This window comes from Streptomyces roseicoloratus (genome assembly GCF_004117935.1).
Classification (GTDB): Bacteria; Actinomycetota; Actinomycetes; order Streptomycetales; family Streptomycetaceae; genus Streptomyces; species Streptomyces roseicoloratus.
In genome coordinates this window covers 1-112,775 of sequence record NZ_SDOY01000040.1, presented here as the reverse complement: position 1 = coordinate 112,775, position 112,775 = coordinate 1, and the positions used below count along the sequence as shown (strand labels likewise).

Sequence of the window (112,775 nt, the reverse complement as noted above, 5' to 3'; positions counted from 1 at the left end):
AGCGCTTCAAGGTCACCGGCTCCGGCAAGATCCTGCGGGAGCGCGCCGGCAAGCGCCACCTGCTCGAGCACAAGTCGTCCAAGCTGACGCGTCGCCTCACCGGCAACGCCGAGATGGCCCCGGGTGACTCCGCCAAGATCAAGAAGATGCTGGGCATCTGATCCTGATCTCCCGCCCTCGTCCGACGAGGGCATCCGGCACCGACCGGGACCCATCCGTTTTCCGGGTCGTGTGAACACACCACGGCCCCGCTACAAGGAGTTAAGAAGTGGCACGCGTCAAGCGGGCAGTCAACGCCCACAAGAAGCGCCGGGCGATCCTCGAGCAGGCCTCCGGCTACCGCGGTCAGCGTTCGCGCCTCTACCGCAAGGCCAAGGAGCAGGTCACCCACTCGCTGGTCTACAACTACAACGACCGCAAGAAGCGCAAGGGCGACTTCCGTCAGCTGTGGATCCAGCGCATCAACGCCGCTGCCCGCCTGAACGGCATGACGTACAACCGCCTCATCCAGGGTCTGAAGGCCGCCAACATCGAGGTGGACCGCAAGATCCTCGCCGAGCTGGCCGTCAACGACGCCAACGCGTTCGCCGCGCTGGTCGAGGTCGCGCAGAAGGCCCTCCCGGCCGACGTCAACGCCCCGAAGGCCGCCGCCTGATCTTCCAGGTCGCAGTGCTTCTGCCCGGACCCGCAGGCCCAGCGCCTGCGGGTCCGGCGCGTTGACCGCCGCCCACGCCCCACCGCTGCCGTCGTCGAGTCAGAGAGCCCCAGGCACATGTCCACCCCCGAGCTGATCTCCCCGCGTTCGCCGCGCGTCGTCGCCGCCCGGCGGCTCGCCAAGCGCAACTTCCGGGGCAAGGACCGCCTCTTCATCGCCGAGGGCCCGCAGGCCGTCCGCGAGGCCGTCGAGCACCGCGGCAGCACCGGACAGCCGACCCTCGTCGAGCTGTTCACCACCGTCGAGGCCGCCGAGCGCTACGCCACGATCATCGACGCCGCACGCGCCGCCGGTGCCCGGGTCCACCTCGCCTCCGACGCCGTCCTCGCCGAGGTCTCCCAGACCGTCACCCCGCAGGGCCTCGTCGGCGTCTGCCGCTTCCTCGACTCGCCGTTCGAGGACATCATCGCCGCCCGGCCCCGGCTGGTCGCCGTCCTCGCGCACGTCCGCGACCCCGGGAACGCCGGCACCGTGCTGCGCTGCGCCGACGCCGCGGGCGCCGACGCCGTGATCCTCACCGACGCCTCCGTGGACCTGTACAACCCCAAGTCCGTCCGCGCCTCCGTCGGCTCCCTCTTCCACCTCCCGGTCGCCGTCGGCGTGCCCGTCGAGCAGGCCGTCGAGGGCCTCAAGAGCGTCGGCGTGCGGATCCTCGCCGCCGACGGCGCGGGCGAGGACGACCTCGACGACGAGCTGGACGCCGGCACCATGGGCGGCCCGACCGCCTGGGTCTTCGGCAACGAGGCCTGGGGACTGCCCGAGGAGACCCGGGCGCTCGCCGACGCCGTCGTCCGCGTCCCGATCCACGGCAAGGCCGAGAGCCTCAACCTCGCCACCGCCGCCGCCGTGTGCCTCTACGCCTCCGCGCGCGCCCAGCGCCCCCGAACCGGCTCCTGAGGCCTCCACAGGGCCCCCGCCAGACGGGACTTTCGAAACACGCCCTAGTAGGGTGACGCTCTCGGGGCCCACTGCGGTACACGGAGGGGTGGGATTACGGGGATGACGGTCGGCACGGGCAGTCCCGCACAGGCACGGAGCGCCGCGCCGCACGCGCCGGAGGCGTCACCGGCGCCCGTACCGGAAGGACCCGCCCCGGAACGGCACGTACGGGAACAGCCCGTACCGCCGGCCCTGCCGGACCACTGCGCGGGCGGGCTCGGGATCGATCCCGACGACCTGCCCGACGGTCTCGTCGTCGCCGACGAGACCGGCCGGATCATCTGCTTCAACGCCGCCGCAGGCCGCATCACCGCCGTCCCCGCCGCCACCGCGCTCGGCCGCCCGCTCGACGAGGCGCTGCCGCTCGAGGACCTCAAGGGCGCCCGCTGGTGGACGCTGACCGACCCGTACGGCGGGCTGGCCACCCGGCGCGGCCAGCCCGAGCGCAACCTGCTGCTGCCCGGCGGCCGCGAGGTGCTCGTCTCCGCCCGGTACGTCCGCGCCCGGCCCGGCGGCCCGGTGCGGCGCGTCGTGGTCTCGCTGCGCGGCACCGAGGCCCGCCGGCGCACCGAGCGCAGCCACGCCGAGCTCATCGCCACCGTCGCGCACGAGCTCCGCTCGCCGCTCACCTCCGTCAAGGGCTTCACCGCGACCCTCCTCGCGAAGTGGGAGCGGTTCACCGACGACCAGAAGCGGCTGATGCTGGAGACCGTCGACGCCGACGCCGGCCGCATCAAACGACTGATCGCCGAGCTGCTCGACATCTCCCGGATCGACTCCGGGCGCCTGGAGGTCCGCCGCCAGCCCGTCGACATCGCCGCCGCCGTCGGCCGGCACGTACACGCCCACACGACCGGCGGCCAGTCGCCCGACCGCTTCTTCGTCCGGGTCAGGCCCGGCCTGCCCGAGCTGTGGGCGGACCCCGACAAGATCGACCAGATCCTCGGCAACCTGCTCGAAAATGCGGTGCGCCACGGCGAGGGAACCGTCACCATCGACGTGGCACCCACCACGGCCACCAGCGACGGAGAGAAGGGGACGGAGGTCACCGTGAGCGACGAAGGCCCCGGCATCCCCGAGGAGTCGATGGGCCGCGTGTTCACCCGCTTCTGGCGGGGCAGCAAGCGCGGCGGCACCGGGCTCGGCCTCTACATCGTCAAGGGCGTCGTCGAGGCCCACGGCGGCACGATCACCGTCGGACGCGGTCCCCGTGGCGGGGCCGAGTTCCGATTTATCCTGCCCGTCGGCACCCCGGCCCACCTCCTCTGACCCGTACGCGCGTCTCGCCTGACGAGACCGTACGAGGTCGGGGGCCCGTCCGGACCGCCCACGGGCTCATTCGCGTCCCCGCGCCCCGTTAGACTCGTCCTTTGGCACGTTTGCGCCCTTGACGTCGAGCTCGGGGCCGCCCAGCCAAGCCAACGGAAGCACGGGAAGAGATGTCGGCACCCAATAAGTCGTACGACCCGGTCGAGGTCGAGGCCTTGAAACCGGAAGAGATCGAGCGCATGCGGGACGAGGCGGTCGCCGCCTTCGCCGCCGCAGGCGACCTCGACGCGCTCGCCCACGCGAAGACCGCGCACACCGGCGGCACCTCGCCGCTGGCGCTCGCCAACCGCGAGATCGGCGCCCTGCCCCCGCACGCCAAGGCCGCGGCCGGCAAGCTCGTGGGCCAGGCCCGCGGCGCCGTGTCCAAGGCGCTGGCCGCGCGCCAGGCCGAGCTGGAGGCGGAGCGCGACGCCCGGGTCCTCGTCGAGGAGGCCGTCGACGTCACCCTGCCGTACGACCGCACCCCGGCCGGTGCCCGGCATCCGCTGACCACCCTCATGGAGCGCGTCGCCGACGTCTTCGTGTCGATGGGCTACGAGGTCGCCGAAGGCCCCGAGGTCGAGGCCGAGTGGTTCAACTTCGACGCCCTGAACTTCGTGCCGGACCACCCGGCGCGCCAGATGCAGGACACCTTCTTCGTCCAGGGAACCACCCCGGAGGGAACGGCTGTCACCACGGGCGACGAGTCCGGCGTCGTGCTGCGCACCCACACCTCGCCGGTGCAGGCCCGCACCCTCATCGACCGGGAGCCCCCGGTCTACGTGGTCTGCCCCGGCCGCGTCTACCGCACCGACGAGCTCGACGCGACCCACACCCCGGTCTTCCACCAGATCGAGCTGCTGGCCGTCGACGAGGGCCTCACGATGGCCGACCTCAAGGGCACCCTGGACCACATGGTCCAGGCGCTCTTCGGAGCGGACATGAAGACCCGGCTCCGCCCGAACTTCTTCCCCTTCACCGAGCCGTCCGCCGAGATGGACATGCTCTGCTACGTCTGCCGCGGCGAGTCCGTCGGCAACCCGGACCGCCCCTGCCGCACCTGTGGCAGCGAAGGCTGGATCGAGCTCGGCGGCTGCGGCATGGTCAACCCGAAGGTGCTCACGGCCTGCGGTGTGGACCCCGAGAAGTACAGCGGATTCGCCTTCGGGTTCGGCATCGAGCGGATGCTGATGTTCCGCCACAACGTCGAAGACATGCGAGACATGGTCGAGGGTGACGTCCGGTTCACCCGGCCTTTCGGGATGGAGATCTGATGCGGGTCCCGCTTTCCTGGCTGCGGGAGTACGTCGACCTGCCGGCGACCGCGACCGGCCGTGACGTGCAGGCCAAGCTCATTTCGGCGGGCCTCGAGGTCGAGACCGTCGAGCAGCTCGGTGCCGGTCTGACCGGCCCCCTGGTGGTCGGCAAGGTCCTCACCATCGAGGAGCTGACCGAGTTCAAGAAGCCGATCCGCTTCTGCACCGTCGACGTCGGTCAGGCCAACGGCACCGGCGAGCCGCAGGAGATCATCTGCGGCGCCCGGAACTTCGCCGAGGGCGACAAGGTCGTCGTGGCCCTGCCCGGCGCCGTGCTGCCCGGCGACTTCCGGATCGCCGAGCGCAAGACGTACGGCAGGGTCTCCCGCGGCATGATCTGCTCGGGCGACGAGCTCGGCATGGGCGACGACGGCTCGCACGGCATCATCGTGCTGCCGCCGGAGCACGAGGTCGGCACCGACGCCATCGCGCTGCTCGAGCTGTACGACGAGGTCCTCGACATCGCCGTCACGCCCGACCGCGGCTACTGCCTGTCGATGCGCGGCGTCGCCCGCGAGGCCGCCATCGCCTACGGCCTGCCGCTGCGCGACCCGGCGCTGCTCGACGTGCCCGCGCCCAACGCGTACGGCTACCCGGTCCAGGTCGCCGACCCGATCGGCTGCGACCGCTTCGTCGCGCGCACCGTCGTCGGCCTCGACCCCGAGGCCCGCTCGCCGATCTGGATGCAGCGCCGTCTGCAGAAGGCCGGCATGCGCCCGATCTCGCTCGCCGTCGACATCACCAACTACGTGATGATCGAGCTCGGCCAGCCGCTGCACGCCTACGACCGCAGCCGCGTCGACGGCCCCATCGGCGTCCGCCGTGCCGCCGAGGGCGAGAAGATCACCACCCTCGACGGCGCCAAGCGCGTCCTCGACTCCGGTGACCTGGTCATCACCGACAACCGCGGCCCCATCGGCATCGCGGGCGTCATGGGCGGTGCCGACACGGAGATCGCCGACCCCGTGACCGACCCGGAGACCGGCGCCCTCGCCGGCACCACCGAGGTCGTCATCGAGGCCGCGCACTTCGACGCGATCTCGATCGCGCGCACGGCCCGCCGCCACAAGCTGTCCTCGGAGGCGTCCAAGCGCTTCGAGCGCGGCGTCGACCCGCAGGCCGCCGCCGCGGCCGCGCAGCGCACCGTCGACCTGCTCGTGCTCCTCGCGGGCGGCACCGCCGAGGCCGGCGTGACCGAGGTCGTCGCCCCGTCCGCGCCGCACACGATCACCATGCCGGCGAACCACCCGGACAAGGTGGCCGGTGTCGCCTACGGCCGCGAGACCGTCGTCCGCCGCCTCCAGGAGATCGGCTGCGACGTCTACGGCCAGGACGAGCTCGTCGTCACCGTCCCGTCGTGGCGCCCCGACCTCTACGTGCCGAACGACCTGGCCGAAGAAGTCATCCGGCTGGAGGGCTACGAGAACCTGCCCTCCACGCTGCCCAAGCCGCCGGCCGGCCGCGGCCTCACCGAGCGCCAGCGCGTCCACCGCCGGGTCGGCCGCGTGCTCGCCGGCGCCGGCTACGTCGAGGCGCTGAACTACCCCTTCATCGGCGAGCAGGTCTTCGACCAGCTCGGCCTGGACGCGGACGACGCCCGCCGCCGGGTCGTGAAGCTGGTCAACCCGCTCTCCGACGAGGAGCCCGCGCTCCGCACGACGCTGCTGCCCGGCCTGCTGGCCGCGCTGCGCCGCAACGACGGACGCGGCAGCCACGACCTGGCGCTCTTCGAGACCGGTCTGGTCTTCCGTCCCACCGAGGGCGGGCCCGCCGTGGCCCCCCGCCTCGGCGTCGACGGCCGCCCGACCGACGAGGAGATCGCCCGCGTCAACGCCGCGCTGCCCAAGCAGCCGCGCCGCGTCGCGGTCGTCCTGGCCGGCTCCCGCGAGCAGGCCGGCTGGTGGGGCAAGGGCCGCCCGGCCGACTGGGCCGACGCGATCCAGGCGGCGCGCCTCGTGGCCGCCGAGGCCGGCGCGGAGCTGGTGGTCGACGCCGACCAGCACGCCCCGTGGCACCCGGGCCGCTGCGCCTCTTTCCAGGTCGTGATCGACGGCGAACTGACCCTCGCCGGACACGGCGGCGAGCTCCACCCGCGCGTGGTGAAGGCGCTCGGCCTGCCGGCCCGCACCTGCGCCATGGAGCTGGACCTGGACGTCCTGGAGCGCGCGAGCGAGGGCCCGGTCAAGGCCCCGCGCATCTCCGCCTTCCCGGTCGCCACCCAGGACGTCGCCCTGGTCGTCGACCAGGACGTGCCCGCCGCGGTCGTCGAGTACTACCTGACCGGCGGCGCGGGTGAACTCCTGGAGTCCATCCGTCTGTTCGACGTCTACACCGGCGACCAGATCGGCGAGGGCAAGAAGTCCCTGGCCTACGCCCTCCGGTTCCGCGCCCCCGACCGCACCCTGACGGTCGAGGAGGCCACCGCGGCCCGCGACGCCGCGGTCGCCCTGGCCGCGGACCGCACGGGCGCGGTCCTGCGCGGCGCCTGACGGCGAGGCCGTACGGCGCATCGAGAGTGAGGGGCCCTGGCCCCGGGCGACCTGCCCGGGACCAGGGCCCTTTCGCGTGTGCCGGCTCGGGGCCGCCAGGGCCCTTTCGCGTGTGCCGGCTTGGGGCCAGGATCCTCTCGCGTGCGCCGGCCCAGGGCCAGGACTTGCGCGTGCGCCGGCCCTCGTGGCGGACACGCGCCGGTGTGCGCCCCGTACTCCCGTACGGGTTCATGTCCGGTTGCTCACTCCTTCGGGTGAGATCTCCGGCCGGTGTTCCGCCGGGTCCTCCCGCGCCGCGAGAATCGACGCGGCCACAGGGGCGGGCCTGTGTGCCGCAGGGTCTTCGGGCGCTGGCGGGCCTCGGGAAGGGCCGTGGATGTTCCGTGACAGGTCACTGGTCGCCGAAGGCTCCCGGCTGCGGCGGACGGCTCCGCTGCTGGTCCCGGTCGTGTGGGGGGCCGCGGCCGTCGCCTGGCGGCTGTGGTGTCCGCTGGCCCGGGAGCCCGGGCTGCCCATGCGGGTCGCCACCAGCGCCGTCTTCCTGACGGTCGGGATCGGGATCGTGCTCGGCGTGCGGTACGGGCTCGCGCGGGAACTGTCGCGGGTGCGGGCCGTGGCCGATGCCACGCAGCAGGTGCTGCTGCGCCCGCCGCCCGCCCGGCTCGACGGACTCTCGGTCGCCGCGGGCCAGTTGTCGGCGTCCCGGGGCGCCGTGGTCGGCGGAGACCTGTACGAGGCGGTGGCCACGCCGTACGGCGTGCGGATCGTGATCGGCGACGTGCGGGGCCACGGGCTCGCCGCGCTCGGTGCGGTGGTCGCCCTGCTCGGCAGCTTCCGCGAGGCCGTCCACGACGAGGCCGAACTCGCCGGTGTGCTCAGGCGACTGGACCGGGCCCTCGGACGGCACCTGTGCGAGCGCGCCCGTGAGGAGCACCCGGCCAGGAGCGGGCGGGCGCCCGAGCATCCCGTGGCCGAGGAGTTCGTGACGCTGCTGCTCCTGCAGATCCGCCCCGACGGTCTCGTCGAGGTCCTGGACTGCGGCCACCCCGCGCCGTACCGGATCGGCGACCGCCGCGTCGTACCCGTGCCCGTCGGCGAGCCGCTGCCTCCGCTCGGCGCCTTCCCGCTGCCCGCCGACCTCGAGCCGTACCCGGCGGTCCGGCTGCTGCCCGGCGAGAGCCTGGTGCTGCACACCGACGGCGCGGAGGAGGCCAGGGACCACCGTGGCCGGTTCTTCCCGCTGCCCACCGTCCTCGCCGGCGCGGCGCGCGAGGCGCCCGCCGCGCTCGTGCGGCGGGTGCACGCCGCGCTGCTGCGCCACACGGGCGGCCGGCCCGCCGACGACGTCGCCCTGCTCGTCGTGCGCAACGACCGGGTGCGGGTACCGGCGCAGCCCGCCGAACCCGGGCTGCGCCGTACCCGGCCCGCGCCCTCCCCGCACTAGTGTCCGCACCAGTGAGACAGGGATGGGCAGGTGGCCGGCGCCGTCCGTGCTGCCACGGAGTGTCGGGCAGATCAACAGCACGGACGGCGCACGCGACCGGGCGACCGCACTGTACGAGGGGGAGCCGGCGGCCCGGTCTCTCGCCCTTCGGCGAGAGACCCAAGTCAATCCGTACCGGGGCGACTTCGACAGTGCGCGCGGAAGGGAAGAACGAGCACTTCGTTCACACCCCGTGCGAAAGCCTCCTTCACTACGCTGAGCGCACCGAATCACCGGAGCGGTCCCATGCAGCCCACGCCACAGCCCAACACCCTCCTCGACGCCCTGCTCGCCGAGGCGGGCATCTCGAACGCCGGTCTCGCCACCCGGGTGAACCAGGCGGGCCGGGCCCGCGGCCTCGCCCTGCGCTACGAACACACCGCGGTGGCCCGCTGGTTGAAGGGCCAGCGGCCGCGCGGCCAGGTCCCCGACCTGATCTGCGACGTGCTGGCCGGCCGGCTCCGCCGTCCGGTCACCCTCGACGACATCGGCCTCGGCGTGCCCGGCGCGGCGCTTCCCGCCCCCGGCACCCCGCTCTCCGGCTTCGTCGACCGGGCCACCGCCCTGTGGCGCTCCGACGAGCAGGGCCGCGGCAACGTGCTCGGCATGCAGGCCGTCACCGGCACCCCGGCGGTCATGCCGGTGTGGGAGTGGGAGAACCCGCCCGAGGACGCCGACGTCTCCCACGAGGGCCGCACCCGGGTCTCGGCCGCCGACGTCTCGATGCTCACCGCCGCCCGCGCCCACTACGAGCAGATGTACCGCAAGGCCGGCGGCATGGCGACGCGCGCCCGGATCGTCGGCTTCCTCGGCACCGGAACCGCCCCGCTGCTGCGCGGCGCGTACGGGGACGCGCTCGGGCGGCGGCTGCACCGGGCGGCCGGCGGCCTGGTGGCGGTGGCCGGGATCTGCGCGTACGACTCCGACGCCCAGGGGCTCGCCCAGCGCTACTTCCACCAGGCGCTGCGGCTCGCGAAGGCGAGCGGCGACCGCGGGCTCGGCGCCTATGTGGTGGCGCTGCTCGTCAACCAGTCGCTGTTCATGGGGGAGTACCGGCAGGCCGTGGCGTTCGCGGAGGCCGCGCTGCGCTCGGCAGGCCGCGACATCACGCCCGCGCTCGCCGCCGATCTGACGGCGATGCAGGCGAAGGCGTACGCGCATCTCGGCGACGCGGCGGCGGCCCTGGCGTGCATCCTGCGGGCGGAAGAGGAGGCCGAGCGGATCAGCCCCGGCAGCGAGCCGGCCGAGACGGGCTACGTCCAGCCCGGCCTCGTCAACGTGCAGGTCGCCGAGGCCCTGCTCAGTCTGGGTGAACTCGCGGCGGCCCACGAGCACGCGGCCGCGGCGGTGGGCACCCCGGCCCACGACCGGGGCCGGGTGCACCGGCTCGCCATGCTGTGCCAGATCGAGTTGCGGCAGGGGGAGCCGGACCGGGCGGCGCGGACGGCGGAGGAGATGACCGAGCGGGCGCGCGGGATGGAGTCCCGGCGGCTGCGGGACCGGCTCCGGCTGGTGCGGGAGCAGTTGCTCGCGAGCGGCGGCGAGGAGGCGCGCAGGGCGGCCGACATCGTCGCCAGTGCGCTGCGCGTGCCCCTGTGAGCGATTCCTTGCGACCTGGCGCCTGCTGCGATATTGCCACCAAGTAATCACCGACCTGTCGGAAGGTGGCAAAAACGTGCAGTGGACGAAACTAAGTGAACAGCCGGTGTATGAGAACCGCTGGTTCCGGGTCAACCTGGCGGACGTCGAACTCCCCGACGGCCGCCGGCTCGACCACTATCTGATCCGGCTCCGCCCGGTCGCCGCCGCGACCGCCGTCAACGATGCTGACGAGGTCCTGCTGCTGTGGCGCCACCGCTTCATCACCGACAGCTGGGGCTGGGAGCTGGCCGCCGGAGTCGTCGAGGACGGCGAGGAGATCGAGGCCGCCGCGGCCCGCGAGATGGAGGAGGAGACCGGCTGGCGCCCCGGGCCGCTGCGCCCGCTGCTCACCGTCGAGCCCTCCAACGGCCTCAGCGACGCCCGCCACCACCTCTTCTGGAGCGAGGAGGCGACCTGGACCGGGCCGCCGCAGGACGCCTTCGAGTCCTCGCGCCTGCAATGGGTCCCGCTCAAGCTCGTCCCCGACATGATCGCCCGTGGCGAGGTCCCGGCCGCGAACATGGCAGCCGGCCTGCTGATGCTGCACCACCTGCGGCTGGGATGACGGCGGGGGCGGGAACGCACGGGCGCCCGAGGCCGGGAAGGGGAGGGTGCCCGAGGTTGGGCAAGGGCGAGCGCCCGAGGCTGGGCAAGGGCGAGCGCCCGAGGCCGGGAAGGGCGGGTGTCCGAGACCGGGAAGGGCGGGTGTCGCTGGGAAAGGCGGACGGCCCGTACCTGTGCGGTGTACGGGCCGTCCTCTCGGCAGCGGAGCCGAGGTCTCAGGGGCGAGGCCGGGCGCCTGATGGGCCGGGCCTCAGGGGCCGGGGCCCCAGGAGGCGAGGGCCTCAGGCGTACGGGTAGAAGCCCGAGCCGGTCTTCCGGCCGAGGCGGCCCGCGTCCACCATGCGCTGGAGCAGCGGCGGAGCGGCGTACAGCGGCTCCTTGTACTCGGCGTACATCGAGTCCGCGATCGAGGCGATGGTGTCCAGGCCGATCAGGTCGGAGAGCTTCAGCGGGCCCATCGGGTGGGCGCAGCCGAACTCCATGCCGTTGTCGATGTCCTCGCGGCTCGCGATGCCCGACTCGAACATCCGGATCGCGGAGAGCAGGTACGGCACGAGCAGCGCGTTCACCACGAAGCCCGAGCGGTCCTGGGCGCGGATGGCGTGCTTGCCGAGGGTCTTCTCGGCGAACAGCTGGGCCCGGCTGATCGTGCCCTCGGAGGTGGTGAGGGCGGGGATCAGCTCGACCAGCTTCTGCACCGGCGCCGGGTTGAAGAAGTGGATGCCGATGACCTGGTCGGGGCGGGAGGTGGCCACCGCGAGCTTCACCAGCGGGATGGAGGAGGTGTTGGAGGCCAGGATGGCGTCCGGCCGGGTCACGACCTGGTCGAGGACCTGGAAGATCTCGGTCTTGACCTGCTCGTTCTCGACGACCGCCTCGATCACGAGGTCGCGGTCGGCGAACTCGCCCAGGTCGGTGGTGAAGCTGAGCCGCGCGAGCGTCGCGTCGCGCTCCTCCTCGCTGATCTTGCCGCGTTCGGCGGCCTTGGCGAGAGAGTTGTAGAGCCGCGTGCGGCCGATCTCCAGCGCCTCGCCGGTGGTCTCGGCGACCCTCACGTCAAGACCGCTGCGGGCGCACACCTCCGCGATGCCCGCGCCCATCTGGCCGCAGCCGACCACTCCGACGCGCTCAATGTCGGCCATGGAGTCCGTCACCTCGTGCCTTTCGCTCTCTGCTGGCGGCGGGAGCCCGTGTGGTTCCGGTGCGTCCGCCTCGACTCCACGACGTTACTCCCGACACGACCGATGATCGATCGTTCTGACCAGGGGATGCTGTCGGATGGACTGTGACGTATCCGATAGCGAGGGGTGACAAATGCCGCGGATCGGTAGAAGAGGGTTCATGGCCGGGGCCGGAGCCGCGCTCACGGGCCTGGGTCTCGGTCCCGCCGGAAGGACCGCCGGCGCCGCCGGGCCGACGGGGCCCGAGGGGCCCGAGGGGCTCGAGGGGCTCGCGGAGGACGGGGAGGCGCGGGAAGCGCGGAGAGCGCGGGAAGCGGCGGCGGAGGAGGCCGCCGAGCCCGCGGAGGACGGCGGTGCCGCGTTCCGCGGCATGTGGATCGCCACCGTCGCCAACCGCGACTTCCCCTCCCGGCCCGGACTGAGCGCCGCGGCACAGCGCGCCGACCTCCTCGACCTCCTCGACCTGGCCGTACGGCGCCGGATGACCGCGGTCCTGTTCCAGATCCGCCCCTCCGCCGACGCCCTGTGGCCCTCGCCGTACGAGCCCTGGGCCCAGTGCCTCACCGGCGTCCAGGGCGCCGACCCGGGCTGGGACCCGCTCGGCACGGCCGTGGCCGAGGCCCACGCGCGGGGCCTGGAGCTGCACGCCTGGTGCAATCCGTACCGCGTCGCCGGCCACGCCGACCCGACGCGGCTGGCCGCGAACCATCCGGTGCGGCGCCACCCGGAGTGGGCGCTCACCTACGACGGGCGGCTGCTCTACAACCCCGGCCTGCCCGAGGTCCGGCGGCACGTCCAGGACGCCATGCTCGACGCCGTGCGCCGCTACGACGTCGACGCCCTGCACTGGGACGACTACTTCTACCCGTACCCGGTGGCGGGCAGGGTCCTCGACGACGACGAGGCCTTCGCGCGGTACGGGGCGGACTTCGCGGACCGGGCCGCCTGGCGGCGGAACAACACCCGGCTGCTCGTCTCCGAGATGGCCGCCCGCATCAAGCGGACCAAGCCCGGCGTCGCCTTCGGCATCAGCCCCTTCGGCATCTGGCGCAACGCCGCCACCGACCCCGCCGGCTCCGACACCGCCTCGGGCGTGCAGACCTACGACGACCTGTACGCCGACACCCGGCGGTGGATCACCGAGCGGCTGGTCGACTATGTGATCCCGCAGCTCTACTGGAACATCGGCTTCCCGTCCGCCGACTACGCCAAGCTCGTGCCGTGGTGGGAGCGGACGGTGCGCGGCACCGGCGTCCGTCTCTACCTCGGAGAGGCGCTGTACAAGGTGGGCGATCCCGCCCAGCCGAAGGCATGGCAGGACCGACGGGAGCTGGCCCGCCACGCGGAACTCGCCCGCCGTCATCCAGGCGTGGGAGGACACTGCTACTTCGCGGCCCGCGAGGTCGCCCGGGACCCGCTGGGCGCGCTGACCGCCGTCCTCGCCGACGACGCCTGAGACCGTGCCGCGCCGTGCCGCGCCGTGCCGGAACGGCTCCGCCGCCGGACGCTCAGCCGGCGGTCCGGGGCCCGGCGGTCTGGAGCCCGGCGGTCAGGTGCCTGGCGGCCCGGAGCCCGGCGGTCCGGGGTCCGGTGACCAGGGGGCTGACCAGGGGGTTTACCGGCGGGCTCACTGGCCCCCGGTCTCCCCGTGGCGGCGTACGACGGTGTCGGGACCCGGTGACATCAGGGCCTCGTGGCCGTCGTCGTCGAACTTGACGCGGTACGGGGGAGCACCGTTCTCGCCCTTCACCTCAAGGACCTCGGCCGTACGGTCGTGCTGACCGACGGTCCGGCCGTGCACCAGCAGTTTGTCGCCCACGCTCGCACGCATCGGGGTGACCTCCTCGCGGCCGGTTCCGTCCCCGGCCCGTCCCCGCTGGACGGGCCTACGTCTGCCATTGTGACGTGGGTCCCAGCTCTTCGCCCGCTGGGTCGTCACGCCTTCGCCCCTTGGGCCGTGATGTCTTCGTCCCCTGGTCCGTCACACCTTCGCCCGCTGGGTTGCGGCGATGCAGACCAGCACCGCCACGGCCGCCAGCGGCGCCGCGGGGGCCAGGTCCTCGCCGAGCACGGTCACCGACCAGAAGAGCGTGAGCAGCGGCTGGGCGAGCTGGAGCTGGCTGGCGCGCGGGATGCCGATCGCGGCCATGCCGCGGTACCAGACGTACAGGCCGAAGAAGGTGGATCCGACGGCCACCCAGACCAGGCCCGCGACGCCGTGCGCGGTGAGGTGCACCGGCTCGTACGACAGCGCCACGGCCGCACCCGCCGTCATCAGCGGCAGGCACAGCACCAGCGCCCAGCCCACCACCTGCCAGCCCGGCATCAGACGGGCCAGCCGCCCGCCCTCCGTGTAGCCGGCGGCGCACACCAGAAGGGCCCCGAAGAGGTAGAGGTCGCCGGTGGAGAGGGCGCCACCGCTCTGCTGGAGGGTGAAGCCGAGCACGACGACGGCGCCGGACACGGCCGCGACCCAGAACGTACGGGACGGGCGGCGGCCGGTGCGGACCGCGGCGAAGACCGCCGTCGTCAGCGGCAGCAGGCCCACGACGACGGCGGCGTGCGAGGTGGTGGAGGTCCGCAGCGCGAGCGTGGTCAGCAGCGGGAAACCGATCACCACGCCGCCCGCGACGACCGCGAGCCCCGCCCAGTGGCGACGCTCGGGAAGCGGCACCCGGCCCGCGAGCAGGAAGGTGCCCGCGACGAGTGCGGCGAGCACGGAGCGGACGGCGACGAGCGACCAGGGGCCGAAGCTCTCCAGACCCCACGCGGTGGAGGGGAAGGTGAGGGAGAAGGCGACCACACCGAGCGCGGCGAGCAGCGTGCCGCCGCGCTGCGCGGGCCGCGCGGCCGGAGTGGGGGCGGCCGCGGCCTGGGCGGCCGGAGCATGGGCGGCCGGAGATCGAGCAGCCCCAGTCCGCGCCGGCACCGCCGGATTCCCCGCCGTCTGAACCGGCCCAGGCGCGGCCGGAGGTGGTGCGGCGGTCGCCTCCGGGGTCCGCGCCGTCCCGGCCGTGACGGGAGCGGCGCTGACGGGAGCGACGGTGACAGGAGCGGCCGTGACGGTCTCCTGCCTGCCGACCGCTATCGTGCTCGGAGTAGTAGCGCTATTCTGTGCTCTCATGCACGAGCGTAGCAGTGTCGCTGAACTGGCCAACACTCTGAGAGCGGAGCTCGACCGCTACTCACCAGGAGAAAAGCTGCCGTCGAGTCGCGTCCTCGTCGAGCGGCATCGCGTCTCCCCGGTGACCGTCACCCGTGCCCTCGCCCAGCTCGCCGCCGAAGGGCTCGTCGTCACCCGCCCCGGCGCCGGCGCCTACCGCGCCGAACCCCGCGCCACCACCCCCGTCCCCGGCGACACCTCCTGGCAGGAACTCGCGCTCAGCGCCGACACCGCCACCGAACTCGTCCCGCGCGCCGTCGACGCCTCCGGCGTCCTCGTCACGCTCTCCGCGCCGCCGCCCGGCGTCGTCGAGTTCAACGGCGGCTACCTCCATCCGGCCCTCCAGCCCGAGCGCGCCCTCGCCGCCGCCCTCGCCCGGGCCGGCCGCAGGCCCGGCGCCTGGGGCCGGCCTCCCGTCGACGGACTGCCCGAGCTGCGCGAGTGGTTCGCCCGCGAGATCGGCGGGGATGTGACCGCCGCCGAGGTCCTCGTCACCGCCGGCGGCCAGTCCGCCATCACCACCGCCCTGCGCGCGCTCGCCCCGCCCGGTACGCCCGTGCTCGTCGAGTCGCCCACCTATCCCGGCATGCTCGCCGTCGCCCGCGCCGCCGGTCTGCGGCCGGTGCCCGTGCCGACCGACGCCGACGGCGTCCGGCCCGAGCTGCTGGAAGCGGCGTTCCGCGCCACCGGCGCCCGGGTGTTCGTGTGCCAGCCGCTCTTCCAGAACCCCACCGGCGCCGTCCTCGCAGCCGAACGCCGGTCTGCCGTCGTCCGCATCGCCCGGGCCGCCGGCTCCTTCGTCGTCGAGGACGACTTCGCCCGCCGCCTCGTCCACGCCGACGCGGGCCCGCTGCCCGGGACGCTCGCCGCCGACGATCCCGACGGCGTCGTCGTCCACGTCTGCTCCCTCACCAAGATCACCTCCGCGAGCCTGCGGGTCGGCGCGCTCGCCGCCCGCGGACCCGTCCTCGAACGGCTCCGCGCCATCCAGGTCGTCGACAGCTTCTTCGTGCCCCGGCCGCTCCAGGAGACCGCCCTCGAACTCGTCGGCTCGCCCGCCTGGAACCGGCATCTGCGCGCCGTTTCCCAGGAGCTGAAGAGCCGGCGCGACACCATGACCGGTGCCCTCGCGCGCCACCTGCCCGAGTTCGCCCTGCCGCACATCCCGTCCGGCGGCTACCACCTGTGGCTCCGGCTGCCCGACACCGTCCCCGAAGCCGGCCTGCTCGCGGCCGCGCTGCGCGCCGGAGTGGCCGCCGCGCCAGGCCGCCCCTACTTCTGTGCCGAGCCGCCCGCCGGCCACGTCCGGCTGAGCTTCGCGGGTGTCGCGGGCGACACGGAGATCGCGGAGGGCGTACGACGACTGCGCGCGGCCGTCGACGAGCTCACCGGCCGAGGGGACCAGTTCACCGGCCGGGGGGACCAGTTCACCGGCTGAGGGGCCGAGTTCACCGGCCGTCGCGGACGAGCTCATCGGTCGCGCTCACCGGCTGAGCGGGCGAGTTCTCCAGCTGAGCGGTCGAGCTCACCGGCTGACGCGCGGGACCGCGGAGGGCTCGCCGGAGCACCTGCGCGCGCCGCCCGGAGGCCGGCATCACGCCACCGCGGGACCAGCGCGAGACACCGCCCGGGGCCACTGCGGGACACCGCCCGGGGCCAGCGCGGGACACCGCCCGGGGCCACCGCGGACCCCGGACATGCGGGCGCACTCGGACAGCGCCGAGCGAGACCCTCCCGTGACCCTGCCATCGACCCCTTGACCCGCCGGGCCTGCGGCCTCACGATCGCGGCCATGGGTCTTCGGGTCACGCTCGTCGCGGCGGCGCGCAGTTCCTCCCTGCTCGCCGAACGCTTCGACGACGACCGGCCGCTCGACGAGGCCGGCTGGTACGAGGTGCGGCTCGCCGCGCCGCGACTGGTTCCGCTCGGTGCCGCGGAGCTCCGCTACTGCTCCCCGACGCCCCGCAGCCGCGCCACCGGCATCGCCCTCGGCTACGCCCCGCTCGCCCAGCCGGCCCTCCGTGACTGCGACATGGGCCGGTGGCGCGGCCTCACCCTGGCCGAGGTCGCCGCGCTCGAACCCGCCGCCGTCGACGCCTGGCTCGCCGACCCGCGCACCGCGCCGCACGGCGGAGAAACGCTTCTGTCGTTCATCACCCGGGTCGGCGGCTGGCTCGACACCCGGCCCGCCGACGACGGCGCCATCGTCGCCGTCGCCGAGCCGGCCGTCGTCCGCGCGGCCCTCGTCTACGCACTGAAGGCGCCGCCCGCCACGTACTGGAACGTCGACGTGCGCCCGCTGTCCACGGTCACCCTCACCGGCCGCCCCGGCCTGTGGCACCTCCAGCTGGCGGCGGCCGTGTCCTGAGCGGCCGGGACCCCCGGGGCGATGGCCTAGCCTGGTGACACGATGAACCGTCTGACCACGTCATGGGGCACGTTCCCGCTCACCCGTTTCCCCGCCGACCCGCGCGACCCGCTGCGCGCCTGGGACGCGGCGGACGAGTACCTGCTGAACCACCTCGCCGAGTCGGGAACCGATCCGTGCGGGCACGTCGCCGTGGTGGGCGACCGGTGGGGCGCGCTCGTCACCGCGCTCGCCGCGGCCAGGACGGAGGCCGGGGCCGACACCTCGTCCGGGGCGGACACCTCGTCCGGGGCGGACCCCACGTCCGGGGCCGAGCCGGCAGCGGACGCCGGCCGGCTGACGCAGATCTCCGACTCGTACCTGGGCCGGACCGCCACGGCCGAGAACCTCGCCCGCTCGGGCGCCGCTCCCGACGCGGTCACGCTGCTCACCACCCAGGACCCGCCACCCGCGCGGATCGACGTGCTGCTCGTCCGGGTGCCCAAGAGCCTCGCGCTCCTGGAGGACCAGCTGCACCGGCTCGCGCCCGCCGTGCACGAGGACACGGTGATCGTCGGCACCGGCATGGTGAAGGAGATCCACACCTCCACGCTCGCGCTGTTCGAGCGGATCCTCGGCCCGACCCGGACTTCGCTGGCCGTGAAGAAGGCCCGGCTGATCCACACGACACCGGACGCGGCGCGGGTACGGGACGCCAACCCCTGGCCGTACGCGTACGAGCTCCCCGCCGACGCCCCCGCCGGGCTCGCCGGCCGTACGGTCGTCAACCAGGCGGGCGTCTTCTGCGCCGACCGCCTGGACATCGGCACCCGCTTCTTCCTCCGGCACCTGCCGACCGGCCTCGGAACGGCCCGGGTGGTCGACCTCGGCTGCGGCAACGGCGTCGTGGGACTCGCCGTCGCGCTCGCCGAGCCCGAGACCGAACTCGTCTTCACCGACGAGTCGTACCAGGCCGTCGCCTCCGCCGAGGAGAACTTCCGCACCCACGCGGGGGAGGACCGCAAGGCCGAGTTCGCCGTGGGCGACGGGCTCGCGGAGGCGGCCCCCGGCTCGGTCGACCTGGTCCTCAACAACCCCCCGTTCCACAGCCACCAGGCCACCACCGACCGCACCGCCCGCCGGATGTTCGCCGACGCCCGCCGGGCCCTGCGGCCCGGCGGGGAACTGTGGGTGGTCGGCAACCGGCACCTCGGCTACCACGTCGCCCTGCGCCGGATCTTCGGCAACAGCGAACTCGTCGCGAGCGACCCGAAGTTCGTGGTGCTCCGGGCCGTCAAGCGCTGACCGGAGCGTTGACCCGAGCGCGGCCCCCGCAGCCTCCGCGCGGCCCCCGTGGGCCCGCGCAGTCCCGGCGGGGCCGTGCGAGGTGCCCGGGTGCGCGGCTCCGTGACGCATCCGCCGGACGCCCGGCTCACGCCAGGGACACCAGCTCCCGGTAGCCCTCGTTCCACAAATCCTCCTCCGCGTCCGGGAGGAGCAGGACCCGCTCCGGCCGCAGCGCGTCGATCGCGCCCTCGTCGTGGGTGACCATGACGATCGCACCGGGGTACGTGCCGACGGCGGCCAGGACCTCGTCGCGCGAGGCCGGGTCCAGGTTGTTCGTCGGCTCGTCGAGCAGCAGCACGTTCGCGCCCGAGTGCACCAGGCCCGCCAGCGCGAGCCGGGTCTTCTCGCCGCCGGAGAGGACGCCGGCCGGCTTGTCGGCGTCGTCGCCCCGGAACAGGAAGGCGCCGAGGACGCGGCGGACCTCGCCGTCCGTGAGGTGCGGGGCGGCCGCGGCCAGGTTCTCCCGGACCGTGCGGTCCGGGTCCAGCGTCTCGTGCTCCTGGGCGAAGTAGCCGATGCGCAGACCGGGGCCGTGCACGACACGGCCGGAATCGGGGGCCTCCCGGCCCGCGAGCAGTCTCAGCAGCGTCGTCTTGCCCGCGCCGTTCAGGCCGAGGACCACGAGCCGGGAGCCCCGGTCCACCGCCAGGTCGACGCCGTCGAGGACCGGGCGGCCCGCTCCGTAACCCTTGGTGAGGGAGACGGCGCCGAGCGGCGTACGGCCGCAGGGCGCGGGCTCCGGCAGTCGGATCCGCGCCACGTGCTCGGTGCGCCGGACGTCCTCCAGGCCGCCCAGGAGACGGTCGGCGCGGCGGGCCATGCTGCGGGCGGTGACCGAGGTCGAGGTGCGGGCCTTCATCCTGTCCGCCTGTGCGTGCAGCGCCGCCGCCTTGCGCTCGGCGTTGGCGCGTTCGCGGGTACGGCGGCGCTCGTCGGCCGCCCGCTGGGTCAGGTAGCGGGCCCAGCCGGTGTTGTGGACGTCGATCGTCGCCCGTTGCGGGTCCAGGTGGAAGACCCGGTTGACGGTGGCCTCGATCAGCCCGAGGTCGTGGCTGACGAGCACCAGTCCGCCCTGGTGGGCGGCGAGATGGCCGCGCAGCCAGCCGACCGAGTCGGCGTCCAGGTGGTTGGTCGGCTCGTCGAGCAGCAGCGTGCCCTCGCGGCCGTGGCCGGCGAACAGGATCCGGGCCAGCTCGACGCGGCGCTTCTGCCCGCCGGAGAGCGTGCCGACCGGGCGCCCCATGACGTCCGCGGGCAGTCCGAGGCCGGCGGCGACCCGCGCCGCCTCGGCCTCGGCCGCGTAGCCGCCGCACGCCTCGAAGGCGGCCTCGGCCCGCGCGTACGCGTCCATGGCGCGGTCGTCGGCGTGCCCGGCGAGCCGGTCGGCGGCCTCGCGCAGGCGCCGCACGGCGACGTCCATGCCCCGCGCGGACAGGATCCGGTCGGTGACGGTCACGGCGGGGTCGGCGGCGCGGGAGTCCTGCGCCAGGTGCGCCACGGGGCCGGTGCGCAGCACGCTGCCGGCGGCCGGGGCGTGCAGCCCGGCCAGGGTGTGGAGCAGGGTGGTCTTGCCGGCGCCGTTGCGGCCGACGAGCCCGACGCGGTCGCCGGGGGCGATGTGGAAGGAGACGGCGGAAAGGAGGAGGCGGGCGCCGACGCGTACGTCGGCACCGCGAACGGTGATCATGGGATGACGCTCCGAACAAGCTGAAGGACACACGGGTGGCGTGGAAGTGGGTCCTCGGCTAGGAAATTCGGGGCGTAGACATGCGTCCGACGTTAGGGGACCGGGTGGCGGGACGCATCCGGTTTTCCGACGCGGCGCCCGCCACCGCTGTCACCCCGGTCGGCGAGAAGGCGTTCGCCAAGCGCCTGCCCCACCCCGACCCCAAGCTCCGCGAGCTGTTCGCCAAGCTCCAGGCCAAGCACGGAACGGTGCTGGTGGTGGTCGACCAGCCGGCCTCGATCCGAGCCCTGCCGTCGGCGGTCACGGGACATGGGCTGCCCGATCGCTTACCTGCCCGGGTCGACGATGCGGCGGATCGCTGGCCTCTGCCCCGGGGAGGCGAAGACGGACGCGAGGGACGCGTTCATCATCGCGGACGCGGCCCCCGCGATGCCGCACACGCTGCGGGCGATCGACGACGAGGACGAGATCGCCGGGCTGGAGATGATCGTCGGGTTCGACGACGGCCTGCTCCGGAGAGGCCAACCCGGGGCGCCAACCGGCTGCACGGCCTGCCGACCCGGAACCATCCGTCGCTGGAACGGGTCCGGGGGCCACGGTTGCAGCACTCGGCCGTCCTTGCGCTGCTGGAACGGTTCGGATCACCGGCCCAGATGCGCAGGGCCGGCCGGCGGCCACATCTCTGCCTTCGCAGACCTGGGCGACCTCGCGTCCCGGGCCTGCTACGCCAAGAAGATCGCCCGGGGAAGCGCCACCCAGGCCCTGCTCTGCCTCGCCAGACGCCGGGCCGACCCGCAGTTCGCGATGCTCCGCGACGGCACCTTCCGCGAACCGCAGCCCTCGACCGCAGTCACCCGACCTGCGGTTCTGCAAGGAGAACGACTCGATCGGCCTCGACATCGAAGCCGAGCACCGGATGGTCGTCGTCGCCTTCCGGGTCCATCAGCACCGGCTTGCCCAGCCGCCGCCCGATCTCCCGGAGGAAGCCGCAGAACACATCGAGTCGATCCTGGCCCTGCAACTCCCGCAGGTCGACGTCGAAGTCGACTTCGACATCGGCGTGGAAACGGAAGATCGCCAGCACCTCGGCAGACGGCCGGACCCGCAGCTCAGGGCACTCGGCATCCGCCGGGCGGTACAGCACTTCCTCCGCCCGAGGCACCGGAAGCGCCATGTCTCCCTCGGAGTACTGGCACGGCCAGCCCTTCTCCGCGATCAAGTCGAGGACCGACTGCCAGTCCTCCACCGAGGCATCCGGGACCCGCACGTCCGGCAGCGCCCCCATCAGGTCCGGGTCGAAGAAGCACTTCACGTCATCCCACAGCAGATCGGACACGGCGCCATGCTGCCTCGGCATGCCCACCGATCGCACCCCGGTTTCCCTTGACCCATCACACGGGGGCACCCCCCGGCGCCCTCCTCGCTGCTACGGGAACCCACGCCTCATCGCTCCACGCGCTCCTCACCGCTCGGGAACCCACGCGCTCCTCACCACCCCGAACCCCCGCCCGCCTCATCGCCCTGGGCCGTGCGCCCGCCTCACTGCCCTGGCCCCTGCGCCCGCCTCACTGCGCCGGCCCCCGCGCCTTACTGCTCCGGGAACCGCAGTCCCAGCGCCCGTACCCGGTCCTCGCCCGTCGTGATGGCGAGTGCCGTGATCCGGCCCGCGCGCAGGGTGAACGCGACCGCCGTCACGGGCCGTCCGTCGTCGAACGCGACCGCCCCGAGCGCGCCGCCGACCAGTGCCGGACGGGCCACCCGTCCGGCCCGGTGGGTCAGTGCGGACGTGGTTTCCTCGGCGACGGCGGGCGCGCCCACGGTCGTGCCGTGCTCGGAGCGGGCGACCACGCTGGGATGGAGGACGGCGGCGAGGAGGCGCGGGTCCGGGTGGAGCACCGCGCTGAGGAACACGTCCACGACCGCCCGGTCCCGCGCCGGGTCGCCGGCAGGCCGTGCTGCCGGCGGAAAGGTCTTCTCGTCCATCGAGTCTCGCTCCTGCTCACGCATCGGGTCCCACTCCTGCTCGGGCGGACGTCCGTCCGGACGGTCCACAGGAGTGACGGAGGGGCCCACCAGGTTGTGACACGCCGCCGGGCACCGCCGCCGACCACACCCCGGACAGGGCTTTGCATAAAACTGCGCGAGTACGTATAGTCATGCCATCCATGAGGAGGGTTTCGATGACGGTACGAGCAGCAGTCGCGGGCGCGAGCGGATACGCGGGCGGAGAGCTCCTGCGCCTCCTCCTGGCCCATCCCCACGTCGAGATCGGTGCCCTGACCGGCCACTCCAACGCCGGCCAGCGGCTCGGCGGGCTGCAGCCGCACCTGCTGCCGCTCGCCGACCGGATCCTGGAGGAGACCACCACCGAGGCCCTCGCCGGCCACGACGTCGTCTTCCTCGCCCTTCCGCACGGTCAGTCCGCCGCCGTCGCCGACCGGCTCGGGCCGGACACCCTGGTCGTCGACATGGGCGCCGACTTCCGTCTGAAGGACCCGGCCGACTGGGAGGCCTTCTACGGCTCCCCGCACGCCGGCACCTGGCCGTACGGCCTCCCCGAACTGCCGGGCGCCCGCACCGCGCTGGAGGGGTCCAAGCGCATCGCGGTGCCCGGTTGCTACCCCACCGCCGTCTCGCTCGCGCTCTTCCCCGCGTACGCCGCCGGGCTCGCCGAGGCCGAGGCCGTGATCGTCGCCGCCTCGGGCACCTCCGGAGCCGGCAAGGCCGCCAAGCCGCACCTGCTCGGCAGCGAGGTCATGGGCAACATGTCCCCGTACGGCGTCGGCGGCGGTCACCGCCACACCCCCGAGATGATCCAGAACCTCAGCGCGGCGGCGGGCGAGCGGGTCACCGTCTCCTTCACGCCCACCCTCGCGCCGATGCCCCGCGGCATCCTCGCCACCTGCTCGGCCACCGCCAGGCCCGGCGTCACCGGCGAGACCCTGCGCGCCGCGTACGAGAAGGCCTACGCGGACGAGCCGTTCGTCCACCTGCTCCCCGAGGGGCAGTGGCCCGCCACGGCCTCCGTCTACGGCTCCAACGCGGTCCAGCTCCAGGTCGCCCACGACCCGGCGGCGAACCGGATCATCGTGATCAGCGCCATCGACAACCTCACCAAGGGCACCGCCGGCGGCGCGGTGCAGAGCATGAACATCGCCCTCGGACTTCCCGAGACGACCGGACTTTCCACGATGGGAGTCGCTCCATGAGTGTCACCGCAGCGAAGGGATTCACGGCCGCGGGCATCGCGGCCGGAATCAAGGAGAACGGCAACCCGGACCTGGCCCTCGTGGTCAACACCGGGCCGCGCCGCGCCGCCGCGGGAGTGTTCACCTCCAACCGTGTCAAGGCCGCGCCCGTCCTCTGGTCCCAGCAGGTCCTCGCCGACGGCGAGCTGACCGCCGTCGTCCTCAACTCCGGCGGCGCCAACGCCTGCACTGGCCCGAAGGGCTTCCAGGACACCCACGCCACCGCCGAGAAGGTCGCCGAGGTCCTCACCGCGGCCGGCACGGAGACCGGCGCCGGTGACGTCGCCGTCGCCTCCACCGGGCTGATCGGCGTCCTGCTCCCCATGGACAAGCTGCTGCCCGGCGTCGAGAAGGCCGCGGCCGAGCTGTCCGAGCACGGCGGCGAGAAGGCCGCCATCGCCATCAAGACCACCGACACCGTCCACAAGACCGCCGTGGCGGTCAAGGACGGCTGGACCGTCGGCGGCATGGCCAAGGGCGCGGGCATGCTCGCCCCCGGCCTCGCCACCATGCTCGTCGTCCTCACCACCGACGCCGACGTCGACGCCAAGGGCCTCGACGCCGCCCTGCGGCACTCCACCCGGCTCACCTTCGACCGGGTCGACTCCGACGGCTGCATGTCCACCAACGACACCGTCCTGCTCCTCGCCTCCGGCGCCGCCGGAGTCACCCCGGACCAGGACGCGTTCGCCCAGGCGGTCCAGGAGGTGTGTGCCGACCTGGCCCGCCAGCTCATCGGCGACGCCGAGGGCGCCAGCAAGGACATCCGCATCGAGGTGATCAACGCGGCCACCGAGGACGACGCCGTCGAGGTCGGCCGGTCCATCGCCCGCAACAACCTCCTCAAGTGCGCCATCCACGGCGAGGACCCCAACTGGGGCCGGGTGCTCTCCGCCATCGGCACCACCTCCGCCGCCTTCGATCCCGACGCGCTCAACGTCGCCATCAACGGCGTCTGGGTGTGCCGGAACGGCTCCGTCGGCGAGGACCGCGAGCTCGTCGACATGCGCTACCGGGAGGTCGTCATCACCGCCGACCTCGCCGCGGGCACCGAGTCCGCCGTCATCTGGGCCAACGACCTCACCGCCGACTACGTCCACGAGAACAGCGCCTACTCGTCATGACCAACGCCACGCGGAAGCACACCGCGCTCCCCAAGGCCCAGACCCTCATCGAGGCGCTGCCCTGGCTCACCCGGCACCGCGGCAAGACCGTCGTCATCAAGTTCGGCGGCAACGCCATGATCGACGAGGACCTCAAGGCCGCGTTCGCCCAGGACGTCGTCTTCCTGCACCACGCCGGCCTCAGGCCGGTCGTGGTGCACGGCGGCGGCCCCCAGATCAGCGCCGCCCTCGACCAGGCCGGCCTGGTCAGCGAGTTCAAGGCCGGTCTGCGGGTGACCACGCCCGAGGCCATGGACGTCGTACGGATGGTGCTCGCCGGCCAGGTCCAGCGCGAGCTCGTCGGGCTGCTCAACCGGCACGGCCCGCTCGCCGTCGGCCTCACCGGCGAGGACGCCCACACCATCACGGCCGTCAAACACCAGCCGCTCATCGAGGGCGAGCAGGTCGACATCGGCCGGGTCGGCGAGATCACCTCCCTCGACACCGGCGCCATCCAGGCCCTCCTCGACGACGGACGCATCCCCGTCGTCTCCTCCATCGCCCGCTCCCAGGACGACGACCATGTCTACAACGTCAATGCTGATACGGCGGCTGCGGCACTCGCTGCGGCGCTGGGCGCCGAAACACTGATGGTCCTGACCGACGTCGAGGGCCTCTACGAGGACTGGCCGCACAGCGACGAGGTCATCAGCCGGCTCACCGCGAGCCAGCTGGAGAAGCTGCTGCCCGAGCTCTCCAGCGGCATGGTCCCGAAGATGGAGGGCTGTCTGCACGCCGTGCGCAACGGCGTCACCACGGCCCGCGTCATCGACGGCCGCGTCCAGCACTCCATCCTGCTGGAGATCTTCACCGACGAGGGCATCGGCACGATGGTCGTGCCGGACGACACCGACGGCTCGGACCACCCGAGCGACCAGGGGGAGAAATGACCGGGAACGCCGAGCCGACCGGGAACGCCGAGCCGACGGGCAGCTCCGAACCGACCGGCAACGCCGTACTGACCCGGCGGTGGCAGGGCGCCCTCATGGACAACTACGGCACGCCCCGGCTGCCGCTCGTCCGCGGCGAGGGCGCCCGGGTCTGGGACGCCGACGGCAAGGAGTACCTCGACTTCGTCGGCGGCATCGCCGTCAACGCGCTCGGCCACGGCCACCCGGCCGTCGTCGAGGCCGTGTCGCGGCAGATCGCGACCCTCGGCCACGTCTCCAACCTGTTCGTCGCCGAGCCGCCCGTCGCGCTCGCCGAGCGGCTCCTCGGTCTCTTCGGCCGCCCCGGCAAGGTCTTCTTCTGCAACTCGGGCGCCGAGGCCAACGAGGCCGTGTTCAAGCTCGGCCGGCTCACCGGCCGTTCCCACATGGTCGCCACCGACGGCGCCTTCCACGGCCGGACCATGGGCGCCCTCGCGCTCACCGGACAGCCCGGCAAGCAGACCCCCTTCCTGCCCCTGCCCGGCGAGGTCACCCACGTGCCGTTCGGGGACGTCGAAGCACTGCGGGCCGCGGTCACCGAGGACACCGCCTTCGTCATCATCGAGCCGGTCCAGGGCGAGATCGGCGTCGTCGTCCCGCCGCCCGGCTACCTGAAGGCCGCCCGCGAGATCACCCGCGCCACCGGCACCCTGCTCGTCCTCGACGAGGTGCAGACCGGCATCGGCCGGTGCGGCCACTGGTTCGAGCACCAGGCCCACGAAGGCGCCGAACCGGACGTCGTCACCCTCGCCAAGGGCCTCGGCGGCGGGCTGCCGCTCGGTGCGACCGTCGCCTTCGGCAAGGCCGCGGAGCTCTTCGCGCCCGGCCACCACGGCACCACCTTCGGCGGCAACCCGGTCGCCTGCGCCGCCGGACTCGCCGTCCTCGACACCCTCGCCGCCGACGCGGCCCTCGACCACGTCAAGGCGGTCGGGGAGCGGCTGCGCCAGGGAATCGAGGCTCTTGGCCACCCGTTGGTCTCCCACGTCCGTGGCGCGGGCCTCCTGCTGGGTATCGTGCTCACCGGGCCCCTCGCACCCCAGGTGCAGCAGGCGGCCCAGGACGCCGGTCTCCTGGTGAACGCGCCCGCTCCCGATGTCGTACGGATCATGCCTCCGCTGGTCCTCACCGACGCCGAGGCGGACGCCTTCGTCCAGGCCCTGCCCGGCGTCCTGGACGAGGCGAACGGGCAAGGACGAACCGGAGAATGAGACGACGATGACCGACGCGCAGGAGAACGAGCACGGCGGGCCGTCCGTTCCGCAGACCCGTACCGCACGCCACCGCAGGATCGTCGACATCCTCAACCGGCAGCCGGTGCGCTCGCAGAGCCAGCTCGCCAAGCTCCTCGCCGACGACGGGCTGAGCGTCACCCAGGCGACGCTCAGCCGCGACCTCGACGAGCTCGGCGCGGTGAAGATCCGCAACACCGGCGGCGAACTCATCTACGCCGTGCCCAGCGAGGGCGGTTTCCGCACCCCGCAGGCACCGCTGGGCGAGTCCGCCAAGGAGGAGCGCATGCGGCGCCTCTCCGGCGAACTGCTGATCTCCGCCGAGGCCTCGGCCAACCTGGTGGTGCTGCGCACCCCGCCGGGCGCCGCCCAGTTCCTCGCGTCGGCCATCGACCAGGCCGAACTCCACGCGATCCTCGGCACGATCGCGGGCGACGACACCCTGCTGCTCATCTCCCGTGACCCGGCCGGCGGCCAGGCCCTCGCCGACCACCTGCTCCGCCTGGCCCAGAAGGAACGCTGAGCTCCCGTCAGCAGCCCGCGCCCTTAGGGCGTGTGCCGAGAGTCCCGTCTGCCCGGCGGTGTCCGGCACGCGCGTTAGTACCGCATGATCGCCGTCGGTCCGCCCCGCGTGCCGACGGCGATGTGCGGTCGGCGGTGCGGGTCCGCCCAGGTGAGGATCCTGCGCATCGCGTCCGCCGGCACGGACACGCACCCGGCCGTCGCCCCGCGCCCGTCGACGTGCAGGAAGATGCCGGCGCCGCGCCCGCGCACCGGACGGTCGTAGTTGAACCCGATCACCAGCGCGTGCGCGTACTGCCGTCCGTAGTCCGCCAGATGCTCCGACTCGGCGGCCCGGCAGTCCGCCGGCAGCCCCTCCACCCAGCGGTTGTACGCGGCCGACTCGTTGTCCTGGCACCACCAGGACCGGTCCGTCACCCGCGCGTACCGGTACGCCGTCCCGGCCGGCGCCGGTGCGATCCCGAAGGCGTACGGCAGGCCGTACAGGCCGGTCGGCGTGGTGTTCGTGCCCTGCCGCCGGGCCGCGCCCTCGGCCAGGCCGTTGGCCCCGAAGCGTGCCGGTGCCGAGCCCGTCCGCGTCCACCGGCCGCCGCGCCGGTCCCACCAGGTGACGGTCCCGGTCGTGGCGGCCGCGTCCGCGGCCACGGCGGTGATCAGCTGCGAGCCGCCGCCGGTGTCGGCCATCCGCTCGGGCAGGGGCACGGGAGGCCGGGGGAGGGCGAGCGCCGCCGCCAGGGCGCCGAGTGCGAGAAGGGTGCGCATGCCGCGAGGCTAGGGTGTCTCCTCGGCGCGTCCGGGTCCGCCGCCCGGCTACTCACCCGGGCGGGGGAGCGGCGGCAGCGGGAGCGGCAGCCCCGGCAGGCCGTCGATGCTCGTCGCGATGTGCTCCTTCTTCGCGAAGTACGCGCTCAGCGAGGCGTCGTCCTCCCGCGCGAAGCGCTTCCCGTGCAGGTCGCGGTCCTCGTCGTACGACATGAACGGCACGGCGTAACCGCAGCTGTCCCGGACGAGTTCGGCGTGCACGACGATGATCGCCCGCAGTCCGTGCGGCTCCGGTTCGATCCCGTCGAAGTGCCCCATGAGCTCCGCCCAGCGCGGGTCGTCGCGGAACACCGGCTCGCCGCGCCCGTGGATCCGCACGATGTTCGGCGGCCCCTGGAAGGCGCACCACATCAGGGTGATGCGTCCGTTCTCGCGGAGGTGGGCGACGGTCTCGGAGGTGGAACCGGCGAAGTCCAGGTAGGCGACGGTCCGTTCGTCGACGACGGCGAAGGAACCGGTCAGCCCCTTGGGCGAGAGGTTGACGGTGCCGTCGCCGGCGAGCGGCGCGGTCGCGGTGAAGAAGAGGGGCTGGGCCTCGATGAAGGCGCGGAGCCGTCCGTCGATGCGTTCATATGTTTTTCCCATGGTGTCCATTCTTCGTGAAGGCGTTCTCCGGGCCTCACGTGAAGTGCTGCAGGCCCTTGCGGATCGACGTGGACATCCACTCCGGAAACGCGTCATGGTGTCGCTCCAGGAGGCCGAGGCACTCCTCGGCCACGATCCGGTCGCCGCGGTGCGTGCACCACCAGGCGCGGCGAGCCACCGTGACCGCCCGCTCGCGCAGCCGGGGGTCCGGGTCGTCCAGCATGCGCAGGGCGCAGAGGATCCGGGGCATGTCGTGGCGCTCCGAGAAAACCCGCAGCGCCGCCGCCCGTTGCGGATGCGGCCGGTCCTGCGCGGCCCGGGTCAGCAGTTCCCGGGCGGGTACGTGGGAGGCGAGCCCGGCGAGGGTGCGAGCGGCCTCGCGCACCACCGCCGCCGACGGGTCGTCGAGCAGCGGCAGCGCCTTGCGCCAGTCCTGGGGCTCCAGAATCCGCAGTCCCGCCACGGCGGACGCCCGAACGCGCGCCACCGGATGGGTCGTCAGGCCGTCCAGCACAGCGATGTCTTCGGCGTCCCGGGCCTCGCTCTCCTGCCCGTTCCCGGCTTCCCGGCCCTCGCACTCGGCCAGCCCGAGCGGTGCCCGGCCGGGCACGGTCGCCGGATCGGCGCAGGCGGCCCGGTAGATCGCCAGGGGATCGCGGCCGTCCTGGCGCAGGACCCAGCGGGCGCAGGCGCGGACCAGGGCCGAGCGGTCGTGGAGGAACGGCTCCGCCTCGGCGGGCCGGCCGGCCGCGCGCAGCGCGGTGACACCGGCCGAGCGCACGGAGCCGGAGCGGGCGGCGAGCAGCAGCGGCAGCGTCTCGTCGGGCACGCCCGCGGCGAGGGCCGCGGTGGCGGCCCGGTCGCGCAGGGCCGTGTCCTCGTCGTAGGCGGCGAGCCGGGCGAGCTCGGCAGGGGCGAGCAGTCCGCGGTCGACGGCGACGTCCAGGGCGTGCCGCCGGGTGATCCGGTCGCGGTGGTAGAGGAGCGCGGTGACCGTGTCGGCGGGAGCGGTGCGCAGCGACGCGTCGAGCAGGTCGGCGGCGGTGCCGCCGCGCCTCCGGTTCGCGAGCCGGAGGATCACCGGTGCGGTGACGGCGAGCGTCGCGGCGTCCGCGCCGGGCAGGTCGGTGGCGAGGACGGCGCGAGCCCGCTCGCGGACGGGCGCGGCCCAGTCGGCGGTGCGCAGAGCGACGAGGGGGAGGAGAGCGGGGCGTCCGGCGGTGTGGGTGAGGGCGGCCTCCCGGACTCGGCCGTCGCGGTCGCACAGGGCGAGGGCTACTCGGCCCTCGGGCGGCCGGGGCACGCCGAGCGCGGTGCGCAGCGCGCCGGTGAGGCCGGTGGTCGTCAGCCACTCGTGCCGGGGGCGGTCGGTCAGGGCCCAGGGGTATCCGGAGCGGATGCGCTCGTCCAGTTCGAGCCACGCCCCCGGGCGCCACGTGTCCAGCGCCACGGCGAGCCGGCGCCCTCGTACGAGCCCCCGAATCGCCGCGTCCGGCGACCTCTCCTCGTGTGTCATGCGCGCAGCCTAGGTCGGGCGCCTCGGCCCTGGCCTGCGATTTTCCGTCGCCGCGGCAGCGCGTTGACAAAACATACGGAGGACTGCATAGTTATACCCATCAGTGGTTGGAAGGTTAGGAGAAACCCGTGACCGAGCGCGTCGTACTCGCCTACTCGGGCGGCCTGGACACCTCCGTCGCCATCGGCTGGATCGCCGAGGAGACGGGTGCCGAGGTCATCGCCGTCGCCGTGGACGTCGGCCAGGGCGGCGAGGACCTGGACGTCATCCGCAAGCGCGCGCTCGCCTGCGGTGCGGTCGAGGCCGAGGTCGCGGACGCCAAGGACGAGTTCGCCGACGAGTACTGCCTCCCGGCGATCAAGGCCAACGCCCTCTACATGGACCGCTACCCGCTGGTCTCGGCGCTCTCCCGGCCGGCCATCGTCAAGCACCTCGTGGCCGCCGCCAAGAAGCACGACGCCTCGATCGTCGCCCACGGCTGCACCGGCAAGGGCAACGACCAGGTGCGCTTCGAGGCCGGCATCCAGGCCCTCGGCCCGGACCTGAAGTGCATCGCCCCGGTCCGTGACTACGCGATGACCCGGGACAAGGCCATCGCCTTCGCCGAGAAGGCGAACCTGCCGATCGCGACCACCAAGAAGTCCCCGTACTCCATCGACCAGAACGTCTTCGGCCGCGCCATCGAGACCGGCTTCCTCGAGGACATCTGGAACGCGCCGATCGAGGACATCTACGAGTACACCCAGAACCCGGCGGTCGCCCGCGAGGCCGACGAGGTCGTCATCTCCTTCAAGGAGGGCGTCCCGGTCGCCGTCGACGGCAAGCCCGTCACCGTCCTCCAGGCCATCCAGCAGCTCAACGAGCGGGCCGGCGCCCAGGGCATCGGCCGGATCGACATGGTCGAGGACCGTCTCGTCGGCATCAAGTCCCGCGAGGTGTACGAGGCTCCCGGCGCGATCGCCCTGATCACCGCCCACCAGGAGCTGGAGAACGTCACCGTCGAGCGCGAGCTGGCCCGCTACAAGCGGCAGGTCGAGCAGCGCTGGGGCGAGCTCGTCTACGACGGCCTGTGGTTCTCCCCGCTCAAGCGCGCCCTGGACGGCTTCATCGACGAGGCCAACCAGCACGTCACCGGCGACATCCGGATGACCCTGCACGGCGGCCGCGCCGTCGTCACCGGCCGGAAGTCCGCGGAGTCGCTCTACGACTTCAACCTCGCCACCTACGACACGGGCGACACGTTCGACCAGTCGAAGGCGCAGGGCTTCATCGACATCTTCGCCCTCTCGGCGAAGATCGCCGCCAAGCGCGACCTGGGCTGACCCCGCGCGTTGAACAGGCCGCCTCCCTGCTGCACGCGGCAGGGAGGCGGTCGCACATCCAGAGACATCCAGAGACCTGTCCTGAGGAGCAACAGCTGTGAGCAGCAACAACGGTGACGTCCGGCTCTGGGGCGGCCGGTTCGCCGACGGCCCCGCCGAGGCCCTGGCGAAGCTGTCCGCGTCCGTCCACTTCGACTGGCGGCTCGCCCCGTACGACATCGCCGGTTCCCGCGCGCACGCGCGCGTGCTGCGCAAGGCCGGGCTCCTCACCGAGGACGAGCTGACCCGCATGCTGGCCGGCCTCGACCGGCTGGAGGCCGACGTCGCCGACGGCTCCTTCGTGGGCACCATCGCCGACGAGGACGTCCACACCGCCCTGGAGCGGGGCCTCCTGGAGCGCCTCGGCGCCGAGCTCGGCGGCAAGCTGCGGGCCGGCCGCTCCCGCAACGACCAGGTCGCCACGCTGTTCCGGATGTACCTGCGGGACCACGCCCGCATCATCGGCGGTCTGATCGCCGACCTGCAGGACGCCCTGGTCGGCCTCGCCGAGGCGCACCCGGACGTCGCCATGCCGGGCCGGACCCACCTCCAGCACGCCCAGCCGGTGCTCTTCGCCCACCACGTCCTCGCGCACGTCCAGTCCCTCTCCCGGGACGCCGAGCGGCTGCGGCAGTGGGACACCCGGACCGCCGTCTCCCCGTACGGCTCCGGTGCGCTCGCCGGTTCCTCACTGGGGCTCGACCCGGAGGCCGTCGCCAAGGACCTCGGCTTCGAGCGCGGCTCGGCGGGCAACTCCATCGACGGCACCGCCTCGCGCGACTTCGTCGCCGAGTTCGCCTTCATCACGGCGATGATCGGGGTGAACCTCTCCCGGATCGCGGAGGAGATCATCATCTGGAACACGAAGGAGTTCTCCTTCGTGACCCTGCACGACGCCTTCTCCACCGGTTCGTCGATCATGCCGCAGAAGAAGAACCCGGACATCGCCGAGCTGGCCCGTGGCAAGTCCGGCCGGCTGATCGGCAACCTGTCCGGCCTGATGGCGACGCTGAAGGCGCTGCCGCTCGCCTACAACCGCGACCTCCAGGAGGACAAGGAGCCGGTCTTCGACTCCTGCGACCAGCTGGAGGTCCTGCTGCCCGCCTTCACCGGCATGATGGCCACGCTCACGGTCAACCGGGAGCGCATGGAGGAGCTGGCCCCGGCCGGCTTCTCGCTCGCGACCGACATCGCCGAGTGGCTGGTCAAGCAGGGCGTGCCGTTCCGGGTGGCGCACGAGGTCGCCGGCGAGTGCGTCAAGGTCGCCGAGGCGGAGGGCAAGGAGCTGGACGAGCTGACGGACGAGCAGTTCGCCAAGATCTCCGAGCACCTCACCCCCGAGGTCCGCACGGTCCTCGACGTCCCCGGCGCCCTCGCCTCCCGCGACGGCCGGGGCGGCACGGCCCCCTCGGCGGTCGCCGCCCAGCTGGTCGAGGTCAAGGCGGACCTGGTGATCCAGCACGCCTGGGCCACCGCCAAGAACTGAATCCCCACCTACCGCGCCGCCGCCCAGTCCGCGAGCCTGTCGAAGTCCGGCCGGGTCAGCCCGATCCGTTCGTCGACGCGCAGCAGCAGGGCGGCGGTGCCGTGGTTCCGCTCCACGTACGCGTGGTCGTACGACGTGATGTCGTCGTCCACCCATGCGAACGGCCGCCCCGCCGCGTACTCCAGGACGTACTGGGTCTTCCAGAACGTCCCGCGCGGGGCGGCCCCGTGCATGATCGGCCAGTCGATGTACGGCAGCTCCGGCAGCCCGAGCCGCGGCCCGATCCAGTCGTTCGCCTCGCCCTTCCACGTCGTCGCCCACACCAGCTCGTACGCCTCCGAGAGCGCGAGCAGCTCCGTGCCGTGGTCGCGGTTCAGCCACATCCGCAGTGGCTTCTCCCCGGTCCAGCCGGTCGGGCGCATCCGGTGGGTGGCGTAGCCCTCCGGTCGCCGTTCGGGCTGCGCCGCGTAGGGGTTCAACGGGCCGTCCACGTCGATCAGCAGCAACGGTCTTGTCATGCCCACAGGATTCCCTCCCGCGCCTCGTGAGGCGTCGATTTATTCAATGAGACATTGATGTCTCATTCGATGTATGGTTGTCTCATGGCAGTCGATCGCACCCATGTCCTCCGCTCCGCCGCCGCCACCCTCTCCGTGAAGGCGACCGCCACCATGGACGAGGTCGCCCGGGCCGCCGGCGTCGGGCGGGCCACCCTGCACCGGCTCTTCGCCGGGCGGGAGGCGCTCATCCGCGCGCTGGAGGAGATGGCCATCGCGGAACTGGACCGGGCACTCGACCGGGTCCGGCTCGACGAGGGGCCCGCCGACGAGGCGCTGCGCCGGCTCGTCGGCCAGGTGGAGCCCGTCGCCCCGCTGCTGTCCTTCCTCGTCACCGAGAACCAGCTGTTCGAGGGGGACGCGCAGAACGAGGGCTGGGCCCGGCTCGACGCCCGCATCGCCGCGCTCTTCCGGCGCGGCCAGGAACAGGGCGTCTTCCGGATCGACCTGACGCCCGCCTGGCTGTGCGAGGCCTTCTACGGCCTCGTCGGCTCCGGCGCCTGGGCCGTGATGGACGGCCGGGTCGCCGCCAAGGACTACCAGTACATGATCACCGAGCTGATGCTCGGCGGAGCACGCAGGAGCGTGGAGAAGTGACCAGCGACAGCCTCACCCGTGCGCGGACGCGCGAGAGCCATACCGAGGGCGTGCGCCGCCCCGGCCGGTGGCTCGCCCTCGCCGTGCTCGTCCTGGCCGTGCTGCTCGTGGCGGTCGACGCCACCGTACTCGGCCTGGCGACCCCGTTCCTCTCCGAGGACCTGAAGCCGTCCGGCACCCAGCTGCTCTGGATCGGCGACGTCTACTCCTTCGTCATCGCCGGTCTGCTCGTGTCCATGGGCAGCCTCGGCGACCGCATCGGCCGCAAGAAGCTGCTGCTCACCGGGGCCGTCGCGTTCGGCGCCGTCTCCGTGCTCACCGCCTACGCCACCAGCGCCGAGACGATGATCGTGGCCCGCGCCCTGCTCGGTGTCGCCGGCGCCACCCTCATGCCGTCCACCCTCGCCCTGATCCGCAACCTCTTCCACGACCCGCGCGAGCGCAGCCTCGCCATCGGCATCTGGGGCGCCATGGCCTCGGCCGGTGCCGCCGTGGGCCCGGTCGTCGGCGGATTCCTGCTCGAACACTTCTGGTGGGGCTCGGTCTTCCTCATCAACCTGCCCGTCATGGCCGTCCTGGTCCTCGTCGGCGCCCGGCTCATCCCCGAGTCGAAGAACCCGAACCCCGGCCCCTGGGACCTGCCCAGCGTCGGCCTTTCGCTCGTCGGCATGATCGGCCTCGTCTACGCGGTCAAGGAGATCGCCTCGCACGGCCCCACCCTCGACGTGGTCGTCGCCGCGCTCGCCGGCCTCGGCGGTCTGACCTGGTTCGTCCGCCGGCAGCTGACCCTGCCGGCCCCGCTCCTGGACATGCGCCTGTTCCGCCACCGCGGCTTCTCCGGCGCCGTCCTCGCCGACCTGCTCACCATCCTCGGCCTGTCCGGCCTGGTGTTCTTCCTGTCCCAGTTCTTCCAGCTGGTCCAGGGCCGTCAGCCGCTCGAGGCCGGGCTCGCCGAACTGCCCGCCGCGGTCGGCGCGGTGACGGCCGGTCTGGTCGCGGGCAACGTCGCCCGCCGGTTCTCCGTGCGGTCCGTCGTCACCGCCGGTCTCGCCGCCATCGGTCTCGCCCTCGCGGTACTCACCGCCATCGGACAGTCCACCGGCTACCCGCTGCTCGGCGCGAGCCTGCTCGTCGTCGGCGTCGGCGCGGGCTTCGCGTTCACCGTCACCGCCGACGTGATCCTCTCCAGCGTCCCCAAGGAGCAGGCCGGCGCCGCGTCCGCCGTCTCCGAGACGGCGTACGAGCTGGGCGCGGCCCTCGGCATCGCGGTCCTCGGTTCCATCGTGACCGGCGTCTACCGGGGCTTCACCACCCCGGCCGGCATCCCGGCGGACACCGCCGCCGCGGCCCACGACTCGCTCGGCGGCGCCGTCGAGGCCTCCGCGGGCCTCGACCCGGCCCAGGCCGGCGCGCTGGTCTCGGCCGCCCAGGACGCCTTCGTCGACGGCCTGCGCATCGCGGCCGGCGTCGGCGCGGCGGTGCTCCTCGCCACCGCGGTCGCGGCCTGGTTCCTGCTGAAGGGCCAGAAGCTGGCGGACGGCCCCGTCGAGCAATGACCCGCGGCCGGCCGACCCCCGGGCACCCGCGCCCCGGCACGGAGGAGGGCGCCCCCGGAACCCCGGGGGCGCCCTCCTCGTCCGTCCGTACGACGGTCCCTACGCGGCTTCCTTCGCCTTGGTGGCGTACATGTCCACGTACTCCTGCCCCGAGAGCCGCATGACCTCGGCCATCACCGAGTCCGTCACCGCCCGCAGCACGTACCGGTCGCGGTCCATGCCGTCGTAGCGGGAGAACTCCATCGGCTCGCCGAAGCGGACCGTCACCCGGCCCGGGCGCGGGATGCCCGCGCCGCCCGGCTGGATCTTGTCGGTCCCGATCATCGCGAACGGCACCACCGGCGCGCCCGTCATCAGGGTGAGCCGGGCGATGCCGGTGCGGCCCCGGTAGAGGCGGCCGTCGGGGGAGCGGGTGCCCTCCGGGTAGATGGAGAAGATCTTGCCCTCCTCCAGGACCCGGCGACCCGTCATCAGCGCGGCCACACCGCCGCGGCCGCCGTCACGGTCCACCGGGATCATGCCGACGCTGGTGAAGAACCAGGCCATCAGCCGCCCCTTGACGCCCTTGCCCTTCACGTACTCGTCCTTGCCGATGAAGAACACCTGGCGGTCCAGGCAGATCGGCATGATCATCGAGTCGATGAAGGTCAGGTGGTTGCCCGCGAGGATCACCGGTCCGGTGCCGGGGATGTTCTCGGCGCCCTCGACGCGTGGGCGGAACATGAGGCGCAGGACCGGACCGAGGGCGGCCTTCATGATCGCGAGACGGGACAACGGTTCCTCCGGTGTCGTGCGGGCGGCTCGTGCGGAGCCGGCGAGTGCAGTTCGCGACGATACTCGCGGGTCACCGCGCGTCGCACATCGGGTTCACGGAGTGGATACGCCGTGTTGACGTGTGTTTCCGCCATGTTCCGCACAGGTCAGCCGTTCGGAGGGCGCCCGTAGGGCTTCGTTGCCTAGCGTCGGGAGCGCAGTTGACAGGTGCGGGACATCACAGGGACCTCACGCGGACATCGCACGGGACCCACCACCGAAGGAGTGCCCATGACCCAGCCCGAGCGCCGGACCCCGGCCCGACGAGCCGTCCTCGGAGCCGCCGGAGCCGCCGTCCTCGGCGGCTCGGCCGCCCTCGCCGCAGGCACCGCGCAGGCGGCTCCGCCCGCTCCGTCCGCCGCCGGCACCGGCGCCGAGCCGGGCGCGCGGGGCACCGTCCGCGGGCGCGGCTACCGCTCGCTGCCCGTCCCCACCGTCATCGCCCACCGCGGCGCCAGCGGCTACCGCCCCGAGCACACCCTCGGCTCCTACCGGCTCGCGCTCGACCTGGGCGCCCACGTCGTCGAGCAGGACCTCGTGCCCACCCGGGACGGCCACCTGGTCTGCCGCCACGAGAACGACATCACCGGCACCACCGACGTGGCCGACCACCCCGAGTTCGCCTCCCGCCGCACCACCAAGACCGTCGACGGCACCGCCCTCACCGGCTGGTTCACCGAGGACTTCACGCTCGCCGAGCTGAAGACCCTCCGCGCCAAGGAGCGCATTCCGGCCACCCGCCAGGAGAACACGCTCTACGACGGCCGCTGGACGGTCCCCACCTTCGAGGAGGTGCTGCGCTGGGCGGAGGAGGAAGGCCGCCGCCGGGGCCGCGAGGTGTGGCTGCACGTCGAGACCAAGCACCCCAGCTACTTCCGCGCCCTCGGCCTCGGCATCGAGGCGCGGCTCGCCCGGTTGCTGCGCCGCCACGGCCGCCACCGCGCGAACTCCCCGGTCTTCCTCCAGTCCTTCGAGCCCAGCAGCATCCAGCGCCTGGCGAAGCTCGTCGACTGCCCGCGGGTGGTCCTGCTCTCGGGCGCCGGCACCCGCCCCTGGGACTTCGTCGAGGCCGGCGACCCGCGCACCGTCGCCGACCTCGTGACGCCCGAGGGCCTGCGCTGGATCGCCTCGTACGCGCAGGGCATCGGCCCCACCCTCGACCTGATCCTGCCCCGCGACGCGGACGGGCGGCTCGGCACCGAGACCACCCTGGTGCGCGACGCGCACGCCGAGGGCCTGATCCTCCACCCGTACACCCAGCGCAACGAGAACGCCTTCCTGCCGGCCGAGTACCGGCGGGGCACCGACCCGAACGCGTACGGCGACGCCTTCGGCGCCCTCCGGCGGTTCTTCGCGACCGGTATCGACGGCATCTTCTCCGACAACGCCGACACCGCGCTGCTGGCGGCGGCGGACCACCGCGCGCGCTGACGCCGGGACGCCGGGGCGGCCGGCCCGTGCCCGCCGACCGCACCCGGTACCCCGACCGGGTGGTTTGCGGCCGGGTCCGCAACCGGGTCATGCCCGCCCCGCATCGTGCCGGGCATGACCTCCCGCGAAACCCTGCTCGCCACCCTCAGGCCGCTGCTCGCCGCCGAGTCCCGGGCCGAGGCGCCGGCCGCCGGCGTCGAAGCCGGAGACCTCGAACAGGCCGTCTGGCTGCGGCTGCTCGAGCGCCTCCAGGAGGAGGGCGCCCCCGAGCGCCCCGCCGAATGGCTGCGCCGCGCCGTCCGCACCGAGGCCCGCCGCGCCCGCCGGGCCCGCCTGCGCGAACGGCCGTTCCACGCCGAACCGGCCCACGAGTCCGGGCGCTCGCCCGAGGGCCACGCCCTCGTCGCCGAACGCCGCCGCGCCCTGCGCGCCGCCGTCCGCCGCACCCCCGGCCACTGCCCGCGGCTGCTCGCCGCGATGCTCCATCCCGACGACCCCACCTACCAGGAAATCGCAGGGGCGTTGGGTATCTCACAGGGGAGTCTGGGACCGATGCGTTCCCGATGCCTGGGATGCCTGCGCAGAATGCTGGCTGCGGAGGTTCCCCGCGCGGGCGCGCGGGGAAAGGTGCCGTAGACCCACGGCGGACCAGACGAGCGGGAGGCATGCGCACATGGGCATGAGCGTGACCATCTCAGCGGCGGACGCGACACAGGACGCGGAGAGCATCCTGAAGCTGCAGTACCTCTGCTACCAGCGCGAGGCGGAGATCTACCAGGACTGGTCGATCGAGCCGCTGACCCAGTCGCTGGACGCCCTGCGCGCCGAGCTCACCGAGGGCCGGGCCTTCGTCGCCCGCCTCGGCGACGAGATCGTGGCCTCCGTCCGCGGCCGGCTCGACGAGGACGGCACGGTGCGGATCGCCAAGCTCATCGTCCACCCGCGCATGCAGCGCCACGGCATCGGCGGCCGGCTCCTCGACGCCATCGAGAGCCACTACGCCGCCGAGCCCGCCCCGGCCGCCAAGCGCTTCCAGCTCTTCACCGGCCACCGCAGCGAGGGCAACCTGCGCCTCTACCGCAGCAAGGGCTACGCGCAGGTCGCGACCCGCGAGATCGGCCCGCAGCTCACGCTGGTCACCCTGGAGAAGGCCGCCTAGGGATGGCCGGACACCCCCTGGACCTCCTGGTGCCCGCCACCCGCCCGCTTCCGCCGGCCGGCCCGCCTCAGGCGGCCGTGCGGGAGCGGCGCAGCCACCAGATGCCGGTCAGGGGCAGCAGCACCGGGATGAAGACGTAGCCGTAGCCGTAGTCGGACCAGACCGTCGCGTCCGGGAACGCCGAGGGCTCGACCAGCGTCCACGTGCCCACGGTCAGCACGCCGACGAGCTCGGCGGCGCAGCACACCAGCGCCGCCTTGCGGGCCGTCTCCCCGCCGCGGACGAGCGTGTAGGTGATGAACGCGTACACCACGGCCGCCACGGCCGACAGGGCGTACGCCAGCGGTGCCCGGTCGAACTCGGTCGCGATCTGGAAGATCGACCGGGAGACCGCGCCCACCGACATCACGCCGTACAGCCAGACCACGAGCAGGCCCGGCCCCTTCACCAGACGCCCGGCCCGGGAGCCGCCCGACCCGGACCCGGGACCGCCGGTCCCCGTTCCGGTGCCGCTTCCGCTCGCGGTGCCGCTCTCGGTCGCGGTCATCGTCAGCCCACCGTCCAGATGTCGTAGAGACGCACTTCGAGCACCGCGAGCACCACGGCGCCGGCCGCCACGGTCGCCGAGCCCCACTTGCTGCGCTCGGTCAGCGACAGCAGCCCGGCCGCGGGCACCGCGCACAGCGCGCCCAGCAGATAGGCGACGAAGATCGTGCCGCCCTCCTCGGCCTTCTCGCCGCGGACCAGCTGCACGATGCCGACCACCAGCTGCACGAGCGCGAGGAAGGTCACCACGGCCATGCCGATGAAGTGCCAGTCCTTGGTGGACTGGTTCCGGTAGGCGGCGAAGCCGCACCAGGCGGCGAGGGCGAGCGCGGCCACCGAGACCGCGACCGTCAGGGCGTCAAGCATGCGCCCGAGGGTATTACGGGCCGAATGGCCCGATGCGCGCGGGCCCCCGCCCCGGGCACCGGCACACCGTGGCGTTGGCCACAACCGGCCGCCGTGGCGCGCCCCGCCGCGTCCCGGCCCGCCCCGCTCCCGGACGGCTCCTTCCCGGGCCCCGCGCCCGCGGCGGGCCCGCCCCCGGGACGTCGTGCGCCCTCCCGGAGCGTCCGCATGGCGTCTCATCGATGTCCGCTATTCGGACGCCCGCCTTTCGTTCGCACATGTACATGCTTTACTTGCAGCCATGACCACGACGAGCAGCCGCACCCTTGCGACCGAGGCGAACCAGACGCCCGGTGCTCGTTGTACGTGTCGAATGTGCGCCAACTGAGGGCCCCCGCCAGAGCCTCGCGCCCCGAAGCGAGACCCGACGGACGAGCCGTTCCGCCGCCTTTCCGGCGCCGGAGCGAGCACGCCCCGCGCACGCGCTGCCTCCCGGCCCACCGCCGTGACCAGCCGCCCTGCGCCTGACTGTCCGAAAGACGAATTTCGTGCACGGCGGACCCATGCGCCGCGCACTCGACAGTGACGGAAACCCTGTGATCACCACTTCGGGCCTGACCAAGGTCTACGAGTCGCGAGGCCGCCAGGTCACCGCTCTGGACGGCGTCGACCTCCACGTTCGCGAAGGCGAGGTCTTCGGCGTGATCGGACAGAGCGGAGCCGGCAAGTCCTCGCTCATCCGCTGCGTCAACCTCCTGGAGCGCCCCACCTCCGGCACCGTGACCGTCGACGGCGTCGACCTCACCGCACTCGCCGGAAAGGGCCGCCGCGCCGGCAAGGACCTGCGCCACGCCCGCAGCAGCATCGGCATGGTCTTCCAGCACTTCAACCTGCTGTCCTCGCGCACCGTCAAGGACAACATCGAACTGCCCCTGGAGATCCTCGGCGTCTCCGGCGCCGAACGCTCCCGCCGCGCCCTCGAACTCCTCGACCTCGTCGGCCTCGCCGACAAGGCCAGGGCCTACCCCGGCCAGCTCTCCGGCGGCCAGAAGCAGCGCGTCGGCATCGCCCGCGCCCTCGCCGGCAAGCCCAAGGTCCTGCTCTCCGACGAGGCCACCAGCGCCCTCGACCCGGAGACCACCCGCTCCATCCTCCAGCTGCTGCGCGACCTCAACCAGCAGCTCGGCCTGACCGTCCTGCTCATCACCCACGAGATGGACGTCGTCAAGACCGTCTGCGACTCCGCCGCCCTCATGCAGCGGGGCCGCGTCGTCGAGTCCGGCACCGTCGGCGAACTGCTCGCCACCCCCGGTTCCCAGCTCGCCGCCGAACTCTTCCCGGTCAGCGGCGCCGCCACCGCGCCCGGCCGCACGGTCGTGGACGTCACCTTCCACGGCGAGACCACCGCCCAGCCGGTGATCTCCCAGCTCTCCCGTACGTACAACATCGACATCTCGATCCTCGGCGCCGCCATGGACACCGTCGGCGGACGCCAGATCGGCCGCATGCGCATCGAACTCCCCGGCAGCTACGAGGAGAACGTCGTCCCGGTCGGCTTCCTGCGCGAGCAGGGCCTCCAGGTCGAGGTCGTCGAACAGCAGGACCGGCCCGTGCCCGCCCAGGCGCCCGCGCTGGTGAAGGAAGGTGCCAAGTGACCTGGTCCGAGATGCAGCCCCTGCTCGAGCAGGGCACCGTCGACACCCTCTACATGGTCCTGTGGGCCACCGTCGTCACCGTCCTCGGCGGCCTCCCGCTCGGCATCCTCCTCGTCCTCACCGACAAGGGCGGACTGCTGCAGAACCGGCCGGTGAACAAGATCGTCGGCGCGATCGTGAACGTGGGCCGCTCGCTGCCCTTCATCATCCTGCTGATCGCCCTCATCCCCTTCACCACCTTCGTCGTCGGCACCTTCATCGGCCCGACCGCCATGATCGTGCCGCTCGCCATCGGCGCCATCCCGTTCTTCGCCCGGCTCGTCGAGACCGCGATCCGCGAGGTCGACCACGGGCTCGTCGAGGCCGTCCAGGCCATGGGCGGCGGCATCCCCACCATCGTCCGCAAGGTGCTGCTCCCGCAGGCCCTGCCCTCGCTGGTCTCCGCCGTCACCACCACCGTCATCGTGCTCATCGGCTACTCCGCCATGGCCGGCGCGGTCGGCGGCGAAGGCCTCGGCTCCAAGGCCATCACCTACGGCTACCAGCGCTTCGACACGACCTTCATGCTCGTCACCGTCGTCGTCCTGGTCGCGATCGTGACGGTCGTCCAGCTCATCGGCGACGGCATCGTCCGCCTGCTGGCGCGCCGCGGCCGCACCGCCTGACGCTGCCCGACGGCCCGCCGGCAGGCACGACCTGACGGCCCCCCAGACTTCGCAACCCGAAGAAGAGCCCGGACTTGTTGTCCAGGCGAACACACCGCTCCACCGGAAAGAGGCACTCTTCGTGCGCAACAACACCAAGCTCACCGCGGGCATCGCCGCCACCGCCGCCCTCGCCCTCGGCCTCACCGCCTGCGGCACCGCGTCGGACCCGTCCTCCGCCAAGGACGCGGCCGGCTCCGCCGACAAGCCCCTCGTCGTCGCCGCGTCCCCGACGCCGCACGCCGACATCCTCGACTACGTCAAGGACAACCTCGCCGCGAAGGAGGGCCTGAAGCTGGAGGTGAAGGAGTTCACGGACTACGTCCTGCCGAACACCGCCACCGAGTCCGGCCAGGTCGACGCCAACTTCTTCCAGCACAAGCCGTACCTCGACGACTTCAACAAGAAGAACGGCACCCACATCGTCCCGGTGGTCAACGTCCACCTGGAGCCGCTGGGCCTCTACTCCAAGAAGCTGAAGTCGCTGAAGGACATCAAGGCCGGCCAGACCATCGCCGTCCCCAACGACACCACCAACGAGGGACGCGCCCTCCACCTGCTCGCCGAGAACGGCCTCATCACCCTCAAGGCGGGCGTCGGCACCGACGCCAAGCTCTCCGACATCACCGACAAGAAGGGCCTGGAGTTCAAGGAGCTGGAGGCCGCCACCGTGCCCCGCGCCCTGAACGACGTCGACGCCGCCGTCATCAACGGCAACTACGCCATCGAGGCCAAGCTGGAGCCCGCCAAGGACTCCCTCGTCCTGGAGAAGGCCGAGGGCAACCCCTACGCCAACTTCCTCGCCGTCAAGGAGGGCAACGAGAAGGACGTCCGCGTGCAGAAGCTCGCGAAGCTCCTCAACTCCCCCGAGGTGAAGAAGTACATCGAGGACACCTACAAGGGTTCGGTCGCCCCGGCCTTCGGCGCCCCCGCCAAGTAGCCCCCGGAGCACGGCCCCTGACCAGAAGGCCCCGTACGCCCCGCCCGGCGTACGGGGCCTTCGGTCCACCCGCGTATGCGCCGCGGCGGCCCCATGCTGCATGCTGTGCGTTCACGGTCTTCACGGTATGGAGCGGCGCATGACTTCCACCTTCCCGGACATCTCCATCAGCACGGACCGCCTGGTGCTGCGCGCGCTCGAACCGGCCGACGTCCCCGCGCTCGCCGAGATGATGAACGACGAGATGGTCGCCGCCTGGACCTCGGTGCCGCAACCTTTCACCGAGGACGGCGCCCGCCGCTGGATCGACGAGTACGCCCCCGCCGAACGCGCCGCCGGCCGTGGACTCGACCTCGCCGTCACCGAGTTCCTCACCCAGCGGCTCGTCGGCGTCGTCCAGCTCACCAAGACCAACTGGCACGTCCGCGCCACCGAGCTGTCCTACATCGTCGCCCCCTGGGCACGCGGCGAGGGATACGCCACCGAGGCGGCGCTCGCCACCGCCCAATGGCTCTTCCGCGACCAGCGGTTCGAACGCATCGAACTGCGCACCGCCGCCGACAACACCGCCTCCCAGCAGGTGGCCCAGAAGATCGGCTGCATCAGCGAAGGCGTCCTGCGCAACGCCTGCATAGCGCGCACCCGCACCGAGGACGGCGGCTGGGAGGACCTGCGCACCGACTTCATCGTGTGGGGCCTGCTCCCCGAGGACCTGGAGGGCGTCGCCGACGAGATGGCCGACGCGGGCTACTCGCTGCTCGCCGACTGGAGCTGAACGGCACGTGCCCGGGTTAGGCTCGTCCCCGCCCCCGACCTGCACACACCCCCAGGGAGACAGACACACATGGCCGACCGGGTCACGGTGATCGGCTGGGACGGCTCGCCCCTCACCGCGGCGGCCGGGTCCGCACTCGCCGCCGCCACCCTGGTGGCCGGCGCCGCCCACCACCTCGCCCTCCCCGAGGTCCCGGAACGCGCCGAACGCGTCCGTCTCGGCAGCGTCGACCTCGCCGCCCGCCGCATCGCCGGACACCGCGGCACCGCCGTCGTCCTCGCCGACGGAGACCCCGGCTTCTTCGGCGTCGTCCGCGCCCTGCGCGCCCCCGAACACGGCCTCGAGGTCGAGGTCGTCCCCGCCGTCTCCTCCGTCGCCGCCGCCTTCGCCCGGGCCGGCATGCCCTGGGACGACGCCCGCATCGCCGTCGCCCACCAGCGCACCCTGCGCCGCGCCGTCAACGTCTGCCGCGCCCACCCCAAGGTCGCCGTCCTCACCTCGCCCGGCGCGGGACCCGCCGAACTCGCCCTCCTCCTCGACGGCGTCCACCGCACCTTCGTCATCTGCGAGGCCCTCGGGACCGCACGCGAACAGGTCACCGTCGTCACCTCCGACAAGGCCGCCGACCACGCCTGGCGCGACCCCAACGTCGTGCTCGTCATCGGCGGCATCGGCGTCACCGGCGGCGGCTCCACCGGCGGCTGGCTCATGGGCCACGACGCCCCCGCCACCCGCGGCTGGGCCCTGCCCGCCGACGACACCGGCGGCCACGCCGGCCAGGGCCCCACCCTGCGCGCCGCCCAGCTCGCCCGCCTCGGCCCCCGCGTCGGCGACCTCGTCTGGGACATCGGCTGCGCGGGCGGCGCCTTCTCCGTCGACGCCGCCCGCTTCGGCGCCGCCGTCATCGCCGTCGACACCGACGCCGGTGCCTGCGCCCGCACCGAGGCCGCCGCCCGCGCCGCCGGCGTCCAGCTCCAGGCCGTACCCGGGCGCGCCCCGCACGTCCTGGAACGCCTGCCGGAACCCGACGTCGTCCGCATCGGAGGCGGGGGAGTCCCGGTCGTCACCGCCTGCACCGACCGCAGGCCCGACCGGATCGTCGCGCACGCCGCGACCCGCGACGAGGCCGAGGCGATCGGCGCGGCCCTCACCGACGGCGGCTACCAGGTCGAATGCGCCCTGCTCCAGACCGTGGGCCTCGACTCCGCGGACTGGACCGAGCACGACCGTTCGGTGGTCTTCCTGCTGTCCGGCCGCAGGGCCTGAGCTCGCCGGTCGCGGGGCCTGGACGCCCCCCACCCGTGATCGCGCCGCCCGCCGGGCGAGGTAGGCTGGCCGATTGTTGTACCGCGCCGGGACGTTCGGTGGTTTGTTCGCCAATGTCCGGAAGTAGTGGCCTCCTTGGGCCGCTGATGTGGTACGGAGCAATGGGGGGCGGCGCGACGTGGCGCAGTCCACAGCGAACCGTGGCGGATCCGCCTGCCAGGATGGCCGAAGGCCGCGACAATGCATGGGTGTCCGCGTGTCCTTCGTGCCGCGCGGCGCGCGAGCTCGTTGTTGTCGACGGGCGAAGGTCTGAAGGAGCACAACCGATGGGCGAGGGGTACGCAGCATGACGGACACCGGCCAGGTCCCCGGCGAGGGGCTGCCGGAGAACGCAGGCATGGTCGAGCAGCCGGGCATCCCCGCGCCGGGCGCGTACACCTTCCTGGACCCCTCCGAGCACGCAGCCGAGGAAGACGATCTGCTCCTGATGCCGGGCGCCCAGGGTGCCTGGAGCGAGCACCAGCCGGGCGTCATGCCCGCGCCGCCCGTCGCGGTGCCGGCCCCGGCCCCGGCCGTCGACCCGCTGACCGCGCCCATCGAGCAGGTCACCGCGACCCCGCCGCAGGGCGTGCCGGTGCCCCAGCACGCCACCCCGGCGCACGGCGTCCCGCACGAGCCGGTCACCGACCACGGCTACGAGCCCGGCATCCTCGACACCGGCGCCCACGAGGCCGCCGGCCGTGACTCCGGATCCGTCGACCTGAGCGCGGTCCGTACGCCCGGCCCCGCCACCCCGCCGCCCGCCCGCCGCCCGCTGCACATGGGCCCGCCCGTCCCGGACGCCACCGGCGGCGTGGTGCGCTCGCTCGCCGACCGCGGCCCGGCCCCGCAGCCCGTCCCGGTCGCCGCGACCGCCCCCGCGCCGATGCCGGTCCGCACCCCGGGCCCGCCCACCACGGGGCCCGAGTACCTGGACGTGCCGCCGCAGCAGGACCAGCAGACCGCCCCGCAGGGCGCCGTGCCGTGGACCCCGCAGCCGCAGGAGCACCCGGTTCCGGCCGCCGCCCCGGCAGAAACGGTCCCGCCGGTCGCCCAGTTCGTCCCGGTCGAGGGCTCCCTCCCGACCGCCCCGCACCTGGCCCCGACGCCGGCACCCGAGCCGGCCGCACCGCAGGAGCAGCCGGCGGAGCAGGCCGTGTCCCCCGCCGAGCCGCTCGCCGCCGAGACTCCCGTCCCGGCGGCCGCGGCCGAGGATCCGCAGCAGGCCCCCGAGCCGGCCGCCCCCGAGATGCAGCCCGCCCCGGAGGCCCCGGCCCCGGAGGCCCCGGCCATGGAGGAGCAGCAGCCCCAGGAACCGCAGCAGCCCGAGGAACCGCAGGCCGAGGAGCCGGCGGCCGCCGAGGCCGCGCCGCAGGAGGGCGCTGCCGAGGGGACCCCGGCCGAAGAGGCAGCTCCTGAGGGAGTCGTGGCCATGGAGGCCGTGCCTCAGGAGAGCGTCGTCGAGGAAGCCGCCACTCCGGAGGCGGCACCTCAGGAGACCGCCGCCTCCGAGACCGCCGCCTCCGAGACCGCCGCCCCGGAGGCTGCCGCCCCCGAGACCACCGCCCCGGAGGCCGTCCTCCCGGAAGCCGCCGCCCCGGCCGAGGCCGCCGACGCGGCCGCCGCCCCGGAAGCCGTCGTAGCGGACGCCGCGGCTCCCGTGCCCGCGCCGCGCGAGGCGGATCCGGAGGCCCGGGCCCTTCCCGAGGAGCCCCGGCCCGCGGCAGCCGAGGACCAGGCCGAGGCCTCCGCGGAGGCCCCCGCCGAGCCCGTCATCGAGCCCGTGGCCGCCGAAGCCGCCCCTGCCGCCGAGGCCGCGGCCGCCGAGGTGCCCGCCGCCGAGGCCCCCACGGCGGAGCCCGCGACCGCGGAGGCCGTCGTGGCCGAGCCGGTGGTGGACGAAGCGGCCGCCGCCGCCGCGGCCGAGGAGCCCGCTCCCGTACCCGCCCCGGAGGAGCCGACGGCGGCCGTCCCGGCCCCGGTCGAGGTCACCGCCGAGGAGATCCCGGTCGTCCCGGACGGCACGGCGCAGCCGCAGCCGGAAGCCGCGCCCGGTGCGCCCCAGGCCCCCGTGGCCCCCGGGGCGGCGGAGCACCGGCTTCCGCAGGACGCCCGGGAACCCCAGCAGGACGCCGATCCGGTCGCCGCCGAGCTGCCCGCCGAGGAGATCCCGGCCGCCCAGGCCCCCGAGGCGGCACCGGCCGACCTGCCCGCAGAACTGCCGGCCGAGGAGGCGCCGTCGGCCGGCGCGGCACAGCCCGGAGAGGCACCGGCAGAGGAGACCGCAGCCGACGAGACCTCCGCCGAGGCCCCGGCCGCCGCCGAAGAGCCGCGGGACCGGGCCCCGGGCTACGACGAGGCCGAGCGCGAGGCGGTGCTCCGCGTCATGCGCGAGCGCCGCGACATCCGCAACGGCTTCCGCCCCGACCCGATCCCGCACGAGGTCCTCCTCCGCGTCCTGGAGGCGGCCCACACGGCACCCTCCGTCGGCCACTCGCAGCCGTGGGACTTCGTCGTCATCCGCTCCGCCGAGACCCGCCGGACCATGCACGAGCTGGCCCAGCGGCAGCGCGAGGCCTACGCCAAGTCCCTCCCCAAGGGCCGGGCGAAGCAGTTCAAGGAACTGAAGATCGAGGCCATCCTCGACACCCCGGTCAACATCGTGGTGACCGCGGACCCGACCCGCGGCGGCCGCCACACCCTCGGCCGCTACACGCAGCCGCAGATGGCCCCGTACTCCTCCGCGCTCGCCGTCGAGAACCTGTGGCTCGCCGCCCGCGCCGAAGGCCTCGGCGTCGGCTGGGTCAGCTTCTTCGACGAGCGCGAGATGGTCCGCGCCCTCGGCCTGCCCGACCACCTCGAAGTGGTCGCGTACCTCTGCGTCGGCTACGTCGACGAGTTCCCCGAGGAGCCCGAGCTGATGCAGGCGGGCTGGTCCAAGCGCCGCCCGCTGTCCTGGGTCGTCCACGAGGAGACCTACGGCCGCCGCGCGCTGCCCGGCGAGGAGCCGCACGACCTGCTCCAGGAGACCGTCGCCAACATCCGCCCGCTGGACGCCAAGGCGCTCGGCGAGGCATGGGAGCGCCAGAAGCGCATGACCAAGCCCGCCGGAGCGCTGGGCATGCTGGAGATCATCTCCGCGCAGCTCTGCGGCCTGTCCCGGGCCTGCCCGCCGCCGATCCCGGAGCCGGCCGCCGTCGCGATCTTCGCCGGCGACCACGGCGTGCACGCCCAGGGCGTCACCGCCTGGCCGCAGGAGGTGACCGGCCAGATGGTCGCGAACTTCCTCGGCGGCGGCGCCGTCTGCAACGCCTTCGCGAACCAGGTGGGCGCCGAGGTCTGCGTCGTCGACGTGGGCGTGGCCTCCGACCTGCCCTCCACGCCGGGTCTCCTCCCGCGCAAGGTCCGCCCGGGCACGGCCGACTTCACCATCGGCCAGGCGATGACCCGCGAGGAGGCGGTCGCCGCGATCGAGGTGGGCATCGAGACCGCCCGCGACCTCGTGGCCGCCGGCAACAAGGCGCTGCTCACCGGCGAGATGGGCATCGCGAACACCACCGCGTCCGCCGCCCTCATCTCGGTGTACACGGGCGTGGACCCGGCCGAGGTCACCGGCCGCGGCACCGGCATCAACGACGAGATGCACGCCCGCAAGGTGGACGTGGTCCGGCGCGCGCTCGACCTCCACAAGCCGGACCCGGCGGACCCGATCGGCGTCCTCGCGGCGCTCGGCGGCCTGGAGCACGCGGCGCTCGTCGGCCTGATCCTGGGCGCGGCCTCGCTCCGTACCCCGGTCATCCTCGACGGCGTCTCCACCGGCGCGGCGGCCCTCCTCGCCCGCGCCATCGCGCCCGAGTCGCTCGCGGCCTGCATCGCGGGCCACCGCAGCGCCGAGCCGGGCCACGTCGCGGCCCTCAACAAGCTGGGCCTGCGCCCGCTGGTCGACCTCGACCTCCGCCTCGGCGAGGGCACCGGCGCCCTCCTGGCCCTCCCGGTGGTCCAGAGCGCCGCCCGCGCGATGCACGAGGTGGCGACCTTCGACTCCGCGGGCGTCACGGAGAAGTAGCCGAGTCCCGCACCCGCCCCCACTCCCCGGGTGGTCCCCTCGTGGGACCCGTCCTCGCAGGGGAGTGCGGGGCGGAGCGTGCGGTCCCGCATGCGGGTCCCGCACGTCCCCCGCGCAACCGACCGACGGCGCTCGGCTCAGGGGAGATCCGTCACAACGAGAAATCCGCAGGTCACCGCTATCGTTTGGGGCACCACAGCCCCTCCAGAGGAGCCGCCGCACCATGGCCGAGCACGCCGAGCACGCCGAGCACCCCGCCTACCCCGTCGGACTCCGCCTCGCCGGCCGCCGCGTCGTCGTGTTCGGCGGTGGCCAGGTGGCGCAGCGCCGTCTTCCCGCCCTGATCGCGGCGGGCGCGCGGGTCACCCTGATCTCGCCCTCCGCGACGCCGTCCGTGGACGCCATGGCGGAGGCGGGCGAGATCACCTGGATCAAGCGCCGCTACGAGGAGGGCGACCTGGCGGACGCCTGGTACGCCCTGGTCGCCACCACGGACCCGGCGGCGAACGCCGCCATCTCCGCCGAGGCCGAGCGCACCCGGACGTGGTGCGTCCGCTCCGACGACGCCGAGTCGGCCACCGCCTGGACCCCGGCCACCGGCCACAGCGAGGGCGTGACCGTCGCGGTCCTCACCGGCCACGACCCGCGCCGTTCGGCGGCCGTCCGCGACGCGGTCGTCGAGGGCCTGCGCGACGGCTCCCTCGCCGCGCCCGCCCGCCGCGCCCGCACCCCGTTCGTCGCCCTGGTCGGCGGCGGCCCCGGCGACCCGGACCTGATCACGGTCCGCGGCCGCCGGCTGCTCGCCGAGGCGGACGTGGTGATCGCCGACCGCCTCGGCCCGCGCGACCTGCTCAGCGAGCTGCCCCCGCACGTCGAGGTGATCGACGCGGCGAAGATCCCGTACGGCCGTTTCATGGCCCAGGAGGCCATCAACAACGCGCTCATCGAGCACGCCAAGCAGGGGAAGTCGGTGGTCCGCCTCAAGGGCGGCGACCCGTTCGTCTTCGGCCGCGGCATGGAGGAGGCCCAGGCGCTGGCCGCCGAGGGCATCGCCTGCACGGTGGTCCCCGGCATCTCCAGCTCGATCTCGGTCCCCGGCGCCGCCGGCATCCCGGTCACGCACCGCGGCGTCGCCCACGAGTTCACCGTGGTCAGCGGGCACGTGGCGCCCGACGACCCGCGCTCCCTCGTCGACTGGGCGTCCCTCGCGAAGCTCACGGGCACGCTGGTGATCCTCATGGGCGTCGACAAGATCGGCAAGATCGCCGAGGCGCTGATCGCCCACGGCAAGTCGCCCGACACCCCGCTGGCCCTGGTCCAGGAGGGCACCACGGCGACCCAGCGCCGCGTGGACGCGACCCTCGCGACGGTGGCGGAGACGGTCACGGCCGAGGAGGTCCGCCCGCCGGCCGTGATCGTCATCGGCGACGTCGTCAACGAGGGCCCGGACAAGCCGCTCGCCTAGAACCCCGGACGGGCCCCGAGAGCGCTCCGCGCGCAGCAGTCGCACGCATTGGCACCACCCCCAGGACAAGGCAGTATCACCCCGTGGCCGAACTCATCACGATCGACGACCCCGACGACCCCCGTCTGCGCGACTACACCGGACTGACCGACGTCGAGCTCCGGCGCAGACGGGAACCGGCCGAGGGGCTGTTCATCGCCGAGGGCGAGAAGGTGATCCGCCGCGCCAGGCAGGCGGGTTACGAGATGCGGTCGATGCTGCTCTCCGCCAAGTGGGTCGACGTCATGCGCGACGTCATCGACGAGGTCCCGGCGCCCGTGTACGCGGTGCAGCCGGACCTCGCCGAGCGGGTCACCGGCTACCACGTCCACCGGGGCGCGCTGGCCTCGATGCAGCGCAAGCCGCTGCCGGCGGCGACGGACCTGTTGTCCTCCGCCCGCCGGGTGGCCGTGATGGAGTCGGTGAACGACCACACCAACATCGGCGCGATCTTCCGCAGCGCCGCCGCGCTCGGTATGGACGCGGTGCTGCTGTCCCCGGACTGCGCGGACCCGCTGTACCGGCGCTCGGTGAAGGTGTCGATGGGCGCGGTGTTCTCGGTCCCGTACGCGCGCCTGGAGACCTGGCCGCGCGGCCTGGAGGCGGTACGGGAGGCGGGCTTCAAGCTGCTGGCGCTGACGCCGGCGGACCGGGCGGCGTCGATCGACGAGGCGGCGCCGCACAAGCTGGACCGGGTGGCCCTGATGCTCGGCGCGGAGGGCGAGGGCCTGTCGACACAGGCCCTGCGGGCGGCGGACGAGTGGGTCCGCATCCCGATGGCGCACGGCGTGGACTCGCTGAACGTCGGCGCGGCGGCGGCCGTCGCGTTCTACGCGGTGACCAGCGGCCGCCCGCAGGCGTAGACGGGCCCCCGGCACCCGCCCGCACAAGCCGCCCGCAGGCGTGGTGCCGCCAGGCGGCCCACGCCGTGAACGGGGCCGCGTGCGGGAGCAGGACGCGACCGGCGCCGCCCGGCGGGTGCGTCCAGCCCCCCTGCGCCGCCCGGCGCGTGCGTCCGGCCCTCCCTTGCGCCGCCCGGCTACCCCTGGAGCGCCTGCGCGGCCGCGATGCCGAGGGCGACGACGATCGTGACGACCACGAACACGAAGAGCCGCTGACGCAGCAGCCTCGGGTTGGCCGGCCGGCGCCCGGTGGACGTGGAGCGGGACCCTCCCCGAGTGCCCGGCCGCGTACCGGTGCGGGACTGCGGCGCGCGGGAGCCCCCGCCCGTACGGGACGAGGACGCGCGGGAGGAGGACCGGGACGCGCCGGCCCGGAGGCCGCCCGGACGGCCCTGACCGCCCGTCGGCCGGTCCGCGACCGGCTGCCGCTCGCCGCCCTGCTCGCCGCCGCGCTCCAGGGCCCGCTCGGTGGTGCGCTCGGTCGTCCGTTCCGTGTACCGCTCCGTGGGCCGTACGGCGCCGCGCTCCTCGCCGCGCTCGCGCTGGCCGGACGGCCGGGCGGCGGGCAGGCCCTGGGCCTCCCGCGCCGCGATCTCCTTGAGCCGCATGGAGAGCTGGAGCGTGCTGGGCCGTTCCTCCGGGTCCTTCGCGAGGCAGGCGCGGACGAGCGGGGCGAGGGAGTCCGGGACGCCGTGCAGCAGCGGCTCCTCGTGCACCACGCGGTACAGCATGACCTCGGAACTGCCGTGGCCGAAGGGCGAGTCGCCCATCGCCGCGTACGCGAGGGTGGCGCCGAGCGAGAAGACGTCCGTGGCGGGCGTGACGGCCGCGCCCCGGACCTGCTCGGGGGCGAGGAAGCCGGGTGATCCGACGGCGGTGCCGACGTGGGTGAGGGTGCTGGCGCCGGTGGCCCAGGCGATGCCGAAGTCGATGATCCGGGGACCCTTGGGGGAGAGCAGGATGTTCGACGGCTTGAGGTCGCGGTGCACCACCCCGGCCTCGTGCACGGCGACCAGCCCCTCCGACAGCGCGGCGCCGATCGACGCCACGTCGGCGGCCCGCAGCGGGCCCTCCTCGGCGACCCGGTCGTGCAGCGAGGGCCCGGGCACGTACTGGGTGGCGAACCAGGGGCGCTCGGCCTCCAGGTCGGCGGCCACGAGGCGGGCGGTGCAGCCGCCGCGGATGCGGCGGGCGGCGGACACCTCGCGGGCGAACCGGGACCGGAACTCCTGGTCCTCGGCCAGGTCGGGCCTGATCACCTTGAGCGCCACGCGCTGTCCGCGCCGGTCGGAGCCGAGGTACACGACTCCCATCCCGCCGGCGCCCAGCCTGCGGTGCAGCCGGAACGACCCGACGATCCGCGGGTCCTCGCGCCGGAGCCGCATCATCGCCATGTCCGTCCCCTCGTCCGTTCGACGTGGCACAGCTTACGTAGCCCCGCCCCGGCGCGCTCACAGGCCGCGCCCTCGGGGCCGGATCGATTGTCAGTGCTGAGGGGGACACTTGAGGAGGGGTCAGCCGTGCTCCTCGCCAACACTGCCTCATATCAAGGGTGTTGGACATCCTCCCGCCCGGCGCCCCGGAGGCCCGCACCGGACGTGAGCGACGTCACGCACCCGCTCGGCCGCCTTCCCGGGGCCCCGGCCCGCCTCCGTGCCGTCCCCTCCGGGAACACCCTCACTCCGGGGCGCTCGTCTCCACCCTGGGGAGTACGCCGAGCGGAGCGCTGTCATCCTCCGGGAGGCCCGGAAGGCGGTACGCAGGCAGGACGCCCCGGGCCGCGCCGGTGCCTAGATTGGTTGTCGAGCGGCGGGTGCAGCACTCGTCCCCCGAGGTCACCGCACCCGCCGCGTCCGACACGACAGGAGAGGAACCATGGCGTACCCGGCCCCGCGGATGAACCCCCGCCCTTCGAGCCGCCGTCACCCGCTGGTGGCGACCGCCATGGTCCTCCCTCTCGCGGCCCTGCTCGTGGTCGTCTTCGGCGGCTGGGACGCGGTGGTCACTCAGGCGTCGTCCGTGGGCGTGATGCTGGGGCGCTGAACGGCGCTCCGGACCCGGGAGAGCGGCCCGGGTCGGGGACATCCGGCCATCAGCCCCGTGGGGACGGGGGTGCGGCGGACGGCAGCGTGTGGCCGGTCAGCTGGGGAGCTGACCGGCCCTCGCGCATTTCCGGGGCCGGCCAGGCCGACGCCGGCCGGCACGGGCCGACGTGCGCCGCCCGGTCACGCGTAGGCTCCCCGCGTGGAGGAGACCGTTCTCGTACAGCTGCACGCGCTCGCGCGGCAGGCCGCGCACCCCGAGTACGCCGAGCCTCCCGTGCGCCCCGCGCACGCGTCGCACGGCGGGGAGGCCCCGTCCTGCCGCTGCCCCGTGGGGCTGCTCGCGGACCGGGACGACGGCACGGTCGTACGGCACGGCGAGCTCGTCCTGAAGGCGCACGGGCCGGACGGCCGCGGGGACGAGCTGCGGTCGCGGGTCTCGCTCGCGGCGCGGCCCGGCCTGGCCCAGGTCCTCCTCGCGCCCCTCCCGGGGCCGCGCGAGGCCCTGGACGGCCGTCCGCTCACCGTCTGGCCCTACGGCACCCCCGTCGACCCGGACGCGCCCGACGCCGCGCCCTGGGAGGAAGCGGCACGCCTGCTCGCCGCCCTGCACCGGACTCCGCCCCCGCCGGATCTGCCCGCCATGCGGGCTCCGGTGAAGGCCGCGCTGGCCGTGGCACGCATGCGCCGCACCGCTCCGGCCCATCCGGCCACGGCCACGGTGCTCCGCGCCTGGAGCACCCTTCCCGACCTGCCGGCGCCCCAGGCCCTCTGCCACGGCGACTTCCACCTCGGTCAGCTCGTCCGCCTCGCCGGGCCCGGGCGGGCGGAGCCGACCGGGCAGAGCGCGCAGGTCCGAGGGGCCGACCGGAGCCGGACGGGCCGGAGCGAACGGCCCGACGGGACCGGCCGGCCCGACCCGGCGGGGCCGGGCTCGCGCTGGCGGCTGATCGACGTCGACGACCTCGGCGTCGGCGATCCCGCCTGGGACCTGGCGCGCCCGGCGGCCTGGTTCGCGGCCGGACTGCTGCCGCCCGGGGTCTGGTCGCGCTTCCTCGGCGCGTACGAGGCCGCCGGCGGCCCGGCGACCGCGAGCCCGGGCGGCGACCCCTGGGCCCGCCTCGACCTCCCCGCCCGCGCCCTGACCGTACAGACCGCGGCGCTCGCCCTCGCCAAGTCCGCCGCCGAGGGCCGGCCGCTGGACGAGGTGGAGCAGGTGATGATCGACACCTGCTCCCGAATCGCAACTCTCCGAACCGAGTTGGCTCCGCCGGCGTCCCCCTAGGGTGAGAGCACCATTCGAACGGCAAGGAGTTGAATCCGCATGCAGTGTCCGAAGTGTCACGCGCCCATGCACACGTACAACCGCAACGGCGTGCAGATTGAGCAGTGCAGCGGTTGCCGGGGCATCTTCCTGGACTACGGGGAGCTCGAGGCCCTGACCCGTCTCGAGTCGCAGTGGGTGCAGCAGGCCCCGCCGCCGCCCGCCTACCCGGCGCAGCCCGCGGCCCCGGCCTGGGGCGCTCCGCACCACGGCGGCCACCACGGTCACCACGGCGGCCACCACCGCGGCTTCGGCCGGATGCTGTTCTCCTCCTGACGCCGGGCGCGGGCCCCTGCGGGGGCCCGCACGCCCCTGCGGGGACCCGTAGGTCTCCACCGCACACGAAGAAGCCCCCGGCCGATGGACGGCCGGGGGCTCACTCTGTGCGCGATACTGGGATTGAACCAGTGACCTCTTCCGTGTCAGGGAAGCGCTCTCCCGCTGAGCTAATCGCGCGGGCACACCCGAGGGTGCGGGTACTGCGTGCGCGATACTGGGATTGAACCAGTGACCTCTTCCGTGTCAGGGAAGCGCTCTCCCGCTGAGCTAATCGCGCGGGGGATCCGAAGATCCGGGACCCGAGGGTCCAGTGGACGATACTGGGATTGAACCAGTGACCTCTTCCGTGTCAGGGAAGCGCTCTCCCGCTGAGCTAATCGTCCTTGGAGGTGGAGACGGGATTTGAACCCGTGTAGACGGCTTTGCAGGCCGTTGCCTCGCCTCTCGGCCACTCCACCAGGAGTGAATACGGGGGTTCGGGATGATCCCCCACATCGAGCGGACGACGAGATTCGAACTCGCGACCCTCACCTTGGCAAGGTGATGCTCTACCAACTGAGCCACGTCCGCTTGTCGTTTCCGTTTCGCTTGCGCGTCCCGGCGACGTGTTGAACTCTAGCGGATTCCTGGGCCAGCACAAAAACGCGTTTCCGCAGCGTGCTGACCTGCGCCCCGGCCGACGGGTCCGGAAGCGTCGGCACGGCGTTCACTCCACGTGTTCCCGGGGTGGCTCCCGGCGCCCCGGTCACCCGGTCCTCCCCGCCCTCCTCCGTCACCGCTCTCCTCGGTCGGGCCGTCCCGGCCGCCCTAGACTCGCCCTGTGCACCCCCTCGCTCCTCTGGCCCGCTTCGGCGGCCTCCTCGCCACCGATCTCCGGGACGTCACCCACGACCCCGAGGCCCTGGACTCCTCCGGTTTCTGGGCCGTCGTCGCCGACTTCGAGGGCCGCCTGACCTGTGCGCGCTTCGGTGACGTGCGCCCCGACCCCGTCCCCGAGCCGGTGCCGGGCGCCTGGCGCGGTCCCGCGGCCGGCGACTGGACGTCCTCGCTCGACCGCGACGCGTACACGGAGGGCGTGCGCCGCGTGCGCGAGCACATCGCGCGCGGCGAGGTCTACCAGGCGAACCTCTGCCGGGTGATGTCCGCGCCGCTGCCGGATCCGGCGGCGGCCGACGTCGACGCGCTCACGGCCCTCCTCGCGCGCGGCAACCCGGCCCCCTACGCGGGAACGGTCCGGCTCCCCGCGCACGGCGTGGAGATCGCCACCGCCTCTCCCGAGCTCTACCTGAGCCGCGCGGGCGCGGTCGTGGAGTCCGGTCCCATCAAGGGCACCGGGAGGACGGCCGAGGACCTCCTGGAGAAGGACCACGCGGAGAACGTGATGATCGTCGACCTGGTGCGCAACGACCTGGGCCGGGTCTGCGCGACCGGTTCCGTCACCGTGCCCGAGCTGTGCGCCGTCGAACCCCATCCGGGCCTCGTCCACCTGGTGTCCACCGTGCGCGGCGAGCTGCGCCCCGGCGCCGGCTGGCGCGACCTGCTGGCCGCGACCTTCCCGCCCGGTTCCGTGACCGGCGCCCCGAAGTCCAGCGCCCTGCGGATCATCGAGGCCCTGGAGACCGTCCCGCGCGGTCCCTACTGCGGCGGCCTCGGCTGGGTCGACGCCGACCGGCGCACGGCCTCGCTGGCGGTGGGCATACGCACCTTCTGGATCGACCGTCCCGAGGGAATGCTCCGCTTCGGCACCGGCGCCGGCATCACGTGGGGCTCCGATCCCGAGCGCGAATGGGCCGAGACGGAACTCAAGGCGGCCCGTCTGGTCGCGATAGCGTCGGGCGCGTACGAGGCGAGCGGAAAGGCCACATCTCGATGAAACTCTGGGTCAACGGCGCACTGCACGACGCGGAGACCGCCCGGGTGTCCGTCCTGGACCACGGTCTCACCGTCGGCGACGGCATCTTCGAGACGGTCAAGGCCGAACGTGGAGAAACGTTTGCTCTCACCCTTCACCTGGAGCGGCTGACCCGCTCCGCCCGCGGCCTCGGACTGCCGGACCCCGATCTCGACGAGGTCCGCCGGGCCTGCGCCGCCGTCCTCGAGGCGAACCCCGTGGAGCTCGGCCGGCTCCGCATCACGTACACCGGCGGCGTCTCGCCGCTCGGCTCCGAACGCGGCGATTCCGGCACCAGCCTGGTCGTGGCGCTCGGCGGCACCAGCCGGCGACCGGACACCACCGCCGTGATCACCGTCCCCTGGACCCGCAACGAGCGCGGCGCGCTCACGGGCCTGAAGACCACCTCGTACGCCGAGAACGTCGTCGCGCTGGCCCGCGCGCACGAGCGCGGCGCCTCGGAGGCGCTGTTCGGCAACACGGCCGGCCTGCTCTGCGAGGGCACCGGCTCCAACGTCTTCGTGGTGGTCGACGGCCGCATCCTCACCCCTCCGGTCTCCTCCGGCTGCCTCGCGGGCATCACCCGTGCCCTGGCCGTGGAGTGGACCGGCGCGGAGGAGGCCGACCTGCCGCTGGACGTCCTGGAGAGCGCCGACGAGATCTTCCTGACCTCGACCCTGCGTGACGTCCAGGCCGTGCACCGGGTGGACGACCGGGAGCTCGCCGTGGCACCGGGTCCCGTCACGGCCAAGGCGATGCGGATCTTCGACGAGCGCGCGGCCCGGGACCGGGACCCGCGGCTCGGCTGAGAGCCAGGGCGCAACCGCACGGGTCGACGGTGCCGGCCCGGAGCGCGCAGGCCGGCCGGCGCGGTGCCGTGACCGGCTGGGCGGCCCGGTCGGGGCGGTGCCGTGAGAAACCTGATGACGGACGGCGGCCCGCTGGGTAGAACACGGGTGATGACCACGACCCTGCGGCCCTCCGAGCCGCTCCAGCAGTCCGCCGACGGCGGCCGTTCGCGCACCTACGACATCTGCGTGAACAGCCGCCGGGTCGGCTCCGTCCACCTCTCCACGGATCCGGCCTTCGGGGCCGCGGTGGGGGTGATCTCGGACCTCCGGGTCGACGAGCCGGACCGCGGCCGCGGCCGCGGCACGGTGGCGGCGCTCGCGTCCGAGGAGGTGCTGCGCTCCTGGGGCTGCGGCGAGGTGCGGATCTCGGTGCCCGCGGACGCGGTGGGCGCCCTGCGGATGGCGACCTCGCTCGGCTACACGGAGCGCAGCCGGAACATGCTCAAGGAGCTGCCGTCCGAGCCGCCGGACCTTCCGGACGGCTTCGCCCACCGGCCGGTCACCGAGGAGGAGTTCGCCGAGTGGTCGGCCCGCTCCATGGACGCCTTCGCGCAGAGCTGGATCGACCGCGGGGTGCCGGAGGCGCAGGCCCGCGCCAAGGCGGAGGACAGCCGTCGCCGCTTCCTGCCGCAGGGCCTGGCCACGCCGGGCATCACGGTGGAGGTGGCCGTACGGGACGAGCGGGTCGCCGGCTTCCTCTGGAGCGGCCGGATCGAGCTGGAACCGGGCCGGTGGACGGGCTTCGTGTACGAGGTCGAGGTCGTCGAGGAGCAGCGGGGCCGGGGCTACGGCCGGGGGCTGATGCTGGTCGCCGAACGCGCGGCGCTCGCGGCCGGCGAGGCCCTGCTGGGGCTGCACGTCTTCGCGGGCAACACGGCGGCGATCAGCCTCTACGAGTCCCTGGGCTACCGCACGACCCACCTCAACAGCGCCAAGCCGCTGTAGGGCGGGCGGGGCAGCCGCGGCGGGCGCCGCGCCGGCCTCGCGGCCCGACCGACCCGGCGGGCCTGACCGACCTGGCCGTCCTGGCTGGCCCGATCGGCCTGGCGGGCCGGAAGTGGCTGAACGGCCCGACTCGCTGAACGGCCTCGCCGGGCGGCGGGTTCTCAGCCCTTCAGCAGGCCGTCGACGATCTCCTCGGCGCGCTCGCGCAGGCCGTCCTGGCTCTGGCCGCCGTCGAGGCGCTCGCCGCCGATGACGTACGTGGGCGTACCGGTGACCTTGATCGCCTTGCCCTCGGCCTCGTCCGCGTCGACGGTCAGCAGGTGCCGTCCGTCGATCAGCGCGGTGTCGAACTCCTCGGCGTCCAGGTCCAGTTCGCGGGCCACCTCCAGGAGCACCGGCTCGCCGCGCTCGCCGAGCTCGGCGGTCCTGGCGAGCAGGGCCTCGGTGTACGGCCAGCCCTTGCCCTGCGCGAAGGCCTCCTCGGCGGCCTGGGCCGCGGCGTAGGCGTGCTTGTGCTTGGGCAGCGGGAAGTGGCGCAGCTGGACCTCGAGGCGCTCGCCGTACGTCGCGCGCAGGGCGCGGACGTCGTCGAGGGCCTTGAAGCAGTCGGGGCACTGCAGGTCGAACCAGGCCTCCAGGACGACGGGGGAGGCGGGGGTGGTGGACTCACTCATGGGAAGAGTCTCCCATCCGGCCGTCCCTGGGGGACGACCCGGAGATCTCCCTGATCCGGGGCCCGGAACATGGCCGCGCGGGGGCCGGGCGGTGCAGGATGGAAGGGACGTATCAGCCGGGACCAGGAGGATCGCATGCTTGCCGAGACCATTTGCTCCGCGGTGGCCGCGGCCGGCCTGGGCATCGCCGCGATCACGGCCTTCCGCAAGCGGTTCCTGGCCGCGGCCCGGATGGCCGCGTACGCGCTGGTGCCCCTGGGGCTGGTGATGACGGGTGCGGTGGAGTGGCTGTCCGAGACGGCCTTCAGCCCCACCGCCTGGGCCGGCTTCGGCGTGCTGGGCGCCGCGTGGCTGCTCTTCTCGTCGACGCGGGCGATCGAGCGGCGCAGGGCCGGACGGAAGCAGACCGCCGGGGGAGAGGACCGGGCCGCCGTGGCGCCGTCCGCCTCGGCGCCGTCGCTCGGTGCCGGTCAGCGCGGTCCGGCGGCGAAGCCGCGGGCGCAGGCCGCCGACGAGGACTTCAGCGACATCGAGGCGATCTTGAAGAAGCACGGAATATGACCGGGATCCGACCGCGGTCTGACCGGTTCTGACGCTTCCTGGTCGCGCCCACCACGGGATGGGGTGAACGGGGCGTGTCGCCGGGTGTGTTGCGGGATCTTCGAGGTGGTCCGTGCCCCATCATCCCCCCGAGATGCTGGATACCTCGCGGGACCCCGTTCCCACCTCGACGCCCGCTCCCACGGAGGAGCCGCGCGGCTGCCTGTTCGCGCTCTCCCAGCCGCCGCTGATGATCTTCCTCGCGGTGATCGGCGGTCTGCTGCTCATGGCCGCCGTCCACGATCTGTTCCTGCTGTGAGGGCGGGCGCGGGCGTGCCGCCGGACGGGAGGCGGGACGGGTTCAGCCGGCGGCTTCCTTGCGACGGGCCCGGTAGGCGGCGACGTGCAGGCGGTTGCCGCAGGTGCGGCTGTCGCAGTAGCGGCGTGAGCGGTTGCGGGAGAGGTCGACGAAGGCCCGGCCGCAGTCCGGCGCCTCGCAGCGGCGCAGCCGCTCCTGCTCGCCCGCGACGACGATGACGGCGAGCGCCATGCCGCAGTCGGCCGCCAGGTGGTCGGCGACGGAGGCGCCGGGTGCGAAGTAGTGCACGTGCCAGTCGTAGCCGTCGTGGTCGGTCAGCTGCGGCGTGGTCCCGGCCTCGGCGACCAGCTGGTTGATCAGCGTGGCGGCGATCCGGGCGTCGGGCGCCGAGAAGACGGCGGTGAAGCGTTCCCGCACCTCGAGCACGGCGCGCAGGTCGTCCGGTCCGAGCGTGCCCACGTCACTGATCTTGTGGGCGTGCACGAAGGACTGCAGCGCCTGGACGTCCCCGAGCCCGTCGTCGCGGTCACCCCGCGGGGCGGTGTTCATCAGATCGACGACGGTGTCGAGGGCGATCCGGGTGTCGTGGGGGATCAGCACGATTCGCTCCCTGGCCGGCTGCGGGCGGGCGCCCGCGGAATTGCGCTGACTCTAGCGCGAGCCGGGAACGGGCATCGGCGCCCCGCACCGCGCCGGCTGCGCGGTGTGGAGCGCCGATGGTGGACGTACGCGACTGTCCGCGCGGCGCCGTCTCCCCGAGTCGGACGGCGCCGTGCGGCTGTAGGCCTGGCTCAGCTGTCGGCCAGGATGTGGGAGAGCTCCGTGTCCAGGTCGAAGTGACGGTGCTCGGTGCCGGGCGGCACGGCGGCGTCGGTCCGCTTCAGGAACGACTCCAGGGCCCTCGCCGGGGCCTCGAGCAGGGCTTCGCCCTCGGGGGAGCTCAGCGCGATGCAGACGACTCCCTGGCCGTGGCTGCGGGACGGCCAGACACGGACGTCGCCCGTGCCGGTGGGCCGGTGCAGGCCCTCGGCGAGAAGGTCGCGGGCGAAGACCCATTCGACCGTCTCCTCGGCTCCGGTGTGGAAGGTGGCGTGCACGGCATACGGATCGGCCGTGTCATACCGCAGGCCCGCGGGTACAGGCAGTGATGACTCGCTCGACACAACGAGGCGCAGGTGCAGCTCGCAGCTGACCGTGGTGTTCATAAGCGCCAGGGCCTTTCGCTCAGTGTGCGCTCGGGGATTCGCACGTCGGCGAAATCGACATGCCACCTACGGTGCCGTTGTAAACCCCTCTGTCTGTTTTGTGATCGTTCAGGTAGCTCGTTCGGGTGTATGTAACTGCGGGTAATACCGCCATTTCAGCCCGCCGGTCCCGTCCGGTAAGTTGGGGCCATGAATGCGGAGAGTGACGAGCGCACCGGGGAGTCCGCGGCCGACGGGGGCAGCGGTGTGAAGAAGCCGGTGGGCACGCCGGCGAGCACGGGGGACAGCGGCTCCGGGGGCACCGACGAGGCGCCCCTCGGCTCACGGGCGCCGGAGTTCATCAAGGCCCGCCGGACCCTGCACCTGAGCTGGCAGGTCGGCGTCTTCATCGTCGGCCTGGCCGTCGTCGGCGCCGGCATCGTGATGCTGCCGCTGCCCGGCCCCGGCTGGCTGGTGATCTTCGCCGGCATGGCGATCTGGGCGACCGAGTTCGTCTGGGCCCAGCTGGTGCTGCGCTGGACCAAGCGCAAGGTCACCGAGGCCGCCCAGCGCGCCCTCGACCCCAAGGTCCGCCGGCGGAACATCATCCTCACCACCGTCGGCCTGGTGATCATGGGCGTGCTGCTCGGCGTCTACGTGTGGAAGTTCGGCTTCGTCATGCCGTGGAAGATCGACCAGTGACCTGACGTGGTTCGGGACCGCCGCTGACATGGGGTAATGTTTGCGGTGCGCCCGGGCGATTAGCTCAGTGGGAGAGCGCTTCGTTCACACCGAAGAGGTCACTGGTTCGAACCCAGTATCGCCCACCACCCGGACCGAGGGCCCGGAGACGATCACCGTCTCCGGGCCCTCGGCGTTCCCGGCGCCATCGCGGCCTCAGCGCAGCCGGCCCAGCCGCTCCCGGAGCCGGCGGGCGTCCCGCAGCCGCTGCTCGTACGTCGCCCCCACCGCGAGCAGCAGCAGACCCGCCAGGGCCGGCGGCAGCCAGCGCGGCAGCGCGCCCACCGCCTGCAGCACGTACGGCGCCAGCTCGTGCAGCCCGTCCAGGGCCAGCACCGTCCCGCCGAGCACCAGCGGAGCCTGCAGCCGGAACCGCGCGCCCAGCAGCGTCACCACGAGCGCCGCCACCCCCAGCAGCAGCGGACGCGTCCCCTGCGCGTCGGCCCAGGCCGCGAACAGGCTCGGCACCAGCGTCGCCGCCAGACCAGGCCCGTACGCCGTCCACGACGACGCCTCCCGGTCGCGGCGCCGCCGCAGCACACCCACCACCAGGGCCGGGACCGTCACCGGCAGCGTGTACGCCTCCGGCGTCGTCACCTCCCAGACCACCAGCCGCACCCACGTGGCGAGCAGGAAGAGACCCGCCGCGACCCAGGAGGCGACACGGCGCCGCTCCGGTCGCACCGCCGTCGCCGCCGCGACCACACCGCCGAGCGCCAGCGCGAGCGCGAGCAGAGCGGGCCGCCCGGCCGCCAGGACCAGCGCGCACACCCCCACCGCCGCGCCCGTGGCCTCCACCGCCACGGCCACCGGACGCCGCCGCAGCCACGCGCCCACGGCGGCCGTCCCGGCCGGCACGGCCAGCAGCACGAGACCGCTCGCCGCCACGCCGAGACCGGCAGCCGCCGCCCCGGCGCCGGCCAGGCCCGCCACGGCCGACACCGTCACACAGGCCGCGACCAGCCGCCGGACCCCGTCCCCGGCCACCGCGACCCCGCCGAACAGGACCACGAGCACGCCCAGCACCGCGAACGTCGCCCCCCGCGCGTCGAGGCCCAGAGCCACCGCCCCGGCCGCGGACACCAGCCCGCACGAGAACGCCGGCCAGCCCATGACCGCCGAGGACGCCGCACCCCGCAGCACCACGCCGGGACGCAGCGAGACGGACAGGGCCATCGCCGCGGCGGCCAGCTGGACCGCCGTCGTCACGGCGTACGACAGCTCCAGGGACACCGGCAGTGCGGTCAGCAGCGCCCACACCAGCAGCAGCGCCCCACCGCGTGCCCACGCGCGGGGCACCGCCGTGAGGGCCACGGCCGCGAGCAGCAGCACCGACGGCGCCGTCGCCGGAATCCAGGTCAGGACGGGAGCGGAGTGCTCGCCCGACCACACCGCCGTACGCCGGGCCAACGGCCCCAGCAGCCCCGCCGCCACCGGCGGCAGCGCCCACATCACGCCGATCCCGAGCACGCCGCCGCCCGCGGCGACCAGCCCGTTCCGCACCGCACCCGCCGGCGACGAGGAGCCGGCGGGCCGGACATCCCCGCCCTCGCGACGGGCGCGGACGCCGAAACCCCACCACGCCGCGGCCGCCAGGACCATGCCGCAGACCGCGTAGCCGGGAACCTGCCAGGCCTCCGGCACGGCGGCCCGCAGCAGCCCGCCCGCCGCGGCGACCACCGCGAGGCCCGCCACCAGCGCGGAGGCGAGCGCCGAGCCGCGGTGGCGCACCGCGAGGAACAGCAGCACCCCGGCGCACGCGAGGAGCAGCGCAGCCGCGCGCAGCGGGCCCGTGAAGGACAGGAACAGACCCGTGAGCAGCGCCCAGCCGCCCAGAACGGCCGCTCCCGCGCCCGCCGTCACCCGCACCGGCAGCGCCCCGGCCCCCAGCACGGCGACCAGGTCGAGGACGGCCGTCGCGAGCGCCGCCCACGCGAACGGGACGACCCCGCCGCCGGCAGCCAGCACCCCGAGCGGAAGCGGCAGTTGCGCCGCGACCACGGCCGCCGGGAGCGGCAGCGCCAGCCGGCCGAGGGCCGAGCCGTACGCCGCCCAGAGCCCGGCCAGCACCGCCGACACCGCCGCCGTGTACGCGAGCCCGGCCACGTCCGGGAGGGCCACCCGGTGCAGGGCGTAGGCGTCGAGCACCGTCAGGACCAGACCGATCGCCGCCACCGACTCCGCCGTCGAGCGCAGCTCGCGACGCAGCAGGACCGCCGGGGCCGCCAGCGCGGCCACCGTCACCATGGACAGCACCGAGGACCGGCCGCCGATGCCCATCGAGACCCAGCTGACCAGAGTGAAGACCAGCGCGGCGACGGACAGCAGCACCCCGCCCAGGGTGAGCAGCACGTTCTGCGTGCTGCGCGGCGTCGCCTCGGGCTGCCGGGGCGGCCAGGCCGCGGCCCCGGGCGGCCGGACGTGCGGCGGCGGTGCCGGCAGGGCGACCCGCTGCGCGTTCAGCACCCGCAGCAACCAGTCACGGCGGACCAGCAGGCTCGCCCGGTGCGCGTCCAGCCGGGCCAGTTCGCGGTCGACGAGCTTCAGCTCTTCCGCGGGAGGCAGGGAGGATTCCATAGCCGGAGTGTGGCGCCGCACACAGCGAAAGGGGATGCGCGCGCGTACTCAGATCCGCGTCTGAGTAGCCCCCACGGTCCGTGTCCCGGCACCCGGGTGGCGTCCCCCGGCCGGGCCGCCGCCGGTTTGGACGAAGCCCCGCCGGGCCTGTATGGTTCAACGCGTTGCCCGGGCGATTAGCTCAGCGGGAGAGCACTTCGTTCACACCGAAGGGGTCACTGGTTCGATCCCAGTATCGCCCACCGGGAGAGGCCGGTTCGTCGGAAGACGGACCGGCCTCAGCCGTTTCCGGAGACGGATCTCACGCCGCCGTCCGCAGCTCCGGGCGCAGCGGCCAGGCCGGGTCCACCGCCTCGGGTGTGCCCTGCCGGGCGAACCAGGCCTGCAGGCCGCGCGCCTGCGCCGCGTGCCACACCGCCTGCAGGGTGTGCAGCTCGGCCGGCGTCAGCCGTTCCAGCCGCGCGGTGAACCGCCGCCCCACCGCCCGTACGACCTCCATCGCCGCCTGCGCGTCCGCCGCCGCGTCGTGCGCGCCGTCCAGGACCACCCCGTACTGCTCGCACAGGTCCGTCAGCGTCCGCCGGCCCTTGCGGTAGCGGTCCAGGTGCTTGTCCAGGACCCGCGGGTCGAGGACGCACAGCGGGACGTGCTCCGTGTAGCGGGCCAGCGAGGACGCGCGATGGCGGCGCAGCTCGCGGTCCAGGATCGTCAGGTCGAACGGCGCGTTCATGACCACCAACGGACGCCCCGCCGCGCTCTGTTCCGCTATCGCGCGGGCCAGCTCCTCCATCACGGGCGCCGGCCACCGTCCGTTCCGCTGCAGGTGATCGTCCGTCAGGCCGTGCACGGCGGTGGCCGCGGGCGGCACCGGTATGCCCGGGTTCACCAGCCAGCGCGTCACCCGCGGCCGCATCCCCACCGCGTCCTGGACGACGAGGGCGGCGGACACGATCCGGTCCTCCTCGACGTCAACTCCCGTGGTCTCCGTGTCGAATGCCGCCAGGGGCCCTTCGTACCAGTGCGTCGTCATCCACGAACTCCTCGCACGTGCGCGGCAGATGGCCATCCCCCTGCCCGAATCGTTGATACCCGGGCTGTTTGCGCCGTACGCGGACCGGTCACAACACAGGTGACGGGGAAGGGAACTGACATGGCGCTCGCCCAGCCCGAGTCGGACGGGCTGCCGTCCCAGCGGGCCGCAGCCCCGCTGCGGGGCTCGCTCGCCACCACCGCCTGCATGGAGACCCTTCAGGTGGGATACCTCCACGCGGTCGCGGCGGCGGCGGGCTGCTCGCTGTCGCAGCCGTTTCCGGACAACGGCATCGACTGGCACGTGAGTCACAGCGCACCCGGTCACACCGTCGACGACGAGGTGACCATCAAGGTGCAGCTGAAGTGCACCTACCAGCTGCCGCCGCGCACGTCCGGGGACGCGGCCGGGTCCTTCGCCTTCACGCTCGACAACGAGCACCTCGTGAAGCTCGCGCGCACCCCGGTGGCGGTCCACAAGATCCTGGTCGTGATGCTCGTGCCGCGTGACCGGGAGGACTGGCTGCGGGCCGGACACGACCGGCTCGACCTGCGGCACTGCTGCTACTGGATCAACCTGGCCGGGCACCCGGTCACGGGACGGCGCAGGACCACCGTGCGCATCCCGACGGCACGGATCTTCGACGACCGGGCGCTCTGCGACATCATGGCCCGGGTCGGCGTGGGAGGGAGACCCTGATGCACCGGCCGATCGACGAACCAGGGGAGGCGCCGGGACACGGCCCCGACCGGGGCCACCCCTCCGCCCACTCCGGCCCGACCGACCCTTCCGGCCCGCCGGCCCACCCCGGCTCCGCCTCCTTCCGGCCCCAGCCGCATCCCGCCCCCGGCGAACTGCCCGGACCCTGGACCGGTGTGCCTGCCGCACCCGTCGGGCCCTGGTCGGACGCCGCGGAGCCGCCCGACCCGGGCGGCGTCGACCCACGGGTCCTCGGCGCGCTGCTCGCCCGGCACGGCTGGCGCCGCCACGGCGGCGCCGCGGGCCGCTACAGCCGCTGGTCGCCACCCGGACCCGCGGCCGGCAGCCGCGGCACCAGCCTCCTGGTGCCGGAGAGCCGTGCCTTCCCCGACTGCGAGGACCTCATCGGCGAGGCGCTGACCGCCCTCGCGCGCAGTGCCGACCCCACCGCCCGTGAGGTCCTCACCGGCCTCGCCGTCCCCAGCGACGAGATCCGCTGGTGGCGCGAGGTGCCCCCGGGCCCGGCCGGGCCCGTGCCCTGGAGCACGCAGGAACAGCTGCGGACCGCCGCGCGCGGCGTCCTCCTCGCCGGCGCCCTCGCCGTACGCGGCCGCGCCGGCTACCACGGCGCCCGGCACCGGCGACAGGCACAGGCCTCCCTGCGGTCCGTCGTCGTCGGCGCGGCGCCCGGCGGCCGCGGCCTGACCGCCTTCCTGCCCGTCGTCCCCGGCCGCGCCGTGTCGGTGCGGCTCTACCACGCGCTGTACGCGGCCCGGGAGGCCGTCGACTACCGGCGCGCGACCGGCGCCATGGACGCCTTCGACACCGCCGTCGAGGCCGGCGTCAGCCGCGAGCTCACCGACGCGCTGGTCGGCCTGGTGCGCGGCACCGAAGGCGCGAGCATCGCCCTCGCCTGGTCACCGGCCGCCGGCACCCCGGCCGGCTGCGCCGCCCGCCCCGAGCCCGTCGAGTTCTCGCCCGGCGACCTGCCGGCCCTGCGCGAGGCCGGCGCCCGCTATCTGCGCGACGAGCCCGCCGTACCGGTACGGATCACCGGCGCCGTGGTCCGCATGCGCCGCTCCGGCCCGCGCGGCGAGGGCACCGTACGGCTGCGCGTCCTCGCCGGGGCCGAGATCGGCCACGTCCGGGTCACCCTCGACGAGGAGGCCTACCGCACCGCCGGCCACGCCCACCTCGCCGGCCTGCCCGTCCGGGTCACCGGCCGGCTGGAGAGCCGCGGCGGCTTCCGCCGCCTCACCGAGGCGACCGACCTCGTACCGGTGCAGGTCGACGACGCCGAACGGGACCGGCTGATGAAGTCGCTCCGTGATCCGGACCTCTTCGGGGAGGCCTGCGGGCCGGACACGACGACCTGAGGGCCGGTCGGGGCGCCCCGGGTAGGATCGGGGCTGCGCGGCACCTCGTCTCTGCCGGGCACCGTTGGCGCCGGCACCTCGTGTCTGCCCGCGCCCCTATGTATGGAGCACCCGTGTCTGAAGTCCGTGTGACCGTCCGGTCCGCCTCAGGTTCAGAGGAGAGGACGGTGAGCGCGGGCACCACGGCCGGCGCCCTGTTCGCCGACGACCGCACCGTCATCGCCGCCCGCGTCGCGGGCGAGCTGAAGGACCTGTCGTACGAGCCCGCCGAGGGCGACGTCGTCGAGGGCGTGGAGATCTCCTCCGAGGACGGTCTGAACATCCTGCGCCACTCCACCGCGCACGTCATGGCCCAGGCCGTGCAGGAGCTCTTCCCCGAGGCCAAGCTGGGCATCGGTCCGCCGGTCCGGGACGGCTTCTACTACGACTTCGACGTCGAGAAGCCGTTCACGCCCGAGGATCTCAAGGCCATCGAGAAGAAGATGCAGGAGATCCAGAAGCGCGGCCAGCGCTTCTCCCGCCGCGTGGTGACCGACGAGGCCGCCCGCGAGGAGCTCGCCGACGAGCCGTACAAGCTGGAGCTCATCGGCATCAAGGGCGCCGCGTCGACCGACGACGGCGCGAACGTCGAGGTGGGCGGCGGCGAGCTGACCATCTACGACAACCTGGACGCCAAGACCGGCGAGCTGTGCTGGAAGGACCTCTGCCGCGGCCCGCACCTGCCCACCACCCGGAACATCCCGGCGTTCAAGCTGATGCGCAACGCGGCCGCCTACTGGCGCGGCAGCGAGAAGAACCCGATGCTCCAGCGCATCTACGGCACCGCCTGGCCGTCGAAGGAGGAGCTGAAGGCCCACCTCGACTTCCTCGCCGAGGCCGAGAAGCGCGACCACCGCAAGCTCGGCAACGAGCTCGACCTCTTCTCCATCCCGGACGAGATCGGCTCCGGCCTCGCCGTCTTCCACCCCAAGGGCGGCATCATCCGCCGGGTCATGGAGGACTACTCGCGCCGCCGGCACGAGGAGGAGGGCTACGAGTTCGTCTACTCGCCGCACGCGACCAAGGGCAAGCTGTTCGAGAAGTCCGGTCACCTCGACTGGTACGCCGAGGGCATGTACCCGCCCATGCAGCTCGACGAGGGCGTGGACTACTACCTCAAGCCCATGAACTGCCCGATGCACAACCTGATCTTCGACGCCCGCGGGCGCTCCTACCGTGAGCTGCCGCTGCGCCTGTTCGAGTTCGGCACCGTGTACCGGTACGAGAAGTCGGGCGTCGTGCACGGTCTGACCCGCGCCCGCGGCTTCACGCAGGACGACGCGCACATCTACTGCACCCGCGAGCAGATGGCCGACGAGCTCGACAAGACGCTCACCTTCGTCCTCAACCTGCTGCGCGACTACGGTCTGACCGACTTCTACCTGGAGCTGTCCACCAAGGACCCGGAGAAGTACGTCGGCTCCGACGAGGTGTGGGAGGAGGCCACCGCGGTCCTCCAGGCGGTCGCCGAGAAGCAGGGCCTCCCGCTGACCCCCGACCCGGGCGGCGCCGCGTTCTACGGCCCGAAGATCTCCGTGCAGGCGCGCGACGCCATCGGCCGCACCTGGCAGATGTCGACCGTGCAGCTGGACTTCAATCTGCCGGAGCGCTTCGACCTGGAGTACACGGCGGCGGACGGCTCGCGCCAGCGCCCGGTCATGATCCACCGTGCGCTGTTCGGCAGCATCGAGCGCTTCTTCGCGGTGCTCCTGGAGCACTACGCCGGCGCCATGCCGCCGTGGCTCGCCCCGGTGCAGGCGGTCGGCATCCCGATCGGCGACGCGCACATCGACTACCTGCGGGAGTTCGCCGCCGAGGCGAGGAAGAAGGGCCTGCGGGTGGAGGTCGACGCCTCCTCCGACCGGATGCAGAAGAAGATCCGCACGCACCAGAAGCAGAAGGTGCCGTTCATGATCATCGTCGGTGACGAGGACATGAACGCCGGCACGGTCTCCTTCCGCTACCGCGACGGTTCGCAGGAGAACGGCATCCCGCGTGACCAGGCGCTGGCCAAGCTCGCCGAGGTGGTCGAGACGCGCGTCCAGGTGTGACGCGCTCCCCGCCTGAGCGGGGACGGCCCCTGAACGCGGAACGCGCGGAAGCAGAAGGTTCCGTACGCCCTGCCCACGCGGGGCTAGGCCCCCGGGAAGTCCCCCGGGGGCCTCTTCTCGTCGTCCCGGGTGAACGCCTGGATCAGCCAGGACGAGAAGGAGCCCGTCACCGCGCCGAGCAGGGCCAGGCCGCAGCCCATCATGCCCACCGCCGTGAGCCGGCCCAGCGGCGTCACCGGGACCACGTCCCCGTAGCCCACCGTCGCCAGCGTCGCGCAGGCCCACCACACCGCGTCCCCGAACGTGCGGATCGAGGAACCCGGGGCGTCGTACTCGACCTCGTAGACGGTCAGCGCCCCCGCGAAGCCGAGCAGGCCCACGGTCATTCCCGCGTACGCCATGACCCGGGCGTGCAGACTGAGCCGGGGCTGGTCGTGGCGGCGCTGCATCCGGTCGTAGACGCTCACGATCCGCAGCGGCCGCAGCAGCGGCAGGGCCACCACCACGGTGTCGAGGAGGTGGTGGCGCACGAAGCGGAGCGGGCCGAGGCCGCTCAGCCGGAGGCGTACGAGGTAGTCCACGAGGAAGACGGTCCAGGAGGCGAGGGTCAGCGCGAGGCACAGGTCGCGCACGCCCGACGGCAGCCGGTGGCCGAGGATCCGCACCGCGTAGGTGGCGAGGAAGACCAGGGCCATCACCATCAGCGGGGTCTCCGTCCAGCGCTCCCAGCGCTCCTGCGCGGGTGTGACCGGCGGCCTGTCTCTCATCCGATCAGCATGGCCCGTGAACGGATCCTCCGCCCCGGCGACACGTTCCGAACGGGCGAAGCAATATGCTGCACAGCATGACGACTGAGCCGGAGCAGCAGATCGGAGTGGGAACGCAGGACGCGTTCCAGCGCCTGTGGACGCCCCACCGGATGGCGTACATCCAGGGCGAGAACAAGCCGACCGGGCCGGGTGCCGACGACGGCTGTCCGTTCTGCACGATCCCGTCGAAGTCGGACGAGGACGGTCTGGTGATCGCGCGCGGCGCGAGCGTCTACGCGGTGCTGAACCTCTACCCGTACAACGGCGGCCACCTCATGGTGGTCCCGTACCGGCACGTCGCCGACTACACCGACCTCGACGCGGCCGAGACGGCCGAGCTCGCCGAGTTCACCAAGCGGGCCATGGTCGCGCTGCGCGCGGCCTCGGGTGCGCACGGCTTCAACATCGGCATGAACCAGGGCACCGTGGCGGGCGCCGGGATCGCCGCGCACCTGCACCAGCACGTCGTTCCGCGCTGGGGCGGCGACACCAACTTCATGCCGGTGGTGGGGCACACCAAGGTGCTGCCGCAGCTGCTCGCCGACACCCGGAAGATGCTGGCCGACGCCTGGCCGGCCGGCATCTGATCGGTTCTCTTCTCACGCGGAGGCCCTCCGGCACATGCCGGAGGGCCTCCGCGTGCTGCGGCGCCGTCGCGCGCCCTGGAGTCGTCACGCGTCGTAGATGTCGGCCTTCTTCGGGCCGGGCTCCTGGACGCCGCCGCCGAGGACGAGCGAGCGGGCGCTGAAGCGCTCGGTGTCCACGTTGTGTTCGTCGAGCACCCTGATCGTCGCGGCGTGCACGGCCCGCAGCACCGGGGTCGCCGCGCGGATCGCGTCGTCCGCCATGAAGCGGTGCCGCCACGGCTGGCCCGCCCAGGCGTGACGCAGGCCGAACGGCTCCGGCAGGACCAGCTTGCCGCCGAGGAAGTCCAGGACCGGCGGAAACCAGGTGAGCGGGGCGCGGACGGCCTGGCGCACGACGTCGTCGGTGTCCGTCAGCGGCAGGCTGATCTCCCGGGTCTCCCAGAACCTGACGGTCTTGGAGACCTCCTTGGTCTTCGCCTTCGGCTTGGTGGTGAACAGACCGTGCACCGGGCCGAGGGCGTGGCCGGTGACCTCCACGCGCAGGGTGTGGTGGAGCGAGGTGACGGTCACCATCATGGTGAGGACCAGCTGGCCGTCCCAGAGCGTGAACTGGACGCCCAGGTAGTGCCGGTTGCCGCTGCCGAACTGCTGGTCGTTGCAAATGCGCTGTATCTCGTGCGGCTTCACCTGGAAGTGCACGATGTTCTCGCCCTCGGGTCGCGCCACCTCGTCGGCGCCCTCGCCGACCGGCGACACGATCCAGTGCTTCACGGTCGGCTTCGGGAAGCCGGTCTTCAGCGCGCCGCGTTCGAGGAGCGTCAGTTCGGTGTGGATCTGGCGGACGACGTCCCAGGCGCGGAAGTCGTGGATCTCCTTGCCGTCGCGGGGCACGAGTTCCTCGGCGAGGGTCCAGCTGCCCCAGCGGGTTCCCATGCCCAGTATTCCCTTGGGGCCGGCGTAGAAGACGACGTTGGACTGCTGCTCGGCGGACAGCTTCTCCAGATTGACCCGGAGTTCCTCGGCGGTCTTCTCCGTCGGGTCCTTGGGCACCGCCTCGGGGACGGCGGCGCCGAGGCCGCCGCCGCTGAGCAGCGCGGTCCAGCGCTCGCGCAGGTCCTGCGCGGTCCGCTCGCAGATCCGGCGGGCCAGGAACCAGCCGGCGACGGGTGCCACGATCATGGCGCGCAGGTAGGTGGGCAGCAGCCCGTCGAAGGGCAGCTTGAGGAGCACCAGGAAGGCGAAGAGACCGGCGGCGACGAGCAGGGCGGTGCCGACGGCGCTGGTGCGCTTGTTCTCGGAGCCCGCGGCGGTGCGGCGCAGCTGGATCACGCCGAGCCAGAGCAGCAGACCGGGCAGGAACAGCACGCCGAAGAAGAAGGTGACCAGCGTCAGCTTCACGTCGCGCTGCTTGCGGATGCCGGTGGCGGCCAGGCAGTGCTCGACGACGGGCTGGGGGTCCGCGCCGAAGGACTGGATGAGGGGCTTGCGGGCGCCCCCGAGCATGCGGACCTGCACGGCACGGGAGAAGGCCTCACCCAGGTCGGGCCGGAAGAGTTTCTTCCATTTCCCTTCCTTGACCGTCGACTTGTGCCACTCGTTGTTGGCCTCGAGGATCGTCTCGACCGGACTGTCGCGGTAGGCGGCGGAGGCGAGTGCATGGGTCGCCGCCGTCTGTGCGTCCCCTCCCTGCAGGGGGATCTGCGCCCCGGGCCCGAAACTGCCGATCGTCACTGCCGCCCCCATCACCACGGTTCCTGTGCGGGCTGTTCCCAACTGCCGCGCCCCGCACACCTTCTGAGCTGGGCACCACAGCGTAACCGGGTGACGACGGATGCGTCACCGGAGCACGGAGGGTCGGCCGAAGCACGCGGGGTCGGCCGGAGCACGAGGGGCCGGCCGCAGCCGTCCGGTTTCGGTCAGGGGTGCATGACGGTGGGGCACGAGGGCCTTTCCGGTCGCCGGTGCAGATGTCGCCATCCACACCGAACCCGGAAGGCCCTCACCCGTTCAAGATCCCTCAGCCGAGACCTGCATCAACCGTCCACAACCTCCCGGGACAGAACGCCTAGGCGGCCCGGTCCGTCTGCCGGCGGACCTTGTCCGCCAGGTGTGCCGGCATCGCCTCGTGCCGGGCGTACGAGCGGTCGAAGCTGCCCGTGCCGTGCGAGACGGACCGCAGGTCGACCGCGTACCGCCCGATCTCGATCTCCGGGACCTCCGCGCGCACCACCGTCCGGCCCGTGCCCGCCTGTTCGGTGCCGACCACGCGGCCGCGCCGCCCCGACAGGTCGCTCATCACCGCGCCCACGTACTCGTCGGGCACCAGCACGGTCACCTCCGCGACCGGCTCCAGGAGGTGGATCGCCGTCTCCGCCGCCGCCTCTCGCAGGGCCAGGGCGCCGGCCGTCTGGAAGGCCGCGTCGGAGGAGTCCACCGAGTGCGCCTTGCCGTCCCGCAGGGTGACCCGGATGTCGACCAGCGGATAGCCGGCGGCCACGCCGCGGGCCGCCTGTGCCCGTACGCCCTTCTCCACGGACGGGATGAACTGGCGGGGCACGGCGCCGCCGACCACCTTGTCGACGAACTCGATGCCGCTGCCGGGCGGCAGCGGTTCCACGTCGATCTCGCAGATCGCGTACTGGCCGTGCCCGCCCGACTGCTTCACGTGGCGGCCGCGCCCGGCCGAGGGGCCGCCGAAGGTCTCGCGCAGCGACACCTTGTGCGGAACGGTGTCGACCTGCACGCCGTACCGTCCGCGCAACCGTTCCAGGGCCACGTCCGCGTGCGCCTCGCCCAGGCACCACAGGACGACCTGATGGGTGTCCTGGTTCTGTTCGAGCCGCATGGTCGGGTCCTCGGCGGCCAGCCGGGCCAGGCCCTGCGAGAGCCGGTCCTCGTCGGCCTTGCTGTGTGCCTCGATCGCGAGCGGCAGCAGCGGCTCCGGCATCGTCCACGGCTCCATCAGGAGCGGCGCGTCCTTCGCGGAGAGCGTGTCGCCGGTCTCGGCGCGCGCCAGTTTGCCGACGCAGGCCAGGTCGCCCGCGACGCAGTGCGCGAGCGTGCGCTGCTGCTTGCCGAACGGCGAGGTCAGCGCACCGACCCTTTCGTCGACGTCGTGGTCCTCGTGGCCCCGGTCCGCGAGGCCGTGCCCGGAGACGTGGACGGTCTCGTCGGGCCGCAGGGTGCCGGAGAAGACCCGTACCAGCGAGATCCGGCCGACGTACGGGTCGGAGGAGGTCTTCACGACCTCGGCGACCAGCGGGCCGTCCGGGTCGCAGGTCACCGCCGGGCGCGGCTGTCCCTCCGGGGTGGTGACGGCGGGCGCCTCGCGTTCCAGCGGGCTGGGGAAGCCGCCGGTGATCAGCTCCAGCAGCTCGACCGTTCCGAGGCCCTGCTTTCCGCCGTCGGCCGCGGGCGCCGCGGCGAGCACGGGATGGAAGGTGCCGCGCGCGACCGCCTTCTCCAGGTCGTCGATCAGCGTCTTGAGGTCGATGTCCTCGCCGCCGAGATAGCGGTCCATGAGGGTCTCGTCCTCGCTCTCGGCGATGATCCCCTCGATCAGCCGCGCCCTGGCCTCCGCGATCAGCGGCCGCTGCGCCTCGTCGGGCGGGTCCTCGCGGCGGGTGCCGGTGGAGTAGTCGAGGATCCGCTCCGTGAGCAGTCCCACCAGACCGGTGGCCGGCGCGTGACCGTCGGCGCCCTCGGCGCCGCGTACGGGCAGGTAGAGCGGGAGCACGGCGTCGGGGTCGTCGCCGCCGAAGAGCGAGCCGAGGAGCTCGGTCAGCCGGGTGAAGTCGGTGCGCGCCGTGTCGAGGTGGGTGACGACGATCGCCCGCGGCATGCCGACGGCTGCGCACTCCTCCCACACGGCACGGGTCGAGCCGACCACCGCGTCGGCCTCCTGGGCCGCCGAGACGACGAAGAGGGCCGCGTCCGCCGCGCGCAGACCGGCCCTCAGCTCTCCGACGAAGTCGGCGTATCCGGGGGTGTCCAGGATGTTGATCTTGTAGTCGCCCCATTCCACCGGGACGAGCGAGAGCTGTACGGAACGCTGCTGGCGGTGCTCGATCTCGTCGTAGTCGCTGACCGTCGCGCCGTCCTCGACCCGTCCTGCCCGGTTGACCGCTCCGGCGGTCTGCGCCAGGGCCTCGACGAGGGTCGTCTTACCCGATCCGCTGTGGCCGACCAGCACCACGTTCCGTACGGCCGAGGGCCGGTCGGCCGATGGAGCCCTGCCGGCGGCTCCGTGGGGGTTCGCCTTGTCGCCCATGATGTCGTCCTCCCGACTGCTGCGTACTGCTCGTGCGGTGAGGTGTCCTTCGAGCTTTGCACCGACGTCACGGTGCGTCCATACGTCTCGTGCGGGGCGCGCGGACGGGCGGTGCCTTCGCGCGGTCCCGGACGCCACAGGCGGGTGCCGCCGCCGTCGCGGGGGCCCGCGTGGCTACGATGGGCGGGCCGGTGGCCGTAGGGGCCGCGCGGCCCACGAACCCCGGGAAGGCCTCAAGGCCATGCTGAACAAGTACGCGCGTGCGTTCTTCACGCGTGTCCTCACACCGTTCGCCGCGTTTCTGCTCCGCCGGGGCGTGAGCCCCGACGCCGTCACGCTCATCGGCACGGCCGGGGTCGTGGCCGGCGCCCTGGTCTTCTTCCCCCGCGGCGAGTTCTTCTGGGGCACGATCGTCATCACGCTGTTCGTCTTCTCGGACCTCGTGGACGGCAACATGGCCCGGCAGGCCGGCGTCTCCAGCCGCTGGGGCGCCTTCCTCGACTCGACCCTCGACCGGGTCGCCGACGGGGCCATCTTCGGCGGCTTCGCGCTCTGGTACGCGGGCGGCGGCGACGACAACGTGCTCTGCGCGGTCTCGATCTTCTGCCTGGCCAGTGGACAGGTGGTCTCGTACACCAAGGCGCGCGGCGAGTCGATCGGCCTGCCTGTCGCCGTGAACGGCCTGGTGGAGCGCGCCGAGCGGCTGGTGATCTCGCTGGTCGCGGCCGGTCTGGCCGGGCTCCACGGGTTCGGCGTCCCCGGCGTCCAGGTGCTGCTGCCCATCGCCCTGTGGCTCGTGGCGATCGGGTCGGCGGTGACCCTCGGGCAGCGGGTCGTGACCGTACGCAGGGAGGCGGCGGAGGCCGACGCCGGCGCACGGGGGAGCGAGGCGACGTCATGAGCGTCAAGGACCGTCTGACCGACGGGCTCTACGGGCTCGGCTGGGCGACCGTGAAGAAGCTGCCCGAGCCGGTGGCGAAGGGCCTCGGCCGGCGGATCGCCGACACGGCCTGGAAGCGGCGCGGCAAGAGCGTGCTGCGCCTGGAGTCCAACCTGGCCCGGGTGGTGCCCGACGCCACGCCCGAGCGGCTCGCCGCGCTCTCGAAGGCCGGCATGCGCTCGTACATGCGCTACTGGATGGAGTCCTTCCGGCTGCCCACGTGGAGCAAGGAGCGGGCCGCCGGCAGCTTCGACCCGAAGGACGTCCACCACCTGACGGACGCCCTCGCCTCCGACCGGGGCGTCATCCTGGCACTGCCGCACATGGGCAACTGGGACCTCGCCGGCGTGTGGGTCACCCGTGCGCTGGGCGTGCCCTTCACGACCGTCGCCGAGCGGCTCAAGCCCGAGTCGCTGTACGACCGGTTCGTCGCCTACCGCGAGTCCCTCGGCATGGAGGTGCTGCCGCACACCGGCGGCGCCGCGTTCGGCACGCTGGCCCGGCGGCTGCGGGCCGGCGGTCTGGTCTGCCTGGTCGCGGACCGGGACCTGTCGGCCTCCGGCGTCGAGGTCTCCTTCTTCGGCGAGACGGCGCGGATGCCCGCGGGGCCCGCGATGCTCGCCCAGCAGACCGGCGCGCTGCTGCTGCCGGTGACGCTCTGGTACGACGACACCGACGTGATGCGGGGCCGGGTCCACGCGCCGGTCGAGGTGCCGGAGTCAGGTACCCGGGCCGAGAAGACGTCCTCCATGACGCAGGCCCTCGCCGACGTCTTCGCCGGGGGCATCGCCGAGCACCCGGAGGACTGGCACATGCTGCAGCGGCTGTGGCTCGCGGACCTGGAGGAGCGCGCGGAGGCGCGCCCGGAGACGGGCCCCGGGGCGCGCGAAGGGGAGCGGCGCTCTTGAGGATCGGCATCGTCTGCCCGTACTCCTGGGACGTGCCGGGCGGCGTCCAGTTCCACATCCGTGACCTCGCGGAGCACCTGATCAGGCTCGGCCACGAGGTCTCCGTCCTCGCGCCCGCCGACGACGAGACGCCGCTGCCGCCGTACGTCGTGTCGGCGGGGCGCGCCGTGCCCGTGCCGTACAACGGTTCCGTGGCCCGGCTGAACTTCGGCTTCCTGTCGGCGGCCCGGGTGCGGCGCTGGCTGCACGAGGGCACCTTCGACGTGGTGCACATCCACGAGCCGACGTCTCCGTCGCTGGGCCTGCTCACCTGCTGGGCGGCGACCGGGCCGCTCGTCGCCACGTTCCACACGTCCAACCCGCGGTCGCGGGCGATGATCGCCGCGTACCCGATCCTCCAGCCGGCGCTGGAGAAGATCAGCGCGCGGATCGCGGTGAGCGAGTACGCGCGGCGGACGCTGGTCGAGCACCTGGGCGGCGACGCGGTCGTCATCCCGAACGGCGTCGACGTCGACTTCTTCGCCCGGGCGGAGCCCAAGAAGGAGTGGTCGGGCGGCACGCTCGGCTTCATCGGACGGATCGACGAGCCGCGCAAGGGCCTGCCGGTCCTCATGCGGGCGCTGCCGAAGATCCTCGCCGAGCGGCCGGACACCCGGCTGCTGGTCGCCGGTCGCGGCGACGAGGAGGAGGCCGTCGCGTCGCTGCCGCGCGAGATGCGCTCCCGGGTCGAGTTCCTCGGCATGGTCAGCGACGAGGACAAGGCCCGGCTGCTGCGCAGCGTGGACGTGTACGTGGCGCCCAACACGGGCGGCGAGAGCTTCGGCATCATCCTGGTCGAGGCGCTGTCGGCGGGCGCGCCGGTCCTCGCCTCGGACCTGGACGCCTTCGCCCAGGTCCTGGACCAGGGCGGGGCGGGCGAGCTGTTCGCCAACGAGGACGCGGACGACCTGGCCGCCCGCGCGATCTCCCTCCTCGGCGACGAGGCCCGCCGTGCCGAGCTGAGCGAACGGGGCTCGGCCCACGTCCGCCGCTTCGACTGGTCGACGGTCGGCGCGGACATCCTGGCCGTCTACGAGACGGTGACGGACGGCGCGGCCTCGGTCGCCACGGACGAACGCGCGAACGGCGGCCTCAGGGCGCGGCTGGGACTGTAGGGCCCGGGGCTTCCCGCCACCGGAAGCCGTGAGGACGAAGGGCCGGCCCCTTGTCCGTGTCGTTGTCCGTGTCCGTGTCCGTGTCCGTGTCCGCGTCCGCGTCCCGGCCCGCGAGCCGGGGGCGGGCCGGGACCTCACGGCCGGGCGCGGCGTGCGCGTCCTGTCGCCCATGACCGCGAGGTCCGGGACGGGAGGCCGTCACCGCCCCGGTAGCCTGTGCGCCCGTGACCGAAACCCTGATCTGGACCGTCGTCGCGCTGATCCTCGTCGGCGTCTACCTGAGCTGGACCGCCGGCCGGCTCGACCGGCTGCACACGCGCATCGACGCCGCGCGGGCCGCGCTCGACGCGCAGCTGCTGCGGCGGGCCTCGGTCGCCCAGGAGCTCGCCACCTCCGGCGTGCTCGACCCCGCCGCGTCGATCGTGCTGTACGAGGCGGCGCACGCCGCGCGCCAGGCCGAGGAGGATCACCGCGAGGTCGCGGAGAGCGAGCTCAGCCAGGCGCTGCGCGCGGTGTTCGGGGAGGCGGAGCAGGTGGAGGCGGTGCGCGAGGCGCCCGGCGGCGAGGAGGCGGCCGGGGAGCTCGCGGCGGCGGTGCGCCGGGTGCCGATGGCCCGGCGGTTCCACAACGACGCCGTACGGGCCGCCAGGGCGCTGCGCCGGCACCGGAAGGTGCGCTGGTTCCGGTTGGCGGGCCACGCCCCGTTCCCCATGGCCTTCGAAATGGACGACGAACCGCCCGTCGCGCTTGCGGATCGTCCCAGCTGACCCCTGTCAGCCTTCGTAACCAGCGAAAACGATCCACCGGGTGCGCATTGGCCCTTGATGTGGACCGCTCGTGGCCTGTTTCCTCGCTCTTGTCGTCAACCCCGTTGTCACATGTGAGGTACCCGTGTCCAGCACGCCTTCCACCACCGCCCAGTCCCCCGAGACCGGCACCGCCCGCGTCAAGCGCGGCATGGCCGAGCAGCTCAAGGGCGGCGTGATCATGGACGTGGTCAACGCCGAGCAGGCGAAGATCGCCGAGGACGCCGGCGCCGTCGCCGTCATGGCCCTGGAGCGGGTCCCCGCGGACATCCGCAAGGACGGCGGCGTGGCCCGGATGTCCGACCCGAACATGATCGAGGAGATCATCGGCGCGGTCTCCATCCCGGTCATGGCCAAGTCCCGCATCGGCCACTTCGTCGAGGCCCAGGTCCTGCAGTCGCTCGGCGTCGACTACATCGACGAGTCCGAGGTCCTGACCCCGGCCGACGAGGTCAACCACTCCGACAAGTGGGCCTTCACCACCCCCTTCGTCTGTGGTGCCACCAACCTGGGCGAGGCCCTGCGCCGCATCGCCGAGGGCGCGGCCATGATCCGCTCCAAGGGCGAGGCCGGCACCGGCAACGTCGTCGAGGCCGTGCGCCACCTGCGCCAGATCAAGAACGAGATCGCCAAGCTGCGCGGCTTCGACAACAACGAGCTGTTCGCCGCCGCCAAGGAGCTGCGCGCCCCGTACGAGCTCGTCAAGGAGGTCGCCGAGCTCGGCAAGCTGCCGGTCGTGCTGTTCTCCGCCGGTGGCGTCGCCACCCCGGCCGACGCCGCGCTGATGCGCCAGCTCGGCGCCGAGGGCGTCTTCGTCGGCTCCGGCATCTTCAAGTCGGGCGACCCGGCCAAGCGCGCCGCCGCCATCGTGAAGGCCACCACCTTCTACGACGACCCGAAGATCATCGCGGACGCCTCCCGCAACCTGGGCGAGGCCATGGTCGGCATCAACTGCGACACCCTGCCCGAGGCCGAGCGCTACGCGAACCGGGGCTGGTAAGCACCCATGAGCACCACTCCCGTGATTGGTGTCCTGGCGCTCCAGGGCGACGTACGGGAGCACCTGATCGCCCTGGCCGCGGCTGACGCCGTGGCCAGGCCCGTCAGGCGCCCCGAGGAGCTCGCCGAGGTCGACGGCCTCGTCATTCCGGGCGGCGAGTCCACCACCATCTCCAAGCTGGCCGTGCTGTTCGGGCTCATGGAGCCGCTGCGCGAGCGGATCGCCGGCGGCATGCCCGTGTACGGCACCTGCGCCGGACTGATCATGCTCGCGGACAAGATCCTCGACCCGCGCTCGGGCCAGGAGACCTTCGGCGGCATCGACATGATCGTGCGCCGCAACGCCTTCGGCCGGCAGAACGAGTCCTTCGAGGCGGGCGTCACCGTCACCGGAATCGACACCCCCGTCGAGGGCGTCTTCATCCGCGCCCCCTGGGTCGAGTCCGTCGGCGCCGAGGCCGAGGTGCTCGCCGAGCACGACGGCCACATCGTCGCCGTCCGCCAGGGCACGGCCCTCGCCACTTCGTTCCACCCCGAGCTGACCGGCGATCACCGGATCCACGAGCTGTTCGTGGACATGGTGCGCGCCGAGAGGTGACCTGATCCTTGTAGGATCTCTGGGGTTCGTTCAAGAAGTGGGTTACGCGAAGGAGACAGGCAGATGTCCGGCCACTCTAAATGGGCTACGACGAAGCACAAGAAGGCCGTGATCGACGCCAAGCGCGGCAAGCTCTTCGCGAAGCTGATCAAGAACATCGAGGTCGCGGCCCGCACCGGCGGTGCCGACCCGGACGGCAACCCGACGCTGTACGACGCCATCCAGAAGGCCAAGAAGTCGTCCGTTCCGAACAAGAACATCGACTCGGCCGTCAAGCGCGGCGGCGGCCTCGAGGCCGGCGGCGTCGACTACGCGACGATCATGTACGAGGGCTACGGCCCGAACGGTGTCGCGGTGCTCATCGAGTGCCTCACCGACAACCGCAACCGCGCCGCCTCGGACGTGCGCGTCGCCATGACCCGCAACGGCGGCTCCATGGCCGACCCGGGCTCGGTCTCGTACCTCTTCAACCGCAAGGGCGTCGTCGTGCTCCCCAAGGGCGAGCTGTCCGAGGACGACGTCCTGGAGGTCGTGCTCGACGCGGGCGCCGAGGAAGTCAACGACCTCGGCGAGAACTTCGAGGTCATCAGCGAGGCCACCGACCTGGTCGCGGTCCGCTCCGCGCTTCAGGAGGCGGGCATCGACTACGACTCGGCCGAGTCCAGCTTCGTCCCGACCATGCAGGTCGAGCTCGACGAGGAGGGCGCGCGCAAGATGTTCAAGCTGATCGACGCCCTGGAGGACAGCGACGACGTGCAGAACGTCTTCGCCAACTTCGACGTCAGCGACGAGGTCATGGAGAAGGTCGACGCCTGACCGACGGCCTGGGCCGTCTCGCCCGTGCCCGCGCCTCGCGCGGGTTCTCACGGGCTCTTCCGCAGCGGGCCGACGGGACACACCCCGTCGGCCCGCTGCGTTGTCAGTGCGAGCCGATAGCCTGCACGAACAGTCGGGCGATGGGATCAGGGAGGGGGCGGAGTGCGCGTACTCGGGGTGGACCCGGGGCTCACCCGGTGCGGTGTCGGCGTCGTCGAGGGAGTCGCCGGGCGGCAGCTGACCATGCTCGGCGTGGGCGTCGTGCGCACGCCGGCGGACGCCGACACCGGCCTGCGCCTGGTCGGCATCGAGCGCGGCATAGAGGAGTGGATCGACCGCTTCGAACCCGAACTGGTCGCCGTGGAGCGGGTGTTCAGCCAGCACAACGTCCGCACGGTGATGGGCACCGCCCAGGCCAGCGCCGTCGCCATGCTGTGCGCGGCCCGCCGCGGACTGCCCGTCGCCCTGCACACCCCGAGCGAGGTCAAGGCCGCCGTCACCGGCAGCGGCCGCGCCGACAAGGCCCAGGTCGGCGCGATGGTCACCCGGCTGCTCCGGCTCTCCGCCCCGCCCAGGCCGGCCGACGCCGCCGACGCCCTCGCCCTCGCCATCTGCCACATCTGGCGCGCCCCCGCCCAGAACCGCCTCCAGCAGGCCGTCGCCCGGAACCGCCTCCAGCAGGCCGCCGCCCTGCACGCCTCGAAAGGCCGCACGTCATGATCGCCTTCGTCAGCGGCCCGGTGGCCGCCCTCGCCCCCACGACCGCCGTCGTCGAGGTCGGCGGCGTCGGGATGGCCGTCCAGTGCACGCCGGACACCATCGCCGGACTCCGCGTCGGCGAGCACGCCCGCCTCGCCACCTCCCTGGTCGTCCGGGAGGACTCACTGACCCTGTACGGCTTCGCCGACGACGACGAGCGCCAGGTCTTCGAGCTGCTGCAGACCGCGAGCGGCGTCGGGCCGAGGCTGGCCCAGGCGATGCTGGGCGTCCACTCGCCGGACGCGCTGCGGCTCGCCGTGTCCACCGGCGACGAGAAGGCGCTGACCGCCGTCCCCGGCATCGGCAAGAAGGGCGCCCAGAAGCTGCTGCTGGAGCTGAAGGACAAGCTGGGGCAGCCGCTCGGCACCAGCGGCCTGGTCGGGCAGCAGCGCGCCGTCGCCGCCGGCCCCGCGCCCTGGACCGAACAGCTCTCCGCCGCGCTCATCGGTCTCGGCTACGCGAGCCGGGAGGCGGACGAGGCGGTCGCCGCCGTCACCCCGCAGGCCGAGGCCGCGATCGCCGAGACCGGCTCCGCGCCCGTCCCGCAGCTCCTGCGTGCGGCCCTGCAGACCCTGAGCCGCGCCCGCTGACGCGGGCCGCGCCCCCGACCACCGCACGCCACGAGAAGCACGACGAGAAGGCAGACCATCGTGAACTGGGACGACGACAGCAGCCCCGTCGAGGAGCGCATCGTCGGCGCCGCCGCCGAGGGCGACGACCAGGCCGTGGAGGCCGCGCTGCGCCCCAAGGACCTCGGCGAGTTCATCGGCCAGGAGAAGGTCCGCCAGCAGCTCGACCTCGTCCTCAAGGCCGCCCGCCAGCGCGGCGCCACCGCCGACCACGTGCTGCTCTCCGGCGCCCCCGGCCTCGGCAAGACCACCCTCTCGATGATCATCGCGGCGGAGATGAACGCCCCGATCAGGATCACCAGCGGCCCCGCCATCCAGCACGCCGGCGACCTCGCCGCCATCCTGTCCTCCCTCCAGGAGGGCGAGATCCTCTTCCTCGACGAGATCCACCGGATGTCCCGGCCCGCCGAGGAGATGCTCTACATGGCGATGGAGGACTTCCGCGTCGACGTCATCGTCGGCAAGGGCCCCGGTGCCACCGCCATTCCCCTGGATCTGCCCCCGTTCACCCTGGTCGGCGCCACCACCCGGGCCGGACTGCTGCCGCCGCCGCTGCGCGACCGCTTCGGCTTCACCGCGCACATGGAGTTCTACGAGCCGCACGAGCTGGAGCGGGTGGTCCGCCGCTCCGCCGGACTCCTCGACGTCGAGATCGACACCGACGGCGCCGCCGAGATCGCCGGCCGCTCCCGCGGCACGCCCCGCATCGCCAACCGGTTGCTCCGCCGCGTCCGCGACTACGCCCAGGTCGAGGCCGACGGAGTGATCACCCGGGAGGTCGCCGCGGCCGCCCTCGGCGTGTACGAGGTCGACAGCCGCGGTCTCGACCGGCTCGACCGCGGCGTCCTCGAGGCGCTGCTCAAGCTCTTCGGCGGCGGACCGGTCGGCCTGTCCACCCTCGCGGTGGCGGTGGGGGAGGAGCGCGAGACCGTCGAGGAGGTCGCCGAGCCCTTCCTCGTACGGGAAGGACTGCTCGCCCGCACTCCCCGTGGCCGCGTCGCCACTCCCGCCGCCTGGGCCCACCTCGGACTGGTTCCGCCGCAGGCAGCGGGCCCGGGCGCGGCGGGCGGCGGCGGGGCGGCCCGCGGCGGAAGCGGACAAGGCGGGCTGTTCGGGATGTGACGACGGTGACGGCGCGGATAGTCGCCCCGTCCGGAACCACGGTGCGATGCTGGGCGTTGTTCCATCGATGCGGACTCGCCTAGACTCCGCCGATGCCGCCCTTTCTGGTCGGCGTACCCACCCCCGAAGATCAGGCCGCGGTTTCTCTCCGCGACCGTGCGAAGGAAACCCGTCCCGTGAACCTCGTGACCCTCCTCCCCTTCATCGTCCTCATCGGGGCCATGTTCCTGATGACCCGCTCTGCGAAGAAGAAGCAGGCGCAGGCGGCGGAGATGCGCAACCAGATGCAGCCCGGCACCGGCGTACGCACCATCGGGGGGATGTACGCCACCGTCAAGGAGGTCGGCGACGAGACCGTCCTCCTCGAGGTCGCGCCCGGCGTGCACGCCGTCTACGCCAAGAACGCGATCGGCGCGGTGCTCGAAGACGCCGAGTACAACCGGATCGTCCACGGCGACGACGACACCGACACCGTCGTTCCTGACGACGCCTCCTCGCTCACCGGGGACGCCGACGCCGCCGACGGCCAGGAGGGGGCGGCCAAGGCCGACCTGACCAAGAAGGACGCCGCGCCCGCGGCGGACTCCGAGGTCGAGAAGGACGGCAAGGCCGACGGGGAGACCGAGGCGAAGTAATCGCCCCGGGGCGGTCGCGGACGCCCACAGGCGTCCGCCGCCCCGGACCGGTTTCACGTCTGCGGGGGCAGGTCCCCACACACTTTTCGTGGCCGCCGCCCGCCCAAACCGGCGCGGGGGCGGTTTGGACAGGGAGAAACGACAGGTGGCAGCACCGAAGAAGGGCCGAAGGCCGGCGGGGGGCCAGAGCCGGCCGGGCCGCGCCCTGGCACTCATTCTGATCGCCATGGTCGCGCTCACCGGCGGCATGTTCTGGTCGGGGCACACCACCCCGCGCCTGGGCATCGACCTCGCCGGCGGCACGTCGATCACGCTCAAGGCGAAGGCGGAGCCCGGACAGGAGTCCGCCGTCAACGAGACCAACATGAACACGGCGGTCGGCATCATCGAGCGCCGCGTCAACGGTCTGGGTGTGTCCGAGGCCGAGGTCCAGACGCAGGGCCGCGAGAACATCATCGTGAACATCCCCAAGGGGACGAACGAGAAGCAGGCTCGCGAGCAGGTCGGTACCACCGCCCAGCTGTACTTCCGCCCGGTCCTGGCCGTCGCCGCCGCCGACCAGCCCGCGCCGAACCCCAGCGCCACCCCGAGCGGCACGGCCACGCCGTCCGCGAAGCCCTCCGGCGCCACCGCCGACAAGGGCAAGGACGACAAGGGCAAGGACGAGAAGTCCGCCACCCCGACGGCCACCGCCACCAGCCAGGGCCGTGCCGTCAGCGAGGCGCTGAAGGCCCCGAGCCCCACGCCGACCGCGAGCTCCTCCGCGTCGCCGAAGGCGTCCTCGACGCCGAGCCCGGCGCCGACGGGTGACGCCGCCACCGAGGCCCTGCAGCAGAAGTTCGCCACGCTCAACTGCCTCGACCCGAAGCAGCGCGCCGCCGTCGGCCAGGGCGTCAAGGCCACCGAGCCCACGATTGCCTGCGGCGAGGACGCGCCCGGCATCTGGTCGAAGTACCTGCTCGGCCCGGCCGAGGTCGACGGCAAGGACGTCGACGACGCCCAGGGCGTCTTCGACCAGCAGCGCGGCATGTGGATCGTGACCATGGACTTCACGGGCGAGGGCTCGAAGAAGTTCCAGAAGATCACCGGCAAGCTCTCGCAGCAGGCCGACCCGCAGAACCGCTTCGCGATCGTCCTCGACGGCGACGTGGTCTCCGCCCCGTCCGTGCGCCAGACCCTGAGCGCCAGCGCCGAGATCTCCGGCAGCTTCACCCAGGAGACGGCCCAGGACCTCGGCAACATCCTGTCGTACGGTGCCCTGCCGCTGTCCTTCGAGACCCAGAGCGTCGACACCGTCACCGCCGCCCTCGGCGGCGAACAGCTCGAGGCGGGTCTGATCGCCGGTGCCATCGGCCTCGGCCTGGTCATCCTCTACCTGGTGGTCTACTACCGCGGCCTGTCGTTCGTGGCGATCCTCAGCCTCGGCGTCTCCGCCCTGCTCACCTACGTGATCATGGCCCTGCTCGGCCCGGCCATCGGCTTCGCGCTGAACCTGCCGGCCGTCTGCGGTGCCATCGTGGCCATCGGCATCACGGCGGACTCGTTCATCGTCTACTTCGAACGCATCCGCGACGAGATCCGCGAGGGCCGCACCCTGCGTCCGGCCGTCGAGCGCGCCTGGCCGCGGGCCCGGCGCACCATCCTGGTGTCCGACTTCGTGTCGTTCCTCGCCGCCGCGGTGCTGTTCGTCGTCACCGTCGGCAAGGTCCAGGGCTTCGCGTTCACGCTCGGCCTGACCACGCTCCTCGACATCGTGGTGGTGTTCCTCTTCACCAAGCCGGTGATGACGCTCCTCGCCCGCACCAGGTTCTTCGGCAACGGCCACAAGTGGTCCGGCCTCGACCCGAAGAGCCTCGGTGCCAAGCCGCCGCTGCGCCGCACCCGCCGTCCGTCCGCCCCTGCCGCTGGCTCCGTCGAACCGAAGGAGGCGTGAGATGTCGAAGCTCGGCGATCTCGGCGCCCGACTCCACCGCGGTGAGGTCGGTTACGACTTCATCGGCAACCGCCGTATCTGGTACGGCCTCTCGATCCTGATCACCATCACGGCCATCGTCGCCCTCGCGGTGCGCGGCCTGAACATGGGCATCGAGTTCCAGGGCGGTGCCGTCTTCACCACCCCGAAGACGGACGTCTCCGTCAGCCAGGCCACGGAGTACGCGGAAGAGGCCTCCGGCCACGACGCCATCGTCCAGCAGCTCGGCAACGGCACCCTGCGCATCCAGGTCGGCGGCCTCGACACCGCCAAGTCCGACCAGGTCCGCGCGGAGCTCGCCAAGGAGATGAACCTCCCCGAGGCGAAGATCGCGGCGGAGCTCGTCGGCCCCAGCTGGGGTGAGCAGATCGCCACCAAGGCCTGGACGGGCCTGGGGGTCTTCATGATCCTCGTGGTGATCTACCTCGCCATCGCCTTCGAGTGGCGGATGGCCCTCGCGGCGCTCGTCGCGCTGATCCACGACCTCACCATCACCGTCGGCATCTACTCGCTGGTCGGCTTCGAGGTCACGGTCGGAACGGTCATCGGTCTGCTGACGATCCTCGGTTACTCGCTCTACGACACGGTCGTCGTCTTCGACTCGCTCAAGGAGCAGACGAAGGACATCACCAAGCAGACCCGCTGGACGTACAGCGACATCGCCAACCGCTCGATCAACAGCACCCTGGTCCGGTCGATCAACACCACGGTCGTGGCGCTGCTCCCGGTCGCCGGTCTGCTCTTCATCGGCGGCGGCGTCCTCGGCGCGGGCATGCTCAACGACATCTCGCTGTCGCTGTTCGTGGGTCTCGCCGCCGGTGCCTACTCGTCGATCTTCATCGCCACCCCGCTGGTCGCCGACCTCAAGGAGCGCGAGCCGGCGATGAAGGCCCTGAAGAAGCGCGTCCTGGCGAAGCGGGCCTCCGACGCCGCCAAGGGCGAGGACCCGGTCGCCGCCGACGCGCTCGGCTCCGACGCCGAGCCGGCCGTCGTCGGCCAGCGCGGCCGCCGCGGCCGCTCCTCGGGACGGCGCGGATGACCGCCGAGGCCCACGGCACCACGGAGCTGCTCCTCAGCCGCATCCGGGACGTCCCCGACTACCCGAAGCCCGGGGTGCTGTTCAAGGACATCACCCCGCTGCTCGCGGACCCGGAGGCGTTCGCCGTCCTCACCGACACCCTCGCCGGGCTGTGCACCGCGCACGGCGCGACGAAGATCGCCGGCCTGGAGGCCCGCGGCTTCATCCTGGCCGCGCCGGTCGCCGTCCGCGCGGGCCTCGGCTTCATCCCGGTCCGCAAGGCCGGGAAGCTGCCCGGGGCGACCCTGCGGCAGGCGTACGAGCTGGAGTACGGCACCGCCGAGATCGAGGTGCACGCCGAGGACCTGGCCGCGGGCGACCGCGTCATGGTCATCGACGACGTCCTCGCGACCGGCGGCACCGCCGAGGCCTCCATCGACCTGATCCGGCGCGCCGGGGCCGAGGTCGCCGGCGTCGCCGTCCTCATGGAGCTCGGCTTCCTGCCGGGCCGGGCCCGCCTCGAGCCCGCCCTGGACGGAGCCCCGCTCACCGCGCTCATCACCGTCTGAGCCCTCGTCCCGCGCCGCCCGGCCACCCCGGCCGGCGGCGCCGGACCCGGCACGGAGGCGGCCCGGGAATTCCCCGGGCCGCCTCCGTCGTTTTCCGGACAACCCCGGAAACGGCGAAACCGGGCGGGACACCGGCGCGCATGCGGCGCGTCTCAGCCCTCAGCCGCGTGAGCACACGGGCTTCCGGCTCGATACCATGGCCTTTCCGGGCCTGACCGGGGGACCCGGGAACGCACGAGGAGCGCTCTTGCCAGACGAGGCCCAGCCACTCTCCGCCGCGCAGCCCGACAAGCGAGCCGACCAGGCCGCGCCGAGCACCGCCGCGCCCCAGAACCCGCCCGCGGAGACCAGGCCCCGGCCCGCGGCACCCGCGCCGCCCCCGTCCGTCCGGCCCGCGCCGGCCCAGCCCGCCCGGTCCGGCGGCTCCTCCAGCCGGGTCCGCGCCCGCCTCGCCCGCCTCGGCGTCCAGCGCTCCTCCCCGTACAACCCGGTCCTCGAACCGCTGCTGCGGATCGTCCGCTCCAACGACCCGAAGATCGAGACCGCCACGCTGCGCCAGATCGAGCGGGCCTACCAGGTCGCCGAGCGCTGGCACCGCGGCCAGAAGCGCAAGAGCGGCGACCCGTACATCACCCACCCGCTCGCCGTCACCACGATCCTCGCCGAGCTCGGCATGGACCCGGCGACCCTCATGGCCGGACTGCTCCACGACACCGTCGAGGACACCGAGTACGGCCTGGAGGACCTCCGCCGCGACTTCGGCGACCAGGTGGCCCTGCTCGTCGACGGCGTCACCAAGCTCGACAAGGTCAAGTTCGGCGAGGCCGCGCAGGCCGAGACCGTCCGCAAGATGGTCGTCGCCATGGCCAAGGACCCCAGGGTCCTGGTCATCAAGCTCGCCGACCGCCTGCACAACATGCGCACCATGCGCTACCTCAAGCGGGAGAAGCAGGAGAAGAAGGCCCGCGAGACCCTGGAGATCTACGCCCCGCTGGCCCACCGGCTGGGCATGAACACGATCAAGTGGGAGCTGGAGGACCTCGCCTTCGCGATCCTCTACCCCAAGATGTACGACGAGATCGTCCGGCTCGTCGCCGAACGCGCGCCCAAGCGCGACGAGTACCTCGCGATAGTGACCGACGAGGTCCAGGCCGACCTGCGGGCCGCCCGCATCAAGGCCACCGTCACCGGCCGGCCGAAGCACTACTACAGCGTCTACCAGAAGATGATCGTCCGCGGCCGTGACTTCGCGGAGATCTACGACCTGGTCGGCATCCGCGTCCTCGTGGACACCGTCCGCGACTGCTACGCGGCCCTCGGCACCGTCCACGCGCGATGGAACCCGGTCCCCGGCCGGTTCAAGGACTACATCGCGATGCCGAAGTTCAACATGTACCAGTCGCTGCACACGACGGTCATCGGACCCAACGGCAAGCCCGTCGAGCTCCAGATCCGCACCTTCGACATGCACCGCCGCGCCGAGTACGGCATCGCCGCCCACTGGAAGTACAAGCAGGAGGCCGTCGCCGGCGCCTCCAAGGTGCGCACCGACGTGCCGAAGAAGGCCGGCAAGGACGATCACGTCAACGACATGGCGTGGCTGAGGCAGCTGCTCGACTGGCAGAAGGAGACCGAGGACCCCTCGGAGTTCCTGGAATCGCTGCGCTTCGACCTCTCCCGCAACGAGGTCTTCGTCTTCACCCCGAAGGGCGACGTCATCGCGCTGCCCGCCGGCGCCACCCCGGTGGACTTCGCCTACGCCGTCCACACCGAGGTCGGCCACCGCACGATCGGCGCCCGTGTCAACGGACGCCTCGTGCCGCTGGAGTCGACGCTCGACAACGGCGACCTGGTGGAGGTCTTCACCTCGAAGGCCGCCGGCGCCGGGCCCTCCCGGGACTGGCTGGGCTTCGTCAAGTCCCCGCGCGCCCGCAACAAGATCCGCGCCTGGTTCTCCAAGGAGCGCCGCGACGAGGCCATCGAGCAGGGCAAGGACGCCATCGCGCGGGCCATGCGCAAGCAGAACCTGCCGATCCAGCGCATCCTCACCGGCGACTCGCTCGTCACCCTCGCCCACGAGATGCGGTACACCGACATCTCCTCGCTGTACGCGGCCATCGGCGAGGGCCACGTCACGGCCCAGTCCATCGTGCAGAAGCTGGTCCAGGCCCTCGGCGGCGAGGAGGCCGCGACCGAGGACATCGCCGAGACCCACCCGCCGGCCCGCGGCCGCACCAAGCGCCGCTCCAGCTCGGACCCGGGCGTGGTGGTCAAGGGCGTCGAGGACGTCTGGGTGAAGCTGGCCCGCTGCTGCACCCCGGTGCCCGGCGACCCGATCATCGGCTTCGTCACCCGCGGCAGCGGCGTCTCCGTGCACCGCAGCGACTGCGTGAACGTCGAGTCGCTGTCCCGCGAGCCCGAGCGGATCCTGGAGGTCGAGTGGGCGCCCACCCAGTCCTCCGTCTTCCTGGTCGCCATCCAGGTCGAGGCCCTGGACCGCTCCCGGCTGCTGTCCGACGTCACCCGGGTCCTCTCGGACCAGCACGTCAACATCCTGTCGGCGGCCGTCCAGACCTCGCGCGACCGGGTGGCCACCTCGCGCTTCACCTTCGAGATGGGCGACCCCAAGCACCTGGGCCACGTCCTGAAGGCCGTACGCGGCGTGGAGGGCGTGTACGACGTCTACCGCGTCACCAGCGCACGGCGCCCGTAGCGGGCGTGCGGCGCCCCCGCCCGTAACGCGGGCGGCACCAGGGGTACGAGAAGGGCCCCCGGCACCGGCCGGGGGCCCTTCTCGTACCGCTACGGGGTCCGCGTCAGCCGCCGAACTCCTGCAGGCCCTTCAGCGCCTGGTCGAGCAGCGCCTGACGGCCCTCGAGCTCCCTGGCGAGCTTGTCGGCCTTGGCGTCGTTGCCCGCCGCGCGGGCCGCGTCGATCTGCTTCTGGAGCTTGTCGACCGCGTCCTGGAGCTGGCCCGTGAGACCCGCGGCACGCGCCCGCGCCTCCGGGTTGGTGCGGCGCCACTCGGCCTCCTCGGCCTCCTGGATCGCCCGCTCCACGGCGTGCATCCGGCCCTCGACCTTGGGGCGCGCGTCGCGCGGCACGTGGCCGATGCCCTCCCAGCGCTCGTTGATCGAGCGGAAGGCGGCACGGGCGGCCTTCAGGTCGGTCACCGGCACCAGCTTCTCCGCCTCGGTCGCGAGCTCCTCCTTCAGCTTGAGGTTCTCGACCTGCTCGGCGTCACGCTCGGCGAACACCTCGCCGCGCGCCGCGAAGAACACGTCCTGGGCGCCGCGGAAGCGGTTCCACAGGTCGTCCTCGTGCTCGCGCTGGGCCCGGCCCGCCGCCTTCCAGTCCGCCATCAGCTCGCGGTAGCGGGCGGCCGTCGCGCCCCAGTCCGTCGAGTTCGACAGCGCCTCGGCCTCGGCGACCAGCTTCTCCTTGGTCTTGCGGGCCTCCTCGCGCTGCGCGTCGAGCGCCGCGAAGTGGGCCTTGCGCCGCTTGGAGAACGCCGAGCGGGCGTGCGAGAAGCGGTGCCACAGCTCGTCGTCGGACTTGCGGTCGAGCCGCGGCAGACCCTTCCAGGTGTCCACCAGGGCCCGCAGCCGCTCGCCCGCGGCGCGCCACTGCTCGCTCTGCGCCAGCTCCTCGGCCTCGGTGACCAGGGCCTCCTTGGCGGAACGCGCCTCGTCGGCCTGCTTCGCCTTCTGGGCCTTGCGCTCCTCGCGGCGGGCCTCCACCGTCTCGGTCAGCTTGTCGAGACGGGCGGCCAGCGCGGCCAGGTCCCCGACGGCGTGGTGCTCGTCGACCTGGTGCCGGATGTGCTCGATGGCCGCCGTCGCGTCCTTGGCCGACAGGTCGGTGGTCCGCACCCGCTTCTCGAGGAGGCCGATCTCGACCACCAGGCCCTCGTACTTGCGCTCGAAGTAGGCCAGCGCCTCCTCGGGGCTGCCGGCCTGCCACGATCCGACGACCTTCTCGCCCTCGGCCGTACGCACGTACACGGTGCCCGTCTCGTCGACGCGGCCCCACGGGTCGCTGCTCACAGCGCCTCCTCACCATGATGCCGTCGCGGGGGTGTCACCCCCTGGCATCGTCCACGGATTCCCGGCGGGTCTCGCCCGCCCTCCACAGCACGGCCGGCGGCCTGCGCTGCACAACGCCAATCTAGGCGAACGGCGGCCCGGCTGTCCGCACTCAGCGCGACCGAAATTCCACGGTCACGCGCACGTGCGCCCGCCGGGCCGCCCCCGCCCGGACCGCCGGCTCACTTCTTGGTGACGGCGGCCTTCTCGATCGTGACCTTCTTCTGCGGCGCACCGTCGCCGGCACCGCCCTCGACACCGGCCTTGGCGACCTCCTCGACGGCCTTCAGACCGTCCGCGTCGAAGGTGCCGAAGGGGGTGTAGTTCGGCGGGAGCTGGGTGTCCTTGTACACGAGGAAGAACTGGCTGCCGCCGGTGTTCGGACCGGCGTTCGCCATCGCCACGGTGCCCTTCGGATAGGTCACCGTGCCGGCCTGGCCCGGCTTGCCGAGGCCGTTCAGGTTCTCGTCCGGGATCGAGTAGCCCGGGCCGCCGGTACCGTCGCCCTTCGGGTCGCCGCACTGGAGCACGAAGATGCCCGAGGTGGTCAGGCGGTGGCACTTGGTGCCGTCGAAGTACTTCTTGTCGGCGAGGTGCTTGAAGGAGTTCACGGTGTGCGGGGCCTTCGCCGCGTCCATCGTGATCGTGATGTCGCCGACGTTCGTCTTGAGGGCCATCGCGTACGTGGCCTTCCGGTCGATCGACATCGCCGGCTCGGGCTGCTTCTCCTCCGTCGGCGCCGCGCTCGGCGTCTCCGACGGCTGCGCGGCCACCGTGTCCGAGCCGGAGTCGTCGCCGGTCAGTGCCACCGAGGCCCAGACGGCGAGGCCGGCGGCGAGCACCACCGCCACCGACGAGGCGATGACGGTGGTGCGGCGCGCCCTGCGCTGCGCCTCCGCCCGCCGCTGCTGCTGCCGCGCGTACTTCTCCCTGGCGAGCTGCCGCCGCCGCTGATCGCTGCTGACCACCGGGTCCGCTCCTTGTCGATCGTCTGTTCAGTCCTGGCCGGATGTGCCCGTACCGTATACGGGTTGGCTGTGGAATACGCAGCGCCGGTAGGCTCTGATCTGCTGCATTCCGCACCGCCGCAGCCAATTGCCGGACGACAAAAAGGACGATCGTGCTGATTGCCGGGTTCCCCGCCGGGGCCTGGGGCACCAACTGCTACGTGGTAGCCCCCGCCGCAGGCGAGGAGTGCGTCATCATCGACCCGGGCCACCAGGCCGCCCAGGGAGTCGAGGAGACGCTGAAGAAGCATCGGCTCAAGCCCGTCGCCGTGGTCCTCACGCACGGCCACATCGACCACGTCGCCTCCGTCGTCCCGGTCTGCGGCGCCCATGACGTACCCGCGTGGATCCACCCCGCCGACCGGTACATGATGAGCGACCCGGAGAAGGCCCTCGGCCGCTCCATCGGGATGCCGCTCATGGGCGAGCTGACCGTGGGCGAGCCGGACGACGTGCACGAGCTCACCGACGGCGCCGAGCTGAGGCTCGCGGGCCTCGACCTCACCGTCGCGCACGCGCCCGGTCATACCAAGGGGTCGGTGACCTTCCGGACGCCGGAGACCTCGGAGATCCCCTCCGTCTTCTTCTCCGGCGACCTGCTGTTCGCCGGCTCCATCGGACGCACCGACCTGCCCGGCGGTGACATGGACGAGATGCTGCAGTCGCTGGCCCGCGTGTGCCTGCCGCTCGACAACTCGACCGTCGTCCTGTCCGGCCACGGTCCCCAGACGACCATCGGCCAGGAGCGCGCCACCAACCCGTATCTGCGGCAGGTGGCGGCCGGCCTCGGGAGCGTGGAAGCTCCCCGACGAGGAATGTGACGAGATCCACGTGAGCACCTTCAAGGCCCCCAAGGGCACCTTCGACCTCATCCCGCCGTTCTCGGCCACCTATCTCGCCGTGCGCGACGCCATCTCCGCGCCGCTGCGGAAGTCCGGATACGGCTACGTCGAGACCCCCGGCTTCGAGGACGTCAACCTCTTCGCGCGCGGTGTCGGCGAGTCCACCGACATCGTGACCAAGGAGATGTACACCCTCACCACCAAGGGCGGCTCCCACCTCGCGCTGCGCCCCGAGGGCACGGCCTCCGTCCTGCGCGCGGCCCTGGAAGCCAACATGCACAAGGCCGGCGGCCTGCCGGTCAAGCTCTGGTACTCGGGCTCCTACTACCGCTACGAGCGCCCGCAGAAGGGCCGCTACCGCCACTTCTCGCAGGTCGGTGCCGAGGCGATCGGCGCCGAGGACCCGGCGCTCGACGCCGAGCTGATCATCCTCGCCGACCAGGCGTACCGCTCGCTGGGCCTGCGCGAGTTCCGCATCCTGCTGAACTCGCTCGGCGACAAGGAGTGCCGTCCCGTCTACCGCGAGGCCCTGCAGACCTTCCTGCGCGGCCTCGACCTGGACGAGGAGACGCTGCGCCGCGCCGAGATCAACCCGCTGCGCGTCCTCGACGACAAGCGCGAGTCGGTGCAGAAGCAGCTGGTCGGAGCGCCGCTCCTCAAGGACTACCTGTGCGAGGAGTGCAAGGCGTACCACGAGGAGGTGCGCGCGCTGATCACCGCGGCGGGCGTGGCCTTCGAGGACGACCCGAAGCTGGTGCGCGGCCTGGACTACTACACCCGGACCACCTTCGAGTTCGTCCACGACGGCCTCGGCTCGCAGTCCGCGGTGGGCGGCGGCGGCCGCTACGACGGCCTGTCCGAGATGATCGGCGGCCCCGCGCTGCCGTCGGTCGGCTGGGCGCTCGGCGTGGACCGCACGGTCCTCGCACTGGAGGCGGAGGGCATCGAGCTCGACATCCCGGCGGCCACCAGCGTCTTCGCCGTGCCGCTCGGCGACGAGGCCCGCAAGGTGCTCTTCGGTCTCGTCACGCGGCTGCGCAAGGAAGGCGTGGCCACGGACTTCAGCTTCGGCGCGAAGGGTCTCAAGGCCCACATGAAGAGCGCCAACCGCTCCGGCGCCCGGTTCGCGATCGTCGCCGGTGAGCGGGACCTCGCCGAGGGCGTCGTCCAGCTCAAGGACATGGAGTCCGGCGAGCAGACGGCCGTGGCGCTGGACGAGCTGGTCGAGACGGTGAAGGCCCGGCTCGCCTGACCGGAGCCGGCGGTCCGTACGCGTACGGACCGGACCGCCGGGAGGAGTACGGGCAGGGGCCCGGTCCGCGTGTCGCGCGGACCGGGCCCCTCCGCGCACCGGCCGTGCCGGCCACCGCTTTACCCCGCGCTCACGCCGTCCGTGTCACCGTGTGCGGCAGAATGTTCGTGCCCTGGTCAGCGGCAGCGACATACCGACGTAGCGACGTAGCGACGAACCGACGAAGAGCGAGTAGAGCGACATGACGAAAGCAGCGGCCGCGAACGAGACCGCCGGGCGGGAGGACTCCCGGGCCATCGGCGCGAGCCGTGCCTTCGGCCGGCTCCTGGCGATCTGCGGCGCCGCCGGGCTGCTGGCCGCGTGGGTCATCACCCTCGACAAGTTCAAGCTGCTCGAGGACCCGGACTTCACGCCCGGGTGCAGCCTGAACCCGGTCGTGTCCTGCGGGAACATCATGAAGAGCGAGCAGGCCTCGGTCTTCGGCTTCCCCAACCCGATGCTCGGCCTCGTCACGTACGCCGTGGTCGTCGCGATCGGCGTGGGCGTGCTGGCCGGCGCCCGCTACCGCCGCTGGTACTGGCTCGGCCTCAACGCCGGCATGCTGTTCGGCGTCGGCTTCTGCACCTGGCTGATGTACCAGTCGCTGTACGAGATCAACGCGCTGTGCCTGTGGTGCTGCCTCGCCTGGGTCGCCACCATCGTCATGTTCTGGTACACGACCTCGCACAACGTGCGCCGCGGCGTCATCTCCGCCCCCGCGGGCGTGCGCACCTTCTTCGACGAGTTCACCTGGGTCCTGCCGGTGCTCCACGTCGGCATCATCGGCATGCTGATCCTGACCCGCTGGTGGGACTTCTGGACCGGCTGAGGCGGAGGGCCGGCCGGCCGATCCGGCCGCGCGGACCGGCTGCCGTGGCCGCCGGGGCCGCCGCGGCTGCCCGGAGTGTCAGTGGTCTGACCTAGGCTTCATGACCGTGGAGCCCGACCTGTTTACCGCAGCCGCCGAAGAGCGCCAGGAGAAGGACCCGGCCAGCAGCCCGCTGGCCGTGCGGATGCGTCCGCGTACCCTCGACGAGGTCGTGGGCCAGCGCCATCTGCTCAAGCCCGGCTCGCCGCTGCGCAGACTGGTCGGCGACGGCGGCGGAGGCCCGGCGGGCGCGTCCTCCGTGATCCTCTGGGGGCCGCCCGGCATCGGCAAGACCACCCTCGCGTACGTGGTGTCGAAGGCCACCAACAAGCGCTTCGTGGAGCTCTCGGCCATCACCGCGGGCGTCAAGGAGGTCCGTGCCGTCATCGACGGGGCCCGGCGGGCCGTCGGCGGCTTCGGCAAGGAGACCGTCCTCTTCCTCGACGAGATCCACCGCTTCTCCAAGGCCCAGCAGGACTCGCTGCTCCCGGCCGTGGAGAACCGCTGGGTGACCCTGATCGCCGCCACGACCGAGAACCCGTACTTCTCGGTGATCTCCCCGCTGCTCTCCCGCTCGCTGCTGCTCACCCTGGAGCCGCTGACCGACGACGACCTGCGCGGCCTGCTCCGCCGGGCGCTCACCGAGGACCGGGGGCTCGGCGGGGCGGTGACCCTGCCGGAGGACGCCGAGGCCCATCTGCTGCGGATCGCCGGCGGCGACGCCCGGCGTGCCCTGACGGCCCTGGAGGCGGCGGCGGGCGCCGCCATCGCCAAGCAGGAGCCCGAGATCACCCTGGAGACGGTCGAGGAGACCGTGGACCGGGCGGCGGTGAAGTACGACCGGGACGGCGACCAGCACTACGACGTCGCGAGCGCCCTCATCAAGTCGATCCGCGGCTCGGACGTGGACGCGGCGCTGCACTACCTGGCCCGGATGATCGAGGCGGGCGAGGACCCGCGGTTCATCGCCCGGCGGCTGATGATCTCGGCGAGCGAGGACATCGGCCTCGCCGATCCGAACGCCCTGCCGCTGGCCGTGGCCGCCGCCCAGGCCGTCGCGATGATCGGCTTCCCCGAGGCCGCGCTGACCCTGAGCCACGCCACGATCGCCCTGGCCCTCGCCCCGAAGTCGAACGCGGCGACGAACGCGATCTTCGCCGCCCGGGCCGACGTCCGGGACGGCCTCGCCGGCCCGGTACCGCCCCATCTGCGCGACGGTCACTACAAGGGCGCCGCCAAGCTCGGCCACGCCCAGGGCTACGTGTATCCGCACGACGTGCCGGGCGCCATCGCGCCCCAGCAGTACGCCCCGGACACCGTCCACGGCAAGCGCTACTACGAGCCCACCCGCTACGGCGCGGAGGCGCGGTACGCGGACGTGGTGGAGAAGGTGCGGGAGCGCCTGAAGGGCGACGGCGGCTGAACAGGCGGTGTTAAGGAGGCGGCGCCTGACGGCGGCGCCTGACGCCTGACAGTGGCGCCTGACGACGGCGCGCATGAAGGCGACGGGCCTGACGGGCGAGCGCGTCGGCGGGGGCCGCGGAGGGGCGGGTCCGCCGCAGGAGGCCGGGTGCGCGGGGCGGCCGCCGGACCCGGTACACTCGTGAGAAGTGCTGCGTCCCGTGTCCGGCTTCGGCCGACATCACCAGAGCGGGACAGTCAGCCGGAGCCCCGGCCCTCGGGCGGGGTCTCCAGGAGCGTCGCGCACCTTCGAAGGTGTCGCGGGCAACCCACCACCACCGGGAATCCCCGGAGCGGGCGGTGGGTCGTTCGCGTGCTGCACGTATGTGCCCAGACCTGGGAGCGGCTGCCCGGTAGGTTCTTTGCGGAACCGACGGGTTTCCCGGCTGCGGATTGCGACCTCCCTAACCCTGGTGAAGCCGTATTCGAAACAGCAGAGAGGTTGGTTCATGCCGAACCAGTCCCGTCCCAAGGTCAAGAAGTCCCGTGCCCTCGGCATCGCGCTGACGCCGAAGGCCGTCAAGTACTTCGAGGCCCGCCCCTACCCGCCGGGCGAGCACGGCCGTGGCCGCAAGCAGAACTCGGACTACAAGGTCCGTCTGCTCGAGAAGCAGCGTCTGCGCGCGCAGTACGACATCAGCGAGCGCCAGATGGCCCGCGCCTACGACCGCGCCAAGAAGGCCGAGGGCAAGACGGGCGAGGCGCTGGTCGTCGAGCTCGAGCGTCGCCTCGACGCCCTGGTCCTGCGTTCGGGCATCGCCCGCACCATCTACCAGGCCCGCCAGATGGTCGTCCACGGCCACATCCAGGTCAACGGCCAGAAGGTCGACAAGCCGTCCTTCCGCGTCCGTCCCGACGACGTCGTGATGGTCCGCGAGAAGTCCCGCGCCAAGACCCTCTTCCAGGTCGCGCGCGAGGGTGGCTTCGCCCCCGACGGCGAGACCCCGCGTTACCTGCAGGTCAACCTGAAGGCCCTGGCCTTCCGCCTCGACCGCGACCCGAACCGCAAGGAGATCCCGGTCATCTGCGACGAGCAGCTGGTCGTCGAGTACTACGCCCGCTGATCTCCGGCAGGCCGTAGTACCACCTCCGCGGTGTTCAGCCCGCCGCTTCCCCGCCCTTCCCGGTGGGGGAGCCGGCGGGCTTCCGCGTCTCCGGGACCGGCGCCCGGCCCGTCCGGAACGGTCGCGGCGCCCGCGTCCCGGCACGGCCGTCGCAGGCCGCATCCGGACGGCCGGCCAGCGCCCGCTCCACCGCGGCGTCCACGGACAGCCGCTCGCCCTCGCCGTACCAGTGCCGGTACGCCTCCCCGCCGAGCGCCTCGCCCGCCTGCCGCGCGCACAGCGCGCGCGAGCCGTTGAAGTGCGCCGAACCGAACAGGGGCAGACCCACCGACCGCCACACCGGCATCGCCGCGCCCTGCAGCACCGCCGCCTCCTCGGCGTCCCCCTCCACCACCGTCACCAGCGCGAGCAGCTCGATCGCGAGCACCAGGCCCACCAGGTCGTGGAAGGTGTGGTTGATCGTCACGCACTCGGTCAGCAGCTCCCGCGCCGACACCGGATCCCCGTCCGTCAGCGCCGCGAAGGCCAGCACGAACAAGGCGTACGCCCGCGTCCAGCGCTCGCCGCGCTCCTCGCAGACCTCCCGCACCTCCGCGCACAGCGCGACCGCGCCCTCCAGGTCCCCCCGGAAGGCCCGCGCCATCGCCAGCTCCACCTGGCCCATCAGCACGTTGCTGTTCAGCTCGCCGATCTCCCGGTACGCGTCGAGCGCCCGGCCGATCAGCTCCTCGGCCCGCGGAAGGTCGTCAGAGAGCAGCGCCATGCAGCCCATCCGGTGCGTCGCGTACGCCGCGGCGCGGGCGTTCCCCGTGGCCCGGGCCCGCTCCCGGCACTCGTGCAGCGCCGCCACCGCCGCCGTCGGATCGCCCTGCAGGATCGCCACGTAGCCCAGCACCCAGAGCCCCTTCAGGTGCGCCTCCTCGTGCAGCGCCGCCGGATCCTCCACGGGCGCGGCGACCGCCTGCTCCAGCCAGTGCCGCCCCTCGGACAGCCGCCCGCAGCCCACCCAGCAGAACCAGAGCGTCCCCGCCAGGTGCCGGGCCAGCGAGGCGTCCTCCGGTGACTCCAGGCACAGTTCGAGGGCCGCCCGCAGATTCGGCAGCGCCACGTCCGTGGCCGCCGCCACCTCGGCCTGCCGCGGACTGAACCACTCCAGCTCGCACCAGGTGGCGAACCCCGTGTACCAGTCCCGGTGCCGGCGGCGCATCCGCCCGGTGTCGCCGAGCGCCTCCAGCCACTCGGCCCCGTACGCCCCGACCGTGTCCAGCATCCGGAAGCGCGGGCCCGCCGCCGTCTCCTCACGGGACACCAGCGACTGCGCGAGCAGTCCGCCGAGCACGTCGAGCACCCGGTCGGCGGGAAGACCGTCGCCCGCGCACACGTACTCCACCGCCTCCAGGTCGAACGGCCCGGCGAAGACCGACAGCCGCGCCCACAGCAGCCGCTCCTCGGGCGTGCACAGCTCATGGCTCCAGCCGATCGCCGTCCGCAGCGTCCGGTGCCGCGGCAGCGCACCCCGCCGTCCCCCGTCCAGCAGCCGGAAGCGGTCCTCCAGGCGCCGCAGCAGCTGCACCGGCGTCAGCAGCGGCAGCCGCGCCGCCGCCAGTTCGAGGGCCAGCGGGATCCCGTCGAGCCGCCGGCACACCTCCCGCAGCGTTCCCGGATCGCCACCGTCCGCGCCCGCCTCCGCCGCCCGCCCGGCCAGCAGCTCCATCGCGTCCGCGTCCTCCATCGGCGCCAGCGTGAACACCGCCTCGCCGTCCACCCGCAGCGGCCGCCGGCCGGACGCCAGCACCGCCAGCCCGGGACAGCCGAGCAGCAGCTCGCGCAGCAGCCCCGCGCACTCCTCCACCAGGTGCTCGAAGCCGTCCACGACGAGCAGCAGCCGACGCTCCGCCAGGTGCTCCAGGAGCACCTCGTGCGGCGCGCGCACGGTGTGGTCGGTCAGGCCCAGCGCCTCGACCAGCGCGTGGGCCACCAGACCGGGATCGCGCAGCGCGGCGAGCTCCGCGAGCCGGACGCCGTCGGCGTAGCGTTTCTGCAGTGCCGCGGCGACCCGCAGGACCAGCCGGGTCTTGCCCACTCCGCCCACCCCGACGACCGTGACCACCCGGAACTCGCCGACGAGTTCCGCCAGTTGGTCCTGTTCGGCGGCCCGTCCCACGAACCGGTTCAGCTCCGCCGGGAGATTGCTCCGTCGCATGGGACACGGAGCGTACTCATCCGCACGCGCTCCGTACAATCGACCGTGGGCAAGTCCCCTCCCACAAGCGGTAATGCGGTACGGCCCGGGACCCCGGGCGCGATAGGGTCGGAGGACGTATCAGCACGGGTCCGACGACCGTCCGGGCCCCGACGACAGCAGAGAGCGGTGCAGAGTGACCGGTGGTGAGGTTGCCGGGATCCTGGTGGCCGTGTTCTGGGCGATCCTCGTCTCCTTCCTCGCCGTGGTGCTGGTGAGGCTGGCGCAGACGCTCAAGGCGACCACCAAGCTCGTCGCGGACGTGACCGACCAGGCCGTCCCGCTGCTCGCAGACGCCTCCCAGGCCGTCCGCTCCGCGCAGACCCAGCTCGACCGGGTCGACTCCATCGCCTCGGACGTCCAGGAAGTCACCTCCAACGCCTCCGCCCTGGCCGGCACCGTCGCCTCGACCTTCGGCGGCCCGCTGGTCAAGGTCGCCGCCTTCGGCTACGGGGTCCGCAGGGCGCTGGGCCGCGGCCGCCAGGACGCGCCGCCCGCGGCCGACCGGCGTACTGTGATCGTCGGTCGCACCGTGCCGTCCGCGCGACGCCGGAAGCAGAAGGGCTGAGCAGCATGTTCCGCCGTACGTTCTGGTTCACCGCGGGCGCGGCCGCCGGTGTGTGGGCCACCACCAAGGTCAACCGCAAGCTCAAGCAGCTGACGCCCGAGCACCTCGCCGCACAGGCGGCCGACAAGGCCGTCGAGGCGGGCCACCGGATCAAGGACCGGGCGGTCGGCTTCGCCCTCGACGTGCGGGCGAACATGCTGCAGCGCGAGGCCGAACTCGGCGAGGCGCTCGGCCTGGACGCCCCGCCGCCCGACGGGCGGGAGCGCGAGCTCCCGGCACCGCGCCGCAGGCCCGAGCTCGGCGGCCGCGCGACCGACGACACGACCACCCCTTCGTATACGCACACGTCTCACAACCGGAATGAGGACCACTGATGGAGTCGGCTGAAATCCGCCGCCGCTGGCTGAGCTTCTTCGAGGAGCGCGGGCACACCGTCGTCCCTTCGGCGTCGCTCATCGCGGACGACCCGACTCTGCTGCTCGTCCCCGCCGGCATGGTGCCCTTCAAGCCCTACTTCCTGGGTGAGGTCAAGCCGCCCTTCGTGCGCGCCTCCAGCGTGCAGAAGTGCGTGCGCACGCCCGACATCGAAGAGGTCGGCAAGACCACCCGCCACGGCACGTTCTTCCAGATGTGCGGCAACTTCTCCTTCGGCGACTACTTCAAGGAAGGCGCCATCAAGCTCGCCTGGGAGCTGCTGACCACCCCGGTCGAGCACGGCGGCTACGGGCTCGAGCCGGAGAAGCTCTGGATCACCGTCTACCAGGACGACGACGAGGCGGAGCAGATCTGGCGCGACGTCGTGGGCGTCCCCGCCGAGCGCATCCAGCGCCTGGGCAAGAAGGACAACTTCTGGTCCATGGGCGTCCCCGGCCCCTGCGGCCCCTGCTCCGAGATCAACTACGACCGCGGCCCCGAGTTCGGCGTCGAGGGCGGCCCGGCCGTCAACGACGAGCGCTACGTCGAGATCTGGAACCTCGTCTTCATGCAGTACGAGCGGGGCCAGGGCATCGGCAAGGAGGACTTCGAGATCCTCGGCGACCTGCCGTCCAAGAACATCGACACCGGCCTCGGTCTCGAGCGCCTGGCGATGATCCTCCAGGGCGTGCAGAACATGTACGAGACCGACACCCTCAAGGTCGTCATCGACAAGGCCACCGAACTCACCGGCGTCGCCTACGGCAAGGCCCACGACAGCGACGTCTCGCTGCGCGTGGTCGCCGACCACATGCGCACCTCGGTCATGCTCATCGGCGACGGCGTCACCCCCGGCAACGAGGGCCGCGGCTACGTGCTCCGCCGCATCATGCGCCGCGCCGTCCGCAACATGCGCCTGCTCGGCGCCACCCAGCCGGTCGTCGGCGAGCTCGTCGACACGGTCATCAGGACCATGGGCGAGCAGTACCCGGAGCTGGAGACCGACCGCAAGCGCATCGAGGCGGTCGCCCTCGCCGAGGAGGCCGCGTTCCTCAAGGCCCTCAAGGGCGGCACCAACATCCTCGACACCGCCGTCACGGAGACCAAGGCCGCCGGCGGCACCGTCCTCGCCGGCGAGAAGGCGTTCCTGCTCCACGACACCTGGGGCTTCCCGATCGACCTCACCCTCGAGATGGCCGCCGAGCAGGGCCTGACCGTGGACGAGGAGGGCTTCCGCCGCCTCATGAAGGAGCAGCGGGAGCGCGCCAAGGCCGACGCCCAGGCCAAGAAGACCGGCCACGCCGACGTCACCTCGTACCGCGAGATCGCCGACACCGCCGGCGCCACCGAGTTCACCGGCTACACCAACACCGAGGGCGAGAGCACCGTCGTCGGCCTGCTGGTCAACGGCGTCCCGTCGCCCGCCGCCTCCGAGGGCGACGAGGTCGAGGTCGTCCTCGACCGCACCCCGTTCTACGCCGAGGGCGGTGGCCAGCTCGCCGACCACGGCCGCATCCGGCTGCACTCCGGCGCCGTCATCGACATCCGCGACGTGCAGCAGCCGGTCCCGGGCGTCTCCGTGCACAAGGGTTCGGTGCAGGTCGGCGAGGTGACTGTGGGCGCCACCGCCTACGCCGCCATCGACGTGCGCCGCCGCCGGGCCATCGCCCGCGCCCACAGCGCCACCCACCTGACCCACCAGGCGCTGCGCGACGCCCTCGGCCCGACCGCCGCCCAGGCCGGTTCGGAGAACTCCCCGGGCCGCTTCCGCTTCGACTTCGGCTCGCCGAACGCCGTCCCCGGCACCGTCCTCACCGACGTCGAGCAGAAGATCAACGAGGTGCTCTCGCGCGAGCTCGACGTGCACGCCGAGGTCATGCCGATCGACGAGGCCAAGCGCCAGGGCGCCATCGCCGAGTTCGGCGAGAAGTACGGCGAGCAGGTCCGCGTCGTCACCATCGGCGACTTCTCCAAGGAGCTGTGCGGGGGCACGCACGTGCACAACACCGCCCAGCTCGGTCTGGTGAAGCTGCTCGGCGAGTCCTCCATCGGCTCCGGCGTGCGCCGCATCGAGGCCCTCGTCGGCGTCGACGCGTACAACTTCCTCGCCCGCGAGCACACGGTCGTCGCCCAGCTCCAGGAGCTGGTCAAGGGTCGCCCGGAGGAGCTGCCGGAGAAGATCTCCAGCATGCTCGGCAAGCTGAAGGACGCCGAGAAGGAGATCGAGAAGTTCCGCGCGGAGAAGGTCCTGCAGGCCGCCGCCGGTCTGGTCGACTCCGCCCGCGACATCCGCGGCGTCGCCCTCGTCACCGGCCAGGTGCCGGACGGCACCGGCGCCGACGACCTGCGCAAGCTGGTCCTCGACGTCCGCGGCCGACTGGATCAGTTGTCGGGGGCGTCCGACCGCCCGGCCGTGGTCGCCCTGTTCACCACCGCCAACGGCAAGCCGCTGACGGTCATCGCCACCAACGAGGCCGCCCGCGAGCGCGGCCTCAAGGCCGGCGAGCTGGTCCGCACGGCCGCCAAGACCCTCGGCGGCGGCGGTGGCGGCAAGCCGGACGTCGCCCAGGGCGGCGGCCAGAACCCGCAGGCCGTCGGCGAGGCCATGGCCGCCGTCGAGCGCCAGGTCCTGGAAACGGTCTGATGCGACGAGGACGACGACTCGCCGTCGACGTCGGGGACGCCCGGATCGGGGTCGCCTCGTGCGACCCCGACGGGGTCCTGGCCACGCCGGTGGAGACCGTGCCGGGACGTGACGTCCCGGCCGCCCACCGGCGGCTGCGCCGGATCGTCGAGGAGTACGAGCCGATCGAGGTCGTCGTGGGCCTGCCCCGCTCGCTCAGCGGGCGGGAGGGTCCGGCCGCGACCAAGGTCCGGGCCTTCGCCGGCGAGCTGGCCAAGGGCATCGCCCCGGTCCCGGTCCGTCTCGTCGACGAGCGGATGACGACGGTCACCGCGACCCAGGGCCTGCGTGCCTCGGGCGTGAAGTCGAAGAAGGGACGTTCCGTCATCGACCAGGCCGCCGCTGTGATCATCCTGCAGAACGCTCTTGAGTCCGAACGGGTATCAGGTAATCCGCCCGGTGAGGGCGTCGAGGTGGTCCTCTGATCGCGATACGGTAACGTTCCGCGCGATGCGGCGGTGTTCGAACAGCTGCCGCACAACGTAGAGGCGGAACGTCCGGAAGCCTCGCGGCTGTTTGGGGATCGATGACTGAGTATGGCCGGAGCCCCGGCTCCGAACCGTGGCACCCCACGGACCCGCTGTACGGGGACCAGGGGTGGGAAGGCGGCCAGCAGCAGTACCCGCAGCAGGCGCAGCAGTACGGTCACCAGGACCCGTACGGGCAGCAGCAGGCGTACGCCGACGGCATGTACGAGCAGCACTCCCAGCAGCAGCACGCCCAGCAGCCGCAGGGCTACGACGCCCAGCACTACGGCGGACAGCAGTACGCGAACCCGGGCGGTTACGACACGCCCGGGTATCCCGCACAGCCGTACGACCAGCAGCAGAACCCGCAGCACGGCGGGTACGACCAGCAGCAGGGGCAGCAGTACGACCAGCGGTACGACCAGCAGCAGGGGCAGCAGTACGACCAGCGGTACGACGGGAACTGGGAGACGGGCCAGGCGGCCATGCCGTACAACGCCCCGCCCGCCGATCCGTACGGCGGCCAGCAGCCCGACCTCTACGGCACCCCTGAGGCGTACCCGCCGCCGCAGCCCCCGGGCCGGCGGCAGGTGCCGCCGCAGCCGGTGACCGACTGGGACGCCGAGCCGCAGGAGGAGGAACATCCCTTCTTCACCGGCGCCGACGACACTCCCCGCGGCCGCCGAGCCCGTCGCGACGCCGACGGAGGACGTGACGGCGGCCGCGACGCCGACCACGACGACCACGACGAGTACGACGACGAGGAAGAGGAGCCCGGCGGCCGCCGAGGCTCCCGCTCCGGCCGCGAACGCCGCGGCGACAAGGGCCGCAAGGCCAAGAACGGCATGGCCTGCCTGGTCGTGGCCGCGGTGCTGGTCGGCGGTGTCGGCGGCATCGGCTACTTCGGCTACAAGTTCTGGCAGGGCCAGTTCGGCGAGGCGCCCGACTACGCGGGCGAGGGCAGCGGCGAGGTCCAGGTCGAGATCCCGCAGGACGCCGGCGGCTACGTCATCGGCAACATCCTGAAGAAGGCCGGCGTCGTCAAGAGCGTCGACGCCTTCGTCTCCGCCCAGCAGAAGAACCCCAAGGGCCTCACCATCCAGGCCGGCGTCTACACGCTGAAGAAGGAGATGTCGGCGGAGAGCGCCGTCGCGCTGATGCTCAGCCCGGTGAGCAAGGCCAACTTCGTCCTTCCGCCCGGCAAACGGAACATCTGGGTCTACGACGAGCTCGACAAACGCCTCGACCTCAAACCGGGCACCACCAAGGACATCGCCAAGAAGCAGGCGAACAGCCTCGGTCTGCCCGACTGGGCCACGAACCATCCCCAGGTCAAGGACCCGCTGGAGGGCTTCCTCTTCCCCGCGACCTATCCGGTCGCCAAGGGCACCAAGCCCGAGGACGTCCTGCGCAAGATGGTGTCGCGCGCGAACGGCGAGTACGCCAAGCTCGACCTCGACGCCAAGGCGAAGGAACTCGGTCTCGACGGACCGTGGGAGCTCGTCACCGTCGCGAGCCTCGTGCAGGTCGAGGGCAAGTACAAGCACGACTTCGACAAGGTCGCGCGGGTCGTCTACAACCGGCTCAAGCCCGGCAACATGGAGACCGTCGGCCGCCTGGAGTTCGACTCCACGGTCAACTACGTGCGCGGCCAGAGCACCCTCGACGTCGGCAAGGTCGAGGACCTCCGCAAGATCCGGGACCCGTACAACACCTACCGGGTCAAGGGCATGATCCCCGGCCCGATCAGCAACCCGGGACTCGACGCGCTCCACTCCGCGATGAACCCGACACCGGGCCCGTGGTACTACTTCGTGTCGATCAACGAGAACAAGACGGTCTTCGCCGTGACGATCGCCGAGCACAACAAGAACGTCGCGGAGTACGAGAGGGAGCGGGAGAAGTCGGGGCAGTGAGTACGGGAGACGCAGGGGCAGTGACCACACGACACCGGGCGGCCGTGCTCGGCTCGCCCATCGCCCACTCGCTCTCCCCGGTGCTGCACCGGGCCGCGTACCGGGAGCTCGGCCTCGACGACTGGTCCTACGGCCGGTTCGAGGTGGACGAGGCCGCGCTCGCCGGCTTCGTGGGCGAGCTCGACGCCTCCTGGGCGGGCCTGTCCCTCACCATGCCCCTCAAGCGAGCGGTCATCCCGCTGCTCGACGAGGTCACGGACACCGCCGCCTCGGTCGAGGCGGTCAACACGGTGGTGTTCACCGAGGACGGCCGCCGGATCGGCGACAACACGGACATCCCCGGCATGATCGCCGCGCTGCGCGAACGCGGCGTCGAGAAGGTCGACTCCGCCGCCGTCCTCGGCGCCGGCGCCACCGCCTCCTCCGCCCTCGCCGCCCTCGCCCGGGTCTGCTCCGGACCCGTCACCGCGTACGTCCGCAGCGAGGCGCGCGCCGAGGAGATGCGGGGTTGGGGCGAACGGCTCGGCGTCGACGTGCGCACCGCCTCCTGGGACGAGGCGGCGGAGGCCTTCGCCGCGCCCCTGGTGATCGCCACGACTCCCGCCGGGACCACGGACGCGCTCGCCGGGGCCGTGCCCGACGCTCCCGGCACCCTGTTCGACGTCCTCTACGACCCCTGGCCCACCCGCCTCGCCGCCGCCTGGACGGCCCGCGGCGGGAGGATCCTCGGCGGGCTCGACCTCCTGGTGCACCAGGCGGTGCTCCAGGTCGAGCAGATGACCGGCCGCGCGCCGGGCCCGCTCGCGGCGATGCGGACGGCGGGGGAACGGGCGCTCGCCGAGCGCTGACCACACGGAACGCGGCACCGGAAGCACGGGGGAGAGCATGGGGAGCGGCGGCGTGCTGCTCGCGTCCAAGTGGGACGTCGCGGGTGATCTCGCGCGCCTGGTGTACGGAGCGGTCCGGATCGCCTTCATGGCGCTGCCCCTGTGGCTCCGCGTCACGGTGATCGTGCTGATCGGCGGTTTCGTGCTGTACGCGGTGGCGACCCGGGTCCGCGACCGGTGGCGCGAGCGGCGCACCGGTCCCGCCGGCGCGCCGGAAACCTCACCCGACGCGTGAGATTCGCGTCCCGACCCGTGGACCGGCGATCGATCGACCGCCCGGACGTGGGAGGATCAGGGGAGGCGGACCCGGGCCGCGCACCCGTGTCGTGCCGTCGCAGTGCCCAGGCGCGAGCATGAGGAGCATCGTTGAGCAGGTTGCGTTGGCTGACGGCGGGGGAGTCGCACGGCCCCGCGCTGGTTGCAACCCTTGAGGGACTTCCGGCCGGTGTTCCGGTCACCACGGAACTGGTGGCGGACCATCTCGCGCGGCGGCGCCTCGGCTATGGACGCGGTGCCCGCATGAAGTTCGAGCAGGACGAGGTCACCTTCCTGGGTGGTGTCCGGCACGGACTCTCGCTCGGCTCGCCGATCGCCGTCATGGTCGGCAACACCGAGTGGCCCAAGTGGGAGAAGGTCATGGCGGCCGACCCGGTCGACCCCTCGGAGCTCAAGGAGACCGGCCGCAACGCGCCGCTGACCCGCCCCCGCCCCGGCCACGCCGACCTGGCCGGCATGCAGAAGTACGGCTTCGACGAGGCCCGGCCGATCCTGGAGCGCGCCAGCGCCCGCGAGACCGCGGCCCGCGTCGCCCTCGGCGCCGTCGCCCGCTCCTTCCTCAAGGAGGCGGCCGGCATCGAGATCGTCTCCCACGTGGTCGAGCTCGCCTCCGCCAAGGCCCCGTACGGCCTCTACCCGACCCCGGCCGACGTCGAGAAGCTCGACGCCGACCCGGTGCGCTGCCTCGACGCCGACGCGTCGAAGGCGATGGTCGCCGAGATCGACCAGGCCCACAAGGACGGCGACACCCTCGGCGGCGTCGTCGAGGTCCTCGCCTACGGCGTCCCCGTCGGCCTCGGCTCCCACGTGCACTGGGACCGGCGCCTCGACGCCCGGCTCGCCGCCGCGCTCATGGGCATCCAGGCCATCAAGGGCGTCGAGGTCGGCGACGGCTTCGAGCTCGCCCGCGTCCCCGGCTCGCAGGCCCACGACGAGATCGTCAAGGGCGAGAACGGCATCACCCGCAGCTCCGGCCGCGCCGGCGGCACCGAGGGCGGCCTCAGCACCGGCGAGCTGCTGCGCGTCCGCGCCGCGATGAAGCCCATCGCCACCGTGCCCCGGGCCCTCGCCACCGTCGACGTCGCCACCGGCGAGGCCGCGGCCGCGCACCACCAGCGCTCCGACGTCTGCGCCGTCCCGGCCGCCGGCATCGTCGCCGAGGCCATGGTCGCGCTGGTCCTCGCGGACGCCGTCCTGGAGAAGTTCGGCGGCGACTCGGTCCCCGAGACCCGGCGCAACGTCCGGTCGTACCTCGACAACCTCCACATCCGGTGACCGCCGGCCCGCTGGTCGTCCTCGTCGGGCCCATGGGCTCCGGCAAGTCCACCGTCGGCGCGCTGCTCGCGGAGCGGCTCGGCGCCGCCTACCGGGACACCGACGCGGACATCGTCGCCGCCGAGGGACGCGAGATCGCGGACATCTTCGTCGAGGACGGCGAGGACCACTTCCGCGCCCTCGAACGCGAAGCCGTGCGCACGGCCGTCGCCGAGCACGAGGGCGTCCTCGCCCTCGGCGGCGGCGCGGTGCTCGACGCCGGCACCCGCGCCCTGCTGCGCGGGCTGCCCGTCGCCTACCTGTCCATGGACGTCGAGGCGGCCGTCCGCCGCGTCGGCCTCGGCGCCGCCCGGCCGCTGCTCGCCGTCAACCCGCGCCGCCAGTGGCGCGAGCTGATGGACGCACGCCGCCATCTGTACGAAGAAGTCGCGAGCGTCGTCGTCGCCACCGACGAGCGCACGCCCGAAGAGGTCGCCGCCGCGATCCTCGACGCACTGGAGTTGAAGGACGTATGACGGACCAGGAAGTGACCCGGATCCAGGTCGGCGGCTCCGCGGGCACCGACCCGTACGAGGTGCTGGTCGGCCGGCAGCTGCTCGGTGAGCTGGCCGGGATCATCGGCCCGCAGGCCAGGCGGGTGGCCGTGATCCACCCGGAGGCGCTGGCCGAGACCGGCGAGGCGCTGCGCGAGGACCTCGCCGAGCAGGGCTACGAGGCCGTCGCCATCCAGGTGCCCAACGCGGAGGAGGCCAAGACCGCCGAGGTCGCCGCCTACTGCTGGAAGGCACTGGGCCAGACCGGCTTCACCCGCAGCGACGTCATCGTGGGCGTCGGCGGCGGCGCCACCACCGACCTGGCCGGCTTCGTGGCCGCGACCTGGCTGCGCGGCGTGCGCTGGGTGGCCGTCCCCACGACCGTGCTCGGCATGGTCGACGCGGCCGTCGGCGGCAAGACCGGCATCAACACCGCCGAGGGCAAGAACCTCGTCGGCGCCTTCCACCCGCCGGCCGGCGTCCTCTGCGACCTCGCCGCGCTCGACTCGCTGCCGGTCCACGACTACGTCAGCGGTCTCGCCGAGATCATCAAGGCCGGCTTCATCGCCGACCCGGCGATCCTCGACCTGATCGAGGCCGACCCGCAGGCCGCCCGCACGCCCGCCGGCCCGCACACCGCCGAGCTCATCGAGCGGTCGATCCGGGTCAAGGCCGAGGTGGTGTCCGGCGACCTCAAGGAGGCCGGCCTCCGCGAGATCCTGAACTACGGGCACACCCTCGCCCACGCCATCGAGAAGAACGAGCGGTACAAGTGGCGGCACGGCGCCGCCGTCTCCGTCGGCATGGTCTTCGCCGCCGAGCTCGGCCGGCTGGCCGGCCGCCTCGACGACGCCACCGCCGACCGGCACCGCGCCGTCCTGGAGTCCGTCGGCCTGCCGCTCACCTACCGCGGCGACCAGTGGCCCAAGCTGCTGGAGACCATGAAGGTCGACAAGAAGTCCCGCGGCGACCTGTTGCGCTTCATCGTCCTCGACGGCCTCGGCAAGCCCACGGTCCTGGAGGGCCCCGACCCGGCCGTCCTCGTCGCGGCGTACGGCGAGGTGTCCGCGTGAGCGAGCGCCGTCGCGGCAGGCGCGTCCTCGTGCTGAACGGCCCGAACCTCGGCCGCCTCGGCTCCCGTGAGCCCGACATCTACGGCGCCACCTCGTACAAGGGGCTCGTGGAGTCCTGTCGCGAGCTCGGCGAGGAGCTGGGCTTCGACGTCGAGGTGCGGGAGACCAACGACGAGGGAGAGATGATCCGCTGGCTGCACGAGGCGGCCGACGGCTCGCTCCCGGTCGTCCTCAACCCCGGCGCGTTCACCCACTACTCGTACGGGATGCGCGACGCGGCGGCCCAGCGCACCGCCCCGCTCGTCGAGGTGCACATCTCCAACCCGTACACGCGGGAGGAGTTCCGCCACACCTCGGTGGTGGCCGCCGTGGCCACCGGGACGATCGCGGGCTTCGGCATCGGCTCCTACCGGCTGGCGCTGCGCGCACTCGCGGAGGAACTGGACGCCTGAGCCCCGCGTCACCCCTTCGGGCACGTCGATCCGCCCCCGGCCGTTTCCCCTCGGGAAGCCGGGGGCGGTAACGTTCCGGCAACGACGGAAACATCGCCGGCAGGAAACGGAGTGGGGCACCGGATGCAGCACGGAATGGGGGCTCCGCTGCCACCGCAGGAACCCAAGGGTCACATCGGTTGGGCCCAGGGCGGCCCCCCGCCCGCGCCGGCCCACCACCCGTACCCGGCCCAGCCGGTACCACCGGCCCCTCCCGCCCGCCCGGCACCGCCCGCTCCTCCGGCCCGTCCCGCGGCCCCGGCGCCCTCGGCACCGCCGG

At 73.0% G+C, this 112,775-nt stretch carries 102 protein-coding genes, 7 tRNA genes and 1 pseudogene (1 of these 110 running past the window's edge); 80 read left to right on the top strand and 30 right to left on the bottom strand.

Annotation, left to right across the window (positions count from 1 at the left end; translation table 11 throughout):
- The 9 genes from rpmI to ESG85_RS03295 all read left to right on the top strand — a co-directional run.
- A protein-coding gene (gene rpmI / locus ESG85_RS03335) for a 50S ribosomal protein L35 (protein WP_041128339.1) crosses the window boundary here: on the top strand, positions 1–161 show its 3' portion. Its footprint begins 34 nt before the window's first position; only the last 161 of its 195 coding nucleotides appear in the window; its start codon lies beyond the left edge, outside the window; the stop codon is at positions 159–161.
- A 107-nt stretch (positions 162–268) separates the two neighbouring features.
- On the top strand, positions 269–655 hold the full coding sequence (rplT, locus tag ESG85_RS03330; RefSeq protein ID WP_019884941.1) for a 50S ribosomal protein L20: 387 nt from the start codon (positions 269–271) through the stop codon (positions 653–655).
- Positions 656–772: 117 nt separating this feature from the next.
- A complete protein-coding gene (locus ESG85_RS03325; protein ID WP_128976494.1) occupies positions 773–1,612 on the top strand; it encodes a TrmH family RNA methyltransferase in 840 nt (279 codons plus the stop codon).
- 102 nt (positions 1,613–1,714) lie between these two features.
- Positions 1,715–2,923 (top strand): sensor histidine kinase, encoded by a 1,209-nt coding sequence (locus ESG85_RS03320; protein WP_128976493.1) that lies wholly within the window; start codon positions 1,715–1,717, stop codon positions 2,921–2,923.
- Positions 2,924–3,093: 170 nt separating this feature from the next.
- Positions 3,094–4,236, top strand: a complete 1,143-nt coding sequence (pheS, locus tag ESG85_RS03315) for a phenylalanine--tRNA ligase subunit alpha (protein ID WP_128976492.1) — start codon at positions 3,094–3,096, stop codon at positions 4,234–4,236.
- Positions 4,236–6,767: a phenylalanine--tRNA ligase subunit beta gene (gene pheT / locus ESG85_RS03310; protein WP_128976491.1), complete on the top strand. Its 2,532-nt coding sequence runs from the start codon at positions 4,236–4,238 to the stop codon at positions 6,765–6,767. Before pheS ends, pheT begins: the two co-directional genes overlap by 1 nt.
- A gap of 376 nt (positions 6,768–7,143) precedes the next feature.
- Entirely contained in the window at positions 7,144–8,211 is a 1,068-nt protein-coding gene (locus ESG85_RS03305) for a PP2C family protein-serine/threonine phosphatase (RefSeq protein ID WP_128976490.1), read from the top strand.
- 285 nt (positions 8,212–8,496) lie between these two features.
- Entirely contained in the window at positions 8,497–9,849 is a 1,353-nt protein-coding gene (locus ESG85_RS03300) for an NsdA family TPR-like regulatory protein (protein ID WP_128976489.1), read from the top strand.
- A 76-nt stretch (positions 9,850–9,925) separates the two neighbouring features.
- Complete coding sequence (locus ESG85_RS03295; protein WP_128976488.1) at positions 9,926–10,456, top strand: NUDIX domain-containing protein; 531 nt, start codon at positions 9,926–9,928, stop codon at positions 10,454–10,456.
- Positions 10,457–10,736: 280 nt separating this feature from the next.
- Here ESG85_RS03295 and ESG85_RS03285 read toward each other — a convergent pair whose 3' ends face one another.
- Positions 10,737–11,597: a 3-hydroxybutyryl-CoA dehydrogenase gene (locus ESG85_RS03285; protein WP_128976486.1), complete on the bottom strand. Its 861-nt coding sequence runs from the start codon at positions 11,595–11,597 to the stop codon at positions 10,737–10,739.
- 172 nt (positions 11,598–11,769) lie between these two features.
- On the opposite strand from ESG85_RS03285, the gene ESG85_RS03280 reads away from it, so the two are divergent.
- On the top strand, positions 11,770–13,092 hold the full coding sequence (locus ESG85_RS03280; RefSeq protein WP_128976485.1) for a family 10 glycosylhydrolase: 1,323 nt from the start codon (positions 11,770–11,772) through the stop codon (positions 13,090–13,092).
- Between the two features lie 171 nt (positions 13,093–13,263).
- On the opposite strand, the gene ESG85_RS03270 is transcribed toward ESG85_RS03280, so the two are convergent.
- Positions 13,264–13,467, bottom strand: coding sequence for a DUF1918 domain-containing protein (locus ESG85_RS03270; RefSeq protein ID WP_128976484.1), 204 nt, complete (start codon positions 13,465–13,467; stop codon positions 13,264–13,266).
- 150 nt (positions 13,468–13,617) lie between these two features.
- Positions 13,618–14,565 carry a DMT family transporter gene (locus ESG85_RS03265; protein WP_128976483.1) on the bottom strand — a complete coding sequence of 316 codons (948 nt, stop codon included), beginning with the start codon at positions 14,563–14,565 and terminating at the stop codon, positions 13,618–13,620.
- Positions 14,566–14,758: 193 nt separating this feature from the next.
- Between ESG85_RS03265 and ESG85_RS03260 the strand changes: the two genes are divergently transcribed.
- From ESG85_RS03260 to ESG85_RS03250, 3 genes are all read left to right on the top strand, one after another.
- Positions 14,759–16,237: an aminotransferase-like domain-containing protein gene (locus ESG85_RS03260; protein WP_128976482.1), complete on the top strand. Its 1,479-nt coding sequence runs from the start codon at positions 14,759–14,761 to the stop codon at positions 16,235–16,237.
- A gap of 354 nt (positions 16,238–16,591) precedes the next feature.
- Entirely contained in the window at positions 16,592–17,167 is a 576-nt protein-coding gene (locus ESG85_RS03255; RefSeq protein ID WP_128976481.1) for a histidine phosphatase family protein, read from the top strand.
- A gap of 42 nt (positions 17,168–17,209) precedes the next feature.
- The gene (locus tag ESG85_RS03250; protein WP_128976480.1) at positions 17,210–18,451 is read left to right on the top strand and encodes a methyltransferase; all 1,242 of its coding nucleotides are present in this window, start codon (positions 17,210–17,212) and stop codon (positions 18,449–18,451) included.
- Between the two features lie 127 nt (positions 18,452–18,578).
- Here ESG85_RS03250 and ESG85_RS03245 read toward each other — a convergent pair whose 3' ends face one another.
- Positions 18,579–20,180, bottom strand: a complete 1,602-nt coding sequence (locus tag ESG85_RS03245) for an ABC-F family ATP-binding cassette domain-containing protein (protein ID WP_128976479.1) — start codon at positions 20,178–20,180, stop codon at positions 18,579–18,581.
- A 149-nt stretch (positions 20,181–20,329) separates the two neighbouring features.
- On the opposite strand from ESG85_RS03245, the pseudogene ESG85_RS03240 reads away from it, so the two are divergent.
- A pseudogene (locus tag ESG85_RS03240) lies at positions 20,330–20,893 on the top strand (IS110 family transposase); the annotation flags it as partial.
- A 137-nt stretch (positions 20,894–21,030) separates the two neighbouring features.
- On the opposite strand, the gene ESG85_RS03235 reads toward ESG85_RS03240, so the two are convergent.
- Complete coding sequence (locus ESG85_RS03235; RefSeq protein ID WP_181018946.1) at positions 21,031–21,516, bottom strand: hypothetical protein; 486 nt, start codon at positions 21,514–21,516, stop codon at positions 21,031–21,033.
- Between the two features lie 251 nt (positions 21,517–21,767).
- Complete coding sequence (locus ESG85_RS03230) at positions 21,768–22,187, bottom strand: sigma-70 family RNA polymerase sigma factor family protein (RefSeq protein ID WP_128976477.1); 420 nt, start codon at positions 22,185–22,187, stop codon at positions 21,768–21,770.
- Between the two features lie 173 nt (positions 22,188–22,360).
- Between ESG85_RS03230 and argC the strand changes: the two genes are divergently transcribed.
- From argC to ESG85_RS03205, 5 genes are read left to right on the top strand one after another with little or no spacing between them, the layout of a single operon-like run.
- Positions 22,361–23,389, top strand: a complete 1,029-nt coding sequence (gene argC, locus ESG85_RS03225; protein ID WP_128976476.1) for an N-acetyl-gamma-glutamyl-phosphate reductase — start codon at positions 22,361–22,363, stop codon at positions 23,387–23,389.
- The gene (gene argJ / locus ESG85_RS03220) at positions 23,386–24,552 is read left to right on the top strand and encodes a bifunctional glutamate N-acetyltransferase/amino-acid acetyltransferase ArgJ (protein ID WP_128976475.1); all 1,167 of its coding nucleotides are present in this window, start codon (positions 23,386–23,388) and stop codon (positions 24,550–24,552) included. Before argC ends, argJ begins: the two co-directional genes overlap by 4 nt.
- Positions 24,549–25,481 carry an acetylglutamate kinase gene (gene argB / locus ESG85_RS03215; protein ID WP_128976474.1) on the top strand — a complete coding sequence of 311 codons (933 nt, stop codon included), beginning with the start codon at positions 24,549–24,551 and terminating at the stop codon, positions 25,479–25,481. Before argJ ends, argB begins: the two co-directional genes overlap by 4 nt.
- Complete coding sequence (locus tag ESG85_RS03210; protein ID WP_128976473.1) at positions 25,478–26,731, top strand: acetylornithine transaminase; 1,254 nt, start codon at positions 25,478–25,480, stop codon at positions 26,729–26,731. Before argB ends, ESG85_RS03210 begins: the two co-directional genes overlap by 4 nt.
- A gap of 7 nt (positions 26,732–26,738) precedes the next feature.
- Positions 26,739–27,275, top strand: coding sequence for an arginine repressor (locus ESG85_RS03205; protein ID WP_128976472.1), 537 nt, complete (start codon positions 26,739–26,741; stop codon positions 27,273–27,275).
- Positions 27,276–27,349: 74 nt separating this feature from the next.
- Here the strand turns inward: ESG85_RS03205 and ESG85_RS03200 are convergent, their stop codons facing one another.
- From ESG85_RS03200 to ESG85_RS03190, 3 genes are read right to left on the bottom strand one after another with little or no spacing between them, the layout of a single operon-like run.
- Positions 27,350–28,036 carry a L,D-transpeptidase family protein gene (locus ESG85_RS03200; RefSeq protein ID WP_128976471.1) on the bottom strand — a complete coding sequence of 229 codons (687 nt, stop codon included), beginning with the start codon at positions 28,034–28,036 and terminating at the stop codon, positions 27,350–27,352.
- A 48-nt stretch (positions 28,037–28,084) separates the two neighbouring features.
- The gene (locus ESG85_RS03195) at positions 28,085–28,681 is read right to left on the bottom strand and encodes a pyridoxamine 5'-phosphate oxidase family protein (RefSeq protein ID WP_128976470.1); all 597 of its coding nucleotides are present in this window, start codon (positions 28,679–28,681) and stop codon (positions 28,085–28,087) included.
- 34 nt (positions 28,682–28,715) lie between these two features.
- Entirely contained in the window at positions 28,716–30,197 is a 1,482-nt protein-coding gene (locus ESG85_RS03190; RefSeq protein WP_128976469.1) for a hypothetical protein, read from the bottom strand.
- Positions 30,198–30,325: 128 nt separating this feature from the next.
- Between ESG85_RS03190 and ESG85_RS03185 the strand changes: the two genes are divergently transcribed.
- Positions 30,326–31,519 carry an argininosuccinate synthase gene (locus ESG85_RS03185; RefSeq protein WP_128976468.1) on the top strand — a complete coding sequence of 398 codons (1,194 nt, stop codon included), beginning with the start codon at positions 30,326–30,328 and terminating at the stop codon, positions 31,517–31,519.
- A 97-nt stretch (positions 31,520–31,616) separates the two neighbouring features.
- A complete protein-coding gene (gene argH, locus ESG85_RS03180) occupies positions 31,617–33,044 on the top strand; it encodes an argininosuccinate lyase (protein ID WP_128976467.1) in 1,428 nt (475 codons plus the stop codon).
- A gap of 8 nt (positions 33,045–33,052) precedes the next feature.
- Here argH and ESG85_RS03175 read toward each other — a convergent pair whose 3' ends face one another.
- Positions 33,053–33,562 (bottom strand): HAD domain-containing protein, encoded by a 510-nt coding sequence (locus ESG85_RS03175; protein WP_128976466.1) that lies wholly within the window; start codon positions 33,560–33,562, stop codon positions 33,053–33,055.
- A gap of 84 nt (positions 33,563–33,646) precedes the next feature.
- Between ESG85_RS03175 and ESG85_RS03170 the strand changes: the two genes are divergently transcribed.
- Both ESG85_RS03170 and ESG85_RS03165 read left to right on the top strand, forming a co-directional pair.
- Positions 33,647–34,198 (top strand): TetR/AcrR family transcriptional regulator, encoded by a 552-nt coding sequence (locus tag ESG85_RS03170; RefSeq protein WP_128976465.1) that lies wholly within the window; start codon positions 33,647–33,649, stop codon positions 34,196–34,198.
- The gene (locus ESG85_RS03165) at positions 34,195–35,754 is read left to right on the top strand and encodes an MFS transporter (RefSeq protein ID WP_128976464.1); all 1,560 of its coding nucleotides are present in this window, start codon (positions 34,195–34,197) and stop codon (positions 35,752–35,754) included. The genes ESG85_RS03170 and ESG85_RS03165 overlap by 4 nt, the downstream gene beginning before the upstream one ends.
- 99 nt (positions 35,755–35,853) lie before the next feature.
- Here ESG85_RS03165 and ESG85_RS03160 read toward each other — a convergent pair whose 3' ends face one another.
- Positions 35,854–36,528 (bottom strand): lysophospholipid acyltransferase family protein, encoded by a 675-nt coding sequence (locus tag ESG85_RS03160; protein ID WP_128976463.1) that lies wholly within the window; start codon positions 36,526–36,528, stop codon positions 35,854–35,856.
- A 270-nt stretch (positions 36,529–36,798) separates the two neighbouring features.
- On the opposite strand from ESG85_RS03160, the gene ESG85_RS03155 reads away from it, so the two are divergent.
- The 3 genes from ESG85_RS03155 (at position 36,799) to ESG85_RS03145 (ending at position 39,157) form a co-directional block, all read left to right on the top strand.
- Positions 36,799–37,998 carry a glycerophosphodiester phosphodiesterase gene (locus ESG85_RS03155; RefSeq protein WP_128976462.1) on the top strand — a complete coding sequence of 400 codons (1,200 nt, stop codon included), beginning with the start codon at positions 36,799–36,801 and terminating at the stop codon, positions 37,996–37,998.
- A 114-nt stretch (positions 37,999–38,112) separates the two neighbouring features.
- Positions 38,113–38,634 carry a sigma-70 family RNA polymerase sigma factor gene (locus ESG85_RS03150; protein WP_128976461.1) on the top strand — a complete coding sequence of 174 codons (522 nt, stop codon included), beginning with the start codon at positions 38,113–38,115 and terminating at the stop codon, positions 38,632–38,634.
- Positions 38,635–38,671: 37 nt separating this feature from the next.
- Entirely contained in the window at positions 38,672–39,157 is a 486-nt protein-coding gene (locus ESG85_RS03145; protein ID WP_128976460.1) for a GNAT family N-acetyltransferase, read from the top strand.
- 67 nt (positions 39,158–39,224) lie between these two features.
- On the opposite strand, the gene ESG85_RS03140 is transcribed toward ESG85_RS03145, so the two are convergent.
- Together ESG85_RS03140 and ESG85_RS03135 are read right to left on the bottom strand one after the other, a co-directional pair.
- A complete protein-coding gene (locus ESG85_RS03140) occupies positions 39,225–39,704 on the bottom strand; it encodes a hypothetical protein (RefSeq protein ID WP_246094782.1) in 480 nt (159 codons plus the stop codon).
- 2 nt (positions 39,705–39,706) lie between these two features.
- Positions 39,707–40,069, bottom strand: coding sequence for a hypothetical protein (locus ESG85_RS03135; protein ID WP_128976459.1), 363 nt, complete (start codon positions 40,067–40,069; stop codon positions 39,707–39,709).
- A gap of 575 nt (positions 40,070–40,644) precedes the next feature.
- On the opposite strand from ESG85_RS03135, the gene ESG85_RS03130 reads away from it, so the two are divergent.
- From ESG85_RS03130 to ESG85_RS03095, 8 genes are all read left to right on the top strand, one after another.
- Positions 40,645–41,703, top strand: a complete 1,059-nt coding sequence (locus ESG85_RS03130; RefSeq protein ID WP_128976458.1) for a methionine ABC transporter ATP-binding protein — start codon at positions 40,645–40,647, stop codon at positions 41,701–41,703.
- On the top strand, positions 41,700–42,368 hold the full coding sequence (locus tag ESG85_RS03125) for a methionine ABC transporter permease (RefSeq protein ID WP_128976457.1): 669 nt from the start codon (positions 41,700–41,702) through the stop codon (positions 42,366–42,368). Before ESG85_RS03130 ends, ESG85_RS03125 begins: the two co-directional genes overlap by 4 nt.
- 121 nt (positions 42,369–42,489) lie before the next feature.
- Positions 42,490–43,347, top strand: coding sequence for a MetQ/NlpA family ABC transporter substrate-binding protein (locus ESG85_RS03120; RefSeq protein WP_128976456.1), 858 nt, complete (start codon positions 42,490–42,492; stop codon positions 43,345–43,347).
- Between the two features lie 139 nt (positions 43,348–43,486).
- Positions 43,487–44,122, top strand: a complete 636-nt coding sequence (locus ESG85_RS03115; RefSeq protein ID WP_128976455.1) for a GNAT family N-acetyltransferase — start codon at positions 43,487–43,489, stop codon at positions 44,120–44,122.
- 69 nt (positions 44,123–44,191) lie between these two features.
- Positions 44,192–45,388, top strand: a complete 1,197-nt coding sequence (cbiE, locus tag ESG85_RS03110; protein WP_128976454.1) for a precorrin-6y C5,15-methyltransferase (decarboxylating) subunit CbiE — start codon at positions 44,192–44,194, stop codon at positions 45,386–45,388.
- Positions 45,389–45,734: 346 nt separating this feature from the next.
- A complete protein-coding gene (gene cobT / locus ESG85_RS03105; RefSeq protein WP_128976453.1) occupies positions 45,735–49,493 on the top strand; it encodes a nicotinate-nucleotide--dimethylbenzimidazole phosphoribosyltransferase in 3,759 nt (1,252 codons plus the stop codon).
- A 223-nt stretch (positions 49,494–49,716) separates the two neighbouring features.
- Positions 49,717–50,958, top strand: coding sequence for a uroporphyrinogen-III C-methyltransferase (gene cobA, locus ESG85_RS03100; protein ID WP_128976452.1), 1,242 nt, complete (start codon positions 49,717–49,719; stop codon positions 50,956–50,958).
- Between the two features lie 83 nt (positions 50,959–51,041).
- Positions 51,042–51,860 (top strand): TrmH family RNA methyltransferase, encoded by an 819-nt coding sequence (locus tag ESG85_RS03095; protein WP_128976451.1) that lies wholly within the window; start codon positions 51,042–51,044, stop codon positions 51,858–51,860.
- 176 nt (positions 51,861–52,036) lie between these two features.
- On the opposite strand, the gene ESG85_RS03090 is transcribed toward ESG85_RS03095, so the two are convergent.
- Positions 52,037–53,293 carry a serine/threonine-protein kinase gene (locus ESG85_RS03090; protein WP_128976450.1) on the bottom strand — a complete coding sequence of 419 codons (1,257 nt, stop codon included), beginning with the start codon at positions 53,291–53,293 and terminating at the stop codon, positions 52,037–52,039.
- A gap of 481 nt (positions 53,294–53,774) precedes the next feature.
- Between ESG85_RS03090 and ESG85_RS34820 the strand changes: the two genes are divergently transcribed.
- From ESG85_RS34820 to ESG85_RS03080, 3 genes are all read left to right on the top strand, one after another.
- A complete protein-coding gene (locus ESG85_RS34820) occupies positions 53,775–53,942 on the top strand; it encodes a hypothetical protein (protein ID WP_164986148.1) in 168 nt (55 codons plus the stop codon).
- Positions 53,943–54,143: 201 nt separating this feature from the next.
- A complete protein-coding gene (locus ESG85_RS03085) occupies positions 54,144–55,226 on the top strand; it encodes a phosphotransferase family protein (protein WP_128976449.1) in 1,083 nt (360 codons plus the stop codon).
- Positions 55,227–55,265: 39 nt separating this feature from the next.
- On the top strand, positions 55,266–55,541 hold the full coding sequence (locus ESG85_RS03080; protein WP_128976448.1) for a TFIIB-type zinc ribbon-containing protein: 276 nt from the start codon (positions 55,266–55,268) through the stop codon (positions 55,539–55,541).
- A 108-nt stretch (positions 55,542–55,649) separates the two neighbouring features.
- On the opposite strand, the gene ESG85_RS03075 is transcribed toward ESG85_RS03080, so the two are convergent.
- The 5 genes from ESG85_RS03075 to ESG85_RS03055 all read right to left on the bottom strand — a co-directional run bounded on the left by ESG85_RS03075 (position 55,650) and on the right by ESG85_RS03055 (position 56,114).
- A tRNA-Val gene (locus ESG85_RS03075) sits at positions 55,650–55,721 on the bottom strand.
- A gap of 28 nt (positions 55,722–55,749) precedes the next feature.
- Positions 55,750–55,821: transfer RNA gene (locus tag ESG85_RS03070), tRNA-Val, on the bottom strand.
- A gap of 34 nt (positions 55,822–55,855) precedes the next feature.
- Positions 55,856–55,927: transfer RNA gene (locus tag ESG85_RS03065), tRNA-Val, on the bottom strand.
- A 1-nt stretch (position 55,928) separates the two neighbouring features.
- Positions 55,929–56,002: transfer RNA gene (locus ESG85_RS03060), tRNA-Cys, on the bottom strand.
- A 39-nt stretch (positions 56,003–56,041) separates the two neighbouring features.
- A tRNA-Gly gene (locus ESG85_RS03055) sits at positions 56,042–56,114 on the bottom strand.
- 250 nt (positions 56,115–56,364) lie between these two features.
- Here ESG85_RS03055 and ESG85_RS03050 point away from each other — a divergent pair.
- The 3 genes from ESG85_RS03050 to ESG85_RS03040 all read left to right on the top strand — a co-directional run bounded on the left by ESG85_RS03050 (position 56,365) and on the right by ESG85_RS03040 (position 59,231).
- Positions 56,365–57,417, top strand: a complete 1,053-nt coding sequence (locus ESG85_RS03050; protein ID WP_128976447.1) for a chorismate-binding protein — start codon at positions 56,365–56,367, stop codon at positions 57,415–57,417.
- On the top strand, positions 57,414–58,244 hold the full coding sequence (locus tag ESG85_RS03045) for an aminotransferase class IV (RefSeq protein ID WP_128976446.1): 831 nt from the start codon (positions 57,414–57,416) through the stop codon (positions 58,242–58,244). Before ESG85_RS03050 ends, ESG85_RS03045 begins: the two co-directional genes overlap by 4 nt.
- A 150-nt stretch (positions 58,245–58,394) precedes the next feature.
- Entirely contained in the window at positions 58,395–59,231 is an 837-nt protein-coding gene (locus tag ESG85_RS03040; protein WP_128976445.1) for a GNAT family N-acetyltransferase, read from the top strand.
- A gap of 161 nt (positions 59,232–59,392) precedes the next feature.
- On the opposite strand, the gene ESG85_RS03035 is transcribed toward ESG85_RS03040, so the two are convergent.
- Positions 59,393–59,905 (bottom strand): DsbA family protein, encoded by a 513-nt coding sequence (locus ESG85_RS03035; RefSeq protein ID WP_128976444.1) that lies wholly within the window; start codon positions 59,903–59,905, stop codon positions 59,393–59,395.
- 135 nt (positions 59,906–60,040) lie between these two features.
- Between ESG85_RS03035 and ESG85_RS03030 the strand changes: the two genes are divergently transcribed.
- Together ESG85_RS03030 and ESG85_RS03025 are read left to right on the top strand one after the other, a co-directional pair.
- Positions 60,041–60,466 carry a hypothetical protein gene (locus ESG85_RS03030; protein ID WP_128976443.1) on the top strand — a complete coding sequence of 142 codons (426 nt, stop codon included), beginning with the start codon at positions 60,041–60,043 and terminating at the stop codon, positions 60,464–60,466.
- A 133-nt stretch (positions 60,467–60,599) separates the two neighbouring features.
- Positions 60,600–60,764 (top strand): hypothetical protein, encoded by a 165-nt coding sequence (locus tag ESG85_RS03025; protein WP_219825155.1) that lies wholly within the window; start codon positions 60,600–60,602, stop codon positions 60,762–60,764.
- 42 nt (positions 60,765–60,806) lie between these two features.
- Here the strand turns inward: ESG85_RS03025 and ESG85_RS03020 are convergent, their stop codons facing one another.
- Together ESG85_RS03020 and ESG85_RS03015 are read right to left on the bottom strand one after the other, a co-directional pair.
- Positions 60,807–61,364, bottom strand: coding sequence for a CGNR zinc finger domain-containing protein (locus ESG85_RS03020; RefSeq protein ID WP_128976441.1), 558 nt, complete (start codon positions 61,362–61,364; stop codon positions 60,807–60,809).
- A gap of 191 nt (positions 61,365–61,555) precedes the next feature.
- Entirely contained in the window at positions 61,556–61,969 is a 414-nt protein-coding gene (locus ESG85_RS03015; RefSeq protein WP_015032345.1) for an SsgA family sporulation/cell division regulator, read from the bottom strand.
- A 189-nt stretch (positions 61,970–62,158) separates the two neighbouring features.
- Here ESG85_RS03015 and ESG85_RS03010 point away from each other — a divergent pair, with 189 nt between their 5' ends.
- Positions 62,159–62,650 (top strand): TIGR02611 family protein, encoded by a 492-nt coding sequence (locus ESG85_RS03010; RefSeq protein ID WP_128976440.1) that lies wholly within the window; start codon positions 62,159–62,161, stop codon positions 62,648–62,650.
- A 53-nt stretch (positions 62,651–62,703) separates the two neighbouring features.
- Positions 62,704–62,778, top strand: a tRNA-Val gene (locus ESG85_RS03005).
- Between the two features lie 67 nt (positions 62,779–62,845).
- Here ESG85_RS03005 and ESG85_RS03000 read toward each other — a convergent pair.
- Positions 62,846–65,266, bottom strand: a complete 2,421-nt coding sequence (locus ESG85_RS03000) for an SCO7613 C-terminal domain-containing membrane protein (RefSeq protein ID WP_128976439.1) — start codon at positions 65,264–65,266, stop codon at positions 62,846–62,848.
- Between the two features lie 170 nt (positions 65,267–65,436).
- On the opposite strand from ESG85_RS03000, the gene ESG85_RS02995 reads away from it, so the two are divergent.
- Positions 65,437–65,508 (top strand) — tRNA-Val (locus tag ESG85_RS02995).
- Between the two features lie 59 nt (positions 65,509–65,567).
- Here the strand turns inward: ESG85_RS02995 and ESG85_RS02990 are convergent.
- Positions 65,568–66,296 carry a 3'-5' exonuclease gene (locus ESG85_RS02990; protein WP_128976438.1) on the bottom strand — a complete coding sequence of 243 codons (729 nt, stop codon included), beginning with the start codon at positions 66,294–66,296 and terminating at the stop codon, positions 65,568–65,570.
- 120 nt (positions 66,297–66,416) lie between these two features.
- On the opposite strand from ESG85_RS02990, the gene ESG85_RS02985 reads away from it, so the two are divergent.
- The 3 genes from ESG85_RS02985 (at position 66,417) to thrS (ending at position 70,461) form a co-directional block, all read left to right on the top strand.
- Complete coding sequence (locus ESG85_RS02985) at positions 66,417–66,995, top strand: DUF4365 domain-containing protein (protein WP_128976437.1); 579 nt, start codon at positions 66,417–66,419, stop codon at positions 66,993–66,995.
- The gene (locus ESG85_RS02975; protein WP_246094781.1) at positions 66,995–68,371 is read left to right on the top strand and encodes a hypothetical protein; all 1,377 of its coding nucleotides are present in this window, start codon (positions 66,995–66,997) and stop codon (positions 68,369–68,371) included. The genes ESG85_RS02985 and ESG85_RS02975 overlap by 1 nt, the downstream gene beginning before the upstream one ends.
- A 113-nt stretch (positions 68,372–68,484) precedes the next feature.
- Complete coding sequence (thrS, locus tag ESG85_RS02970; protein WP_128976436.1) at positions 68,485–70,461, top strand: threonine--tRNA ligase; 1,977 nt, start codon at positions 68,485–68,487, stop codon at positions 70,459–70,461.
- A gap of 83 nt (positions 70,462–70,544) precedes the next feature.
- Here thrS and ESG85_RS02965 read toward each other — a convergent pair whose 3' ends face one another.
- On the bottom strand, positions 70,545–71,228 hold the full coding sequence (locus ESG85_RS02965) for a potassium channel family protein (RefSeq protein WP_128976435.1): 684 nt from the start codon (positions 71,226–71,228) through the stop codon (positions 70,545–70,547).
- Between the two features lie 65 nt (positions 71,229–71,293).
- On the opposite strand from ESG85_RS02965, the gene ESG85_RS02960 reads away from it, so the two are divergent.
- Positions 71,294–71,857, top strand: coding sequence for an HIT family protein (locus ESG85_RS02960; RefSeq protein ID WP_128976434.1), 564 nt, complete (start codon positions 71,294–71,296; stop codon positions 71,855–71,857).
- Between the two features lie 84 nt (positions 71,858–71,941).
- Here the strand turns inward: ESG85_RS02960 and ESG85_RS02955 are convergent, their stop codons facing one another.
- Both ESG85_RS02955 and ESG85_RS02950 read right to left on the bottom strand, forming a co-directional pair.
- On the bottom strand, positions 71,942–73,600 hold the full coding sequence (locus ESG85_RS02955; protein WP_128976433.1) for a hypothetical protein: 1,659 nt from the start codon (positions 73,598–73,600) through the stop codon (positions 71,942–71,944).
- A gap of 322 nt (positions 73,601–73,922) precedes the next feature.
- Positions 73,923–76,127, bottom strand: a complete 2,205-nt coding sequence (locus tag ESG85_RS02950; protein ID WP_128976432.1) for an elongation factor G-like protein EF-G2 — start codon at positions 76,125–76,127, stop codon at positions 73,923–73,925.
- Between the two features lie 241 nt (positions 76,128–76,368).
- Here ESG85_RS02950 and pgsA point away from each other — a divergent pair, with 241 nt between their 5' ends.
- The 15 genes from pgsA (at position 76,369) to ESG85_RS02875 (ending at position 91,765) form a co-directional block, all read left to right on the top strand.
- Positions 76,369–77,028: a phosphatidylinositol phosphate synthase gene (gene pgsA, locus ESG85_RS02945; RefSeq protein WP_128976431.1), complete on the top strand. Its 660-nt coding sequence runs from the start codon at positions 76,369–76,371 to the stop codon at positions 77,026–77,028.
- Positions 77,025–77,975: a phosphatidylinositol mannoside acyltransferase gene (locus ESG85_RS02940; RefSeq protein WP_128976430.1), complete on the top strand. Its 951-nt coding sequence runs from the start codon at positions 77,025–77,027 to the stop codon at positions 77,973–77,975. The genes pgsA and ESG85_RS02940 overlap by 4 nt, the downstream gene beginning before the upstream one ends.
- Positions 77,972–79,129 carry a glycosyltransferase family 4 protein gene (locus ESG85_RS02935; protein WP_128976429.1) on the top strand — a complete coding sequence of 386 codons (1,158 nt, stop codon included), beginning with the start codon at positions 77,972–77,974 and terminating at the stop codon, positions 79,127–79,129. Before ESG85_RS02940 ends, ESG85_RS02935 begins: the two co-directional genes overlap by 4 nt.
- A 224-nt stretch (positions 79,130–79,353) precedes the next feature.
- Complete coding sequence (locus ESG85_RS02930; RefSeq protein WP_128976428.1) at positions 79,354–79,896, top strand: LemA family protein; 543 nt, start codon at positions 79,354–79,356, stop codon at positions 79,894–79,896.
- Between the two features lie 124 nt (positions 79,897–80,020).
- Positions 80,021–80,935, top strand: coding sequence for a pyridoxal 5'-phosphate synthase lyase subunit PdxS (gene pdxS / locus ESG85_RS02925; protein ID WP_128976427.1), 915 nt, complete (start codon positions 80,021–80,023; stop codon positions 80,933–80,935).
- Between the two features lie 6 nt (positions 80,936–80,941).
- The gene (gene pdxT, locus ESG85_RS02920; protein ID WP_128976426.1) at positions 80,942–81,532 is read left to right on the top strand and encodes a pyridoxal 5'-phosphate synthase glutaminase subunit PdxT; all 591 of its coding nucleotides are present in this window, start codon (positions 80,942–80,944) and stop codon (positions 81,530–81,532) included.
- Between the two features lie 63 nt (positions 81,533–81,595).
- Positions 81,596–82,348, top strand: a complete 753-nt coding sequence (locus tag ESG85_RS02915; protein ID WP_128976425.1) for a YebC/PmpR family DNA-binding transcriptional regulator — start codon at positions 81,596–81,598, stop codon at positions 82,346–82,348.
- A 162-nt stretch (positions 82,349–82,510) separates the two neighbouring features.
- Positions 82,511–83,068, top strand: a complete 558-nt coding sequence (gene ruvC, locus ESG85_RS02910) for a crossover junction endodeoxyribonuclease RuvC (RefSeq protein ID WP_128976424.1) — start codon at positions 82,511–82,513, stop codon at positions 83,066–83,068.
- Positions 83,065–83,697, top strand: a complete 633-nt coding sequence (gene ruvA / locus ESG85_RS02905) for a Holliday junction branch migration protein RuvA (protein WP_128976423.1) — start codon at positions 83,065–83,067, stop codon at positions 83,695–83,697. Before ruvC ends, ruvA begins: the two co-directional genes overlap by 4 nt.
- A gap of 60 nt (positions 83,698–83,757) precedes the next feature.
- Positions 83,758–84,858, top strand: coding sequence for a Holliday junction branch migration DNA helicase RuvB (ruvB, locus tag ESG85_RS02900; RefSeq protein ID WP_128976422.1), 1,101 nt, complete (start codon positions 83,758–83,760; stop codon positions 84,856–84,858).
- Between the two features lie 176 nt (positions 84,859–85,034).
- Complete coding sequence (yajC, locus tag ESG85_RS02895) at positions 85,035–85,493, top strand: preprotein translocase subunit YajC (protein WP_128976421.1); 459 nt, start codon at positions 85,035–85,037, stop codon at positions 85,491–85,493.
- A 145-nt stretch (positions 85,494–85,638) separates the two neighbouring features.
- Complete coding sequence (gene secD / locus ESG85_RS02890; protein WP_181018944.1) at positions 85,639–87,426, top strand: protein translocase subunit SecD; 1,788 nt, start codon at positions 85,639–85,641, stop codon at positions 87,424–87,426.
- A 1-nt stretch (position 87,427) separates the two neighbouring features.
- Positions 87,428–88,504: a protein translocase subunit SecF gene (gene secF / locus ESG85_RS02885; protein ID WP_128976420.1), complete on the top strand. Its 1,077-nt coding sequence runs from the start codon at positions 87,428–87,430 to the stop codon at positions 88,502–88,504.
- On the top strand, positions 88,501–89,052 hold the full coding sequence (locus ESG85_RS02880; protein ID WP_128976419.1) for an adenine phosphoribosyltransferase: 552 nt from the start codon (positions 88,501–88,503) through the stop codon (positions 89,050–89,052). Before secF ends, ESG85_RS02880 begins: the two co-directional genes overlap by 4 nt.
- 247 nt (positions 89,053–89,299) lie before the next feature.
- Positions 89,300–91,765 (top strand): RelA/SpoT family protein, encoded by a 2,466-nt coding sequence (locus ESG85_RS02875; RefSeq protein ID WP_128976418.1) that lies wholly within the window; start codon positions 89,300–89,302, stop codon positions 91,763–91,765.
- Positions 91,766–91,868: 103 nt separating this feature from the next.
- On the opposite strand, the gene ESG85_RS02870 is transcribed toward ESG85_RS02875, so the two are convergent.
- The gene (locus tag ESG85_RS02870; protein ID WP_128976417.1) at positions 91,869–93,098 is read right to left on the bottom strand and encodes a DUF349 domain-containing protein; all 1,230 of its coding nucleotides are present in this window, start codon (positions 93,096–93,098) and stop codon (positions 91,869–91,871) included.
- A gap of 221 nt (positions 93,099–93,319) precedes the next feature.
- Positions 93,320–94,105 (bottom strand): peptidylprolyl isomerase, encoded by a 786-nt coding sequence (locus tag ESG85_RS02865; protein ID WP_128976416.1) that lies wholly within the window; start codon positions 94,103–94,105, stop codon positions 93,320–93,322.
- A 152-nt stretch (positions 94,106–94,257) separates the two neighbouring features.
- Here ESG85_RS02865 and ESG85_RS02860 point away from each other — a divergent pair, with 152 nt between their 5' ends.
- The 5 genes from ESG85_RS02860 to rpsD all read left to right on the top strand — a co-directional run bounded on the left by ESG85_RS02860 (position 94,258) and on the right by rpsD (position 99,670).
- Positions 94,258–94,965, top strand: a complete 708-nt coding sequence (locus tag ESG85_RS02860) for an MBL fold metallo-hydrolase (RefSeq protein WP_128976415.1) — start codon at positions 94,258–94,260, stop codon at positions 94,963–94,965.
- Between the two features lie 10 nt (positions 94,966–94,975).
- The gene (gene hisS, locus ESG85_RS02855; RefSeq protein WP_128976414.1) at positions 94,976–96,238 is read left to right on the top strand and encodes a histidine--tRNA ligase; all 1,263 of its coding nucleotides are present in this window, start codon (positions 94,976–94,978) and stop codon (positions 96,236–96,238) included.
- A gap of 241 nt (positions 96,239–96,479) precedes the next feature.
- Complete coding sequence (locus tag ESG85_RS02850) at positions 96,480–97,106, top strand: vitamin K epoxide reductase family protein (protein ID WP_128976413.1); 627 nt, start codon at positions 96,480–96,482, stop codon at positions 97,104–97,106.
- A gap of 106 nt (positions 97,107–97,212) precedes the next feature.
- The gene (locus ESG85_RS02845) at positions 97,213–98,568 is read left to right on the top strand and encodes a replication-associated recombination protein A (protein ID WP_128976506.1); all 1,356 of its coding nucleotides are present in this window, start codon (positions 97,213–97,215) and stop codon (positions 98,566–98,568) included.
- 487 nt (positions 98,569–99,055) lie between these two features.
- The gene (rpsD, locus tag ESG85_RS02840; protein ID WP_128976412.1) at positions 99,056–99,670 is read left to right on the top strand and encodes a 30S ribosomal protein S4; all 615 of its coding nucleotides are present in this window, start codon (positions 99,056–99,058) and stop codon (positions 99,668–99,670) included.
- Between the two features lie 34 nt (positions 99,671–99,704).
- On the opposite strand, the gene ESG85_RS02835 is transcribed toward rpsD, so the two are convergent.
- Positions 99,705–101,873, bottom strand: a complete 2,169-nt coding sequence (locus ESG85_RS02835) for an ATP-binding protein (protein WP_128976411.1) — start codon at positions 101,871–101,873, stop codon at positions 99,705–99,707.
- 175 nt (positions 101,874–102,048) lie between these two features.
- Here ESG85_RS02835 and ESG85_RS02830 point away from each other — a divergent pair, with 175 nt between their 5' ends.
- The 11 genes from ESG85_RS02830 (at position 102,049) to aroQ (ending at position 112,456) form a co-directional block, all read left to right on the top strand.
- On the top strand, positions 102,049–102,480 hold the full coding sequence (locus tag ESG85_RS02830) for a DUF948 domain-containing protein (protein ID WP_128976410.1): 432 nt from the start codon (positions 102,049–102,051) through the stop codon (positions 102,478–102,480).
- A 5-nt stretch (positions 102,481–102,485) separates the two neighbouring features.
- Entirely contained in the window at positions 102,486–102,854 is a 369-nt protein-coding gene (locus ESG85_RS02825) for a hypothetical protein (RefSeq protein ID WP_128976409.1), read from the top strand.
- Positions 102,854–105,538, top strand: coding sequence for an alanine--tRNA ligase (gene alaS / locus ESG85_RS02820; protein WP_128976408.1), 2,685 nt, complete (start codon positions 102,854–102,856; stop codon positions 105,536–105,538). The genes ESG85_RS02825 and alaS overlap by 1 nt, the downstream gene beginning before the upstream one ends.
- Entirely contained in the window at positions 105,538–106,002 is a 465-nt protein-coding gene (ruvX, locus tag ESG85_RS02815) for a Holliday junction resolvase RuvX (RefSeq protein ID WP_128976407.1), read from the top strand. The genes alaS and ruvX overlap by 1 nt, the downstream gene beginning before the upstream one ends.
- A 101-nt stretch (positions 106,003–106,103) precedes the next feature.
- Positions 106,104–107,960, top strand: a complete 1,857-nt coding sequence (mltG, locus tag ESG85_RS02805) for an endolytic transglycosylase MltG (RefSeq protein WP_128976406.1) — start codon at positions 106,104–106,106, stop codon at positions 107,958–107,960.
- A gap of 20 nt (positions 107,961–107,980) precedes the next feature.
- On the top strand, positions 107,981–108,808 hold the full coding sequence (locus tag ESG85_RS02800) for a shikimate dehydrogenase (RefSeq protein ID WP_128976405.1): 828 nt from the start codon (positions 107,981–107,983) through the stop codon (positions 108,806–108,808).
- A 37-nt stretch (positions 108,809–108,845) separates the two neighbouring features.
- Positions 108,846–109,082, top strand: a complete 237-nt coding sequence (locus ESG85_RS02795) for a hypothetical protein (RefSeq protein ID WP_128976404.1) — start codon at positions 108,846–108,848, stop codon at positions 109,080–109,082.
- Between the two features lie 131 nt (positions 109,083–109,213).
- Positions 109,214–110,398 (top strand): chorismate synthase, encoded by a 1,185-nt coding sequence (gene aroC / locus ESG85_RS02790; protein WP_128976403.1) that lies wholly within the window; start codon positions 109,214–109,216, stop codon positions 110,396–110,398.
- The gene (locus ESG85_RS02785) at positions 110,395–110,913 is read left to right on the top strand and encodes a shikimate kinase (RefSeq protein WP_128976402.1); all 519 of its coding nucleotides are present in this window, start codon (positions 110,395–110,397) and stop codon (positions 110,911–110,913) included. Before aroC ends, ESG85_RS02785 begins: the two co-directional genes overlap by 4 nt.
- Positions 110,910–112,004 (top strand): 3-dehydroquinate synthase, encoded by a 1,095-nt coding sequence (aroB, locus tag ESG85_RS02780; RefSeq protein WP_128976401.1) that lies wholly within the window; start codon positions 110,910–110,912, stop codon positions 112,002–112,004. The genes ESG85_RS02785 and aroB overlap by 4 nt, the downstream gene beginning before the upstream one ends.
- Positions 112,001–112,456 (top strand): type II 3-dehydroquinate dehydratase, encoded by a 456-nt coding sequence (aroQ, locus tag ESG85_RS02775; RefSeq protein WP_128976400.1) that lies wholly within the window; start codon positions 112,001–112,003, stop codon positions 112,454–112,456. Before aroB ends, aroQ begins: the two co-directional genes overlap by 4 nt.
- Positions 112,457–112,775: the final 319 nt, after the last annotated feature.

What these genes read in the sequence shown, in the direction of transcription:
- ESG85_RS03255 (WP_128976481.1), top strand. Translation starts at nt 16,592, where the DNA reads ATGGGTCTTCGGGTCACGCTCGTCGCGGCGGCGCGCAGTTCCTCCCTG.
- ESG85_RS03035 (WP_128976444.1), bottom strand. Translation starts at nt 59,905, where the DNA reads ATGAGTGAGTCCACCACCCCCGCCTCCCCCGTCGTCCTGGAGGCCTGG.
- ESG85_RS03045 (WP_128976446.1), top strand. Translation starts at nt 57,414, where the DNA reads ATGAAACTCTGGGTCAACGGCGCACTGCACGACGCGGAGACCGCCCGG.
- ESG85_RS02990 (WP_128976438.1), bottom strand. Translation starts at nt 66,296, where the DNA reads ATGACGACGCACTGGTACGAAGGGCCCCTGGCGGCATTCGACACGGAG.
- ESG85_RS03030 (WP_128976443.1), top strand. Translation starts at nt 60,041, where the DNA reads ATGCTTGCCGAGACCATTTGCTCCGCGGTGGCCGCGGCCGGCCTGGGC.
- ESG85_RS03285 (WP_128976486.1), bottom strand. Translation starts at nt 11,597, where the DNA reads ATGGCCGACATTGAGCGCGTCGGAGTGGTCGGCTGCGGCCAGATGGGC.
- ESG85_RS03175 (WP_128976466.1), bottom strand. Translation starts at nt 33,562, where the DNA reads ATGACAAGACCGTTGCTGCTGATCGACGTGGACGGCCCGTTGAACCCC.
- ESG85_RS03145 (WP_128976460.1), top strand. Translation starts at nt 38,672, where the DNA reads ATGGGCATGAGCGTGACCATCTCAGCGGCGGACGCGACACAGGACGCG.
- ESG85_RS02965 (WP_128976435.1), bottom strand. Translation starts at nt 71,228, where the DNA reads ATGAGAGACAGGCCGCCGGTCACACCCGCGCAGGAGCGCTGGGAGCGC.
- pgsA (WP_128976431.1), top strand. Translation starts at nt 76,369, where the DNA reads ATGCTGAACAAGTACGCGCGTGCGTTCTTCACGCGTGTCCTCACACCG.
- ESG85_RS02795 (WP_128976404.1), top strand. Translation starts at nt 108,846, where the DNA reads ATGGGGAGCGGCGGCGTGCTGCTCGCGTCCAAGTGGGACGTCGCGGGT.
- ESG85_RS03090 (WP_128976450.1), bottom strand. Translation starts at nt 53,293, where the DNA reads ATGGCGATGATGCGGCTCCGGCGCGAGGACCCGCGGATCGTCGGGTCG.
- ESG85_RS34820 (WP_164986148.1), top strand. Translation starts at nt 53,775, where the DNA reads ATGGCGTACCCGGCCCCGCGGATGAACCCCCGCCCTTCGAGCCGCCGT.
- ESG85_RS02950 (WP_128976432.1), bottom strand. Translation starts at nt 76,127, where the DNA reads ATGGGCGACAAGGCGAACCCCCACGGAGCCGCCGGCAGGGCTCCATCG.
- ESG85_RS03040 (WP_128976445.1), top strand. Translation starts at nt 58,395, where the DNA reads ATGACCACGACCCTGCGGCCCTCCGAGCCGCTCCAGCAGTCCGCCGAC.
- ESG85_RS03025 (WP_219825155.1), top strand. Translation starts at nt 60,600, where the DNA reads ATGCTGGATACCTCGCGGGACCCCGTTCCCACCTCGACGCCCGCTCCC.
- ruvA (WP_128976423.1), top strand. Translation starts at nt 83,065, where the DNA reads ATGATCGCCTTCGTCAGCGGCCCGGTGGCCGCCCTCGCCCCCACGACC.
- ESG85_RS03000 (WP_128976439.1), bottom strand. Translation starts at nt 65,266, where the DNA reads ATGGAATCCTCCCTGCCTCCCGCGGAAGAGCTGAAGCTCGTCGACCGC.
- aroB (WP_128976401.1), top strand. Translation starts at nt 110,910, where the DNA reads ATGACGGACCAGGAAGTGACCCGGATCCAGGTCGGCGGCTCCGCGGGC.
- ESG85_RS02955 (WP_128976433.1), bottom strand. Translation starts at nt 73,600, where the DNA reads ATGGGGGCGGCAGTGACGATCGGCAGTTTCGGGCCCGGGGCGCAGATC.
- ESG85_RS02850 (WP_128976413.1), top strand. Translation starts at nt 96,480, where the DNA reads ATGACGAAAGCAGCGGCCGCGAACGAGACCGCCGGGCGGGAGGACTCC.
- ESG85_RS03015 (WP_015032345.1), bottom strand. Translation starts at nt 61,969, where the DNA reads ATGAACACCACGGTCAGCTGCGAGCTGCACCTGCGCCTCGTTGTGTCG.
- ESG85_RS03245 (WP_128976479.1), bottom strand. Translation starts at nt 20,180, where the DNA reads ATGATCACCGTTCGCGGTGCCGACGTACGCGTCGGCGCCCGCCTCCTC.
- ESG85_RS02985 (WP_128976437.1), top strand. Translation starts at nt 66,417, where the DNA reads ATGGCGCTCGCCCAGCCCGAGTCGGACGGGCTGCCGTCCCAGCGGGCC.
- ESG85_RS03280 (WP_128976485.1), top strand. Translation starts at nt 11,770, where the DNA reads ATGCCGCGGATCGGTAGAAGAGGGTTCATGGCCGGGGCCGGAGCCGCG.
- argC (WP_128976476.1), top strand. Translation starts at nt 22,361, where the DNA reads ATGACGGTACGAGCAGCAGTCGCGGGCGCGAGCGGATACGCGGGCGGA.
- cobT (WP_128976453.1), top strand. Translation starts at nt 45,735, where the DNA reads ATGACGGACACCGGCCAGGTCCCCGGCGAGGGGCTGCCGGAGAACGCA.
- ESG85_RS02960 (WP_128976434.1), top strand. Translation starts at nt 71,294, where the DNA reads ATGCTGCACAGCATGACGACTGAGCCGGAGCAGCAGATCGGAGTGGGA.
- ESG85_RS03170 (WP_128976465.1), top strand. Translation starts at nt 33,647, where the DNA reads ATGGCAGTCGATCGCACCCATGTCCTCCGCTCCGCCGCCGCCACCCTC.
- ESG85_RS03150 (WP_128976461.1), top strand. Translation starts at nt 38,113, where the DNA reads ATGACCTCCCGCGAAACCCTGCTCGCCACCCTCAGGCCGCTGCTCGCC.
- ESG85_RS02975 (WP_246094781.1), top strand. Translation starts at nt 66,995, where the DNA reads ATGCACCGGCCGATCGACGAACCAGGGGAGGCGCCGGGACACGGCCCC.
- ESG85_RS03305 (WP_128976490.1), top strand. Translation starts at nt 7,144, where the DNA reads ATGTTCCGTGACAGGTCACTGGTCGCCGAAGGCTCCCGGCTGCGGCGG.
- ESG85_RS02825 (WP_128976409.1), top strand. Translation starts at nt 102,486, where the DNA reads ATGTTCCGCCGTACGTTCTGGTTCACCGCGGGCGCGGCCGCCGGTGTG.
- ESG85_RS03195 (WP_128976470.1), bottom strand. Translation starts at nt 28,681, where the DNA reads ATGGGAAAAACATATGAACGCATCGACGGACGGCTCCGCGCCTTCATC.
- ESG85_RS03250 (WP_128976480.1), top strand. Translation starts at nt 17,210, where the DNA reads ATGAACCGTCTGACCACGTCATGGGGCACGTTCCCGCTCACCCGTTTC.
- ESG85_RS02940 (WP_128976430.1), top strand. Translation starts at nt 77,025, where the DNA reads ATGAGCGTCAAGGACCGTCTGACCGACGGGCTCTACGGGCTCGGCTGG.
- ESG85_RS03135 (WP_128976459.1), bottom strand. Translation starts at nt 40,069, where the DNA reads ATGCTTGACGCCCTGACGGTCGCGGTCTCGGTGGCCGCGCTCGCCCTC.
- secF (WP_128976420.1), top strand. Translation starts at nt 87,428, where the DNA reads ATGTCGAAGCTCGGCGATCTCGGCGCCCGACTCCACCGCGGTGAGGTC.
- ESG85_RS02880 (WP_128976419.1), top strand. Translation starts at nt 88,501, where the DNA reads ATGACCGCCGAGGCCCACGGCACCACGGAGCTGCTCCTCAGCCGCATC.
- ESG85_RS03210 (WP_128976473.1), top strand. Translation starts at nt 25,478, where the DNA reads ATGACCGGGAACGCCGAGCCGACCGGGAACGCCGAGCCGACGGGCAGC.
- mltG (WP_128976406.1), top strand. Translation starts at nt 106,104, where the DNA reads ATGACTGAGTATGGCCGGAGCCCCGGCTCCGAACCGTGGCACCCCACG.
- ESG85_RS03205 (WP_128976472.1), top strand. Translation starts at nt 26,739, where the DNA reads ATGACCGACGCGCAGGAGAACGAGCACGGCGGGCCGTCCGTTCCGCAG.
- ESG85_RS03230 (WP_128976477.1), bottom strand. Translation starts at nt 22,187, where the DNA reads ATGCGTGAGCAGGAGCGAGACTCGATGGACGAGAAGACCTTTCCGCCG.
- ESG85_RS03155 (WP_128976462.1), top strand. Translation starts at nt 36,799, where the DNA reads ATGACCCAGCCCGAGCGCCGGACCCCGGCCCGACGAGCCGTCCTCGGA.
- ESG85_RS03320 (WP_128976493.1), top strand. Translation starts at nt 1,715, where the DNA reads ATGACGGTCGGCACGGGCAGTCCCGCACAGGCACGGAGCGCCGCGCCG.
- cobA (WP_128976452.1), top strand. Translation starts at nt 49,717, where the DNA reads ATGGCCGAGCACGCCGAGCACGCCGAGCACCCCGCCTACCCCGTCGGA.
- argB (WP_128976474.1), top strand. Translation starts at nt 24,549, where the DNA reads ATGACCAACGCCACGCGGAAGCACACCGCGCTCCCCAAGGCCCAGACC.
- ESG85_RS03010 (WP_128976440.1), top strand. Translation starts at nt 62,159, where the DNA reads ATGAATGCGGAGAGTGACGAGCGCACCGGGGAGTCCGCGGCCGACGGG.
- ESG85_RS03325 (WP_128976494.1), top strand. Translation starts at nt 773, where the DNA reads ATGTCCACCCCCGAGCTGATCTCCCCGCGTTCGCCGCGCGTCGTCGCC.
- pheT (WP_128976491.1), top strand. Translation starts at nt 4,236, where the DNA reads ATGCGGGTCCCGCTTTCCTGGCTGCGGGAGTACGTCGACCTGCCGGCG.
- ESG85_RS03080 (WP_128976448.1), top strand. Translation starts at nt 55,266, where the DNA reads ATGCAGTGTCCGAAGTGTCACGCGCCCATGCACACGTACAACCGCAAC.
- ESG85_RS03190 (WP_128976469.1), bottom strand. Translation starts at nt 30,197, where the DNA reads ATGACACACGAGGAGAGGTCGCCGGACGCGGCGATTCGGGGGCTCGTA.
- rpsD (WP_128976412.1), top strand. Translation starts at nt 99,056, where the DNA reads ATGCCGAACCAGTCCCGTCCCAAGGTCAAGAAGTCCCGTGCCCTCGGC.
- ESG85_RS03270 (WP_128976484.1), bottom strand. Translation starts at nt 13,467, where the DNA reads ATGCGTGCGAGCGTGGGCGACAAACTGCTGGTGCACGGCCGGACCGTC.
- cbiE (WP_128976454.1), top strand. Translation starts at nt 44,192, where the DNA reads ATGGCCGACCGGGTCACGGTGATCGGCTGGGACGGCTCGCCCCTCACC.
- alaS (WP_128976408.1), top strand. Translation starts at nt 102,854, where the DNA reads ATGGAGTCGGCTGAAATCCGCCGCCGCTGGCTGAGCTTCTTCGAGGAG.
- pheS (WP_128976492.1), top strand. Translation starts at nt 3,094, where the DNA reads ATGTCGGCACCCAATAAGTCGTACGACCCGGTCGAGGTCGAGGCCTTG.
- ESG85_RS03260 (WP_128976482.1), top strand. Translation starts at nt 14,759, where the DNA reads ATGCACGAGCGTAGCAGTGTCGCTGAACTGGCCAACACTCTGAGAGCG.
- ruvX (WP_128976407.1), top strand. Translation starts at nt 105,538, where the DNA reads ATGCGACGAGGACGACGACTCGCCGTCGACGTCGGGGACGCCCGGATC.
- ESG85_RS02915 (WP_128976425.1), top strand. Translation starts at nt 81,596, where the DNA reads ATGTCCGGCCACTCTAAATGGGCTACGACGAAGCACAAGAAGGCCGTG.
- ESG85_RS03140 (WP_246094782.1), bottom strand. Translation starts at nt 39,704, where the DNA reads ATGACCGCGACCGAGAGCGGCACCGCGAGCGGAAGCGGCACCGGAACG.
- ESG85_RS02835 (WP_128976411.1), bottom strand. Translation starts at nt 101,873, where the DNA reads ATGCGACGGAGCAATCTCCCGGCGGAGCTGAACCGGTTCGTGGGACGG.
- ESG85_RS03200 (WP_128976471.1), bottom strand. Translation starts at nt 28,036, where the DNA reads ATGCGCACCCTTCTCGCACTCGGCGCCCTGGCGGCGGCGCTCGCCCTC.
- ESG85_RS03115 (WP_128976455.1), top strand. Translation starts at nt 43,487, where the DNA reads ATGACTTCCACCTTCCCGGACATCTCCATCAGCACGGACCGCCTGGTG.
- ESG85_RS03300 (WP_128976489.1), top strand. Translation starts at nt 8,497, where the DNA reads ATGCAGCCCACGCCACAGCCCAACACCCTCCTCGACGCCCTGCTCGCC.
- pdxT (WP_128976426.1), top strand. Translation starts at nt 80,942, where the DNA reads ATGAGCACCACTCCCGTGATTGGTGTCCTGGCGCTCCAGGGCGACGTA.
- argJ (WP_128976475.1), top strand. Translation starts at nt 23,386, where the DNA reads ATGAGTGTCACCGCAGCGAAGGGATTCACGGCCGCGGGCATCGCGGCC.